Origin of the sequence: Methylobacterium radiodurans (assembly GCF_003173735.1) — a bacterium.
GTDB lineage: Bacteria > Pseudomonadota > Alphaproteobacteria > Rhizobiales > Beijerinckiaceae > Methylobacterium > Methylobacterium radiodurans.
The window spans coordinates 994448-1109790 of record NZ_CP029551.1 but is presented as its reverse complement, the minus strand read 5'-3'; the positions used below and the strand labels follow the sequence as shown (position 1 = coordinate 1109790).

The window sequence follows — 115343 nt, the reverse complement described above, 5'->3', positions numbered from 1 at the left end:
CGATCTGGAAGACCTGCACGCCGGGGCTCGCCATCTGGCCGGCGACCGCGTTCGCCTCCGCGATGACTCCGTCGACCGGTGCCTTGAGCGCCTCGGGCTGCTGGCGGATGTTGTCGAGGGCCGAGCGGCGGTCGAGCAGGCCTTTCAGCTCGGCCTGGGCGTCCTCGAGCTGAACCTGCGAGACGGCACCACCTGGCGCGAGCTTGCGGTAGCGCTCGACCCGCCGCTCGACGATCACGATCTGCTGGTCGAGCTCGCCCTGGCGCTGGCGCATGTCGGAGACGTCCACCGCCTGCACCGGGGGCGTCACGTAGGCCAGCACCTCTCCCTTCCGCACCTTCGTGCCGAGCCGTGGGAAGATTCCGGACTCCGGAGGGGAAAGGCGGCCGCCGACCGAGGACTGGACCACGCCGCTGGCGCTCGGATCGGGAACGATGCGGCCCGGGAGTTCGATCGTCCGACGGAGGGTATCGGAGGCGATCACCACGGTCCTGACCGCGAGGACACGCTGCGTCGGCTTCGGCACGAAGATCGATCCGTCCGGCTGGCGTCGCGCCAGGTCCTGGGAGCTCGGCGCCGCCATCTGAAGAATCTGGGGCGCAGGTGCGCCGGTCCCGCCATGGCCTTCGTCCGCGAAGGCACGGGGCGCGAATGCGAGGGCAACGACGAGCGCGACCAGGGCGGTGGCGGGCAGGTAGCGCCGTCCACGCATCAGAAGCGTGACGGCGATGCCCAGGAGAAAGCCGATTCCCCCGATCGCCAGCGGGAGCGGATCAGCCTCCTTGAGGTGGCGCCGGAAGTCGTGGGCCGCCGCGAGGCCGATCGTCCAGGCGGAAGCGCCCGCCGCCTGGGGCGCCGGTTGCGGCTCCGGAACGACCAGCGTGACCGGAAACATGTCGGCGGCACCGGCGGCCGTCACGGTGAACAGCACCTCGTGCTCGCCGGGATGGGCGCTCCAGGGAGCGTCGAACGCGTAGCTGCCGTCCGGCATCGGCGTGCCGGCGGCCGGTCCTTCGGGCGTCTCCGCCTGCACGGCGGCGTCCGTCACCGGCTCGTTCGTGCCCGCGCGGTCGAGGAAGACCGCCAGCCGCCCGCCGCGGGCGATCGCCACCAGTTCGAGGGCATCCGTGCTGGATGTACCGCGCGGCGCGGTCGACATCGGCGGACCCTGTGCTTCGCTGCCGTGGTCGTGACCTTCGTGGGAGAAGGAAGTCGTCGGCGCGCAAGCCCAAAGGGCGAGCGTCAGGACGGCCATCCGCAGAGCGGAGGCGGAGAGTGAACGCATGGAGAATCAAGCCTTCGCGATATGGGAGGCCGGCGGCGACCTTCCGCAGGCGACCGCTCGGAACGCGCGTCGAAGCGCGGACCTCAGGCGAAGGTTCGAGGGGGCTCGGGTAGCGTCTCGGGACTCACGCTGTCAAACGCGACGACGCGGATCCCGGCCAAGGTCCGCTCCAGACGCCAGGAGACGGGCACGGCCGCACAATACCAGCGCGCGAGCGAGGCTTGGCAGCAGCAGCTCATCCCGCATTGTGCGGCCGATGCGTCGCCGTTGTCCCGTTGTTCCACGTCGTCTGACAGGCCGCGCGACAGCTCGGCATCCGATTTGTCGGAATGGTCGACCACAGCCACCTTCGGATAGCCGGCGTGGCTGGCGCCTGCATGCGCATGACCCGCGCCCGCCATCGAGAAGGCGGCAAACATCACGACCTGGACGATCGTGAGGAGTTCGCGCCAAAGGGACCGGGTCGCCGACATGACGCGGCGTCCATATCACATCTTGGCCGTCCGGCCATCCGCTTTCTGTTGCCGAGCAGCCTCGCCCTGATCGGTTCGCGTGCCGACCTCGCATTCAAACCACCGCAGGACGGCGAGACCATCGGAATGAAGTTCCGCGCGAGGCCTTCCCGATGCCTCGCGCGGCCGCGGTGCGAGCCAGCGCCTTCCTGTGACGGTGGGGTGGACGGCGTACCGGATTCGAGCCGGGCATGCTCGGGGCACGTCCGGCGCTTCGCATCTCGGCGCCTGCGTGTCGGCGCTTCCGTGACGAACGGCGTCGGATCGCCGCGTCTTCGGTCCGGACGAACGGCCCTCGAGACGGCCGCGGCGCCGACCGGTCCGACCTCGAGGCATGGCGACTGGCGGTCGGAGGCGGGAGCGGCAGGTCGGCGGAGGCCGCATCGAGGCGGATCTCGGCGGTTCGGTCACGTGGCGACGTCGAGCACGTCCGGATCAGCGACGTTCCGGCAATCCGACCGGCACCTCGACGTACAGGCCCCGGCGGATCTGCCCGTGCCTCATGATGTGACGCTCCCCGCGCGCCGCCATCGTCGGACGATCCGTCGACGGCCGCAACGTTCGCCATGCCGAGCAGGGAGGAACTCGTGCGCTCGATTTGACCACGATCAAACTTCATTGCCGCGACGTCACGCAACATCGGATTCGGGGCGCCTGCGCCTCGATCGCCACCTTGATCGCGCTCGGGATGGATCGTGCCGGCCGAGATCGGAAGAGTCCGATATCACGCAGTTTCTCGCGCGAAGGGCCGTCGACATGCTCGCATGCCGGACAGATGAAGAATTCAGCATGAAGTTCACGCCCGTCGATCGAGAAAAACCGCTCGATACCATCGCCGCGCGAGAACGGCGGCGAACAACCAAGGCGGCCTGACGGAGAATTCGAGGATCCGAAGTCCGACATCGGCGGCAGACGAAGGCCAGGTGACAGGAATGGATATCGAGTACCGGTCCGACCTGGATGGGTTGCGCGCACTCGCGGTCAGCCTGGTCGTCCTCTTCCATCTCGGCGTTCCCTGGTTGGCGGGAGGCTATGTCGGCGTGGACATCTTCTTCGTCATCTCCGGTTTCCTCATCACGTCGATCGTCGCGCGCCAGATCGACGAGGGCCGGTTCTCCCTTCTAACCTTCTACGAAAGAAGGGCACGTCGCATCCTGCCCGCTCTGATCGCGGTTCTCGCCGTCGTGCTGGTGTTGTCCGCCTTCGTGCTTCTGCCGTCGCACCTTCGACCCGTGCCGCGCACCATCTGGGCCACGCTCCTCTTCGGCTCCAACGTGCTGTTCGCCCAGGAGGCCGGCTATTTCGCCAGCGACGTCCATACCTTGCCCTTGCTGCACACATGGTCGCTTGCCGTGGAGGAGCAGTTCTACCTTGCCTTCCCGCTGCTGCTCGCGGCGCTGCACGCCTTCGGATCGAACCGGCGTGCCGCGGTCGTGTGGACACTCGCGCTCGCTTCGCTCGTCCTCGGCATCGCGCTTCTCGCCGACCATCCGAACTTCACCTTCTACATGTTGCCGACCCGTGCTTGGGAACTGCTGACCGGCTCGCTGCTGGCGATCGGCGCCGTGCCGAGCATCAGCCGCCCGAGCGTGCGGCTCGCAGCGGCGGCGGCGGGTCTGGGCCTGATCCTCTACGCCGCATTCGGGTTCACGCAGGACACGCCGTTCCCGGGCCTCAATGCGCTCTATCCGGTACTGGGCACGGCGCTCGTCATCCACGCGGCACCCGGCACGCCCGTCGGCCGAGCGCTCGGGTGGCGGCCGGCGGTCTTCGTAGGGCTGCTTTCGTATTCCCTCTATCTCTGGCACTGGCCGATCATCGTATTCGCCCGCTACGTCCTCGACCGCCCGCTGCAAGGGGCGGCTCAGGTCGGCGCGCTCTGCGCGATGGTCGTGGCGGCCTTCCTGTCGTGGCGCTTCGTCGAACGCCCGTTCCGTTCGCCCCGTACGATCCGACGCGGCCGACTTCTCGGCCATGTCGCCGTGGCATCCTCGGTCCTGTTCGTTGGATCGGCCGCGTTGCGCCTCCTGGACGGCTGGCCGGGACGCTTCGCTCCGGAAGTCGTGGCCTTCGATGCGGCCGCCGGCGGTTTCAGCCCGCTCCGGGAAGCCTGCCACGGCGCCGTCGGACGGATCGTGGGACAGGTGGAACCCTGCGCACTCGGTACGCCGAACACCGTTCCGACCTATGCTGTGTGGGGCGACAGTCACGGGGTGGAACTCTCATACGCGCTGGCAGAGCATGCTGCCCACAACGGGACGTCCCTCGCGCAGCTGACCGCATCGAAATGTCCGCCTTTCCTGCTGGTCGATCTGCCGGAACTCCCTGGATGCGCGGAGCACAATCGAGCTGTCCTGGGATGGCTCGGCAACCAGCCGCAGGTCCGTACCGTCTTCATCGTCGGTTTCTGGGCAAACCGAACCTACGCGGAGCTGGACGATTTGGACGACGGCCTCCTCAACGCCGTCAGATCGCTGCGAGAGGACGGGCGGCGCGTCATCCTGATCGATGCGGTGCCGGCGAACGACTTCGACGTGCCTCACCGCCTCGCCAATCTTTCCCGGACCAAGCCGCTGTCACCGGTCGCCGGCATCTGTCCAAAGGCCGTCGATCATGCCACCGCGTATCTCGAGCTGGCCCGGCAGATGCTCGTCGAAGCGGGCGTGGAGATCGTGCGCCCCAGCGAGACCCTCTGCACGGACAAGACCTGCGCCATCGTCAGCGGGAACCGACCGCTCTATTTCGACGCGCACCATCTTTCGGTCGACGGCGCGCGCATGGTCGCAGCCGCAGCCGCAGCCGTATTCGGTTGCCGGCCCGACGAAACGCAATCACACCTGTGAGCCTCTGCATCCGACCGCTCTCGGACGTGGTCGTCCGCTCCGTCGATCCGCCGGAAGCACGGCGCATCCGGTGGCCGACGCCTGCGCGTCGGCCACCGAGCTCGCCCGCCGCGGCTTGTTCTCCGGTCGCGGCAACAAGGAAGTTCCGCCGCTCCTCGCGCATGGGATTGGTCTCCCGCCCATGGAAGCACCGGAGCCGGCCCGGGGCGGCGCTGCCGCGGCGCGCGGACGGAGGGCCGGAAATCCATCGCGCGAGGGACGAGGCGGCCTCGGCGTCCGCCGCCCGCATCCGAAGCCCGCACCGGATTCCGACTCTCGACAGACGGCGCGGGCTGCCGGCGGCGCGTTGCGTCGTCGAGGTCCGCGCCGCCGGCCAAGGCTTTCAGCGCTGCCGATCGCGCGGCTCCGGAAGGAGCCGAGGCGGTCCGGTGCAAGTTGCGTAAACGCCGCGCAGCTCGACGCCGAAACGCGAATGGCTGAAGAACAGGCGCGGCAACCGCGCCCGACGGCCCCGTGGAGACCACCTGCCCGTCGCCGCGCGTGGTGCGTGCCGCGGTCGGCCGGCAATAGCGCACACGAAACGACGATGGACGATCGCCCCGATATCGATACGAACGCGTGGTGCCTGAGCGTTCATCGGGCCGTCAGCGTCGACCCTAGGATCGTCGACGTGCTGGACGTTCGCCGAATTGCGAGATCCGCCTGATCGGCGCGGTCGCGGCTGGTAGCGATTCCCAGCGGACATGCCCTCGATCCGCGCGCACGGCGCCGCAACCATGGAACGACCGCCGCGCACCTTCAAGGTCTGACCGTAGCCGGCGCGTCCGGATGGGCATCGGGCTGAGCCGACCATTCGCTCGAAACGTAGGAGCTTCCTGGAAGAGCGACCGTCAGGCCGAAGGCGATCACCGCCAGCGCTCCGGAAAAGGCGGCGGGAACGAGAAACGCCTGGGGGCCTAGGGAAGACTGGAGGAAGCCTCCGGCGACCGCACCGGAGGTCAGACCGACCCAGAGAGGCGCCTGGATCCAGAACGACGGGGCGGGCTTGTGCAAGACCATGTTCGCGAGGCCGGTTCCAAACCGCACCACGGTGCCCGTGACGTAGGTGAGAGCGATGCTTCGTCCACCCTCGTCCTGAAGCGTCGCATTCAGTATGCCCAGAGCGAAGACCACCGGGTAGGCATGCAGCGGGAACGCCTCGGGCCCCTCCGGAAGCAGGTTGCCGATCGCGAAGAGGAAGGCCTGTACGCTCAGAAGCACCGAGAGGCGCCATTGTCCCGACCATGCCGCCAGCAATGTGCCGGAGAACGCCCCGAAACAGAACAAGGCAATGGTGCTGCCAAACCTTGTCACGCCTACCCAGTCGAACAAACTAGCCGACACGCCGAAACGCGTCGTGTTGCCGCTCATGAACGACATAAAAAGCTGGGAATGCTCCAGAAATCCGATCGAGTCCGACGCTCCGGCCAATGCAGAAAGCGCCACGGCAAGTGATACCCGGATTGCCGAATTTTCAGGAAAGGACTTATTCAACTTCACAGGCCTCCAAGCAAATCTTTGCCATATGCGTTTGTCTATTAATGTCGCGCCCGACCCTCGCTCGCACAGTCCCGCTCGGATCTTCATCTTCAAGCGACTTGCACGATCCCAGACTGACCGCAGTTGCATGGCGAGCCGTGCGCCGAAATCTAGCTAGCGTCGCGTCTTGCCTCGCGCGTGGCTCGATCGTGTCAAAGTTCGAACGCTTCACTTGACGACATAGATCGATGGTGCCGAGTCGGTCGCATCCACGGCCTGTTTCGAGCGGAACCGAGGCGCGACGTCGATGGACACGGTCGACCGAGATCGAGAGAAGATGGGTTACCGCTCCCAGGCTTCTTCGGATCCGTTGTCAGGCGTGGCTTCGGCCGCAAGATTCCGCGGGGCCGCATCGGTCCGGCAGTTGCAGGAACGATGTCCGCAGTCCAATCCTCTCGACGCAGCCACCCACTGACTCTGAAACCCTTGCAGAGGCTGCCTTCCCACACATTCGCTCTGAGCCAATTAGCCTGCCGAGATTCGCAGCGTCGAAATCCTACCGACCAATAGTGTTGGCAGAACCATCCGGAAGGCGCTCTGGACCGTCCTGACAATCGAAATACATGATTGATTCCACGTTTCCGATCGGCTGCACTCCAAGTGCAGTGCCATACCGGTCCTGTCCACCGTCACGCTATTCACGACCCTTGCTCCGAACGACCGATCAGCGAGGGCAACGGGCACCCCAAATCATACGGACCCTGGGGTTCTTGACCTTGTGCGCCGCATCGACGGGATGCTGCACGACACCGTGCAGGTTCCGACGCAGCGCAGCCTATATGCGGTCGTGGATCTCGTGCGCTGCGGTCGCACCCATGACCACTGAGGACTCCGCCGGGCCAGACCTGTATCTCGACAATCGCGCGAAGCGCGGCCTTGTTCAGGTCAACGTGCGGTCTGGTCGACCTTGAGGGCGAGAACCTCTGAGGTTTGACGTAGTGGTGCGGTGCGCCCAAGCGCCCCCCGGACCCAGGACGATCTGGGGCCGTCCGGTGCCGTCAACCGGGCACGCCGCAAGCGGATTGCGCGATGACCGCTGCATCGATACCAACAGTCGGACGATGACGTCGGCGCCTCGATCCGCGACAGCTTCAGAACTACTTGCTTCGTGCTCGCCTTCTAGCCACGCTTCATCCTGACTTCCTTTGTCCCCGACCGATTCTCTGGATCGCCCTGGTCTAAAATCAGACAATTTGGTCGACGTTGTATGCGATTTGCGCAATCGCCTCTCTGAGAGGCTCCTAATCCATAATCTTGGTGCCCTGGTGCCGGACGCGTCGGTGGCGCCGATCTCGAAGCTGGCGGGCTTTCTCACCGTGGTGTCGATGGCCGCGCTCGGCCTCGGCGTCGACGTGCGCGTGCTCGCCCGGGTCGGCGCCCGCGTCACGCTCGCGGTGACCGGATCGCTCCTCGTCCTGCTCGCCATCAGCGTCCTGCTCATCCGCGGACTCGGCCTGAGCTAACATCAAAATTCGGCATCATGCCCGGCAGCGGCTCAAAATATATCTCCATCGAGATCGCACCAGCATCTATGCTCCACGTGCAGTGCACGGCCATCATAAGGAAGATATCATTTATGGAAATGAGCCTTAATACATGAGCTTGATAGCGAATCAGGAGTGCAAGCCAATCACACGCACCTTGTTCGGTCCGGAAAGGGTCGAGGCACCAATATGATTTGGTGGAAGCCCGGATCCGCGCCCTAGATGTTTGATCATTCTCGTCCGGAGACAGGGTCGAGGCTGGATCGGCGACCGACAGTGCGATCACACCGGTGGCGGTACGTCGGCGGCGCATGCCAGTCATCGGGCCGGGCGAAGACCTCACCCGATTGAGCGTTTCGATACCATTCCGTCTGCGACGACCTCCCGACCGCTCCGAGCGTAGCTGAAACGATCCGCGTTTCCGGCATCAGGAGGCCGCGTGCGCACGTTTAGTAGCGGATCGTTGCGCGCAGTCCGAACACAGCCGCGTTGTGGATTCTGTCGCCGTCCGTGTCGCGGGGGTCGGCGATGCCGCCACCCGGTCGGAAGACGTATTGGAAGTCGGGCTGCAGCGTGACGCCTGGGGCGAGCACCGCTTGATACGTCAACTCCAGCACCGCCTCGCTGCTGCGGCGCGGACCCGGCAAGCCTGCCAGGAGGATCGAGTCCGTATCGAAGCCACACGTGCTGCGCGAGACCTGCGAAAGCGCGAATGCCACGCCCATCGTGTCGTCTGACCGGCCCGGCAGCAGGCCCTTGTAGCCGATACCAGCATCGACGTAGAAGTCGAGCAGATTGCGGTCGGTCGGCGAGGACGACACCCGCACGAACACGGACGCGCCATCATTCGGATCGTCCGGTTCGCGGTACACGGTCTGGTCGATCATTGCATAGATGCCGCTGTCCCCACGATAGAAGCGGCCGACCCCAGTGCCGGCTGGATCGACGAGCGGGCGGCGCTGCTCGTCTTTTCGAAGGTCGTTGAAACGGCCGAAGTGGTACCAGCCGCCCAGCGTGAACGTGCCGGGCTCGATGTCGTCGTGCGCTTCGAGACCGTAGGCGTAGGCCGCCTCCGCGACGACCAGGGCCGGATCGTTCGTGCGGAAGCTCGTGCCCGTCCGGTTGCGCCGCTGGGGATCGAGGTCGTTCCCGACCCGAGCGCCACCGGCCGGATCGCCGTCGAACACGCCGATCTGCAGCGAGAAGCTCTTGTCGGGCACGTACTTGGCCCGAACGGCCGGTGTGGCGAGCGGATAGATGGGGCCACCGCTCGGCAGGACGACGGCCATGATGTTGGGCCATCCGAATGTCGAGTTGACGAAGAGCGTGCCGGTCTGGCTGACGGCGAACTCCGTATCGCTGGCGAGTTGACCGATCCGGAGGCTGAACCGGTCGTCGAACCAACGCTGCTCGAACCAGAGTTCGTAGAGACGCGACGAAGGCAGCGCCTCGATGGCGCTGACCGTGATGAAGTTGTTGACGAAGTAGCGCGACAGGCCGGTACCATGGATCTGGTAGAGATTGGCATGGATGCGTGCACCCTGCCAATCCAGCAGCTCTTCGAGATCGGCGTCGAACTGCAGGTCGAGGCGTCCCTCGGCGACGCCGCCCCGGCGAGAGCCGCCGGCGACGTTGGCGAAGCTCTCGCCGATGTAGGTCAGGCTGTAGCTGATGCCGTTCCGCTGAAGGAAGCTTCGGTATCCGCCGGGGTCCCCATAGGGACCGAGCAGTTCCTGGACCGAGGTCGTCAGGTTCGCTGACGGCTTGGCGGACGTATCGGGCTGAGCCACGGACGTCTGAGGGTCCCCGCCAGCACCACGCAGGTTGCGGACGAAAGGTACTTCGGTCGCAATGCGGAGAGACTCGGACGAGGCCTCGGCGAAATCCTGTGCAGTCGCATCCTGCCAAGCCGGAAGAAGACCGATCCCCATGGCGGCCAGTCGTCTGACCCACACCACGCCGCCCTTCCTTGCTCCATCCGCAGATCGTCGGAAGGGCCATATCACTGCTTCGTGACCGAGCCGTGGCAGAGCCTTTTCCGGTCTCGGTCCCATCCCCGCTTCAAAGCGGGGGCCAGTCACAGGAGGTCGCTCGCTGTCGCATGGTGGGACGGCCCTGGATCGTCCCATACGTTCTCGTCATGCGTCATACTCATTCCGAGCCGCCACGCCGCGGCATTCAAGCGAGCGACGAAGGCCTCCTCAGTACCGGCGAGTGCGACCGCGAGGGGCACGGCTGCATCGTTGGCGGAGACGATCGGCAGACCGTTCAGCAGATCGTCAACGGAAATCCAGCTCCCGGGAGCAGGCACATCGAGCAGGGCAATCTCGCGCCGCCCAGCGTCAATCCTGTGACGGTATTCGCCGGGTCGCGCGTGGCGATGGGTGCCTACCAATCCAACCTGAAGGTGATCGCGGCGCTCGACGACCTCAACAGGCGCACAGTCGACCTGCTGAAGATCAGAGGAGAGTCATTCGCTTGAGACGCCCGCTCGTTCGGCTCCGCGGTGCAGCGGATGCGCACGACGGCGACGCCGATCGGCGAGCGCGTGCAGCACGGCTCTCCATACCGGCTCGGGCTGCTCGGGGTCGAGAAGTTCGCTCTCGCTCAACGGCAGCACGGCTCCTGCGGCTGATGCGTCCAAGGGAATCAATGTACGCCCAGTGTCGCTGCGGAGAGACTCGATCGCCGCAATCAGCGAACCCGTGCGCGCCAGGGTGCGGGCGATATCGTCCGGTGGAATGCCGAGGTGCTCGCCGAGAAGCGCGTCGCGCAAGCCGAGAATCTCTGCCGCTACGGATCGATCGGTCGCATGGCCAGGCATGGCTTCGACTGCCAGATCGCACTCGGTGTCGAGGCCCATCGAGCGGTTGTTCAGGTTGGATGAGCCGATCTTCAGCAGGCAGTCGTCGACGATCAGCACCTTGGCATGTACATAGATCGGCTGCCCGGCTGCGGTCACCGGACGATAGATGCGAAATCGTCCGAAGCGATCCGCGCCGCGGATATGCGCCAGAACACGGCCGCGTCCCCGCCCCATGGCCGCTTCCTCGAGCCAGCCCATGGCACGCTCGGGATTGATCACGACGATCTCCGGCCCGTCCGGCTCCCTGAGACGGGATGCCATGGCCTCGGCAATGCAGCGTGCGGCGAAGTACTGACTCTCAATATAGATCGTGTGTCGCGCGGCCGCGATGGCGGCGAGGTAGAGTTGCTCGATCTCTTGCACGTTGGGGCGACCGCGAAAGGACGGCGCGGTCCGGGCGATCCCCACCTGCATGTCGCGCAGAAGTGGCCTCAGCCCGTCGGGCCAGGGATCATGTGTAGGGGGCCTCGGCGGCGCGACGCGTTCGCCAGTGGCGCGATGCCAGCGCTCACGGGCCAGGACACCGAGAGCGGCGGCGGCAGCGCCGTCGACCGCGACCGCGGCGTCGTGGAACGGCGCGTATGCGCGTCCTGACGGGCGCACCCGGCGCATGTCCTGGTCGGCATGGTCGCGAGTGTCCCAGCGGTCGTCTGTCATGTCGATGCCGCCGCAGAAAGCGAGCGCGTCGTCGATCACCACGATCTTCTGGTGATGCGAGGCTCCGGGCGGGTGAGCATTGTCGAGCCTGAACTCGAAGCCGCGGGCCCGCATCCAGTTCAGGAGGTAGAGCGGCGTCGTGCCGCGCGCCAGCGTGCCGAGGACTCCTAAATTCCACTGCAGCACGCGGATACTCAGCTCCGGCCTGCGCCGGCCGAGTTCCGACAGGAAAGGGCCGAGTTCCTCTGGCAGACCCGGCAACGGGTGGTCGGGGTCAAGCTTGATGCGGGTGTCGAACTCCCAGCCGATGAACAAAACTGCGTGGCGGGCGCGCAGAAGGGCGCAGCGCAGATGCGCGAAGTAGGCGGCGGCATCGACGATCGGGGCAAAGCGGGCTGCGCGCTCGACGCGCCAGCAGGTCAGGCTTGGCTGCAGCAGCTTCGCCCCGCCCGTGAGCGCGACCGATGCCGTATGGGACGGATGATGCATCGGCGCGTTTGGTCCTCGGATGGCAGCCCGTTGCATCGTGGCGCTGCAACGGGGCGCGGGCTGCGCTTTATGGTGTCCGCGTATGAACCCTCCTCCGCTTTGTGCGTTCCAGATCCGACCTGCGGCGGCCACGATGCCACGCTTGACCGCACGGGGCTCGGCCCTGCGGTACCGATTCAGACCTAGGACATCGGCTATTCCGGCGCGAGCACCGCGCCGAGCGGCTGGCGGGCGCTTCACGCAAGGCGTCTCCAGCGTTGAGGCCGCACAGCTTTGCGGCTGTCCATCATCTTGCAGGAGACGCCATGTCCCGGATCGCCCCTCCCCTCGCACCCTTCCTCCTCCTGACCAGCTTTGCTGTTGCCCAGACGAGCCCGTCCACACAGGCGCCAGCCCTTGCGGCCGCTCCTTCGGGTGCTGCGCAACCCGCCCACGGCACGACCGGTCACAAGGAGCGTGAGCACGAAGGTCTGCAGACCGCCAAGGTCTCGCTCGCACAGACTCTCGACACGGCCGAGAGCAAGGGACTTGGTCGCGCGATCGAGGCCGACTTCGAGAGCAGGAACGGCAAGCCGTACTTTGAAATCAAGGTGCTCGGCAGCGATGGTAAGCTCACCGACTACCACATCGACGCGACCACGGGGCAGGTGACCAAGAGCGACAACCATCCGATCGAGAGCTACTTCATCCGCTTGAAGCCCTCCGACGTGCAGAACGCCCCCACGAGCCTGAGGCAGGCGGTCGCGACCGCCGAGCAGAAGGCAGGCGGCAAGGCGGCCGAAGCGGAGATCGAGCGTGAGACCAGCAGCGTGCAGTACAAGATTACGGTCATGACCGGCAGCCAGTCGCAGGAGATTAGGATCGGGGCGGACGGAAAGATCATGCCGAGCAAGTAGGTCGGCGGCACTGGGCGGAGTTCTCGGCTCCGTCCAAACCGTGCCGATCAGCGAGCCGTAGACGGGACTCTGCTCTCGTCTGCCGGTGGCTCCGGGTCGGTTCGTGTTCCATCCGAGAGATCCTCGGACGGCTGACCGGTGAGAACGGTGCGCGCCAAGGCCACAAGGCGGCGTCCGTTGATCAGGAACAGTACGCCGGCAAGGCCGAGATAGACCCAGGCGAGCCAAGTCAGCGTCGCGATCGTGCGCGCCTCGTCGTTGCGGTAGACGAAGGCCAGCCCGACCTGCACGGCAAACAGCCCCGCCAGCGTCAGCGCGGACCAGAGGCCGAGGCGCAGGCGCAGCAGGAGCGCGATGCCGAGCAGCGACTGCGCTGCCGTTAGGAAGAACTCCTCGCCCTGGCGCGCGTCGAGCGGCAGGGGGCTCATCGCGCCCGCGCCGACGCTCAGGGCGAGCGGCAGCATGCCGACGAGCAGCGTCCACTGATTGATCTTGTCGCTGATCATGGCGATCAGCCCGTCGCCGGCACGGTTGGCCAGCACGAACAGCACCGCCACCGAAATCGCTGGCGCCTCGCTGGCCAGGGGCGCCAGCCACTGGATCAGCAGGAACTCGTTGAGTCCGATCGCCCGGCCGGCGCCCACCATGGCCTCAGCGAAGGGTTCGGCCGAGGCGAGGATGACGCCGCAAGCCACAGCCACGAGAGTTCCGATCGCGGCCCATTGCCGGCCGGGAGACAAGGTGTTCAGAGCAGCAGCCGGCCCCGGCTCCTCCGTCTCGTCCGGGTTGTCGCTTTTTGGCAGGTTGCGCACGCGCCAGACGTAGGCCGCAAAGATGCCGGCGAGCACGACGAAATCCACGACGGAGATGCTGCGCTTGAACAGGATGACGAAGGCGTAGAGGCTGGCAACCAGCAGGAAGCCGATCTCGACCGCATTGACAGGGGCGAGATCGACCGCGCGGTGCCGGTCCTTCGTCCAATGCAGGAAAACCATCAGGGGCCAGGCTAGGCCGACGAGCAATCGGTTGGCGCCGGTCATGTTGGCGGCGGCATAATGAACGTATTGCGACCCCGGACCCTCGATCCCGGCCTTGTAGGCGTAGTAGAGATCGACCGCGTATTCCGGCAGCACGGTCACCAAGGCGACCACGGCCAGGATCAGGCCTTGCGCGATATGCTGCTCGGCCGTCTCCGCTCCCCAAGACAGCAGGAAGCCCGCCGCCAGGATGGCGCTGCCGAAGGCGGCGGCATCAAGGAGCGGGCTGGGCCGCCAGCCCGTCGTGCGCAGCAGGAGGGCCGGGAGGGTTGCCATGACCGCGACGGCAACCAGGATCAGAAAGCGTTTCACGCGAACTCCTCTACGGCATGTCACGGCCAGCCTGTTCGCGTTCCGCTGAAGGGAGCGTCGCGCGATGACGCTGGCAAAGGACTGTTTCTGCCGCGTCTCAGCCCCGAACGCCGCTCCGGCGTCCGTAGGTGGCGACACGGTAGAGGTAGAGCACGAGCGCCAGGACCAGCACGCCGTTGCCGAACGGCTCGATGAGGCGGCTCACGCTGCGGTAATTCTCGCCAAGCCCGTAGCCGGCCGCCGTCAGCAGCCCGGTCCAGACGATCGTGCCGAGAGCCGAGTAGGCCAGAAAGGGCGTGAGTGGCATACCGGCCACCCCAGCCGGCACCGAGATCAGGCTGCGCACGCCCGGTACGACGCGCCCGAGCAGGACGGTGACGCCGCCGCGCCGGGCGAACCAGGCGCCGGCCCGATCGACCTCCGCCGGGCTCAGGGTGAGCCAGCGCCCGTGCCGGGCCGCGAAGTGTCGCAAGCGCTCGTGTCCGAGCCAGCGCCCCACGCCGTACCAGACCAGCGCGCCGGAGAGCGATCCGGCCGTGCCGGCGAGGAACACGCCGACGAGGCAGAGTTGGCCGCGCGCCGCGGCAAAGCCTGCCAGCGGCATGATCACCTCGGATGGGATCGGCGGAAAGACGTTGTCGATCAGCATCAGCAGGAAGACGCCGAGATAGCCGGTCCGCTCGATCGCGGTCACGATCCAGTCGATCAGCGCAACCTCCTCGCGAGCGGCACCTGCAGAGGCGTGGCTGCAGGCACGCAACGCACCTGGAACAGCAACCGTTCGGGCCGCGTCGTTGATGAAGCGGCGAGGCCGGCTAGGTCACGGCAGGCGGGAGCAGGCGTCGGGTCTCCGAGGATGTGCGAAGCGCCACTCGACGGCATCATGCAGCTCAGCCTGCCATAGGTCCTTTCCGTCGGTCCGCGGTGCATTGGCGTTGGCAGTGCGCACCGCTGATTGGACAAGATGAGGCTCGTCGATCGCAAGGAATTCCTCATCCAGACAATTGTAGGGGACGGATATCGTCTACACGGTGCGAGCGCGTCTGCGCTCCGTCCACCTGTCAAATCCCGCCCTAGCCGCGGCACCCAGCAGCGAGATCCCACACCGAAATTCGGACAGCCCGAGTCACGGTGGGTGATCCGGATAGTCCGGCTTCCGATCTTCACCCTCTTGGAACGAGTAACGGCGGCGGGTTCGGCCAATTGCTGTGCTGAAGCCGACATGCATTTCCGGCGTGCCGTCACGATGCAAGGGCGCGCACGCCGGACCGCGGCGCGGGGTCACGTTCGGTCCGGAGCCATTCCGTCCGAAGTCGCGGCAGTGCGCCGGGAAGCTCGGTTTGCAGGAAGCCGACCATCTTCTCGCGGACTTCGCATCGCAGATCCCAAGCCTGCGAAGCATTGCGGGCGCTCACCAGCATTCGGACCTCGATCACGTTCTCCCGCATGTCCGAAACCTGGAGATTGACGACTTTGCGGTCCCACAGACTCGACTGCGCGGCGATCTCCGCAAGCTTCGACCGCATGGCCGCGATCGGCGTCGTATGATCAACATAGAGGAAGACGCTGCCGATGAGCGACGAGCCTTCGCGCGTCCAATTTTGAAATGGCTTCTGAATGAAATAGGTCAACGGAACAACGAGCCGCCGCCAGTCCCAGAGTCGTACGACGACATATGTCGAGTTGATCTCCTCGACCCAGCCCCATTCGTTCTCCACGATGACCGCATCCTCTATCTTGATCGGCTGCGTGATCGCGATCTGGATGCCGGCGACGAGGTTCGAGAGGACTGGCTGCATCGCGAGGCCGAGGATCAACCCGGCGGCTCCGGCCGAGGCGAGGAGACTGACGCCGTATTGCCGTACAGGCTCGAACGTCATCAGACATATCGCCAGCGTCACCAGAGCCACGAGAGTCACGGCTGCGCGTTCCAGAATGCGCATCTGAGTGAAGTGCTTCCGCGCGAGCAGATTGTCTTCCGCGTCGAGTTTGAATCGGCGCAGGTAGATCACCGTCGAGATATGGATCGCGATCGAGCAGCACCAACCGGCGAGTGCGACGAGACCTACGAGCAGGGTGTGGTTCACCAGAACCCGGACTTCCCGCGACACCGGCGCGATCGCCGACGCGGCACCGACCGCGACGATGATGAGGCCGAGCCGTGTGGGACCTTGCGTCCGTCCGACGAGGGAGCGCCAGAACAGGCTGCGACCTTGAAACGCCCGTGTCAGAAAACGATACGCGATCTGATGAAGGGGCAGCACGACGGCAAAGCAGCCGAGAACCAGGGCGATACTCTGTGCCCAGCCCGGCAACCAATGCATCCACCGCGTTGCCTCGATCAGGACAGCATCCGTCCGCTGCATCGGTTCTCCGAATCTCGAAACAATTGGAATACGGCACCACTCGGGAGCGCCACGCACCTGCAGCCGCTTGAAAGCGCAACCTCGCTTTCGTCGGTCGCGTTAAAGAACGCAGATGCCTTCGATCCCGCGGGCGCAAAGGTGTGCCGCCGATGCCGGGGCTTGGCGTTCAAGGTGGCGGTCGTCTCGATCGGCAGCCGTCCGCAGTTGATCGCGGCAACGCCTCCGCCCGAGGCGGCAGCCTACCGACTAATCGGTCCGACTGCCTCCAGCACCGCCCGCGCAGGCCCCGGGCGCAGGGCCGAAGCGCGAGCTTCAGAGCGCCGAAGCAAGCCGAGAGCAAGTCTGGCAGGCGGCGGCTTCGAAGTCGTCCTAGTGACGTTGCGGGCGATAGTAGCCACGTCCCGCAAACGCCCCCGCCCCGCCGTGGCGGCGACCCCGATAGAATCCGGGAGCGACCCCTCCATGGCCGCCTCCCCGGAACGCGCGATGGCCGCCTGGACCCAAGCCGTGACCACCGCGCGCCCACCCTGGGCCGCCGGCATGGCCGCCACGCTCGAAGGCGGAGGCGCCCGTCGCGACCAAGGCCGCCGAGCCGAAGACCATCACGACCGTCAGTTGCTTGACAGTCTTCCTCATTGCGGAATCCTCTCCATTGGCTGCAGATGCTCCCGAAATATCCGTCCGCGTTCGCAGTCAACCGTCTTCGAGAAATCGAAGGTCGACGACATCTGCAAAATGGCCCGGATGATTTAAGCCGCGTCTAATAGGCATGCCTCGGCCGCGATGCACTCCGACGGGCTTTGGCATGCTCCCCATCGATGCGTCTTCATTTCGTTCAGGCGCACGATGAGTGATATAGGTGGCTTGTTTGTCTCCCGGTCGTCGCGATCATGACAAAGTGTGCCATGGCAGATGCAGGCTGTGGCGAGCCCGCGCTGCCTGCCGCGGAAGGCAAGCAGGCAGGTGCCGGCTGCGGCGCGAAGCGGAAGTGATGGTCGCCCAGCAGGATGCGGTCGCCGCATGTGTAGCAGAGGCGCAGGCGGTTTCCCCGCCAGCCGTCGCAGTTGATCATGCTCTTGCGACGCCGCTCCAGCTCGGGACGGCGACCGAAGACCAAGCGACCGTTCCAACTCGTCCGGCAAAGGTCCATGGCTTCGAAGGTGGCGCCATTCAGGAACCACGCTTCGGCGATCTTGAGATGGGCGAGGCGCGCTTCGACGAGGCTGTGCAGAACCGTCTCCTGCAGAGCCGTCCCATGCACGTCCGAGGGGTATTGCCGCCGCCGCATCGCGGCAACGATCTCAATCAGGTGTCCCGGGACCTCGTGCGGAGGCTTCGGGCACCGGCCCCCTACTTCGTCATCAAAAAATCATTCACCTCGAGCAGCACGAAGTCGTCGTCGTCCACTTGGTGCGTGTCCCGGCTGGCCGTAAACGGCAGATTGTTGTCGCTTCCGACGATGATGTGCCGGTCGTCGACCTTGTCGAAGTTCTCGATCGTGAAGGCAAGCATACCTTCGGTCACCGGTTTGCGGGCCTTCTTTGCAGAATCCTTAATGCGCACCAGGCCGATGTAGCCGATCTTGCGCACCTCGCCGCCCTGGTTGCCTTCGGTCACCTCAGCCGACGCACGCTTGCAACGACTGCATGGCAGTAGACGTCACGCTGCTCGTTCGGGCCGTGCCAGCAGGATGGCGGCGCGGACCGCCGCCCGACGCAACTCGTCGGAGGCCCAGGGCTGCCGGATTAGCTGATCGGCGAAAGGGTGGGCCTCGACCGCGGCCGAGGGGTCGATCCGATAGCCATCCCCGAAACCGATCATGCGCGGCCGCGGATCGGCCAGATAGGCATCCACCACCGCGCAGACGTCGTCGTCGACGACGTCGAGCGTCGCCAGCAGATCGAGGGTCATGGGATCGGGCTTCATCGCGACGCGCCCGGCGTGCCGCGCTGACCGTTCGGTGACCGCTGCCTTTCGCCTGCCCATGGGACGACGGCAATCGGGTCCCGGTGGACCACCTCGGGCATCTGCAGTTCCTCGCTCGGCCCTTGCGGCACGACATCTTCGTGCGGAACGACGGCTGCCTTCGCACCATCACGTGTGCCGGGACTGATCCCAACCTGAGCCGACAACTCGAAGCCGCGCTGCTGACGTTCACCGTGCAGGTTCCGCATGCCTTCTGCGATCTCGCCAGCTTCCCCGAACAACCGAGAGCGACGGATTATGCCGACTTCGGACGGTACTGTTGCGCCAGGTCAGCCGAGCAGCTGGCAGGGAGGTGGACCGGGCGGCGAAGAGGCCGCGCCGACGATGCAGGTCGACGACTACGGCAATCATACCAAGATAATAGGCCATACCTTGCAAGCATTCACTCGTCCAAGCGGCTTTCACGGCCGCCCAACCTGCGGAACAGCTTCAGATTTGATCGTCACCTATCGATCCGTCAAGTCCGGACTTAGCGCGATTTGCTCGGAAATCATCGCAGATGACAACGCTTTTTTGAATTATACTATCCTTTTTATGCCATCCGAAGTCGGCATGCTTTGACAGAAACTCGACATGGACGAGACAAACTGACCGACTATCTCGTCTGTGGACGTGGCCGAGGCCCCGGGTAATCAGGGACCGGATCGTTGCCGCGCATGCCGACCGACCTGCCGCGACATGCCGGTCGGCACGGCACCGGTCTTTGGCATCGACGGAAGGGGAAGCACTTCGGCCTCAGCGTCCATAATTCCGAGCAAGAACACATTCACGGACGGTGCGACTCGATGCGACGACCCGCGAGTTCGGGAAGTCGAAGAGAGATGCCCGATGGGAAATTGTCTCGATCCGGCTTTGGCTGCCATGCATGCAGGCCGGCCAAGGCAACCAGTCGAGCCTCCGCACTGCAACCTCGCACGGAATGAACGACCGGCATGCGGATTCGGCCCTGCTCTTTGACTCACGCCGCTCGCCGCGGAAATCGACGGCATCCGCTTAGAGTCCGTCCGAGAAGTCAGGCTGAGCGGGCGAGGCGTCTGATGAGGATGATGACGGCTGCGGCGTAGAGGAAGGCTTTGGCGGTGTGTAGGGCGGTGACAAAACCATCCACTGGAGCGTCGGCGCCGTGCTGATGCGGCCGGTATAAAAGCCGGCCCGTGGAGAGGCTTCTCTGTCGAGAGGAGCCGAGGATGTTCGCCGTGGAAGTCTACGCGGCCGTTCGACAGTTCGTGTTCATCGACGGCAACTCTCGGCGTGAGGCAGCCCGTGTGTTCGGGCTGAGCCGCGAGACGATCGCCAAGATGTGCCGGTTCTCGCTGCCGCCGGGCTACACCCGCACCAAGCCGGTCGCGAAGCCGAAGCTTGGGCCCCTGCTGCCGGTGATCGCGGCGATCCTGGAGGCGGACCGGAGCGCGCCGGTCAAGCAGCGCCACACCGCCGAGCGCATCTTCGAGCGGCTGCGCGACGAGCACGGCTATGCCGGCGGCTACACGGTGGTGAAGGACCACGTGCGGATCTGCCGGGCCCAGGGCCGGGAGACCTTCGTGCCGCTCGCCCACCCGCCCGGCCACGCCCAGGTCGACTTCGGCGAGGCGGTGGCCACGATCGGCGGCGTGCAGCGCAAGGTCCACTTCTTCTGCATGGACCTGCCGCACTCCGACGCCTGCTTCGTGAGGGCGTATCCGCGCGAGACCACCGAGGCGTTCCTCGACGGGCACGTTGCTGCCTTCGGCTTCTTCGGCGGCGTGCCGCTGTCGATCCTGTACGACAACACCAGGATCGCGGTGGCCTAGATCTGCGGCGACGGCCAGCGCGCACGCACGCGCGCCTTCACCGCGCTGGTCAGCCACTACCTGTTCCGCGACCGCTTCGCGCGCCCGGGCCGGGGCAACGACACGGGCAAGGTGTTCGGGCGAAGCGCGCGGGCCTGCGGCATGCCTTTCAAGTCCTTGTATTCGAATCTGTCGCGTTGTGTCGTCGATCCGCAGCGGGCTTCCAGGTAGCGCCGGGTGTAGGGACCGTTGGAGGCGACCATCTCGGACAACGGGGCCACGTGCATATGCCCTGAGAGGACCACCGATATCGACTTGTCGACGATGAAATGGTTCAGCAACCGCATCGAGAAATCGGCGATCTCCATCATCCGACGTCTTCCGCCACGCGTGATCTGCACCACGCCCGGACGGGAGGGATCGGGGGTTGGTTTGACGGGACTGACCACGGAATGGTGCATGACCAGAACGCGGATCTCGCGTTCTCCGATGGAGGCAGTCCTTCCAGAGCCTGTAACTGCGTATGGAACGCTCCGCGGCCGAGGATGCGGTTCGGACTGGAGGCGGATACGTCGGCGTCCGTGTCGATGAAGAGGAACTTCAAGATCGTATCGTCGGGCAGGATCCTGGCCCGTACCCTGGGCATTGGTTGTGGGAGATGCCGAGCCAGGCCCCGGGGTCGGCCCCCCAATCATCGAGTTGTTTCCGTTCCACTGGTCGTGGTTGCCCGAGATGCCCGTATCCGCCCAATCCGAACGGCCGAGCTGGAAGCTGAACTGCGAAGGCCCCGCCCCCAGAAAGCACCCTGCCAGATCGAACTGACCGACGGCACGGTTGGCCGTGACGTCGCCGGTCACGACCATGTCGAAGCCTTCGCACTGCCGACGCAACCTCGCATGGAAATCGTTCAATGCCAGAACGCCCGCAGCGTGATGCCCCAAGTGCCCGTCGAAGAGCGGGTTCAAACCGATCAGGCGCGGAGATGGAGCGCTCGAAGCGGTCGACTGTCTGGCCGGGATGTTGCCGAAGTGGAGATCCGAAACCTGGAGCAGCCTGTAGAGCGCCTCATCGGCCACCGGCATCGGTCCAACTCGTTTCGTCCAGGCAAGGAAGGAATGCGACGCCGACCCGGCGTCGGGAGACAGTCCAGGTCAAATAGCCTGACGCCGGTGAAGCCGCGAGGTTCCTTCGCGGCTTTCCAGGCAGCTTACCCGGCGGGACCCGATATGGAATCGGCCGGTGATCACAACGCGCATCCTCTGCCAATGGGGGAGCGCAACCGTGGCTGCTGTCGGTCGGATGTTCGCCTTCAGCAGCTTCGACTCCGGGTCCTACGAGCCGGGCGGCGGCACGTCCGGCCCTCGGACACCGGCCGCACCATCCACACGCCAACAGGATATTATTCCTAGAAGGCAAACCCCGTCCAACCGCGCAGCCTGACACGGCGCACCGCGCACCCTGCAGGCCGATCCAGTCGGGGTTGAAGTCGATGCCGAGCGCGGCCCTATCGCGCGCGTCGGCACGACGGTCGGCCTGCTCGGGCCCGATTCAGCGTGCACAGCTCCATAGAACGTGGAGGTGCTCGGTTCAAACCGGCAACCGAAATCGGTAGACAGCATCAGCCGGCGCAGTCCGGAGAACACCGCGTCGATCGAGCGGTGATCGCAGATGCACGGGGGGCATCGCTTTGATTACACCGCTGCGGAAGCGTCGGCTGGCTGACCACGGTCCAGGCGAGCCATACGAGCGTCGTCCCGAGACGACTGCGCAGCTCGAGGAGCTCGTCCTCTTGTCTCGCGACGAACTCGTGGAGCGCTGCGAGATCCCGCGCGGCAATCCGCAATACGTCGAAACCGAATGTCTCCTCTACTTCGTCAGAAGCACGCGCATCGACAACTCAGACCGCTATTTCGACCGACTGTACGCACAACTGCTGAAGCGGGTCCTCAAACGGCTTCCGAACGCCGAACGCGCCGGTGGCGAAGTCGAATCCTACAGCACCGGCGAGATCCGCGACCGGATGTTCGACCGCTTCGTGACGCTGCTGTCCGAAGACCACCACCTCTACTCGGAGAAGCTCGACTTCTTCGAGATCCGCTTCGAAAGCGCGATGAGCAGGCTTCGGGTGGATGCGGAGAGGAAGGTCTGGCGCGAAGAGAATCGGACGACCGGCCTGTCGTACGACGACGAATCCGGCGAGCTTTCGAAGGAGGTCGAGCATGCGGCGGGGGAATACGATCCGTTCGACGTCGCCGAAAAATCGTCGACGAATTACCGGTTGAGGCTAGACGCAGCGATCGACGAACTACCTGCGGAACAAATCAGGATCATCGAGATGCTGCGGCTCGGGATACCGATCGACTCGAACGAGACGTTCGCCGTCACGATCGCCAAGACTCTAGGGCGTTCGGAGAAGACCATCAGGACATATCGCGACAAGGCATACCTCGCCATCGAACGCTTCATGAGGGATGGAGACGACCGATGAGCGCCGCTTCCTCGCAGCCATCCCGGGACGACGTCCTCGACGCCTTCTCGGTCGAGCCCGACCACGATCGTCGGACGCTGGAAACTTATCTGACACGATATCCTCAGTTCGCGCGCGATCTCGTCGATCTCGCGCGCGAGCTGTCGCGCACGTTCGTCGAGGACGAACGGCCCTTGTCCGACGTGGACAAACGCCTGATCGGGAACGCGCTCGAGGCCCATCGTTTCGTGGCCCTGGGAGAAGCCGGAGACCCTTTCGCCGGACTTGAGACGGGCCGCCTGCGCGAGATCGCCCGACAGCTCGACGTCCCTCGACAGGTGATCGCTGCGTTCCGTGAACGGAGGATCCGTCTCTCCTCCGTCCCGCGTCGGTTCCTCGGCAGGCTCGCGGCGGCTTTGGACGTCACGGTCGACAAACTCGTCGGTGGTCTGCTCGGGAGCCCGGTTCCCGCCGGAGCACGCAGCTACAAATCGGACGGACGACCGGGCAACGACGGGCTCGCGACCTTCGAACAGGTCCTGATCGACGCGGAGGTCGGAGGCGAGCGGCTCGAAGCTCTGATGTCGGAAGACGCCTGAGATGGATGCGGTCGAGATCGCGCGGCAATCTGCGGCCGCCTTGCACGACGCGACGGTCGCGGCGGGTCACGATCCTAGGGATCCCTACGCCTTCGCCGTAGCCGCGGCCGGTCTTCGCGGCATCGACGTCGAGAAGGCTCGGCCCGGTGCGGTCACGCTCGACCGATCGCGGGCGACATACGCGCCTGCCGACGACTTGATCGTCCACGAGAACGTGGGCTCCCCGTTCGAACAGGCCTTCCTCGTCGCTCATGAGATCGGCCACGCCGAACTCGGTGACGGCAAGGCGCCGCCGGGAGTGCCAGCGGAGCCGATGGACCCGGCACGTGCATCGGAGCCTTCGCCCGAGGGTTTCGAAAGGATCGGCTACAACCGGCAGCAGCGCCGCGAGATCCAGATGGACCTCTTCGGACGCGAACTGCTCCTGCCGCGCCACGTCGTCCGCAAGTTCCATGTCGTCGATGGCAGGATGGCGTCCGCGATCGCCGACGAGTTCGGGATGCCCTTCGAGGTGGTGGCCCAGCAGCTCTTGGACGCGCTGCTGCTCCCGATCGTTCCGGCGAAGGCGCAGACCGAAGAAGGGCTGCCGCCCCCGCCTCTCAACGCACGCCAGCGCGTTGCCGCACGACGTTTCTCCGGTCCGTATCTGCTCGCCGCGGGTCCGGGCACCGGGAAGACGCAAACTCTCACGGGACGTGTTTCGTGGCTTCTCGACCAGAAAGTCGATCCGCGCTCGATCCTTCTGCTGACGTTCTCGAACAAGGCCGCGGTGGAAATGGCCGACCGCCTCGCCCGGGTCGATCGAGATGCCGCGGCGGCGATGCAGATCGGCACCTTCCATTCCTTCGGGCTCGACCTGATCAAGCGGTTCGTTCCTTCGCTCCGACCAAGGCGGCTCATGGACCGGGCGGAAGCGGTCGAACTTCTCGAAGAGCGCTTTCCGGCCTTTGATCTGAAGGAGTACCGCAACCTCTATGATCCGACCCGGATCGTGTCGGAGATGTTGAAGGCCATCTCCCGCGCGAAGGACGAGGTGGTGGACGAGCTGCGATACGCCGAACTCGCCCGAGACATGGCGGCGGCTGCAGCGTCGGCCGACGCCGAGAAGATCGCCGCCAGGGCAGGAGAAGTCGCCCAAGTCTACGCCGCGTACGAGCGTCTCAAGGCGGACGAGGGGTGCCTGGATTTCGGCGATCTGGTGATGAGGCCGGTCGTTCTGCTCGAGAACGACGAGCAGGTCCGCGACATCATGCGCAAGCAATGCGCCCATGTCCTGGTCGACGAGTATCAGGACGTGAACCGAGCGAGTGTCCGGTTGCTGGAGGCGCTCTGTGGCAAGGGAGAGAATCTCTGGGCCGTGGGCGACGCCCGCCAGTCGATCTATCGGTTCCGGGGGGCTTCGTCGTTCAACACGAGCCGCTTCGGCAAGGAGGACTTCGAAGGAGGGCGCCGGGGACGGCTGCAGGTGAATTACCGTTCGACGAGCGAGATCGTTGGCGCGTTCTCTGCCTTCGCCGAGGAAATGCCGACGGGTGGCGGAAGCCTGAGTTCGAGCCGAGGGCGAAGCGGTGCGGGTCCCGAGCTGCGCAAGGTCGACAGCAAGGAAGCTCTGCCGCAGAAGATCGCGGAAGCGATCGAGGAGATGCGCCGGGCGGGATACTCCTACGGCGACCAAGCCGTGCTCTGCACCGGGAACGAGAAGCTGTCGGATTTCGCCCGAGAACTCGAGCTCCAAGGCATCCCGGCCCTCTATCTCGGCAGTCTCTTCGAGCGGCCCGAGGTGAAGGACCTTCTATCCTTCCTGTCGGTCCTGTGCGATCCGCGGGGAATGGGCATCGTGAGACTGGCGTCCGTCCCGTGCTTCGCCATGTCGATGCCCGATGTCGATGCCGCGCTGTCCGAGTTGCGCCGCAGTCCCTGCCTCCCCGGCGAGTGGGACGTCTGGATTGATCGCTCGAGCATGACGGAGCGCGGCCGGAAGGGGCTCGCGGCGGTGGCCGCGGCATGCGCCGGCTTCGATGCCGGGTCGCACCCCTGGACGATTCTTGCGAGCCTGCTTCTCGACCGTTCCAGGCTGGCGGCGGAGATGTCGGAGGCCGGTGACGTCGCTGGCCGCACGCGAGGCATCGCGGTGTGGCAGCTGATGAACTTCCTGCGGGTTCAACCGCCCGGTCGGGGCGCTCCGGTGCCGCGCCTCCTAGAGCGCATCAAGCGCTTGGTCCGTCTTCGGGACGATCGCGATCTGAGGCAATTGCCGGCATCTGCGCGCACCATGGACGCCGTCCATCTGATGACCATCCACGGTGCCAAGGGGCTGGAGTTCCCGGTGGTTCACGTGCCGGGGATGAACGCCGACACGCTGCCACGACCGGCGCAGACGCCGCCATGCCCGCCCCCGGATGGAATGATCGAGGGGGCCGATCGCGGCGGCATCGAGACCCTGCATGCAGGCCACGACGAGGAGCAGGAATGCCTCTTCTATGTCGCGGCATCGCGGGCGCGGGATAGACTCCTCCTCTACGCGGCGACCCAAAGATCTGATGGTGGCGCCCGCGCGCTGTCGCGGTTCGTGGACCGCCTCGGCGAAGGGTTGTCCCGAAATCATGTGCAGCCCGTTCCGAAGCCGGCGGCTTCCGTCGAGGATGCGGTGATCAGCCTGCGCGTCGGCGGCGAGATGATCTTCACGGGCGAGCAGATCGGCCTCTACGAGTCGTGCGCGCGCCGTTTCTTCTACACCCATGTGCTGCGGATCGGGGGACGTCGGACCGAGTCGCCGTTCATGCGCATGCACGAGGCCGTGCGGGTCGTCGTCCACGGCATCGTGGAGGGCAGCATCGCCCCCGCTCCGACGGCTTTGGACGGAGCCATGGCGGTAGCCCTCGAAGAGGCCGGTCTGCCCGATCCCGACTTCCGCCAGTACGGCGTCCACGCGCGCGCGCTCCTGGAATTTTTCGTAGCGACGCGGGACGGGCATCGGCCGGAGACGACCGACGACGTCGTCCTCCGGATCGGCGCCGACGCGATCCGGGTTCGCGCCGACGATCTCATCATGCACTCGGACGGCCGGAGACGCTTCAGACGCGTGAAGACGGGGCACAGGCGGTCGAAGGAGGGTACGGATATCGCCGCAGCGATCCTGACCCTTGCCACGCGGCAGGCATATCCGGATGCCGTCGCCGAACTTGTCCACCTTGCCGACGGCAAGGTCTCCGAGGTGGGCATGAAGCCGACGATGCTCCGAAATCGGCAGCGGTCTCTCGAGGAAGCCCTGCGCCATATCCGCGCCGGCCGGTTTCCCACCGATCCCGGGACCGACACATGCCCTCGCTGCCCGGCCTTCTTCATCTGCGGACCGGTGCCAGAGGGCCAGCTGTCGCGCAACTGGTAGCCATCACGTGTCGGGTGGTTGGCGCTGCTAGGACCGCCGGACTCTTCGCGATGCCCTAGCGGACACGTGCCTCGACATGTCGGTTTATACTCATCAAGAGACAATATGTTATCTCTTATCTGCTTAACCAGGGCCGTGGAGATAACATGTTATCCCTCAATGCACCTTCGGAGATCCTGGCGTCGGGTGCCGCCTGGGCGAAGGAGTGCCGTCTGTGGGAACAGCTGACCCAGGACGCGCTCGCCGAACGGTCGGGAGTGAGCCTGGGCTCCCTCAAGCGCTTCGGTCGACATCGCATGCGCCCTACAGGCCGAGAGCGGTTTCGATAGCCTGTTCATACCCCGGCAGTTCGAGACGCTCGAACAGGTGATGGCGCAACCTCTCAAGAGAGCAAGGAGCCGCCGGCGATGACCGCGAAGCGACGGAACGAGTCCTTCCTGCAGATCGGCGCCCTCGGCGTCGAGATCGCGATCGGCGACCGAAGCCGCCCGCTCGGCAGGCTGGCTTGGCACAAGGATGAACGGAGGGCCTACTTCGAGTTCGATCGGGGTTTCCTCGGCGCCCCGCTTCCAATCTCGCCCTTCCGCCTCCCGGCCAAGGCTGGTGTGACGTCGGCTCGGGCACAGACGTTCGAAGGCCTTCATGGTCTCTTCAACGACAGCCTTCCCGATGGCTGAGGACGGCGCTCCTGGAAGGAAGTCTGCGGAAGCGAGGCTACGACTATCGCTTCCTGACGCCGCTGGACCGGCTGGCCGCGGTCGGGACCAGGGGGATGAGTACGCTGCGGTAGGTGCCCGAGATGCCGCTGGACGAGCAGTCGCCGGAAGGCGTCGCCGATCTCGAATGGCTGGCAGGCCAGGCGCGGCAGGTCGAAGACGATCTGCCGGAGGCGGACGTCGACACCCTGCGGCAGGCAGAGGGCAGTTCGGGGGGGCGCCCGGCCGAAGGTCGTAATCAATTTCGATCCGTCCACCCGGACTGTCCGCTACGACGCCGGAGAAGGTCTGCCCGACGGCTACGGGCATTGGCTGCTCAAATTCGGACCGAGGGACGACCCGGCCGAGATCGGTGCTGAGGAGTATGCCTACTCGCTCATGGCACGTGCCGCCGGCGTCGTCATGCCGGAGGCTGATCTGATCCGGACGAAGGCGGGGAGCTATTTTACCGTAAGCAGGTTCGACCACGCCGAGACCTGCCGCGTCCACTTGCACACGGCGTCGGGCCTCGCGGAGGCCGACCACCGTCTCCCCGGAGCCATGGACTCCTCATGAGAATCGCGGGCAACCTGACGCGAGACGTCCAGGAGGTCCGGCAGATCTTCCGCCGCATGATATTCAACGTGTTCGCCCACAACCGGGATGACCACGCCAAAAACCACGCCTTCCAGATGTCGTCCGACGGGCGCTGGACGACCGCTCCCGCCTATGACCTCACCTGTTCGGTGGGACCCTGCGGCGAACACAATCTCGCCGTCGCCGGCGAAAGCCGAAATCCCGGCGAGCCAGAGATCATGAAGGTCGCCGCCGAAGCATCCATTTCTCCGGCCGACGCCAGGGCGGTCGTCGAAGAAGTCCGCGAGGCGATCGGGCGATAGCCCGAATTCGCCGAGGCCGCGAGGCTGTCTCGTCGCCGGGCTTCGGAGATCGGTGACATCATCGACAGATGGTCCCCACGCGCGCGCACCGGGGTGCGATCCACGTCGCCGTCGGGGTGAAGCGGAGGTCGATCCGTCGATGGCTGCGCCGGCCCCGGCGCGCAGCCGGCAGCCCGCTCCTTCGACACGACGGAATGAAATTTTCCGCGGCCGAGCTTACCGGTCAAGCCTAATCCCTTCGATTGATCCTTCGAGACCGGACGCCGTCCGGCCCATCCTCGAAGGAATCACATCATGCCTCCCCTTCCCGACCGCGGTCACGACGACCGCCACGACACCTACCGCATCGAACTGGCGTACGGGAACCTGCAGTTCCGTCCGCTTCGGATCCCCGATCCCGTCCCCGAGGGCAGCCTGATCCTCCGCGAGGCCGGACTGCACCCTCCCGACGACTTCAGTCTGTTCGCGATCCTGCAGACTGGCGACTTCGAGAATGTCCGTTCCAACGAGACGTTCGATCTGCGCGGTCGCGGCGTCGGGCGCTTCGTCGCATTCCGCTCCGACCGCGACTTCCGCTTCGTGGTACGGGACGCCCGGATCACCTGGGGCAAGCCCGAGATCGCCGGCGCCGACCTCTATGCCTTGGCGGCGCCCGGCGCCGACGAGGCGGTTTTCCTCGATGTTCCGGGCGGCACCGACCGGCTGATCGAGCCCGACGAGACCTTCGATCTCACCGCACCCGGCGTCGAGCGCTTCGTCGTGGCGCGCAAGCCGCCGACCGAGATCGAAATCATCGTCAATGCCCGGCCCCACACGGTCGTCGGCTTCCGGGTTACGTTCGAGCAGATCGTGCGGCTCGCGTTCCCGGGCTCCGCCCCGGCGGCGAACGTCGTGTTCACCATGACCTACCAGCGCGCGGCGTCCGAGCCGCATGCCGGGAGCCTGACGGCAGGCGGCGCCGTGGACGTCAAGAACGGGAGCCGGTTCAATGTCACCCGCACCGTTCAGAGCTAGTCCGGACCTCAAGCGTCTTCGCGACGAAGGCTATTGCGTCCAGATCGTCGGCGGGTACCTCGTCATGCGCGAAGTCCCGTACGTGGACGCGCAGCGGCGGATCCGCAGAGGCACGCTCATCTCGAACCTTCTTCTGGCGGGCGACGTCGCCCGCCGACCGGATGCGGAAGTGAACGGTCACGTCGTCCATCTCGATGGCGACTACCCTTGCGACGCGACCGGCAGGCCCATCGATGCGATCCGCTACCAGAGCTGCCCGCAGCGGTGGGGTCACGGTCTTGCGTCCCGGCACTCCTTCTCCAGCAAGCCCGACGGCGGCTATGCCGACTACTTCGAGAAGATGGCGACCTACGCCGGCATCCTCTCCGGGCCGGCGTTACAGATCGATCCGACGGCGGACCCGCGAGTCTACCGCTCGCCCGAGGACGAAGGCGAGGAGGGCGTCTTCAGATACATCGAGACGGCCTCGGGCCGGGCCCGGATCGGCGCTCTCACGGAGAAGCTCTGCGGCAAAGTGGCGATCATCGGGCTCGGCGGTTCGGGCGGATACGTCCTGGATCTCGTCGCGAAGACGCCGGTCTCGGAGATCCGCCTCTTCGACGGCGACGATTTCCTTCAGCACAACGCGTTTCGGGCCCCCGGCGCGCCTTCGATCGAGGATCTGCGGGAGGTCCCCAGGAAGGTCGACCACTTCGCGGGCATCTACTCGAACATGCATCGCGGCATCTCGGCCCATTCGGTCGCGCTCGACGAAACCAATCTCTACCTGCTCGACGGCATCGACTTCGCCTTCATCTGCGTCGACTCCGGCGAGGCCAAACGCCTGATCATGCAAAAGCTCGAGGAGATCGGCGCGTCGTTCATCGACTGCGGCATGGGGCTCGAACTCGTCGACGGGACGCTCGGCGGCATCCTCCGGGTCACCGCCAGCACGCCCGGCGCACGGGATCGCATCGGGCGGCACGTCTCCTTCGCCGGCGGCGGCGACGAAGACGTCTATGCATCGAACATCCAGGTCGCCGACCTGAATGCGCTCAACGCCATCATGGCGGTCGTGAAGTGGAAAAAGCTCAAGGGGTTCTACCGGGACTTCGAAGGCGAACTCCACAGCACCTACACGACCGACGGCAACCTGCTGGTGAACGAGGTGGCGGCATGACGCGGCACCGGCGCCTCGAGCATCGCTTCGTCGATCTACTCCCGGATCGGCTAGATCCGGGAGTGCTCTACGTCTCGATGGAGTACGGCACGGTCGCCCACAGCTGCTGCTGCGGCTGCGGCACCGACGTCTACACGCCCCTCACGCCGACGGACTGGTCCATGACCTACGACGGCGACACGGTCAGCCTGAACCCGTCCGTCGGCAACTGGCATCAGCCTTGCCGATCCCACTACGTCATCCGGAAGGGCAAGGTCATCGAGGCCGGCCCCTGGAGCGACGAGCAGATCGCCGCAGAGCGGGAGCGAGATCTTGCGGCGAAGGCCCGTCACTACGGATCCGGGCCGGCCGCGAGCCCGCCGGCCGGACCGCCTCCGCCGGAGAAGCAGACCGGGCTCCTGGAACGGCTGAAGCGGTATCTGGCCCGCAGATTCTAGCCGATGCCAGGTCTGGGTGCGCCGGCTGCATGTCGGCGCGCCCGGCGATCTCGAACTCGAACCTCCCGGAGAGCAGGGGCATGAAGCGGCTGGCCATCTTCCTCGACGGCACCTGGAATACACTCGGCAACAACACGAACGTCTGGCGCCTCAAGTCGCTCTGCGACCCGGCGGCCCCGGACCAGCATGTCTACTACGGGCAGGGCGTCGGCACCCGCCTGCTCGAGAAGTGGCGCGGCGGCGTCGGAGGGCACGGCCTGGACGACGAGATCCTCGATGCCTACGCTTGGCTCGTCCAGATCTACGAGCCCAGCGACGCGATCTTCATCTTCGGGTTCAGCCGGGGCGCCTATGCCGCCAGAAGCCTCTCGGGGCTGATCGCCAAGTGCGGCGTGTTGCGCCCGGGAGCTCCGCTCTCGCTCGAGCAGCTCTACGCCCGCTACCGGCGCGGAAACGAGAAGACGATCAGAACCCTCCTGGGCGCCCCTGCTAACGCGCCGTCGAGCCTTGAGGAGCGTTGGGTCGCCGCCTGCTGCCATGCCGCCGACATCGAGTTCGTCGGCGTGTTCGATACCGTCGGCTCGATGGGCAGCCCAGTGTCGAGCCTGTCGTCGCGCATCGCCAGATATCGCTTCCTCGACACCCACCTCTATCGCTGGAACAGGCGTGCCTTCCACGCGCTCGCCCTCGACGAGCATCGCCGTTCCTTCGAACCAACGTTCTGGACCCGCACGATCGAGAACACGACGCCGGCCGCAGGACCGACCCGGTCGCTCGACGAAGTCGAACAGCGCTGGTTCGTCGGTGCACATGCGAACGTGGGCGGAGGCTATCCGAGCGACATCCTCGCCCAGGCGCCTCTGAAATGGCTGATGGACAAGGCGGCGCTCGCTGGACTCCGGTTCCGCCCAGGTTTCGAGACCGACGCGTCGGATGCGACGGCGCCGATCGCGGATTCCTATGCCCAGTTCATGCCCGCTCCCCTCCGCATGATCGCACGTCCCTTCGATCGGCCGGTGGGGTCGCCGCCAAGGGTCGGATCCACGAAGACGACCTCCCGCATCAACGAGACCATCGACGGAAGCGTCTTCGAACGATGGCGTGCGAACCCCGCCTACCGACCTCAGAATCTGTCGGAGTGGTCGAAGCGGCTGGGGGTCGATCCGGCCAGCCGGGCGGGGTCTGTCCGAGCAGCCGACGGAGCGCTCCTCGCCGCGCAGGGACCGCAGATCGGCTAACCGACGCATCCCGCTCCAGCCCGGGCGCCGCGACGGGGAGCGCCGTCGCGGGACCTGACCCGACATCGGCCGGCGGAGGTGACTTCGCGATTCGCAGGGATTCGAAGGAACGAAATATCGAGCCGCCGCCGTCACGACGGCCGGCATCTCTTCCCTCTGTACTCCACCCGGTCCTTCGGGCGCCAGCTTCCGCGGGGACAAATCGGGGACAAATATGAAAACAGCGAGCGAAAAAGCCGTTCCGAATCAGAGATTTGTAGGACGAGAGAAGGAGTGGCGGAGACGGAGGGATTCGAACCCTTGGACAAGCCGTTTATGTCAATTTCGAGGGACTGGATCATATGTCAATACGCGGCACCCGGAAGATGGCTTCCACACGCGCATTCAGCGAGACGCTGCCATAACGCTCACCGACACTCCGGGGTGACTAACCACATAGTGCATCAATGACATTTCCGGCGACGCCCACCTTCGTCGCGACGGTGCGGAAACGATGCCGCCAGCTGTGGTTCGGGCTCACCCCGGGATCATCGACATACTGACGCGCGAATTCGCTCAGGCGGTTCTTCACGCCTTGGAGAGGTCCAGCGATCTGACCCGTGACGTCGGGGTGCGGGAAGCGTGTCGTTCCATCTTCCGAATCATTAGGTCTGTACCCGGCTTTGTACCCCGGTCCGACCTAGAAAACCTAATGATTTCAGTGGGACAACGATTTAGCAGGCGATGATGCCCAGGAAAAGCTCAACCCTGATTGTTGGGAACAAGAGTTTCTGAATAGGAAAACCAAGCAGAATTATAGTAAATTCGGGTAATGTTCAGTTTGCTGCGCGCTTGAATCTAATCCTCTCGCTGTTAGGACGCGGGAGCGCAACGTCGCGATAGCCGACTTTATCAATTTCAATTTGCAACCGAGCCAACGAGATCCCGCAATCGAGAGTTCCGTCAGCTCGCCGCTCACGGCCGTAGCGGCGGCCGACTCCGCCACCCGCGTGACCAGTCAGTGCGTTGTGCACCTCCTCGCTCAAGCCCGCCTCGCGGCATGCCCGCTTGAAGGTGTGCCTGAACGAGTGGAATGTCTTGGCTGCGCTATCAACGACATGCACGCCGAGGTAGCGCCCGAACCATTTCGTCCACGCCTTGACCTTCGGATCGATGGGTGGGGCAAACGACGGCCAGAGGGGCGCGCTCGGCGGCTGCACCCTCGCCTGAGCCGCAACCACGTCCAGCAGCCCGAGCCGGATTAGTTCATGGTGAACCGGCACCGAGCGGGCGGATGACATAGTCTTGAGGTTCTGATCGGCACCCTCGTTGGTGATGTCGATGTACCAGATGCCCGCCTCCCCCTGACGGACATCGCCGACCTTGAGCTGTGCTATCTCGGTGCGCCGGGCACCGCTGAACAGGGCGATCAGCGGGAACCAGTAGGCCGCCTCACCCTGACCACCAAGCGGACGCTCAGCCTGTGCGTAGACTGGCGAGGCGAACAGGCGTTGTAACTCGGCCGCGCTGAAAGGCTCATAGGGTTCGCGCTCGGCCGGGGCGACGTCGAAGCCGACGTGGAACGGGTTCGTCCAAGCCGGCAACGCCTCGAAATGACCATCGCGTTCGGCGCGGGCCAGCACGCCGCTGAGTAGCGCCAAGGTCTTGTTAACCGTCTGCGCGTTGCGCCGAGGGTACTGGCCGAGATCCTGCTTCAGCAACTCCGGCAGCGGCAGCCGCCCGATGCGGGCGGGCAGCGCCTTCGGCAGCCGGACCAGCGCATCGCGGAAGGCGCGGGCGTGGGCCTTGCTAATGGCGGTGATCGGCAGGTCGCCGTGGAGTTCGACAAAGCGCCGTGCGGCCCGCTCGGCCTCAGCGACGGACGATGGCTGAGGCTTCCTCGCGCCCGCGCCGCCCGCCTCCGCCCACAGCCTCAAGGCCGCCGTCAGCGCCAAGCTGCGTGTCTCACGTTGCCGCTCCGGAGTCAGCACCTCGTCGCCATTGAGCCGTGCCCGGATGCCGGCAAGGGCGCTGCGCTGAGCCTTGACGAAGGCGAGTTCGAGCTGCCGCCAAGCGGGATCGTCCGGTGACAGGATGACGCCTCGGGCCTCTACCGCGCGGTTGACGAATGCGCTGGTGGATTCGCCGGCTCGCATCTGCGCCGCTTGCTGCCGGGTATGGCGATCCAGCTCATCGACGAGAATCTGATAGGCGTGCAGGTCGTCTGCCGTCATGCCGAGCCCATCGTGATGGCCTTGACCATCCTCGTGAGCCATGTCGAGGCCGACGCCTTTCGCCCGGATCGTCTCATCCGTGGCGAGGAGGTGGATCTCGTGGTCGCGCGCCAAAGCGGCGATCTGATCCGCGCTGATGCCAGCGGCCGGCCCGTCGCGAAGGAAGCGCCGCGCTTGATCGACGAGCCGGTGCGCCTCGGCAATGTGGGCTAGGACGCGTCGGTCGGCGGTCCGGCCGTCATTGGTTTGCAGCGAGCGGACGAGCTCGGTCTTGAAGCGCCCAGCCCGCGCATTGACGAAAGCCGTCAGCGTCTCCGGCCAGGGAGGCGGGACTGGTTTGCCGGCGAGATCGTCGGGCAGGGGGAAGCGAAACTCGTAACGGCCAGCGCGGCGTTGAACGAACTTCATGCGGCCCATCACACCTGGTCCTGTAGCACGTGAGTGTAGCACGCGCTGAGGAGCAAGCACCTGAAAACCAACAGCTTCTGCAACCACAACGGTTTAGTCGCCGCATGGCGCGCCCTGCGGGATGGCGTTCCACGAGATCCAGCGGTGGCCGCCGTCCGCCGTCCTGAAGCGGAGGTCCAGGTCGGAGAGGGGCAGGCCGGCACGCAACATCTCGAAGGCGCTTGACGCGGCCTCCTGGTCGTCCGCATGCACGAGGCTGTCGATACGCACCCCGACGAGGCTGCCGGCCGGCCAGCCGAGCGTCTCGGTCCAGGCCGGGCCGACGGCGCGGATACTCCCGTCGAGATCACAGACGACGAGCAGGTCGCGGCTCGTCCGCCAGACCAGGTCGCGTTCGACCAGGTTGTCGCGGTTCCGGGCCTCCCGCCGCTCCTCGCCCTCCTGCCTGGCGGTGGCGTCCTCGAACAGCACGGCGACCCGGTTCTGTACCTGGCTGCCGATGCGCACCGCATGCACGTCGAACACGCGCCCCAGCCGGGACGCCGCGCCCCTGAACCGCGCGTCGCGTCCCGTGCGGGCGACCTCGCCGTAGGTGTCGAACCAGTGCTGCTCAAGCTCGGGTTCGAGCTCGCGCATCCAGCGGCCCTCGGCGTTCGCGAGCCCGGATTGGCGCTCGAAGGCGGCGTTGACCTCGACGAAGCGGTAGTCCTCGGCCCGGCCTTCCCCGTCGAACCGCATCTCGATGATGCAAAACCCGGCATCGCCGTCCTCCAGCAGGCTGCGGAAGGAGGCGCCCCGCCGGACGGCGTTGCCCTCCTGCTCACGGAAACGCGTGAGGTCGAGCTGGCTGCCGAAGAAGAACAGCAGCTCGCCGTGCGGGCCGAAGACCGGGCTGACGTAGAGTTCGTTGACGAAGGGGCTGCCGTCGCGCCGGTAGTTCAACAACTCTACGACCACGTCCCGCCGTGCCGCGATGGCATCCCGGATGCGGGCGACGTGGGCCGGGTCGGTCTCCGGACCCTGGAGGAAGCGGCAGTTGCGTCCGATCAACTCCTCCGCCGCGTAGCCGGAGAGTTCCAGGAAGGCGCGGTTGGCGAAAACGATGGGGTTGTCGGGGAGGTTCGGGTCGGTGACGATCATCGCCATCCGCGTCTTGTCGGCGGCGGTGAACAGCAGATCGGGCCTGAGGGTCCCGACGCCGGCCTCGCTGGCGGTCGAAGGTGCGTGCGGTTCCCGACCGGCACGCAGGCGGGCGACCTCCGCCAGCAACTCGCTCTCGCGCCGGCGCAGCCGCTCGACCTCCCCCCGAAGATCCTCGATGCTCATGGCCTGGATCTCTAGAGGGCGTCCATTCGGGAACCAACGCCCTCGGGGGCGACGGGACGGAAATCGGATGCGGCCTTTGGTCGGGTCGAGGCCTCGTGCGGTTTGGCCGAACAGGAAGTCGACGTCATCATCGGCTTTCGGTCCTCGCCGACACGGCCCGGTCGATGGCGGCGTGGAAGCGGCTTTCAATGAATGGGCGTTCGACGAAGGGAACGTGCCCGGGCAAGGCCTCGGGGCGAGGAGTCACTTGTGCCGACACGACGACGACGGCCACGTCCGACCGACGGCGGGTGACCTCGCGCGCGAGCGCCAGGCCGTCCATCGTGCCCGGCATGCGCACATCGGTGATCATCAGGGTGACCGTGCCGTCCAGACGTTCCAGCGCCTGGGCGGCATTGCCGGCCTCGACCACGGCGTAGCCCTCCGCTTCGAGGAGATCGCGGACCTCCAGGCGGAAGAGCATCTCGTCCTCGACCACCAGGGCCGTCTTCGCGGGCAGGGCATCGGTCATGGCAAGCGGCAACGGCCCGCCCGACCCTTCGTTGCGCCGGTCCGTCAAGCGACCTCCTGGAAATCGGCCAACGACGCCTCGACGACGCACGCCACACCCTCCGGGCGGTAATCGAGCGAGAGGTTGGCGTTGACCTGCGCCGTGAGACCGCGCTCGATCAGCCGTGACCCGAACCCCTTTCGCGATGGCGGCACGACCGGCGGGCCGCCGCGCTCGGTCCAGGCGATGCGCAGGCGCGGCGCGTCTTCAGGCCCGATCAGCGAGGCCGTCACGGCGACCTTGCCGCCTGGCACCGACAGCGCGCCATACTTGACCGCGTTCGTGGTCAGCTCGTGCAGGGTCAGGGCCAGGGACAGCGCGGCCTTGCCGCCGATCTCGACGTCCGGTCCCGTGAACGCGACGCGCCGCCCCGCCGATTCCTGGACGCCGACGCCTTCCCGGACCACCGCCGCCAGGGAGGCGCTCTCAGCGGCGCCGCCGAGGAGCACGTCGTGCGCCTTGCCGAGCGCGACCAGCCGGCTGCCGAGGACCTCGCGCGCGGCGTCCATGTCGGTGGCGCCGCGCAGGGTCGAGGCGGCGATGGCCTGCACCATCGCCAGCAGGTTCTTCATCCGGTGCGAGAGCTCCTGGTTGAGCAGGTCCTGCCGTTCCTCGGCCCGGCGGCGGGTGTCAATGTCGGCGACCGCCACGACCGCGCCGACCACCACGCCGGCGTCATCGCGCATCGGCGCACCCGCGATCTCGATCCAGAGCCGGGTGCCGTCGCCGCGCTGGTACTCGCAGCGCATCTCCGCGTGCTCGACACCTTCCCGGATGAGGCGGCTGAGCGGGTACTCCTCCGGAGCAACCGGGCGGCCGTCCTCGTGGAAGGCGACCCATTCGCCGTAGCTCTCGGCGTCGGGCGAAGGCAGCACGGGATGGCGGAAGATCTCCTCCAATCGCCGATTGCCGGCGACGATGCGGCCGGACGGCGCTTCCGCGAACAGGATGCCGACCGGTACCGTGTCGAGCACGGCGCGCAGCGTCGCCTCGCTGGCTTGCAGGGCCTGGCGCGCCTTCTTCTGTTCCGTGAGGTCGCGCGTGACGGTGCCGTAGCCGAGCTTGCGCCCGCCGGCGTCGCGCACGGGGAAGAGGTTGTACAGGACCGGGACCGCAGCCCCGGTGACCACGTGCCGGAAATTCAGTTCGCCCTCCCAGAAGCCGTCCCGCTCGACCGCCGGCAGCACCTCGTCGAGGACGCGCGCGCGCTCCTCCGGCACGAAGTAGTTCACGATGGGCATGGCCCTGGCCGCCGCGAGGTCGGGCAGGCCGATGAGGCGCCGGCCGGCCTCGTTGACGAAGTCAACGCTTCCGTCGTGCGCCGCCAGGCCGATGAAGTCCTGGCTCTGCTCTACTAGGGCGGCGAGGCGGCGCGTCTCGGCATCGGCCCGGCGCTGGTCCCCGACGTCGACCAGCACGGTCACCGCGGCCTGGATCGCGCCCTCGTCGTCACGCACGGGTCCGCTCGACACCTCCAAGAGGCGCAGCTCGCCCGTCTCGGCGTTGCGATAGCGCATCTCCTCGCCCCGCACCGTCTCGCCCTTCCGCAGGGCGCGGAGGGTGGGGTATTCGTTGGGCTCGTACCGGCGACCGTCCGGATGCAGGGCGCCGTAGGAGACGTACCGGGCGTCGCCCTCGGTCCCGAGCCCGTGGCCGAGGATCTCCTCGGCCTTGGCGTTCAAGGACGATGGCCTTCCGGCCTCGGCCCCGGCGATGGAGATGCCAACGGGGGCTTGGCGGAAGATCGCCTCCAGCAGTCCCCGTTCGAGCCCTAGGCGGCGCTCGCTCGTGCGCAGGGCGTCCTCGGCCCGCTTGCGCGCGGTCAGGTCGAGCATCGCGCCGATCATGCGACAGGCCCGGCCGTCTGCGTCGCGCATGACGTGGCCGCGGTCGAGCACGTGCGCGTAGGAGCCGTCGGCGCGCCGGAAGCGGTACTCTTCCGTCCAGGTCGTGCCAGCGCCGTCGATGACGGCGTGGATCGAGGCGTCGATGCGGTTGCGGTCCTCGGGATGGACCTGCGCAATCCACCAATCGCCGGTCGGCTCGACCGTCTCGGGTGCATGGCCGTAGGCCTCGGTCAGGGCCTCGTTCCACAGGACGTGGTTGGTTGCGAGGTTCCAGTCCCAGATCGCGTCGTTGGTCGCGCGCGCCGCCAGCCGGTAGCGGTCCTGGCTTTCCTGCAGGCGGGCGGCGGCCTCCTTCTGCTCCGTCCGGTCACGCAGGATCTTCACGAAGCCGATGGCCGCGCCGGCCTCGTCGCGCAGCACCATCATCTCGCCGTTGGCCCAGAAGCGCTCCCCGTCGCGGCGCAGGTGCCAGCGCTCGTCGACGCCGGTGCCCGTCTCCAGGGCGGACTGCATCTCCATGGCCGGGATGCCGTCGCGCCGGTCCTCCGGCGTGAAGAACGCGTCGGCGGTCTCGCCGCACATCTCCTCGGGACGCCAACCGAGGATGCGGGTCGCGCCCGCGTTCCAGTCCGTGATCCGGCCGTCGAGGTCGAGCAGGATGATGGCGTAGTCCTGCGCGCTGTCGAACACCGCTCGACGCCGGTACTCGGTCAGGGCTGCCGCTCGGTTAGCGGCGCGCTCGCCGGCCTCGGCAAGGCCGGAGGCGACGGAACCGGCGAGAACGCCGAGAACCTGCAGGTCCTCCTCGGCGAAGGCGTCCGGGCGGCTCGATTGCAGCTTCAGGACGCCGACCACGACACCGCCGCGGCGAACGGGCACCAGCATGCACGAGCGCTGGCGAAGCCGCTTGGCCAGTTCGGGCTCGACCCGGTCATCGCCCAGGACATCGGGGACAAGGAGAGGGACGCCTTCCCGGTAGCAGGCACCCGCGAGGCTTCCCCGAAGCGGGACGCGAAGGCCGAGATGCGTCGCAAGGCCAGCCGTGACGGCGCGATAGACCAGGGAATCCCCCTCGCGGATCTCGACCGTGCCGGCCTCGGCGGCGGGGACGGCGCGCATCGCACCCGCAAGCACGGCCCGGAAGCTCTCATCGAGGTCGCCGCCCGCCGCCGCGACGCCGGCCAGGGTCACGGCGACAGCCTCCCCCTGGCGCCCGGCGCGGTCGCGGTCCGACAGCGAACGGCGCAGCAGGAGCTGGTCCATGACCTGGCGGGCGAGCGCCTCCAGGTCCGCAACCTGTTCCGGAGAGAGCCCCCCCGGGCGCGGGACATGGTCGATCACGCACAGGCTGCCGAGCACCTGCCCCTCGGGCGTGCGAAGGGGCGCGCCGGCGTAGAAGCGCAGACGCGGCTCGCCGGTCACCAGCGGGTTGGCGCGGGTGCGCGCGTCGCGCGTCAGGTCCGGGATCTGTAGGACGCCCGGTTCGGCCAGGACGAACTTGCACACCGAGCGGTCGAGGTCGGTCTCGCAGGATGGGAAGCCTGCGCGCGCCTTGAACCACTGGCGGTCGCGGTCGACCAAGCTAACCAGGGCGACGGGCGCGGCGCAGAGGCGGCGCGCGAGGTTGACGATGTCGTCGAAGCCGCGCTCGGGCGGCGTGTCGAGGATGTCGAAGGCGGCGAGCGCGGCTAGCCGCCCATCTTCCTCGACCCGGGCGGGACGCATGACCTGGTTCACGGGGTCGCGTCCTTCACGAGCGCGGACGGGGGCCGCAGCCGCTCCGGGTCGCCGACATCGACGGCGACGATGCGGCCGCCGGGCGCGTACACGGCACCCATCACTTCCTCAAAGTGGCGCCGCACCGCGGCGTGGCACTCGCACGAGCCGGCTTCCGCGCGGGCCCTGTCCGGGAGGGTGATGCGTCCGTGGCCCATGGTGATCAGGCCTTCGCGCTGCATGCGCCCGAGAACCTCGGTCAGGTAGGCGCGGCGCACGCCGAGCATGTCGGCCAGAAGTTCGTGCGTGACCGGCAGTTCGGGCGTGCCGATCCGGTCCTGCAGGGTCAGGAGCCAGCGCAGACAGCGCCGCTCGATGGTGTGGGCGGCATTGCAGGCGACCGACTGGAGCACCTGGGCCAGCAGGCAGTCGGCGTAGCGCACGAACAGGTCGCGGATGCTCTTCGAGGCCTGCTTGGCCTCGGACAGGCGGGCGGCGTCGATCCGGATGACCGGACCGCCGACTTGTACGACCGCCTGCCCGAACGCCGGCAGGTAGCCGTGGCTGACGACGCCCCCCATGGCGCCTTCGCGACCGACCGTGGCGGTCTCGACCGACTTCCCGTCCATGAGCGGCACGACCAGGGTGACGACGCAATGGTGGGAAGGGAAAGTGACGTGGCTGACGTCGTCGCCGGCGCGGATCAGTACGTCGCCGCGACGGACCTCTCGGCGCTCGGCGTGCGGCGCCAACAGGGTGCGGTCGTCGGCATCGAGGGCTTCGAGCAGCAAGTTGCCGTCGATGGTAGACGAGGTTCGGATGTTCACGGGGAATGGTCGCGGCGCCGGCGGTCGGGTTGTGCACTAGCGGACTTTCTGGCGCAAAGATGTCCGATACCTGACAACTGCCGCGGAAACCGGTCGACGGGCGCGACTTTTTCGTCAGTTCGCCGACGGCGACGTCACGCTTGGGCGAGCAGCCTCGTTTGACCCGGAGCGGTCACCGATAAAGAGGCGAGGCGAGCCCTAGGGAACCGGCATGGCGCGGACAAATTGGCCTTCTGAGCCAAATCAATAGCCAGCCGGGAGAAACGCGATGTCCACGGATACCGAGAAGCACCGCGCGCTGCTGAACGCCCTCAAGGACGCACAGGGCAAGGGAGACGGCTCGTTCGAGCGGGCCGTGACCGATGCCTTCGAGCATGTCTTCGAACACCTCGGCCGCCTCAACGATCACGTGTCGCTCGGTGCCCCCGATGGCGGCGATCCCCACCTGAAGCCCGGCGAATCCCCGACCCTTCGATAACAGGGGTCGGAGCTACGCGAGGGGCGACGAGCGACTGAAATCCCGAAGACCTGAGGTGCTGATGCCCGCCCTGCCCGAAGGCAAGGGCGGGCATCGCTCTAGGGCGGAAACGCATGCCGTCCGTCGCGTCGGCCAGGTTGTGGAAGGCATCATGATGAGCGACGGTATCAAACCCGACGACCTTCCCGCGGCGGACGAGGGGGCCGGCCTGCCAACGCCGCCGAGCCCAGGGCTGCCGCCGCCGCCGCACCTACCGCCGCCTCCGGACCGAAGCGATCCGCCATCCGATGCCGAAGAGACGGCCGACGCGGAATGACCTGTCGCTTGCCCGCGAGCGCTGGGGTAAACCTCGGCTGCTCCCGCGCCGCGACGCATTCGAACCGTAAGGCTTCGCTCTCCTATCGTTCGCGCCCTCGGTGACTGGGCATCGGCGATGTCGTGGAACCCGCTGCCTCCTCGTGACCTGATCCGGGCCGCGCAACCAGGAGATCCGCATGCGCCTCGTCATCGCCGCCCTCGCCCTGTCGGGCATGTCCTTCGCCGCTTACGCTGAGGCGCCCGAGGGGGCGGTCGCCATAGGTCCTTGGAAGGTCGATGCGGTCTCGAAAGGGCAGAAGTTCGACCGGTGCACGATGACCCGGACGACGGAGGAAGGGGTCTACGTCCGGTTCACCCGCGACGCGGAAGGGCTCGACCTGACGATGAGCTCGCCGAAGTGGAAGCTCGGGCGCGGCAAGAGCTACCCGGTCGAGCTGGTGGCCGGATCATCGATGCTGCAGGCGGACGTCGCCGCGTCGGGCAACGCCGTGTCGCTGCCTGTCAAGGATGAGAAGTTCTTGCGGTCTCTGAAGCTAGCCGATGGCCTGGACGTGAAGGGCGAGGGTGCGACCATCAAGGTGGCGCTGGATAAGAGCGCGGCCGCCCTCGACCGGTTGGAGGCGTGTTACGCCAAGAACGGCTTGGCCACCGAGAAAAACCCGTTCGTGGCGCCAAGCGGGAAGCCGTAGTCGGCGACCGTCCACGCATCGACCGGGCGCCTGACGTCGCCGTCACAGCCCAAATCGTCGAAAGCCGAGGGCAAGGGGCCGCTGTCCGGACAGCGGCCCCTTGCTCAGTCTAGGTTGATCCAGTGCGGAACTTTGGGTGACCAAAGCGGATCTTTGGGTCGGCTATCAAACCTGATAGCCGACCCTTTGATCCGCTTTGAGCGCCTAGGGGAGCCTGCACGCCGAACACCATAGTTCCGTGCCCATAACGCCAAAGATCCGCACATCATTTTCTGGATCGCACAACTTCACGTGCGATGCCTCAAGACGGTTTGTGGGTTGCGACCCGGAACCGGAGAATTCCTCGACCGGCCGGCGCTGTCGCGGGCGGCGGGACGAGGCGATGCCATGGGCTACAAGCACCACAACCCGCAGAACCGCGCGAAGGCGGCATTGCTGCTCAGGCAGTTGAAAGGGCAGCTCGTGGACGTGACGGGCGTGCAGGTCGAGGCCCGCAGCAATGTCTTCGCCGCCGCCGAGGCGTACTGGCAACTCTCGAAGGCATCAGGCGTCCACCTCTACAAGGTCGGTGAAGGCTGGCATGCCGACCTGGAATTCAAGGGATTGCCACCCGGCGTCCCCACCATCGTCGGCACCCCAGAGCCCGTCCCCTCCCGTACGGAGGCCATCGAGAGCGTCGTCGACATGATGTCGATCTGCGCCCAACGCGACGGCGTCACCCCTCCAGACCCCAAGACGGGGCTGCGCTGGTTCCGGTTCGACGACCATGAGGTCCCGGTCGATCCGGGAATGCTGGAGCACTTCGCCTCCCGCGTCTCCGTGGTCGCGTTCGACGCGGCGCACATCCGGAAGGAGCTCGATCTCCTGCGGGCCGACATCTCGGGCGACGCCCCCGTCACGACCGAAACCTGGGCGGCCGCGGATTTCCAACTTCGGTACGACGCTTGCCGCATGTGCTGCGCCGCCATGGCGTTCGGCATCATGCAGGTGGCCTACGATCCGTCGGCGGCTCTCGATCTGGCCGAGGCACCGGCGGCTCCCGGGATGCACTGACCCGGCGATGGGTCAGGCGGCGTCGGCGGTCAGCCGTTCGGTTGGCAGGTCGCGGCGCCTGTAGAGCTTCATATGGACCTGATCGTACCTCACCGCGTCCCGGATGCCGGCCTCGTTCAGCCGCCGCATGGCTTGGTGCGGCGCGAGACCCATACGGTCGGCGATCTCCTTGAGGGTGCAGCCGGCGGTACGCGCCGGTGAAACCCCTCGCGCCCGCGTCCGTCCCGAGACCCGCGTCGTAGAAGGCGACCTGATCGCGCGGGTCGATGCCGCTATCGGGTCCGACGCGGCAGACGCGGTAGAGCTTGTACACGTTGCTCAGCCGCTGCTCCTCGCGAAGCCCGCCTTCCTGCCCCGTGCCGTCCGAGAAGACGACGATGTTCTTCGGCATGACCCTATCCGGCCGTCGCGGCCGGCCCCCGATCCGTTCCTACCCGGCCGCGCGGCCCCGCGCCGGACGCTTGCCGAGGACCGCCCGAGCGGCGGGCCGTGCCTTCGTCGACGCCTTCCGGCCGCCCTTGGCGGGGGCGGGCCGTTTCTCCGGCACGGGCGCTGCGGCGGCTCGCGTCGACTTCGCGGGTCGGGCGGGGACCGCTTCCTGGAGCGCGGCCCGCACGGCCTTGACCGCGCCCTTGATGCCCTCGGCCACGTTGGCGAAGGCGTGGTCCATCGACCGCCAGTCGCTCACGGCCTTCCCGTCGCGGGGAAGCACCTTGAGGTCGGACGCCCCGGTATCCTTCCAGGCGCAGGGCCTGACGATGACGACCACCACCCGCATGGAGCCCCTGGCCCTCCGGCCCATGGCCCGCCGGTACTCCAACTGGCACCAGTGGCTGGCGATGTATTCCGGGCTCATCAGCGCCACGAACACGTCCGCTGCACGCAGCTTGCGCGAGATCTCGGTGTTCAACTTGTCACCGGCTTCCATCTCGCCATCGAACCAGATCTCGACCTCGTCCCGCCGCAACTGGGCGAGGTGGACCTGGAGCTTGGCCTGCTGGACCGCGTTCGCGTGGCAGTAGGAGACGAAGATCCGCACCTTCGCCTTACCGGGCTTCGGTGCAGCGGCCGTCCGGGGCGCCGGGGCGCGCGCGGCCGGCTTCGCCCTCGTGGCGGTCGGCTTCGCCTTCGCGGCGGTCGGCTTCGCCTTCGCGGCCCTGGTCCCTGATTTCACGGTCACGGCAGCCCCCTCGAACGCGGCGGCCAAGTTCGGGACTCAAGTCTCATGGCCCCGTTTTGTTCCGCTCCGCCCAGGTCTTCGGCCCCAGCCTCCCGCATCGCCGCCGGGGCGGCGCGCCCAGGCCGCCGAGGAAAGCCGCTCGCGTGCAAGGTATCGGGTAGCGCTATTCGATACCCTCCCGCGGAGTCGCGTTTTTAACGCTCCCGCGGGGCCCTCCCGAAGCGCCCGCTTAACCCGGACCGGGCATGCTGCCCGCACCCAAGGGAGCGCCCATGCCGTCCGAGTCCCTCGTCTTCCACGTCGCCGACGCCCTGCTCGCCAGGGGCGAGCGGCCCAGCCTGCGCAAGATGCGCGAGTCCCTCCCCAACGGCGGCTCGCCCCGCGAGGTCTGCAAGCACCTGCGCGCCTGGCGGAAGAAGCGCGGCTACGACCCCAAGCTCGAACCCACCGACATGTCGAAGGCGATGAAGGCCGCCGGCCAGGCGCTCGCCATGGACCTCTGGAAGCAGGCCAAGCGCGAGGCCACCCAGGCCTTCTCCCGCGAGCGGGAGGCCGCCGCGGCCATGGCGACCGATGACAAGCATGACCGCGAGCACCTGCTCGGGTTGATCGAGACGCTCCAGGCCGAGAATGCCGCGCTCGTCGCCCGGGCGGGAGCCGCCGAGACGGAAACGTCCCGCGTCCTCGCCCGTCTCCAGAAGGTCGAGTACCAGCTCGACCGCTTCCGGGCCGAGGAGTTCTGGGACCGCGTCATGCAGGAGATAGCCGAGGTGCTCGTCGAGCGGGGCCCCCTGACGCCTACCGAGATCCTGCCGGAGCTCAGAGCCGTGACGCTCCGCGGCGCCACCTTGCACAAGGAGCCGCTTACCCCCGGGACCCTCAAGAAGAAGATGGACGTGCGGGTGTCGTTCGGGCGCTACTTCGAGCCTCGCGACGAGGGACGCTACGCCCGCCGGGCCGGATGACGCGCGGATGCCCAGCCAGGGTGCAAAGCGCCTCGTGTCGGTCGTCGCCCTGGCCGATGGGTACCGAGTCGTACTGGCAGTAAGTGGCGAAGCATGCGGCGGTGCCGTGATGCTCCTGCAATTCGTCGCGGCAAGCGTTACCGCCCCTCAGGAGTGACCGTCTCGTCCACGGGGTCCGTTCCGCCGTTCCCTGGCGGTGCTCGGAGAACCGGACCCCGTCGACTAATGCAGGCGGTTGGAGGCCAGGGCCGCGCGGTCGGCGATCTCGACCTGACCGCGCCGCAGGATCACGAGACCGGCCTCGGCCCATTGCGCCAGGATGCGGCTGACGACCTCGCGGACGCTGCCCACGTCGGCGGCGAGTTGCTGGTGGGTCTTGTGGACCACGCCGTCGGGGCCGGCCTCCGTCAGGAGCCGGCGCGCGAGCCTTTGCTCCAGCGGCGCGAAAGCCACCTCCTCGATCAGCGTGAACATGCTCGCCATGAGCCTGGAATAGTCATCGAGGACGAAGCTTCGAAACTCCGGGCTCTCCGCCATCAACTGCTGGAACGTCGAGGCCGGGATCGCCGCCAGTTCGGTGCGCTCCTCCGCGATGCTCTCGGCAGGGAAGCCCCCGCCGGCCAACAGGCACTGGGTGGTGAGCACGCATGTCCCGCCCGCGCCGACCTTGTAGATCAGCACCTCGCGCCCGCCCTCCGACATGCGGAACACGCGGGTCCGACCGTCGATGCACATGAGGTAGTTCGCGCAGGCGCCATCGAGCTCGTATGCGACGGCCCCGGCTTCGAGGACGGGGAAGTGCACCGTGCCGCGCGCGATCTGCAGATGGGCGGCGGAGAAGCCCTTGATGAGGGGGAAGCGCTCGATCCAGCGCTCGACCTGATGGTTGTCCGGCATATGTGACATCCGCCTGCCGCCGGCGCGATGCATGACCGCCCGGTCGTTCTTGGAAGTTTCTCCCGCCGTTCCAGGCCGGTGTTACCTGAGGTCACCGGCTCGTTCGGCCTCGACGGCATACCATTTCCCGCGAGGTCCCATAAGCCGATCACCGGGACGCAAATCCAAGCCGTCCCAGGGCACCTCGACGCACGAAGACCTACGCCGTCGGCGTTCGAACCTCGACCGCCCTGTCAGGCGACCTCCCCCCCTGAACCCGCCGCCGCCCCCATTCCTGAGAGAATCGTGAGCGGCTGCCGACTTGCGTGACCCAGGTCACCGACGCCCGGCCGGATAAGGGCTACCGTCTCCTCAATCGGACCTGCGAACGGCAGGCATGACGACAACGGAGGAGCAAACGCCATGGCATCATCGCGCCCGACGACCGCCCTGCTGGCGGGCCTAACCCTGCCCATCCTGATCGCCGCCGGATCGGCGCATGCCGCGGCGGGCGACTCCGACAACCAACGCGCCGAGCGCTGGGGCGAGATCAAGCAGCAGATCTTCGGCGACGCCAAGATCCAGTCCGGGGGCAAGGCGGTGAAGATCGACGCCCCGAAGCGGGCGGACGACGCCTCCCTCGTGCCGATCACCCTGACCGTGCCCGACAAGGACAACGTCGCGGAGCTGTCGCTCATCATCGACGACAACCCGACGCCGTACGCCGCCCACTTCGTCTTCGGCCCGGCGGCCGACCCCAGCGAGCTCAAGCTCCGCGTGCGCGTCAACAACTACACCGACGTCCACGCCGTCGCGAAGATGAAGGACGGCACGTTCCAGGAGGCCACGGAGTACGTGAAGGCGTCCGGCGGCTGCTCGGCACCGATGGGCATGAGCGACGAGGAGGCGATGCAGGGCATGGGCGACATGCGCATGAAGTTCGGCGAGACGCAGCCGGGCAAGCCCGTCCAGGCGACCCTGATGATCCGCCACCCGAACTTCTCGGGCATGCAGATGAACCAAGTGACGCGCGACTACACCCCGGCCCGCTACATCCAGAAGATCACCGTCAGCTACGGCGACAAGAGCGTCTTCACGATGGACGGGGACATCTCGATCTCGGCGAACCCCGTCATCAACTTCGGCTACCTGCCTGACGGCGCCGGCCCGATGAAGGTCACCGCCACGGACAACCAGGGTGGCCACTGGGAGAAAAGCTTTCCGGTTCGTTCGGCAAGCAACTGATGCGACCCGTGCTCCGCCTTCCCATCGTGGCCGCGGCCGCCGTGTTCCTGACCGCCGCAGCGCCCGCCGACTCGCCCGTCGGCGTGCGGGAGCCCGACGGCTACTGGCAGGGGGCGCTGCACGGCTACACGCCGCAGACCCTCGCAGGGGCCACCGTCGTCGATGCCGGTGAGGTCGCCAAGCTGATCGAGGAGCATAAGCCGGTGCTTCTCGACGTCTCGGAGGTCGACCGGAAGCCCGCCGGCCTGCCTCCGGGCGGCCTGTGGTTCCCCATCCACCGCAACATCCCAGGAAGCACGTGGCTGCCGGGCTCGGGTGAAGGGGACCTCGACGCGGCCGCCCAGGACGCCCTCAAGGCACGGGTTGCCGATCTCACCGGGGGCGACCTCGAAAGGCCCATCGTCACCTACTGCCACCCCGACTGCTGGGGCAGTTGGAACCTCGGCAAGCGCCTCGTCGCCCTGGGCTACCGGAAAGTCCACTGGTTCCCGCAGGGCATAGAGGGCTGGCAGGACGGCCATGACACAGCCGTTTCACGCCCCGACGCTCGATGGGCCGCACGCCCGAAGTCGACCGTCGGCCAATGACGACCATCATCCTCCATCCCGAAGGCTCGCCTCGATGATCCGCCGTACCCTCCTCGCCCTCCTTGCGGCGGCACCGCTCGGGATCGTCCCGGCCCAGGCCGCCGACTTCCTACCGTACACGCCGGAAGCCCTGGCCGCCGCGCAGAAGGCCGGCAAGCCGATCCTGGTCGAGATCAGCGCGCCCTGGTGCCCGATCTGCAAGACGCAGAAGCCCATCCTGGCGAAGCTCGGGTCCGACCCGCGGTTCAAGGACCTGCAGGTGTTCGACGTCGACTTCGACAGCCAGAAGCCAGCTCTCAAGGCGCTCAACGCCCGCATGCAAAGCACGTTGATCGCGTTCAAGGGCGAGAAGGAGGTCGGGCGCTCCATCGGCGAGACCCAGCCCGAGTGGATCGAAGGCCTCGTGGAAAAGGCGCTCTGAGGCGAAACCCATGGTCGCCACCCTCGGCCTCGCCTTCCTCGCCGGCATCCTCTCCGTCCTGTCGCCGTGCGTGCTGCCGCTCCTGCCCTTGGTGCTCGGCGCGGCCGCTTCCGAGCACCGCCTGGGCCCCGCGGCGCTGGCCGCCGGTCTCGCGCTGTCCTTCGTCGTGATCGGCCTGTTCGTCGCCACGGTCGGCTTCGCCATCGGGCTCGACACCGACGTCTTCCGCACCGTCGCCGCGATCCTGCTGGTTCTGGTCGGCCTCGTCCTGATGGTACCGGCGGTCCAGACGCGGCTGGCGGTGGCCGCCGGACCGGTGAGCGACTGGACCGAGACCCGGTTCGGCGGCTTCTCGACCGCCGGCCTCCTCGGCCAGTTCGGCGTCGGCCTCCTGCTCGGCGCCGTCTGGAGCCCCTGCGTCGGCCCGACGCTGGGCGCCGCCTCGCTCCTGGCCTCCCAGGGTCGGGATCTCGGCACCGTCGCCTTGACCATGTTCCTTTTCGGGGTCGGCGCGGCGCTTCCGCTCCTGCTCCTCGGCACCCTGTCGCGCGAGGTCCTCATGCGGTGGCGCGACCGTATGATGAGCGCCGGCAAGGGTCTGAAGGCCGCGCTGGGCCTGATCCTGGTGGTGAGCGGGGCCGTGATCCTCTCGGGCTACGACAAGGCCATCGAGACCGCGCTGGTGAACGCTTCGCCGTCCTGGCTCACCGACCTCACCACTCGCCTCTGAGGGCCCGATCACCGATGCGTCTCGTCCGTTCCTGTCTCGCCGCCTGCCTCGTCCTGACGCCTTTCGGTGCCAAGGCCTGGGACATGATGGGTACCAAGCGAATCGAGTTGCGCACCCGTGACGGCGACATCATCCCCGTGGGTTCCGTGACCTTCGAACCGGACGGCCCGGGGTCGAGGTTCAAGCTCGCGCTCGACCTGACCGACTTCCGCGACCATTTCCTGTCCATGCGCGAGTTCAAGTGCGCGGAGGGGCCCGAGCTTCAATGCTACGTGCCTTACCCGTACAAGAACCCCGCCACCGTCACGCGGGCCGATCTCTCCTGGCTGGAGCACAGCCTGATCTTCTTCTTCAAGGCCCCGACCGACTATGGGGCCAAGCTGGCAAACGGCCTGTATTACACGATGCGGGTCACCGATGCCGGCATCGTGGGCACCCCGCAATCGGTCGATCTCAACGAGATCGCCGCCCCGCCCGGCAACCTCGACGTACCGCCCCTGGGTCCCGAAAGCAGATCCGACATCGAGCCTCGGGCGAGGTGGATCGAGGGGCTCTTCATCCGCTGACGCCGTGGGACACACTATGCGGCCGGCAATGGGATCTACTCCATGGCACGGTGCCGCTAGCCCTCTTCGGCGCGGACCGCTAACCGGTAATAGTCGGACGCCTCGCTCGGCCGGGCCTAACCGCACAGACCCTCGCTCCCTCGTTGGGCGCCGTGACGCTTACCTACGGCGGCCCTGACACGACCTACGTTCTCCTTGCGGCTCTCGCTTTTGCAAACATCAGCCTAGCAGCTGCCCTGTGAGGTACGCGGCCGGAAGCTGCCGTCACCCCTGCCGAGCCGCAGGAGTAGTGATTTACCCGGGCCGTATCGTCAAAGGGCCGCCATCGAGATGGCGGCCCTTCGTTACTCTAGGTTGTGGCAGTGCGGAACTCTGGTGTCCGAATGCAGAACACTGGCTCGGCTATCAAAACCGGCCCTTTCCGCCGTACACACCTGCAGCAGCGGGATGATGTTGCTGATCTTGTTGGCTGGGTTCGCAGCGTCGCTATCGTTTAACTTCCGAAAAATCCGGCCGGGTTGCCGCTGAACGCCGGCGTGGCCGCGGCTCCACGTAATCCGTGCAAGGGACAGCGTACGGCCTCGACGCGGTCGAGGTGACCTGGCGAGCAGTAACACTCGCTGCACCACCGTCAGAACACGAACTGACACCTATCCCTTTGCACAGGTGAAATATGCCCTGGGCCTGCTGAAAAATTTCCAGGGTCCCCGCACGCGGGACCCAGCGATGGATCGGGGTCCGAAGAGCTGGACCTGCTTCCGCAGCCTGCGGGACCTCGGTGGGCTGTTTCCGCTTCGGCATAACCTGTGGCTTTGACCTCAATGGTCCGTTGGATTCGACCGACTTCCCGGATGAGCCGTTCGGCCCCTACCCGCCGCCGAAGCCCGCGTCCGCCTCCCTGGACCGCAGCTGTAGACCACAAGAGCCAATCCGGCGGCGCACAGACGCAGCCCACACTCGGGCGGCGGAGTTCTTGCAATTTTTCTAGTTCGAACTAGCATCGACGCCATCATGCCGAGCCGTGCGAGAAACACTCGTAATTTGAGCCGATCTGGCAGCATCGTGGCAGGCACGTGACCCTGGCGCCTGGCTCTCCCGCTGGATGAGAGCTGGACCCAGGGAGGCTCACAGTCCCCTTCGAGACATTACCCGCGATTTGTCGGCGCACGGCCGCCTCACGAGCGCGAACTAGCGAGGCTGCCGAAGGGCGCGCCCCTGGAGATGCGCGGCCTATCTGGAAGGATGCTGGCATTCGCATCGCCGAAGGCATGCCCCCTGGGCACGACGCATCCAGCGAACGCTTGGTCCTGGGCCAACGTCGACAGCGGACGAGTCAAAATGGAGCGGATCCGGCATCCGAGGCGCAGTTCACGACAAGTGAACCGCTTTTCTTGCCAATCCTCGGACACGGATCATACGCCCTCTCCATCGAGCCGAAGCGTATCACGGAGAACCGGACTTGAGTGAGGACGACGATTTACCCTTCGATATCACGAGCGAAGAATGGGAGAAACTGCTCGCCGAGGTCGAGAGACGCAAAAGAACCGAGGTGAAACGCGATCCCCATCCGAGCGGCGATGGGAGCGCCGACGATGCGAGTCGCCCGCCGCGGACCACCGACGGCGACGCGTCCTAGGATTCGGCTCCCGCCCCGGACGCTCGCCACGCGAGTATCCTTCGTAGCGTTCTCGCTTCCACGCCTAGCACCCTGGCCGTCGCCGGCACGTTCGAATTCATGCTGCGAAGGATCTCTTCAGCGTGCCACTGGTCCACATCGCGAAGGGACGGCGCGGGAGCCGCCGCGAGGCGACACTCGACCGCGAGATCGCGCAGAATCGCATCGATCTCACTGACGGTTGCCGGCTTGGCTAGAAAGTCCGCGGCGCCTATCCTGATCGCCGATACGGCGCCGCGAAGGGAGGCGCAGCGCGAAAGTATGACGACGCGCGCCCCTCTCGTCCGTGCGACGATTCGAGATAGGAGATCAAGCCCGGTACCATCCGGCAACTGGTAATCCACGACCGCACGCAGCGGGTTTTCAGCCACGATGAGCGGTAGAGCCTCCTCTAGGGTGGACGCTGACGATACACGGTATCCTCGCGCGGAAAGTTCCGAGGCCATACGCACACGGGCAATCGTGTCGCTTTCCGCGAGAAGGAGCGTATCGGCCACAGCCGCTCCGGAAGCCTCCACCGAATTGCGACAGCGTTGCGACGATGGCGACGACAGGGGCGCGACCGCCCGCTCATGCGCTAGGAACGCCGGCCGCTCTTCGGTGCAGGGCGAGCTCGTGATCTCCTCTGGCAGCCATGTCACGGTGGAAATCCCTCGGTCGCGACATCCAGGCCATACCTCGACAACCAGCAGAAGTAGCTTGCGAATCCTCGCATTTCGCATAAGTTGGCGTACATTATGCCAGCCTCATCCCCGCGCCCTCGCTTTCTCGTCCGCTCGGGCAGTTTCAAAATCGGCATGTGACCCTGGCTCTCGGTAGCCCCAACGGGCGCGAGCCGAAGTCAGGGTTCTCAACCACGCGCAGATCTGGACAGCGCTCAACGGGCGTGAAGGGCGAACCGTATCGCAGTGCGAAGCTCGGCCCGGCAACAACACTTGAGGATGGAAAAATGAACGATGTGTCGGACATCACGGCGAGTCGTATCGACGCGGACTCCGCGACCGAGGACATTCTCAGAAACGACCTGTTAGCCAACCTGCGTCGCTGGGCGCGACGTAGGTCCCCCAACAACGTGGCGCGCGAGCTCGGTATCAGCATGGCCCGCGTGCGCAATCTACGATCCGGCGGCTTTCTCGATCTATCGACACAGGAATTGCTTGAGCTGTCCGCGCGAGCCGCATTGAAAGCCGAATAGGCATTTCGACGTTCAGTCATCGAATCGACATCCCCATTTGGGACCGCGATGCTCATGCGCCTTGTCCCGTCGAGAGCCTCCACGATTGCCGCTTCAATCGACGGACCAGAGCACGTGCGTCTGCGGCCTTGATGTCCAGGCCAGGCCGCGTGCTAGAGCCCACGATCGCGGTAGCTTCGGTCGTGCCAAGATATCGGCGCAGGACGTTGCCGACAGAGACGGCGTCCCGGCTCGCGGGGGCGAGATCGCGTATCGCGATGAACGCGGCGCGGGCCGATTCATGCTTCACTCGAGCATTCGAGACCAAGCGCTCAAGCCCGTAGCGGACATTGACGAGGGGGACCGTGAGTGGCCGCATACACACGGGATCGTACAGGAGGGCGATCTCGTCGGTTCCGGCGATCCGACCACTCCGATAGGCCTGATGAACCCATCCATGACCCCGCATGCCGAAGCGGGCGAGTTCCGCCGCGCGCCACGCGCCGACGCTGGCCGCGCCGCTGACACGCACTCCACGAGCCAACGCGCCTCGGATCTCCCCCATCGATATGAGCGCGTCCCCGTCGAGGACCCCATCGATGATCGCGACTTCAAGCCCCGCCGTGAGTGCATCGAGATCGCCGGATCGTACGGGTGAACGCGCATCGACGTTCGGCAAGTCACGAATTTCGTCGTGACGGAGGCTCAAGCCAGCGAAGATAACGATTTCGGCGCGCTCACTCGCGCGCTGTCGGCGCCCGTTCCGGAGCCGAGCGGCGCGGTCGCCGAACGCCCGCCTCCACTTTCGTGTCGGCGATGCCCCTAGACCACCACCCAATATATGGCCCACCATGCGACGCTCGCGACCAAAATGAAAAAGAGAACTGGCGGACGCGATCTCGCCTAACCTCGCGGCGGCGGCGCCGAGGGTTTTGCCATGGTCAATCTCCTCAATGGTCGGACACGCTGTTCGGTCCGACACAAGGACGCGCGAGCTCGCGCGACACGAAAGCATTTCCGGTCGATTCCAGCTTCGGCGTGTTTCAAAACGGCTCGGAGGCGCTGTTTTCTGAGCACTGACGATCCGCCGCGCTTCGCTGCGGCGGATCGCGGATGGGCGCCCTCTCAGTAGTCCCGCCTTATCAACTCGGCCGTGGCCCGATACGGTTGGAACAGAACACGCAGAACCGTCACGCCGCGCATGCCCCCGGAGGGAGTCCGCCATCGGATGGATTGTCCCTCCGACAGCCCGAGCACCGCCGCCCCGAGCGGAGAGAGAACGGACACGCACCGCTCGTCCCAGTGATCCTCCCCGGGATACACCAGGGTCATGCGCCCAATCTGTTCCGTGACATCGTCACGGTACTCCACACGGGCATGCATGGTGACGACATCGGCCGGCACCACATCCGATGTCACGACGGCCGCGCGATCGAGTTCCGCCGCCAGCCAGGTCGCCGTGGTGGCTTGCGCGCACGTATCGCGCACACCGGACGCGACCAGCCGGAGGGTCCGGAAGTCGGGCATCGGGATGATCAGCGGCGGCAGATGTTCGGAGGCGGCATTGCTCATCATTGCTGAAACCCTCGTTCGTCAAGGCCACAAGCAGGTGTCGTCGCACGCGAGGGACAGAGCTCGCGCGCGTCAGAGCGGGGATGGGGGCGACAGGATTCAGACGGTCGCTGGTTCCCTTACCTCAAGCACGGTCAGGCGTTTGACGCTGCCATTACGCGTTTCCCAATCGATCGACTGACCGACGCTAAGACCGATCAGGGCGGCTCCGATAGGCGTCAGCACAGACACTCTTCCTCGCTCGATGTCGGCTTCCCCAGGGTAGACGAGCGTCACGGTCTGGGACTTACCAGTCGAGTTGTCGCGAAACTCGACTTGGCAGCCCATTTTCGCAAATTCCCCGCCGGATCTACCGCCGCTTATGATTTGCGCCCGATCGATCTCGTCGGATAGAAACGATGCAACTCCGGGCATTCGATCCATGGCGACCGCAGCCAAGCGCGACAGGCGCGCGTGATCCTCCGAGGTCATCTTGATTCTCGGTCTAGCGGCTGGGCGCGGTTTCTTTTGCAACATACCATCCTCCGTCGAGTCGTCTGGTTCAGGCCGCACTCGGCCCCGGGTCGTCGTCGTGCGACGCGCCGACGACGTCCTCCTCCGGAGCCGCAGCCGGCATGTATGAGTAGTTCTTTCGCGGAAACGGGATCACGGCGCGCGTGAACGGCACCACGTTCCGTGAAGCGCGCGCATCGTTTTCTTGAGAAGCGCGTTCGCCGGCATCCCTGGCGGGGTGGGACGCTCGCTCGTTTTCGGTCCTATTCACGGACTACACTCCCTCATCGCACGACCGCCGCATATGCGGGGACGTGGACGCGACGCGGGTTCGCCAGCGAGTGGAAAACCTTCTCCACACGCCGGCGAACACTTCGATAGTCTCGATCGAGATCGGATGTCGCCGAGATTGCCACCAGGCGCCACGGCACACGATGTTCCGCGATCCCCGAGCCGGGCGCGTTCGCGCGCAGTGGCTCGGGGCTACTTGCCCGCGATCAGGCTACCTGCGCGCAGCAGGTCACGATTATGGGGCAGCGGCGAGCACATGACACGCCAAGCATTGGCGAAGTGGAGGCCATTGTCAATTCGCTTCGGCTGTCGTCCCAAAACGAGGTCGAACGAGCGGCCGGGTAGCCCTTGCTTGACTCCCGTACGGCTTAGCCTATCCTCGGTGCGATCATGTCGAACCGCGCTCAAAGCATACGCCTCCTGGGGCGTGCGGGCAGCCTGCAAGCAGGCACTTAAGCCCTGGTGCCCTGCCAGCCCTCCCCGGGCGTGGCCTGCTCCAGGGGTGAAAACTCCAGCACATCTTTTTTCCGTCACGTGGCTTCCGAGGGAAGCGCGCGGAGCCACTTCGCTCGGCCGTGCCGAGCGGAGCGGTCATGCTGTGAGGTGTCAGGATGAGCGCGGTTCGGGATTTACCGCCAATTACCGTGTCCAATCGCGATTTCGATCAGTTGGTGGCGTTCGGCCTTGCGGCCGGGAGTCATGACGATCCGGAGATCGGCTTCCTGTTGTCGGAGCTGCAACGCGCCACTTTGTGCGCGGCGCCAGAACTGCCCGGGCGGGTCGTCTCCCTGAACCGATTGGTTCGCTACAGGCTCGACGAAGAACCAGTATCGCGTGAGGACTTCCTCGTTCATCCCAGAGATTTGGTCGACCCGGATAAGGAACTTTCTGCCGCCAGCTCGCTCGGAGTCGCCCTTCTAGGACTCGGTATCGGCGACAGCATGCCGTTTCACGATCCGTCGATCGGTATCGAACGCCTCGTCCACGTCGATGGCGTCGGTCCGCGCCACTGTCAGGGGTTAACCGAGATCATCCTCGGCCCCTGATCACACCCCAGACTCCCCCCACTTCGCCTGGTTTGCCTGGAGCGGGAGCCGCCGCGCGCCCGTAATCGGCGCTTCGGCGCCTGATCATTCTAAAACTGGAACAGACAGATGACAGAACAGCGCTGGCCCATGCACGGCCGCATCAGCGGTCCCATCGTGATGATCGGCTTCGGCTCGATCGGCCGGGGCACCCTGCCGCTCATCGAGCGCCACTTCGAGTATGACCGCGCCCGCTTCACGGTGATCGACCCGGTCGACACCCACAAGGCTCTGGCCGAGAAGCACGGCCTGCGCTTCGAGACGGTCGCGCTCACCCCCGAGAACTACCGCGATGTGCTGACCCCGCTCCTCACCGAGGGCGGCGGCCAGGGCTTCTGCGTCAACCTCTCGGTCGACACCTCCTCCCGCGCGATCATGGAGCTCTGCCGCGAGCTCGGCGCGCTCTACATCGACACCGTGGCCGAGCCCTGGCCAGGCTTCTACTTCGATGCTCAGGCCAGCCAGGCGGAACGTACGAACTACGCGCTCAGAGGCCGCATCCTCGACGCCCGCGCCCAGAGCCCCGGCGGCACCACGGCGGTGTCCTGCTGCGGCGCCAATCCCGGCATGGTCTCGTGGTTCGTGAAGCAGGCGCTCCTCAACATCGCTGCGGACACCGGCCTGGAGCGGCCGGAGCCGAAGTCGCGCGCCGAGTGGGCCGCGCTGATGCGGGATCTCGGCGTCAAGGGCGTCCACATCGCCGAGCGCGACACCCAGCGCGCCAGGAACCCGAAGCCGCGCGGCGTCTTCGTCAACACCTGGTCGGTCGAGGGCTTCGTCTCCGAGGGCAACCAGCCGGCCGAGCTCGGCTGGGGCACCCACGAGACCTGGAAGCCCGACAACGCCCGCGAGCAGGAGACCGGCTCGCGTTGCGCGATCTACCTGCTCCAGCCCGGCGCCGACACCCGCGTGCGCACCTGGGTGCCGACGGTGGGCGCCCAGTTCGGCTTCCTGGTGACCCACAACGAGGCGATCTCCATCGCCGACTACTACACGGTGCGCGAGGGCGATCGGCCCGTCTTCCGCCCGACCTGCCACTACGCCTACCACCCGGCCGACGACGCCGTGCTCTCGCTCCACGAGATGTTCGGCAACGCGGGCAAGGTGCAGGAGCGCCACCACATCCTCGACGAGAACGAGATCGTGGACGGCATCGACGAACTCGGCGTGCTCGTCTACGGCCACAAGAAGAACGCCTACTGGTACGGCTCGCAGCTCTCCATTGAGGAGACCCGCCGCATCGCCCCCTACCAGAACGCCACCGGCCTTCAGGTGACGAGCGCGGTGCTGGCCGGTATGGTCTGGGCGCTGGAGAATCCGGAGGCTGGCATCGTCGAGGCCGACGAGATGGATTTCCGCCGCTGCCTGGAGGTCCAGACGCCGTATCTCGGGCCCGTGGTCGGCGTCTACACCGACTGGACCCCGCTCGCCGACCGTCCGGGCCTGTTCCCGGAGGACATCGACACCAAGGATCCCTGGCAGTTCCGCAACGTGCTCGTCCGGTAGCGGGAACGAACGCGATGCAAGGCGCCGTTCACATCGTGGGCGCGGGGTTGTCCGGCCTCGCCGCGGCCGCGCGCCTCGTGGAGGCCGGGCGCCCCGTGATCGTCCACGAAGCCTCCGGCCATGCCGGTGGTCGATGCCGATCCTACCGTGATCCGCAGCTCGGTATGACCGTCGACAACGGGAATCATCTCGCGTTGTCGGGTAATGGCGCCGCGCTCGCCTACCTGGACCTCGTCGGCGGCCGGTCGGCCGTCGTCGAGCACGCGAGCGCGGAGTTCCCGTTCATCGACATCGCCGCCGGCACGCGCTGGACGCTGCACATCAACCAGGGACGCTTGCCATGGTGGCTGCTCGTCCCTCGGCGACGCGTCCCAGACAGCCGCATCGTCGACTATCCCGCGATCCTCCGGCTCCTGTCGGCGAGACGGGACGCGAAGGTATCGGACGTCCTACGCTGTGAAGGACCGCTCTACGAGCGCCTCTGGCGACCGATCCTTCTGGCCGCGCTGAACATCGATCCCAAGGAGGCCGACGCGGCCATGGCCGCGCGGGTTCTGCGGGAGACCTTCGGTCTCGGAGGAGGCGCCTGCAAACCGGTCGTGGCCGAGGGCGGCCTCTCGAAGGCCTTCGTCGATCCGGCGCTCAAGTATCTCGGCGAGCGCGGTGGGGTCGTCCGGTTCAACAGGCGTCTGCATCGTCTCGCATATGAGGAGAACCGTGTCGCGGGCTTGGTTTTCGACGGCGACGTGACGCCTTTGGGGCCGAAGGATCAGGTCATCCTCGCGGTTCCACCGAAACCCGCCACGGATCTGGTTCCGGCGCTCGACGCTCCGGTCGAGCACCGAGGCATCGCGAACATCCACTTTCGCGTGGACCGTCCGGTCGGCGGTCCACGCGTCGTCGGCGTTGTGAACGGGCTGGCCGACTGGATCTTCGTCTATCCGGACCGGATCTCCGTAACCGTCAGCGGGACGGATCTGAGCCATATGGGCCGCCGAGATCTCGCGTATCGCATCTGGTCCGAAGTAGAGCAGGTCGTCGGGTTCGATCTGGCGACTTCCCCGAACGAGCCTCCGCCCTGGCAGGTCGTTCGCGAGAGGCGGGCGACGTTCGCCGCGACGCCGGCCGCAGCGCGCCGCCGTTCCCGAACCCGCACGGAGTTCCGAAACCTCCTCGTCGCCGGCGACTGGACCGATACGGGCCTTCCCGCCTGTATCGAGGGCGCGATCCGATCCGGTGACGCGGCATCTAGAGTCGCCATCGAGGCAAGCCGATGAATTTGCGCATTCGCCCCACTCAGGACGTGATGACCGAGCCGATCCGCGATCTTCCCCGCGGCATGGAATTGGCGGCGGCCGACCGTCCCGCCGCCCGTCCGCGCGTGCCGAACTTCTCGTCCGGTCCCTGCGCCAAGCGCCCCGGCTGGAATCTCCAGGCCCTCTCGGACGCCGCGCTCGGCCGCTCGCACCGCTCGAGCCTCGGCAAGGCCAAGCTCAAGCAGGCGATCGATCTGACCCGCACGGTGCTGCGCGTGCCGGCCGATTACCGTATCGGCATCGTGCCCGCCTCCGACACCGGCGCCGTCGAGATGGCGATGTGGACCATGCTGGGCGAGCGCACCGTCGAGGTCGCGGCCTGGGAGGCGTTCGGTCTCGAATGGGTCACCGACGCGCTCTCCGAGCTGAAGATCGAGCCGCGGGTCCACAAGGCGCCCTACGGCACGCTGCCCGACCTCTCGGCGATCGACACGAAGCACAACGACGTCGTCTTCACGTGGAACGGCACCGCCGCGGGCGTGAAGGTTCCGAACGGCGACTGGATCGCGGCCGACCGCGAGGGGATCACGATCTGCGACGCGACCTCGGCGGCCTTCGCGCAGCCGCTCGCCTGGGACAAGATCGACGTGCTCACCTTCTCCTGGCAGAAGGTGATGGGCGGCGAGGCCGCGCACGGCATGCTCGTCCTCTCGCCCCGCGCCGTCGCGCGGCTCGAGAGCCACACGCCCGCCTGGCCGGTGCCGAAGGTGTTCCGCCTCACCAAGGGCGGCAAGCTCATCGAGGGCATCTTCCGGGGCGATACCATCAACACGCCCTCAATGCTCGCGGTCGAGGACTACATCGATACGCTCCGCTGGGCCGAGTCGATCGGCGGCCTCGACGCGCTCCACGCCCGGGCCGACGCCAACGCCGCCGCGGTCCATGCCTGGGTGGCGCGCACGCCCTGGATCGGCCACCTCGCGGTCGATCCCGCGACCTACTCGAACACGGGCGTCTGCCTCGTGATCGCCGATCCGGACGTGCTGGCGAAGGGCGACGCGGCGGTGGCGGCCGTGGCCTCCGGCATCGTCGAGACCCTCGAGCGCGAGGGCGTCGCCCTCGATATCGGCGCCTACCGCGATGCGCCCGCGGGCCTGCGTCTCTGGTGCGGCGCCACCGTCGAGACCGCCGACCTCGAGGCGCTGTTCCCTTGGCTCGACTGGGCCTTCGCGAACATCACGGGCAACTCGCGAAAGCCGGTCTAAGCCACACCGCCGTCGCACCCGCCGAGCCTGCGAAACACAGGAGTACCCCGATATTGCAGGATAAGAAGATGTTCGAGCAGGCGCTCGTTCGCCTGGACGAAGCGGCAAAACATCTCGATCTCGACGCCGATGTTTTGGAAAAGCTGAAATACCCTCGCGAAACGACCAAGGTTCGCCTGATGATCCGCATGGATGACGGATCGCGCAAGTCGTTCATGGCGTGGCGTTGTCGCTATGACGACACCCGGGGTCCGACGAAGGGCGGCATTCGTTTCCATCCGGATGCAACCGCCGAGGAGGTGGAAACGCTCGCGTTCTGGATGACGTTCAAGTGCGCGGTCATGGATCTGCCCTATGGCGGCGGAAAGGGAGCCGTGCGCGTCGATCCCCGGACGCTCTCGAAGTCGGAGCTGGAGCGTCTGTCGCGGGCCTACATTCAGGCGTTCGCAAAAGTCATCGGTCCGGATCGCGACATCCCGGCGCCCGACGTCTACACGAATTCCATGATCATGGGGTGGATGGCCGATGAATACGCCTCGATCGTCGGCGAGCCCGCCCCAGCCGTAATTACCGGCAAACCCATGGCGCTCGGCGGCTCGCTCGGACGTGAGGATGCCACGGCGCGAGGTGGCTATTACCTGACGCGGCATCTCACGAGTCGACTCGGACTACCCGCCTCCGCGCGCGTCGCGGTTCAGGGCTTCGGGAACGCCGGTCAGCACATCGCGCGTCTCCTCGCCGAGGACGGACATAGGATCGTCGCAATCTCAGATTCCCGCAGCGCCATATACTGTTCTTCCGGCATCGATCTTCACCGCGCCATGCGGGCGAAGCAGTCTGGCGATCTCGCGAGCATCGCGGGTCCCGACGGTATCCATTCCTTGCTCCCCGACGAGATCGTCGCGACGGAGTGCGATCTTTTCGTGCCTGCGGCCTTGGAGGACATGATACACGAGGGCAATGCCTCCGAAATCAGAGCGCGCGTGGTCCTCGAGCTCGCGAACGGCCCGCTGACCCCTGAGGCGGACGCCATTCTCAGTCGTCGTGGCGTTACCGTACTTCCCGACATTCTGGCGAACGCCGGCGGTGTGACCGTCTCGTATTTCGAGTGGGTGCAGAACAGACAGGGCTACTACTGGCCTGTCGATGACGTGCACGCCCGCCTGCGGGCGACAATGGAACGCGAGGGCGATGCCATCTGGCATCTCTCCAAAGAGCGTGGGCTGACGCTCCGTAGTGCCGCCTACGTCCACGCGCTCGCCAGGCTCGCGAACGCGATCGAGGCGCACGGAACGCAACAATTCTTCACCAGCTGAGCGGCAAGCCATGTCGGTCTCGATACCCAGCTTCCGGAACCGGATGAGGGGAAAACTCCAAACTCGCTCGGGCCCTCCCCCCGTTTCCCTGTCTCGCGTGCTTTCGAAATTCGGCTTCTGCTCGCGCGGCGCGGCGGAGGGGATGATCCAGGCTGGACGCGTGCAAGTCGACGGACATGTCGTTCGAGACGCTGACCGACGCGTGGATCCCCAGCGTTCCGCGATCCGTGTCGACGGCCGACCGGTCAAGCCGGAGGCAAAGGTCTACCTCATGTTGAACAAGCCGCGCGGCTTGCTCACCACCTGTGACGACCCCTTGAACCGCGGGACGGTCTACGACTGCCTCGCCGGACATGGCTTGCCGTTCCTGGGGCCTGTTGGGAGGTTGGATAGGGCGAGCGAGGGGCTGCTGCTGCTGACGAACGATACGCGCTGGTCTCAACATCTGCTCGACCCAACCTCGAATATTGACAAGGTCTACCATGTGCGCATCGACCGCCTACCCGACGAAGGGATGCTCGCGCGGCTTCAGGATGGGGTGATCGACGAGGGCGAGGAATTGGTCGCGAAATCGGCGAGGCTACTGCGGTCCGGCGAACGCAACGCATGGCTCGAAGTCGTTTTGAGCGAGGGCAAGAACAGACAGATCCGACGTCTGATGGCTCAACAAGGAGCGAACGTGCTTCGGCTCGTGCGCGTCGCGGTGGGCGGCCTTCCACTCGGCGATATTCGAAAAGGCGAATTCCGCCTTCTCACAGAGGCTGAGAGATTGTCGGTCGCTGGCGATTGGCGGGCCGCTGGCAATACCGCAACGGCACATCTTCCGAGAACCTGACGCGAACCTTCCCACGAGGGGCGTCAGTGGTTTGATGCCTCCTTGGAACGATTCACATGGCACACGCGACCCCGCCACCCCGCGAAATCGGCGTCGACGGAAAGTCGTCTCCGCATCGATGAGAGTGACATCTTGGCTCAGTACGTTACGCGCGTCGGCACCGGCTTCGACGTCCACGCCTATGCGGTGGGCAACTTCATCTGGTTGGGCGGCGTGAGGATCCCGGCCGACCGCGGCGTGATCGCGCACTCGGACGGCGACGTAGCCCTGCACGCGCTCACCGACGCGCTGCTCGGCGCCATCGCGGACGGCGATATCGGCACCCATTTCCCGCCCTCCGACGAGCGCTGGCGCGGGGCCGCCTCCGACCAGTTCCTGGCCCACGCGGTCTCGCTGGTGCGGGCGCGGGGCGGGCGCATCGACCACCTCGACATCACGGTGCTGGCCGAGGCGCCGCGCATCGGCCAGCACCGGGAGGCGATCCGGGCGCGCATCGCCGAGATCGCGGGCGTGCCGCTCACCAGCGTCTCGATCAAGGCGACGACCACGGAGAAGCTCGGCTTCGTCGGTCGCGCCGAGGGTCTCGCCGCCCAGGCCACCGCCACCGTGCGTCTACCAGAAACGGACGCCGCCTCGTTCCCACCGCGCGAGCAACAGGCCTAGGCGCTCGGGTCAGGATCAGACGTGACGGTTCGGCGTGAATCGCGGCGATCGCTCGACACCGGGAGAGCGTGAGAGTTGACGAGGGATATGCGGATGTCGGGAAACACGCCGGCCATGGTTGCGGCGAATGGCGGCGCCGAGCGGGCGCGCGAGCGTCTAGGCTGGATCATCGCGAAATCCAACCGTCCCATGGCTGCTGGCAGCGAGGATTGGACCCGGCCGGCGAATACGAACGGGTCATTCCCTCAAGTTCGGATCGCCGACGTCAGCAAAACCTTCGGCGAGCATGTGGCGGTGAACGGGGTTAGTCTCGATCTCGACCCCGCTTCCTTTTTCTGCCTGCTGGGGCCGTCGGGCTGCGGCAAGAGTACGCTGCTGCGCATGCTGGCCGGTTTCGAGACGCCTGACAAGGGTCGGATTCTGATCGACGGTGTCGACGTCACCGACCGGCCGGCGCATCGCCGCCCGGTCAACATGATGTTCCAGTCCTACGCGCTATTTCCTCATATGAGCGTCGCACGGAATATCGCTTATGGACTGCATGGGCTCGGCTTTGGTCGCGCCGAGATCTCCAGGCGTGTCGCGTCGTTGCTGAGCCTGGTGCGCCTGCAGGGGCATGCCGAGCGCCGCCCCCACCAACTCTCCGGTGGGCAGAAGCAGCGCGTGGCGCTCGCGCGAGCCCTGGCGCGCGAGCCGCGGGTCCTTCTCCTAGACGAACCACTCGGAGCCCTCGACCGAGCCTTGCGGGAGGAGACACAGGAAGAGCTGCGCAGCCTGCAGCGGCGGCTATCCACCACCTTCATCGTCGTTACCCATGATCCCGACGAGGCGTTGCGGCTGTCGAATCGCGTTGGTGTGATGGATAGAGGCCGCCTGGTGCAGACGGGCTCCGCGGCGGAGCTCTACGAGAGGCCGGCGAGCCCCTTCGTCGCCGGGCTCCTGGGCGACGTCAATCTTATCGAGGGTCGTCTGGGCACGCCCACTGGTAACGGTCATGTCACGGTCGAGGCGAGCTTCGGCCCGATCCACGCGACGCTCCCGGACGCACCGCTGTCGCCAGGCGACCGGGTCGTCGTGGCGATCCGACCGGAGCGGATCGCGCTCCGTCCGCCGTCCGGCGGACCCGGCGAGTCGGAGGGAAAGATCCTGGAAGCGACCTTCCTGGGTGATCGCATCCAGCGGCAGGTTTGGATGTCGGATGGCTCGCTCCTGCGCGTCAGCACGCCGGTCACGCTCGATCCACGTTTCGACAGCGGGACGGTCGTCGGTATCGGAATCCCGCCGAACGCCGCGACCGTGCTGGCACCGTAAGCCCCTGCGAAAGAGAGTCGATGATCAGCCTCTCGCCCCCCCGGGGCGCTCCAAAACCAGCCTCGCGCACGCTTCACCCTCGCCTAGCGCGTCTCCCCGCGTTGCTCTGGCTCGTAGCCTTCTTCCTCGTACCCTTCCTAATCACACTCAAGATCAGCCTTTCCGAACCCGCGACGGCGATACCACCCTATCGGCCGACGTTCGACTGGAGAAGCGGGGTCCAAGGCCTGCCAGACTTTCTTGGAGCACTCGGTCTCTCCAACTACGAAATGCTGGCGGCCGACCCATACTACTGGAACGCCGCATTAAGCTCGATCTCCCTCGCGTTCGGCGGGACGACACTGCTGGTCTGCCTCGGCATCCCGCTCGCCCACGCGCTGACACGCGCGCCCGCGCGCTGGCGGTCGCTCCTCGTCGCTCTCATGATCGTGCCGTTTTGGACGAGCTTCCTCGTGCGGGTTTACGCCTGGATCGCGATCCTGAAGCCCGAGGGGCTGCTCAACGCGGGGCTGATCCGCCTCGGCCTGATCGGGCAGCCCCTCGAGATCCTGAACACGCCAACCGCCGTGCTGATCGGCCTGGTCTACGCCTACCTACCCTTCATGGTGCTGCCCCTCTACGCGGTGATGAGCCGCCTCGATCCCACGCTCCACGAGGCCGCCGCCGACCTCGGGGCGGGACCCACACGGGTCTTTTGGACGGTATCGCTTCCCTTATCCGCGCCCGGACTATTCGCGGGCGCCCTGCTCTGCTTCATCCCGATGATGGGTGAGTTCGTTATCCCGGACCTCCTCGGCGGATCCGACACGCTGATGCTTGGGCGCGCGTTGTGGAGCGAGTTCTTCTCCAATCGCGATTGGCCGTTCGCCTCGGCCGTGGCCGTCCTGCTCGTCCTGATCCTGGTCGGTCCTGTGGTGCTTCTGCGTCAGGCGGAAAGTCGGCGAGAGGCGGTTTCGCCATGACGCTCCTGAACCGCGCCGCTCTCATCCTCGGTCTTGCCTTCCTCTACGCTCCGATCCTCGTGCTGGTCGTGTACTCCTTCAATGCCTCCTCGCTCGTCACGGTCTGGGGAGGCTTCTCGGCGCGCTGGTACAGTGTCCTGCTGAGCGATCGACCCTTGCTTGAGGCCGCCTGGGTGAGCTTTCGGGTCGCCTTCCTCGCCGGCGTAATCGCCACCGCCCTGGGGACCCTGGCGGCGCTCGCCCTCGGACGTCATGGCCGCTTCAGGGGACGCGCCCTCTTCACCGCTCTCGTCTTCGCGCCGATGGTGATGCCGGAGGTAATCACCGGCCTGTCCCTGCTGCTTCTCTTCGTGGGCATCGGATTGGATAGGGGCATCGTGACGATCGTCATCGCGCATACCACCTTCGGCATCGGTTTCGTCGCCGTGGTCGTCGGCGCCCGCCTGAAGGTCTTGGATGGAACGCTCGAGGAGGCGGCCGCCGATCTCGGAGCGGGACCGGCGCGGGTCTTCCTCACCGTGACCCTGCCTTTGCTCGCGCCGGCAATTATCGCGGGTTTCCTTCTCGCCTTCACACTCTCGCTCGACGACCTCGTGATCGCGAGCTTCGTCTCGGGCCCTGGCGCGACGACCCTGCCGATGCGGATCTACAGTCAGATCCGCCTAGGCGTAAATCCCGAGATCAACGCCGCCTCGACGCTGTTGATCGTATTGGTCGGCATGGTGGCTTTGACTGCTTCGCGCCTCCTGGACAGCCATGGGAAAAGCTAATCCGCGCCCCGCCTCCCGCGCGGCCCGGATATACAAAGTTCCGGGGGCGGCGATGAAAGTTCGATCCGGCGGATCGGCTGCCCCGACGGGTGTGCTTCTGACCCGCCCACTCGAACAGGCGGCGCCGCTGACCGAGGAAGTCTCAGAACGGGGATGGCGCTCGGTTCTCGCGCCACTGCTGGAGATCCACCCCCGCCGCTGGCGCCACGAGGTTCTCGGGGGTGCGCAAGCCATCCTCCTCACGTCACGAAACGCAGCGCGGGAGTTGGCTCGGTCGCCCCTCTCCAATCGTTCGGTCCCCGTACATTGCGTTGGCCGCGCCACGGCGGAACCGCTCCTCGACGCCGGCTTCACGTCGGTTCACTGGTCAAACGGGACAGCTCTGGGCCTAGCCCACACTGTCAGCGTCGCGCTCGCTCCACGCGACGGTCCGCTGGCTTACCTGAGCGGCGAGGTAATTTCACGCGACCTCGGCTCCCTGCTCGCGCCGTTGGGTTTCGAGGTAAGACGCGAGATCGTCTACGAGGCCCGCCAAGCTCGCGTCCTACCAGAGGCGGCGACCAGGGCCATCATGACGGGCGAACTCGCTGCGGCTCTGTTCCTGTCGGTAAGGACAGCGCGCGCCTTCTCCAGCCTGGTCAGAGCCGCTCGTCTCGAGGCAGCCTGCAGACCACTCACGGCTGTCGTACTCAGCCAACCGATCGGTGATGCGCTTCGCCCCCTGGACTTCGGCGCGCTGAGGGTCGCTCGCACGCCGGATAGGCCCGCGTTGCTCACAATCCTGGGACGTCCCGGCGCGGCGACCTGACTTACCGCGTCGGGACCGGGTGCGGGGGCTCCATCACTTCTCAAGCAGATAACGCGCCAATCACGTCAAGCGACCGCTCACACGGCTGAGACAGATCATTCCCTGACGTGATCCACGAAAATCGAACACCATCCCCGTCGCGCCGAGCAGCCCTCAAGAACACCGATCGAACGGCTGAGGTCCTTAGTGCGGATACGAAACTGGAAAGAAGGTATTATGAAAAGACGGATCGAGTTGAAAGCGGACGGAATTTATCCTACGCATCTCTCATCATGAAAAAGTATCGGCTCTACCACGCGGGACAAACCAAAGCAGGCATGTAAGCCCGGCGACGCGCGACGCGTCGAACGGGCTGCTGTCTCGGCTTGACCACGCGTGAGTTGATCCATGATCCAGATGCCGAAGCGCGAGCTGTCGCTGACGCGCCTCATATCGCCAGAGCGGATTCTTTCGAGGCTTCCCGGCAACGCACGGCATCAAGTCACGCGTGCCTTGGTCGGCGCGGCAGCTTGCGATCTCGGCTTGGAAGCCAAAACCATCTTGACCACGCTGGCACATCAGCCAGGGCAGCCGACGTTCGGGCCAGCGCGTGGCGTCGCGATGCTGCACGTCGGCGTGGACGTCCCGCGAAGACCGGCGGCGTTCCTGGCACGCCTCAAAGAGCCTATCGCGTTCGGCGCGGCGGACGGTGAGTTCGTCCAGATCGTGACACTCGTGCTCGCACCCACCGACGAGCCATCCACGCTACTGCGCGCCATGGCCTGTGTCGCCCGTCGGCTTCGGAGCAGATCCGTCCGGGAAGCCATCCGAACGGCTCACGACGCGGTCGCGATTTTTTCGATCCTCGTCGAGGAGCGTTGGCCAGCGGCCGCGAGCGATTTCCACGACAAGGAGGATCGCCGCGCCAAGCTCTGCCGGCTTTCGTGAGCACCCGGAGCAATTGGCTCGGCCGGCATGCTCGACGCAAAGTAGAACTCCCTCGAATGGGAAGCCGAGATTGCGAGTTTTTCCGATGAACGACAGAAACTACAGGATGAACTTTGGCTCTCGACCGGGCCACAACCGATCACGAACAGGTCGGATGGGCGTTCCCGAACGATCCATACGCCTTATGTTCTACCTCGCCATATTCGTGACGGCCCTATTAGCGCTGGTTTCGATTTTTCGTGTTTGATCGTGCTGCCAGGGTCGTACGAACCGCCTCGATTGTGGCGCCGGCCGTCACGTTCGCGGCTTGGACGTCGTTCCTGACGATCCGAGGCGGCCCGAGTCATTCGTATTCTGGGCGAGTTCCCGAAGGTTCAGCCGGCGCCGGGGGTGCGGGATTGCATCAATGTGAAGCTGGGAAGCGGCGGTACGGTCCTCGCCTGGGCGAGAGCGCACTTGCGCCTCGACGGCTGCCCGTCTCACTTTTTTCGGTGACAGCTCCGGCAGGATGCGCGGAGTGGGTGACGCGCCCCGACTTCGACGAGCATCGTCTCAAGGGCGGAGCGCACCACAAGGCCGGCCTCGCGCAGCCTCTGATCGGCGGCGAAATCGTCGCTTCCGACACGCGAACGTCCACCGAACGTCGCTCGACTCACATCGTCAGCGCCGTCCAAGGCGATTTCGCCCGATCGACCAGATAGCGGACGCCATCGGCTCGCTCGATGACGACCTCATCCGCCTCGCACAAGATCCTGGAATGCCCGAACCGATAGTCGTGAACGAACAGCGGATCTCTCTCGCCGCCTCCACCGGATTTCAAATCGAACCGTTCGCGTAAGACGACGCGGAGCAGGAAGAGATGCGCATTCCGTCCGCAGATCAATTCCTTCTGCACGAGGCTCGTCCGCGCGACCGTCTTTCGCAGAAAGTCGCTCGGCGTCACCTCCAGCCAACGCTCGGAGATAGCGATCATCGAAAATCCTTGAATCCGGTTCGTTCCGTGGCGAGCTCCTCGCCCGATGTCAGAAATTAACGTCGATCGCGACACCCTTGGAGACCGCGAGCTCCACCGCTACCGACGCGACGGCCAGATCCTGCAACCCGACGCCGGTCCCGTCGAACAGGGTGACCTCGTCGGCGGTCCTCCGACCCGGATGTGACCCGTTTATGACGGAACCGATCTCGGTGATGTCCGATGCGGACAGAAGGCCGGCCGCGCGAGCGTGCTGTGCCTCACCGATCTCCACCGATTGAGCGATCTCGTCGGTGAAGACCGTCGCGGCCGCGACGAGCTCGGTCTCGACCTCTTGCTTGCCCCTGGTATCCGTTCCCATGCACGCCAGATGCGTGCCAGGGCGGACCTGCGAAGCCTTCAGGATCGGCGCGAACGACGACGTGATCGTGATGATGACGTCCGCCTCGGCTCCCAGCCGATCGAGGTCGACCGCCTCGAACGGGATGCCCCTTTCGGCAGCGACCGCCGCCAGACGGCCTAAGGCGCCGGGATCGATGTTCCATCCGACCACCTTCTCGAACGCGCGCTGGTCCAGAGCGGCCTTGAGCTGGAAGGTCGATTGATGGCCTGCGCCGATCATGCCGAGAATCTTCGCGTCGGACCGAGCCAGATACTTGATCGAGATGGCGGATGCCGCGGCGGTCCGCAACGCGGTCAGGAGGTTGCCGCCGACGACTGCCCGACACCGGCCGGAGTCGGCATCGAAGAGGAAGACCGTCGACTGGTGGTTGGTCAGGCCTCGCTCGCCGTTGCGCGGCCAGAAGCCGCCCGACTTCAAGCCGAGCGCCAGACTCTCGCGATCGAACCCCGACTTGAAACCATATAGGGCATCGGCGTGGCCAATCGCTTCCCTAACGACAGGAAAGTTATAGGCCGACTTGCTCGCCATGGAGGCGAAGACCCGTTCGATCGCGACAAAGCAATCCGCGGCCGACACGAGATCTGCGATCTCCCGCTCCGGAACGATGATCATGATGTTTCCTCTTTCGTCCTACGGGGAACCCTGTTCCGGCCGGCGGATCAGTAGGCTTTGCCGCGAGCCGAAACCGGCCACAGCGTCTCGACCGTTCCGTTCCGCACGCCGACGTACCAATCGTGGACGTTGCAGGTCGGATCGCAGTGGCCGGGGACGAGGCGGAGCTTCTCGTTGATCTTCAGGACGCCGCCGAGATCTTCGACGACGCCGTGCTCGTCCGAGCATTTGATGTACGTGACGTCGTCGCGGCCGAACACGACGGGCAGTCCGCTATCGACCGACTGGGCCTTGAGACCGGCATCGACGATGGCCAGATGCGGCTTGGCGTGGCTCATCACGGATGTCAGGATGAACAGCGCGTTCTCCCACTCGCCCTGATCGATGCGCCTGCCGTCCTTGTCGTGGATGCGCCCGTAATCGGCATCCATGAAGGCGTAGGATCCGCACTGGAGTTCGTTGTAGACCCCTGAGCCGGCCTCGAAATAGTACGATCCGGTACCGCCGCCGGACACCAGCTCGGGAGTGAGGCCGATCGCCTTCAGGGCGTCGACCGCCTCGCCGACCTGCGCGATGGCCGCCTCGAGCTTGACCTTGCGATCCGCGAACCCGGCGATGTGCTGCATCGCGCCCTGATAGGCCTGCAGCCCGGCGAATCTCAGCCCTGGCGCGCCGTCGACAGCCCGCGCGATCTCGATCACGGCCTCGGTCGTCCTGACCCCGCAACGGCCGGCCCCGCAATCGATCTCGACGAAGCACGCGATCGTCGTACCGTGCCGCCGGGCGGCATCCGACAGGTCCGCGACGTTGGCGGGATCGTCGACGCAGACGATCACCCGAGCCCCGTATCGGGGAAGCCGCGCGAGGCGATCGATCTTGGCCGGGTCGCGGACCTGGTTCGACACGAGGATGTCCCTGATGCCGGCCCGCGCGAAGACCTCGGCCTCGGAGATCTTCTGGCAGCAGACGCCGACCGCCCCCCCGAGCTCCATCTGGAGCTTCAGCACGTCGACGGACTTGTGCATCTTGCCGTGCGCGCGGTGGCGCATGCCGTGAGCCCTGGCGTAGTCGCCCATCTTCCTGATGTTGCGCTCCAGGGCGTCCAGATCGAGGATCAGGCACGGGGTCTGGATGTCGTCCACGCGCATTCCCGGCAGGGCGGGAACATCGAAGCCGACTTCGAGATCATCGAGATTGACACTCGCGTTCATCGCGACCTCCTCAATTCCAGGGCAGCTTGTCGAGATCGACGTTTCCGCCGGTGATGATGACGCCGATGCGCCTGCCGGCGAACACGTCCGGGTGTTTCAGGATCGTGGCCAGCGCCACGGCGCTCGACGGCTCCATCACGATCTTGAGGTTCTTCCAGATCAGCCGCATCGCCGAGACGATCTCCTGCTCGGAGGCGGTCTGGATGTCGGTGACGTGTTTGCGGACGAAGTGCCACGTCAGATCCTTCAGCGGCACCTTGAGGCCGTCCGCGACGGTGCTCGGCGCATCGTCGGCGATGATGCGCCCGGCCTTGAAGCTTCTGTAGGCGTCGTCGGCCTGCTCCGGCTCGGCCGCGAAGATCTCGATGTCGGGCGCCAGGTTCGATAGCGTCAGGCAGGTGCCGGAGATCATGCCACCGCCGCCGATGGGCGCGACGACGGCGGAGAGCCCCTCGACCTGCTCGATCATCTCGGCCGAGCAGGTCGCCTGGCCGGCGATCACCCGATGATCGTTGTAGGGATGCACGAACTCGGCCCCGGTCTCGGCCACCACCTCGGCGAAGACGGTCTCCCGGCTCGTGGTGGAGGGCTCGCACTCGACCACCCGCGCCCCGTAGCCCCTGACGGCGTCCTTCTTCGCCTGCGGCGCCGTCCGTGGCATCACCACGGTGCAGGGCACTCCCCTCCGGCTGGCAGCGTACGAAAGGCAGCTGCCGTGATTGCCACTGGAGTGGGTCGCCACGCCCCTTTCGGCCTCAGCGACGGAGAGCCCGAACACGGCGTTGGAAGCGCCTCGGGCCTTGAACGCGCCAGCCTTCTGGAAATTCTCGCATTTGAAGAACAATTCGGCGCCGGCAATCTCGTCAAGGATACGCGAGGTCAAAATAGGAGTTCGATGAATGTAAGGCGCGATACGATCACGCGCGATCGACATGTCGTCCAAGTTCGGGATGTACATGGATCTTCCTCCATTCAAAGAACCGACAGCCGTTTGGCACGGGATCAATACGTGAACGGCTGCTCATCGCCACCGCGTGGATCACGGCGACGACGACTGGAGCGGAGTTCCGCAAGCGTCCCCCCTCTTCGATCGCCGGTAGCGGCGCGTGCCCCTGCCATCTTACGCGACGACGTTTCCCGTGCGATCGGGCCTCCCCGAGGGCTGCGTCGATGAGAGGACCACGATCCCGGCGTCGACGAGCCATCGGCCTCCTCCGTCACCGCCGGAACGAGGCCCGAGACCACGAACGCCGATCGCCGCGCTCGTACCCGGCCGGCGCGCGCTGCGCCTTCGAGTAGCCGATCAATCGCGGCAACGGGTAGGGCTCGCGGTCCGCACGCATTCGCATCCCTTCCCGAGAACGGTTAGCACGCTCGAACCAGAGCGTAAATTTTTTTGAAATCGATTTTCAAATTTTTGCAGGACGACATTTAACGTATACCAAACAGAAGGTTAGATTTTTTCATTGTGCGGAACGGGATTTACATCCATGATTTTGCCCTCGGATGCGGACGACTCGATCGAGATGCAGAAGCAGATCCGCCGGCGTGGCCGGCCCAAGACCGCAGCGGTGCGTCAACCCACCGGCATCCAGGCTCTGAGTCGCGCACTGGACGTACTCGAAGCCCTAGCGGCCCACGACGGTCTGACGTTGACGGAGCTCGCAGGACATCTCGGACAATCGACGGCGACGATGCATCGGGTGTTGTCGACCCTCGACGAGCGGCGCTACGTCGAAATCGACCCCCGGCGTCAGACATGGTTCGTCGGCCCGGAAACGTTCCGGCTCGGCTCTTCGTTCATGCGAAACACCAACATCGTCGAGCGTAGCCGCTCCGTCATGCGCGACCTGATGAGTCGAACAGGCGAAACGTCGAACCTGGGAATAGAACGCGATGGGGAGGTTCTGTTCATCAGTCAGGTCGAAACTCACGAGACGATCCGGGCATTCTTCCCGCCCGGCACGAAATCCCCGCTCCACGCCTCCGGGATCGGGAAGGCGCTCCTGAGTTCCCACGACGATGCCGCGATCGAAGCGTTCATCGCATCCGCGAGCTTCACGGTCTTCACCGACAAGACCCTCTCGAATGCCGGGGCGCTGCGGGATGCGGTCGCTCGAACCCGTCAGTGTGGTTACGCCCTGGACGATGAGGAGAGGACCGCCGGCATGCGTTGCGTGGCCGCCTCCATTCTCAACGTCCATGGCGAGCCGTTGGCCGGCATTTCGGTTTCCGGGCCGACGTCGAGAATGCCCGATCCGAAGATCCGCGAGATCGGCGGCCTCGTGTCGGAAGCCGCGCGGGAGATTTCGATGCGGCTCGGGGCGTCGGACGCTTCTGGGGGTCGGACCTTCGTTGGTTCGTGCCCTGCCATCACCTGAGCCGAGCGGACGGTCCGGGCGTCAGTTTGGAATCGGCTGGCCGTCCCACGCGAACGTTCGCCCGGTGTCCCCGATCGTCAGCCCGTCCACGACACGCAGCAGGTGGGCGGCGCTCTCCTCGGGTGTGAACACGCCGGGCACTTCAGCCTGAGGACGGAAAGGGCGCGACAACGCCGTTTGCACGGTTCCGGGATGCAGCCCGACCACGATCAGCTCCGGATGCGTTCGCGCCGCCTCGACGGAGAGCGTACGGAGGACTTGGTTGAGCGCCGCCTTCGAGGCTCGGTAGGCGTACCACCCGCCGAGGCGATTGTCGCCGATCGACCCGACGCGTGCCGAAAGGGCAGCAAACACGCAACGCTCGCGCCGGGGCATCAACGGAAGGAAGTGCTTGGCGACAAGCGCCGGGCCGATGGTGTTGACCGCGAAAACTGCCGCCATCGCAGCCGGATCCAGGCTACGGACAGCCTTCTCCGGTGAGATGTCGGGCCCGTGGAGTATGCCGCTGGCGACGATGAGCAATCCGACCGGTCCGGAAGCTCCCACCGTCCGAGCCGCCTCCGCTATGGAGGCCTCGTCCCTCACCTCTACGGGAAGCGAGCGTACGGATCGAAGCTGAGAGACGGACGAGCGAGACAGGGCGAACACGGAATCGTGCAGGTCCCCCGCGGCGATCGCCGCGACGAGGGCACGGCCGATCCCGCCCGAGGCGCCGACGATCACGGCAGCGCTCATCGGAAAATCATAGGATTTCGTCCTCTCGATCGGGGGACCGCGTCGGCACGGGTACGACCCACTCGAACAATCGCGTCGAACGACTCGCTCGCGTCGCTCTCCGCTTCCGATTTTGCCGAGAGCGTCACGCGAAAGACGGAAGCACTCAGGAGGGACACCACCACTGGCCGTTACCGAGCGGAATGCACGGCCCCTTGCTGTTGGAGTACGTTCCCGACGGGCTCGGTTGCGGAACGTCCGGAACGAGAACCCGGGCGAGCGAGCCTTCCGCAGCCTGCAGGAATGCGATTTCGATCGGACTCTCGGGAGGCCGCAGATGGAGTTCGACCAAGGGGAGGGAAACACCCTCATGCGGAACATGTCCGAGGTGCCGATAATCGAGTACCGCGGTCTCTGGAATGTCGAGCCACTGCGAACCTGGAACCGGCTTGCAAAATCGGATGACCGGCGCGTCGTCCGCATGTCTCGTCACGACGCCGGTCAGTATGCGCGGCGGACCGCCTTCGATCTCATCGAACATCCGCGCCGCCGAGAACCGCCTTTCCGTGACGCGCGCTGGCCTACCTGTCGGACGCGCCATCAACGACTCCTGCATTTCCGAGGGAGCTGTATCACATCAAATCAGATCCGGATTGATAACTTATCAATGAATCGGCGTCAAAGTGTTCGATATCGCTGAACGAGGAGCCGATCATGCGGCGATGGTTCGGTCTCGCAGCCGTGGCCGCTGCGGCCTCCGTCAACAGCCTGACCGGCTGCATCGCGATCGATCGATTCTCGTCGCGCGCCGTCGGCTTCAATGAGCAGGCCGCGGAGGTGAAAACGGAGTCCGTCCTCCTCAATATCGTCCGCGCGACTTATTCCGAGCCACTGCAGTTCACCGACATTTCCACCGCGCAAGGCACGTCTTCCGTGACCGGCAGCTTGGCCGCCACCGCGAGCGTGCCCACGAGAGGCGGCCTTCTCACCGCGCTTCCGCAACAGTTCCTCGGCCTAAACCCGAACCTGAGCAGCCAAGGCGCCAACCAGTTCAACCTCAACAATCTGAACACGCAGGAATTCTACAACGGGCTGCTCGCACCGATCGGGGTGCCGCAGTTGGCCGCGTTCCTCCGCACGGGTTACGACCCTGTCGTGCTCCTGGCCCTGGCAGTGGACGAGATCGAAATCCAGAGCGGTTCACGGAGGATGCTGCTGAAGAACGACGCCTCGTCGGTCGATCAGCATACGGGATTCATTTTCGCCCTCGATCAGCTCGTGAGTGGCGGCCTCAGCGCGGAGGAATCGGGGCCCGACACCAAGATCGGCCCCGCGCTCCAGCCGGCCGCGGCCCGGGAACTGCTCGGATCGATCGTCACGTCGACGGCGACAGATGCACCGTCGCTCAAGAAAGACGAAAGGACCGGCCTGTTCCAACTGACGAAGCGTGGCGGCGTTTCGCGCCTCTGTTTCGATCTCGCGAGGGCGTCATCGGACATGAGGGTAGGCGGCCCGGTCCGTTACCGTTCGGTTCCCTTGAATCCGTTTCTGAAGCCGATCCCTCTCGCGTACGAACCGTCCGGTCCTGCCGCTCCAAGCGCCGTCCGTGATCTCGTGATCGTGCCCAGACCCGGCGACGTCTGCGGCGCTCGGCGCGAGGTCCAACTCGACCGTACGCTCGACACGAGGGTCAGGTTCCGCACACGCTCCGTTCAAGGCATGTTCCAGTATCTCGGGAAGATCTCACGCCTCGAACTCGGTATGGCGGACGGCACTCCGAGGCGGCTCACCTACTTCGGGTGGCCCAAACCGGACCCTGGCTACGAACTATTCAGACTCGAGCTGGGTACGACGGATGCCGGATACGTGGTGACGCACAGGGGGCAGACCTTCAACGTCGCGGTGGATCCGAGCGGGAACCGCAACGGCTCGAGCCGGGTCCTGCAACTCCTAACCGATCTCATCGCGCTCCAGAGTTCGGTCAAGAATTTCCCGGCGCAGAACCTCGTTACGGTCGTCGGACCGTAGCGTCGTATCCGAGGAGGCCCGGCCGCGGTCCGACCCGAAGGCTGGTCGATCCGGGCGCCTTTACCACCGTCATCGGCTAACAGGTGTCGCCGAATTCCGCTCTTCCGCGCGCTTCCGGCGATCGGGATACCTCTCCCGGACTTCGGGTCGCCGATCACCGTACGACTATCGGCATGCTGAGGTGATGGCATTCGAACGCATCGGGGTAGAGGCGCCCGGTGGCGCACGGCGCGGATAGGGCGCGAGATACAACGGTTCCCGTCCGCGAACAGCCCGCGAATCTCCACCTGTGAGTTTCTGGATCGCCCGACCCCGAAACGTCCAGTCGGCCACGCGACCCCACGCTTAGGAAAGCATGAACTCCCGCCATATCAACGCCCCACCGACACGCGGGATGCTATTTGTAGATCTTGGCCTCGTACTTTGCTTCGAAGACGACCTTCCCGCGTTTAACGACCCAGAGACGTGGAGGGAGGTCTAGGAGCGCGTTCGCTACCCTGTCCGTATCGAGGATCACGAGATCGGCCTGCTTTCCGGCCTCAAGACCGTACCGATCGGCGATTCCCATTGCACGGGCGGCGTTGACGGTCGCCATGCGCAGAACATAGGCCTGATCGTCGGGCGATCCGAGTTGCGCGACGTGGGCAAGCAGGTTGCCGATCTGCAACGGATCGACCTTTCCGAACGGCGTGAACGCGTTGCGAATGTTGTTCGATGCGTAGGTTACGTTCACGCCGGCATTCCTGAGCGCCGCCACCGGTGTCAGGCCCCGTCTCGGGCTGCTCGGATCCTTTCGTCCCCCGAGGTAGGTGTCCGTTGCCGGAATGGTGACGATGTTCACCTCGGCACGTCGGAGCAGATCTATTACCGGTCCCGCCTGGTCGGGCGGCAGTGCTCCAAGGCTGGTCATGTGGCCCAGGGTGACACGGCCCTGATAGCCGGTGTCGATCGTCTTCTGCGCGATGTAGGCCGCGGCCGCGAACCGCCGATCCGAGGTGTCGTCGGCGAAGTCCGCGTGAAGGTCGATGGGACGGTCGTACCGCTGTGCCAGCCTAAAACACTCGTCGACGTGACTTTGCGTATCCTCCCAGGTGCGTTCGTTGTACGGGCAGCCTCCGACCACGTGCGCTCCCATGGCGAGCGCCCGTTCCATCATCGCCAGCGTTCCCGGCGCCTTGAGTATCCCCTCCTGGGGAAAGGCGACGATCTGGAGATCCAATGCGTTCCTATATTCGTCGGCCAAGACGAGAGCGGTCTCGACGCCGATCAATCCTTGAATCGGATCCACGTCGGGTTGCGCTCTCAAGGCCACCACGCCATTGCGGATCGCCATGTCGAGGACTTGGCGCGAGCGGTCCAGGACATCCTCGCGCTGCTGCCGCGCCTTCAACGTCCCCGTAATCCGAATCGCTTCGCTCAAGGTGCCGGACCGATTCGGCATTCGCTGTTCGAGCAGAGCCTTGTCGAGATGGATGTGGGGCTCCAAAAATCCGCCCAACGCGGCTCGGCCGCCGGCTTCGATCACACGGGTGGCATCGACCGCGATATCGGGCCGCACGGCCGTGAACCGGCCATTTGCGATCGCCAAGTCCATTGCCGGCTTGTCGTCGGCGACGCGGACGTTCCTGACAAGAAGCTCGACCCCTCCCCCCGGGGCATCGCTCACTTGCGCCACAGGAGCGGATGAGGGCGAGACGCTCACGGCTGCGAGCCCCAGCGCGACCGACGAGGCACCGCGAAGAAAGGAGCGTCGGCTGATGCCCGGACATCCGCAGGTGCAGCGTACCTTGAGCATCTCGTCTCTCCTGTTCCGACGCTTCGGTTTGTCCGGCGGAATGACCAGCAAGCTGACTCGTCGCTACAGACCCAGAGCCAAGCCGTCGCTGCGCGGATCGTGAGCGCCCACGAGGCTGCCATCGTCCTCGATGCGAATCGCACCTGGGTGGCCAGCCAGAGGACTCTGCGCGGGTATCGGACTGATCTCGTGCCCTCGCGCCTTGAGTTCTGCGAACACCTCCTCGCCCGCGTCGAGTTCGAGCTTCAGGCTGTCACGGCTGTCCGAGAAGGTCTTCCCAAGGAGGAACCTCGGACGCGTGAGCGCGGTGAGGGGATCCATCTTGTAATCGATCAACCGCGTGAGCACCGCCGAGAGCGTCTGCGGCTGCCCGTCGGCGCCCTGAGTGCCGTAGAGAAGCCTCGGGCGTCCATCCAAGAAATACATCCCCGGATTGAGGGTGTGAAAGGGACGTTTTCCGGGTCGAAGCACATTGATGTGCTGAGGATCGGTGCTGAAAGACGCGCCCCGATTGTGCCAGAGGATACCTGTGTCGCCAGCCACGACGCCGCTGCCCCAGTCGAAATAGACCGTCTGGAGCATGCTGACGCAATTGCCGTCCTTGTCGACCGCTCCGATGAAGATCGTATCGCCCTGCTTGAACACATGTGGCCACGGCATCGCCCGCCTCATGTCGATGCTCTTGGCATGGGCGTCCAAATTGGCTTTGGAGAGAAGTCGGTTGACAGGAACATCCACGAAATCGGGATCGGCTATGTGCCGATTTCTGTCGATGAACGCTATTTTGACCGCCTCGACAAGGAGATGGTAATAGTCGGCGCTGCCCTCCGGGATCGATGCGACGTCGAATCGATCGAGGGTTCCCATGATCTCCAGGGTGGTCAGGCCCTGCGTCGGAGGTCGCAGGCTCACGAGCTCCCCTCCCCGGTAGGGAACACGAAGCGCCATCTCGTTTCGCGCCCTGCAGCGCGCCAGATCGCTCACGGTCAAGGGCGAGCCGGCCTGCTGCAGGCCGCGCGCGATGCGCAGCGCCAGGTCACCTTCGTAGAACTCGCGGGCCCCGTTCTCGGCGAGGATGGTGAGCGTGCGGGCGAGATCGGGCTGGCGGAACGTTTCGCCCACCTCCGGGATCCGGCCGTCGAACGTGTAGGCGCGGACGACGTCGGGCCAGTTCCCGATCTCCTTCGCCCGGAAATTCGACCAGAAATTCTGCGACGGGGTCAATGGAAATCCGTCCGACGCATACTGGATCGCATGCTTGAACAGATCCTTCCAAGCTTGCCGACCGCCCCACGATCTGCGGCTGAACTCGAAGGCCTGATCCCAGGTGTCCACCGCCGCCGCAGCGGTCAGCGCCGATCCGGGTCCACGGACGGGAATGGCGCCGCCATAGTCCAACGGCTTCGCGGCGGCCTGGCCGATGCCCGACAGCGTTATACCGTTGCCTTTGCGATCGCTGATGATCATGAAGGCGTCGCCGCCCAATCCGCAAAAATGCGGGTAGGTGACGCACAAGGTCGTATTGATCGCGATCGCCGCCTCAATGGCGTTGCCTCCGGCCTGGAGCACCTCCCGTCCGGCTTGGCTGGCGAGTTCGTGTGGACTCGTCACGATTCCGCGTCCGGAGCGTGCGAGTTTGGCCGACGCGGGAACGGCTTCGGCATGTAGCCGGGTCGGCAGCGCGGCACCGCTCAAGGCGGCAGCGGAAGAGAACAAGAGAGTACGCCGGGACAGCGCCCGCGCATGCTGGCGGACTTCTTCTGCATCGAGCATGGCCGAACCGAGTCCCTCTCTGTGATAGACTATTTTACTTTGCGGCGCACAGTCATTGGTGCGCCGCACCGGGACGCAGAGCATTGTCGACTTCCATAATCGGAAGATCAAGCTTATCTATCCGACATGCCCGCACCCCGACTGTCGGAAGTCAAATAATGTCATCAGGGCGGCGCCCTCGGCGTGCGCGTGGACCGAGACGCTCGCGCCGTTTCGGACCGGCGGCTGCCACGCCCGTGTCGAGGGCGCGCGATGACGTCGAAGTCGCTGGCGACGCCGAGGCCCGATCCGTTCGACGACGTGCCGTGTCGAGGATGTGGCGCTTCGGGTTCTCGAGGCTCACGGACAGGAGCGATCGATCGGCCGCTGACGGCGACGCCCGATCGCCCCCGCGCACGGCCGATCTGAAGACTACGACGATCGGGCGCGAGGGACGGCTACGAGAACCATGGAGCACCAGTCGCCCCGCGCCCTTCTTTCGAGCCCCGGCCAGTCCGCGCTCATCCGAAAACGGTCTGCCCACGCTCTAGAAAGCCGCGACTCCGCCGTCGCTGCGTGGGTCGAAACCACCTTCGATGACGCCGGAAGGGTGGCGGGCCAAGCCTCCGGCATGACCGACCTGCTCGTCGAAGCCGTCGAGCAGTTCGATCTCGTGGCCGAGACGACGGAGGGTTTCGATCGTCTCCGGCGCGAAGCGGTTTTCCAGTTTGAGTGTGTCCGAGTCCTGTCCCCAGGTACGTCCGAGCAGCCAGCGTGGCGCTGTGATCGCCTGCTGAATGCCCCGACCGAACACGGCATAGCGCGTGAAGATAGCCGCTTGCGTCTGCGGTTGCCCATCTCCACCCATCGTTCCGTAGACCATGACGCGTCCGTCCCGCAGGCGGGCAAGAGCCGGGTTGAGCGTGTGGAACGGTCGTTTGCCGGGGCGCAGGGCGTTGAGATGCTCGGGATCGAGCGAGAACGAACAACCGCGGTTCTGCCAGACGATACCTGTCTCCGGAAGAACCGTACCGCTGCCGAACTCGTGATAGATGCTTTGGATGAACGAGACGGCGCGCCCCGCCGAGTCGATGACGCCCATCCAGATGGTGTCGCCCGGTCCCTTACCCTTCCCCCAGGGTAGAGCGACGTCGTGACGAACCTTCGCGGCCAGATCGCCCAGGAATCCGTCCGATAGGCAACTCTGTGGATCGATCTTCATGTGATCCGGATCCGTGATGAATTCGTCGCGGACGGCGAACGCCTGCTTCGTCGCCTCCACAACCAGATGGATGTATTCGGCGCTGTCCGGCTCGTAGCGGTGGATGTCCAAACGATCGAGGATGCCCAGGATGATCAACGAGACTAAACCCTGGGTCGGCGGGGTCATGTTGTACAGCTCGCCGGCGCTGTGCTCCAAACGCAGGGGAACGCGTATGCGCGCGCGATACGAAGCGAGATCATCCGCCGTGACGGGGCATTCGAGCGACGCGAGATCGGCCGCGATGCGACAGGCGAGACGTCCGCGGTAGAAGCCGTCGAACCCCTCGGAAGCCAGGAGCCGCAGTGTCGCGGCGAGTTGCGGCTGTCTGAAGCGGCTTCCGGTCACCGGCGCCTTTCCGTCGGTCAGAAAGGTTTCGGCGAAACCGGGGAGATGCGCCAGCTCGTTCAGCTTTTTGACCGTGCTCGTCATCTGGGACGCCGTGACGGCCGTTCCGTCCTCGGCATAGAAGATCGCGTCCTCAAGCAGCCGCTCGAGAGGAAGCCGTCCACCCCAGGAGCGACTGACGGCCAGCGCCTCGGCCCATCCGCCGACCGTGCCGGCCACCGTGTTGGCCGAGTCCGGTCCTCGGACTGGAATGGTCGCGCACCCCCTGACACCGTAGTAGGCGCTCGAAACACCGGCCGCGGCGGGTCCGCACGCCTCGATAGCCGTCACCGGCCGGCCCGGACACGAGATCGTCCAGAAGCCGTCCCCTCCGATACCGTTCATGTGTGGGTAAACGACGGCGATCGTCGCCGCGGCCGCAATCATGGCTTCGATGGCGTCACCGCCGTCGCGCAGAACGGAAACGGCGGCTTGGGACGCGAGCGCGTGCGGTGCCACGGCCATGCCGCGCGTCGACTGAGCGGTCTGGAACATCTTGTCGGACTTTCTGTCGGCGTCGAGGGGAGTGTTCGGTAGGATTTCGCCGGGGCAGCAAGCGCCCCGGCGAAAGGCAACCTCAGGCGGACTGCTTCCGAAGCGACAGGGCATCGACAGCCGGAAAGAGCGCCGCATCCCTGGCTTTGCCATGTGCATCCCGCATCGGCTTCAGGACGAACAACGCGAGGGCGGCCGTGAGGATGTTCATCAGGACGACGACGCCGAACACGATGTTCCAGGAGAGCGTCGCGTCGTGAAGGAGAGCGGCGAGCGGACCGCCCAGCACGGAACCGACCCCTTGAGCCATGTACAGAAAGCCGTAGTTCGTCGTCGCGTGCTTGGTTCCGAACGTATCCGTCAACGTCGAGGGGAACAGCGAGAATATCTCACCCCATCCGAAAAAGACGACACCCGATAGCAGGACGAACATCAGCGGATTATGGGCGTAGAAGAGCCAGACGAGCATCGCCAAGCCCTCAAGGCCGAACGCCACGAACATCGTGTTCTCGCGCCCGATCCGGTCCGAGACCCATCCGAAGAAGGGCCGCGTGAGGCCGTTCGTGAAGCGGTCGATCGACAGAGCCAGCGGCAACGCGGCCAAGCCGAAAACCATCGCGTCCGCGACGCCGAAGTCGTGTGCGAAGGCGCCCATTTGAGAGATGACCATCAATCCGGAGGTCGACATCATCGTCATCATAGCGAACATCAGCCAGAAGATCGGGCTGCGCAGCATCTCGCGAGGACTGTAACTCCGCTTCTCCTCGGGCGCCGACGCTGTAAGGGTAGCCACGACCTCGACCCGCGGCGGTCGCCGCATTCCGAGCGCCGCGAGAACCCCGACGACACCGATGATCAGGCCATAGATCAGCAGGGTGCGAGAAAGCCCGCGCTCCTCGACGGACAGGGAGATCGGGAACGTCGTGAGGATCGCCCCGAAGCCGTATCCGGCCGCGACCAATCCGGAGGCGAGGCCCCGCTTGTCGGGAAACCACTGCACCATCATGCCGACGACGCCGACGTAGATGATTCCGGTGCCGATTCCTCCCAGCACCCCGTACGTGAGGTAGAGCCCCATCAGGCTGCTCGCGTTCGCCGCGAGGATCCAGCTCGCTCCCGTCAGGACGGCCCCTGCAGACAGAAGCAACTTGGGACCGAAGCGATCGATCAGGTAGCCTTGTAGCGGCGACAGGAACGTCTGCAGGACTATGAGTATCGAGAAGGCGACCTGAACTTCCGCCAAGGTAGCATTGAATTCTTTCGTCAACGGGCCCGTGAACAGCGCCCAGACGTATTGCGGGCTTGAGATCGCCATCATGGCAACCATCCCGAGCGTGAGCTGCTTCCATCGTGTGGAAGCCGACGGCAAGCTTGAGGGTTTGGCGTTCAAAGCATCCTCCCAAGAACGGCGTAGGTACGCGCCCCGTGGACCGACATGCCGACCTCTGACGTGTCGCTGACATGTCAGAATTATAGTACACGATTCGCCGGCCGCCGCAATGCCGATCGGGGTCACCCATGCGCTAGAGTGCCGTTCTGAAAAGTTCGGCAACCGCGATCGGATCGCGCGGCAGAACGCAATGGTCGCCAGCGAACATCCTGCGCGCGCCGTGCCAAGCTGTCCGTCAGCGGTGGGAGCTGCTTTGGAGCCTCGCCAAAAGACGGCGCCGCGCGCCGATCAGCGGTTTTTAATTCCGAATCAGATCGGCTGCTCAGGTCCAGCAGCCTTATACTTCAAGCCGTCGAGAATGGCACAAATATTAATTGAAGTACTACATCGACACGACGAGAACCCACCGCAGAGCGTATGGCAATGACATGGCGATGTCGCCGATCATTTGAGCGATTCCAACGTACGCCTGGTATACCACTCGACGTAATCGAGAAGTTCGTCGGAGGCCTGTCTCGCGCCTGCCTCGTCATTGGACGCGATCAACAGGGCGATGCGCGCGTGAAGTTCACAGACCCGGGCCAGGTCTCCGAATTGCTTGAAGTGCAGGTACCAGAAGCGTCGAGTCTGCGCCTCGATAGGGACAATCGCATGTGCCGCGTAACTATTCTGTGCGCTGACCAAAATCAGCGCGTTGAACTCTCTATCTGTTGCGATAAAGATCTTTTCGTCGTTCCGAACGGCTGCCTTCTCGAACTCGGCGGCGAGGTCCCGAAACGCGGCACAGGCCCGCCCGTCGGCCAAACGAGCGGCGCGTCCGGCGAGAATTTTCTCGATCTCGCGTCGCACCTCGATCATCTTCAACTGATCGACCATGTCGATATCGGATACGATGACGCCGGCTCTCGGAACGATCCGAACGGTTCCCTCCAGCGCCAGACGCTGGAGTGCCTCACGGATCGGAGTACGGCCGATGCCCAATTGCCGGTTGAGAGCTTTCTCGGAGATGAGGCTACCAGGTGGGACCCGCAGCGTTACGATCATCTCTTCGATCAGACGATAAGCGATTTGAGACTGTGTTTCGCCGGGCTGGGATATGGCGCCCTCGTTTCTCCGCGCGTCGTTCGAGAGCACAACCAACCGCCTTTCCGTACCTGCCACCGGACGAACCACATACCCGTAGCGAACCGCGCCTCGCCTGCGGACCGTCACGCCTTTGCTACTATCGGCTTTTCGGGAGCATCCCGCCAGACTCCTTCTCCGAACGGAGACCGCGTTCTACGGAACGGGCAAACATCCGGTGACACGATCGGAAATCCGAACTGGGCCGATCAAGAGGCTGCTGCCTGACAGCCGTCGTCGATAGCCGGCAGGCCAAATCCGGGGCTTGACGGACGCAGTCGGCCCGTAGCCTTTGGCCACGGAGCCCTGTGTCATTCGCGACCTGGATACCGGGTCGCGGTCGCACGCCCTTCATGCTCACGCTCACAAGCGTGACGTCCATCGGGACGCCGTGGCTACAAGTTGCGCGCTCATCCTACCTCGGTGAGCGGCGCATCACGCACTATGCCCGTGGGATCGACGACGGCGTGCTTGCCGAAGCTCATGTCTTGGACCGACAGGAAGGCCACGGCCTTCGGCATCGCCTGGATCGGGAGGTCAAGCCGGCGCTCGCGGGCGTCCAGGGCCAGCGGCGAGCCGTCGGCAACGTGGACGCGGATCATCACCGGCGGCCCGTGATGGCCCATCGCGGGCAGACCTGCCGGGTCTATCGGCAGCGCGAACCGCGAGAGCCAAGCGTTGTTCCGGTGTCTCGGGCGTGAGCGCGCCGAGAGCGCGGATAAGAATGCATCCGGACTTCTTCTCGGGCACCATTGAGGGCGAGGGACCCCTCCGTTGCGGAACGTGGAGGGCAAACGGCGTAGGCCTCGCACCGAAGTGTCGACGCAACTACTTCAGGTTGTCGGTTTGAGCATCTTCATCGTTTACGGAGGACGACGTCAATCCTCTCCAATGGGTCGAAGACGCGTTCGGTCTGGCAGGGTTCCCCGGTACCTCCGATACGTCCGCGTGAAATGGGAGACGTCGCAGAAACCCGTCGCCGCGGCGATAACCGTAATCGTCTGATCCGTACTGCGTAGGAGGAGGTCGGCTTCGGCCAATCTCATGGACATGTAGCATTCGCTCGGGGAACGTCCCAGGGATCGTTCGAACCTCCGCTCGAGACTGCGCTTGGCCAGACCGACCCGCCGCGCGATCTCCGCGATGGTCAGAGGCACTTCGATGGACTGGCGCATGTGGAGCAGGGAGCGTCGCACCGCATCGTCGGTCGAAACGAGGTCGAGAGGACTGCCCGGCTGCGGCTTCTCCGCTCGCACGTCGCCATCCATGATCATGATCTGAAGGCTTTTGCGGGCGGGGGCAGTTCCCACATGCTTCTCGACGAGTTGCGCCGCGAGATGCGCCGAGCTCGCGCCGCCGGAACAAGTGAGACGGTCGCGGTCGATGATGAAGACTTGATCGGAGACGGGCGTCAGACCGTCGAACTGCTCCAGAAAATCGGCGTGGTGAAACCAACTCACGCAGCACCTGTATCCGTTCATCAACCCGGCACGATGCAGGATGAACGCGCCGGTGCAGACTCCGACAAGAGGGATTCGAGCTGCGGCGGCTCTCTTCAGAAAGTCCATGAGCTGGGGACTGAGGTTCGGAATCTCATCGATCAGACCACCGACCACCACGACGTAGTCGAAACGCGCCGGGTCGCCGAAGCGCGCGTCCGGCTGGACGACGACGCCGCAGCTCGATGCCACAGGCTCCATCCGATCGGAGAGGATCGACCATTCGCAGAGGATGGGACGGCTCCGGTCGCCCTCGTCGGCCGCGAGCCGAAGCACGTCCACGAAATTCGCGAAGGCGCATAGGGTGAAGCGCCGCGCAAGTATGAAGCCGACCCGCAGGCGGGCGCGAGACGCTGTGCCGGATACTGAGCGTCGGGCAACGAGCACGGCGGCCTTCTTCTAGAGTGTCGCAAACGTCAGCCTAGATTGGCGCGTTCGTTCTGTCTCGTCGATCGCCCCGGGAGTACCGATAGGGCAACCGGCGGAGGACGACGCCATGAGTCATTTCTCTTTCCTCTCCCTTCTTGGCAAGGCCATGTCCGGTAACAAGGGCTGGGAGCCGCAATGGCCGGACGCGGAACCGAAGGCCGAGTACGACGTCGTCGTGGTGGGCGCGGGCGGCCACGGTCTCGGCACCGCCTACTATCTCGCCAACGAGCACGGGATCACCGATGTCGCGGTGATCGACAAGGGCTGGCTCGGTGGCGGCAACACCGGCCGCAACACCACCATCATCCGATCGAACTACCTCTACGACGAGAGCGCGCGCTTCTACGAGCACGCGATGAAGCTCTGGGAGGGACTCAGTCAGGAACTCAACTACAACGTCATGTTCTCGCAGCGCGGCGTGATGATGCTCGCGCACACGGTCCATGACGAGCAGAGCTTCCGCCGCCACATTCACTCGAACCGCCTCAACGGCATCGACAACGAGTGGCTGAGCGCCGAGCAGGCCAAGGAATTCTGTCCCGCCCTGAACATCGCTCCCGACGCGCGCTACCCCGTGGTCGGCGCCGCGCTGCAGCGGCGCGGTGGCGTCGCCCGGCACGACGCGGTGGCTTGGGGCTACGCCCGCGGCGCGGCGGCGCGTGGCGTCGACATCATCCAGAATTGCCCGGTGATCGGCATCCGGCGCGACGCCTCCGGCCGCGTCAGCGGGGTCGAGACGGCGCGCGGCTTCATCAAGGCGAAGAAGGTCGCGGTCTCGGCCGCCGGCAGCACCTCGGTGGTGATGGGCACCGCCGAGGTGCGCCTGCCGCTGGAGAGCTACCCGCTCCAGGCACTGGTCTCCGAGCCGGTCAAGCCGGCCTTCCCCTGCGTGGTGATGTCCAACACGGTCCACGCCTACATGAGCCAGTCCGACAAGGGCGAACTCGTCATCGGCTCGGGCACGGACCAGTACGTCTCCTACAGCCAGCGCGGCGGGCTGCCGCTGATCGAGCACACCCTGGCCGCGATCTGCGAGGTTTTCCCGATCTTCGCGCGCATGCGGATGCTGCGCAAATGGGGCGGTATCGTCGACGTGACGCCCGACCGCTCGCCGATCGTGGCCAAGACTCCCGTGCCGGGCCTCTACGTGAATTGTGGCTGGGGCACCGGCGGCTTCAAGGCGACACCGGGCGCGGCCAACGTCTTCGCCCACACGGTCGCGCGCGACGAGCCGCACCCGATCAACGCCCCCTTCACGATCGAGCGCTTCACGACCGGCCGCCTCATTGACGAGGCCGCGGCCGCGGCGGTCGCGCATTAGCCACCAAGAGCCGCATCGAGAGCCGCATCCTCGGAGGCCCGCCCCATGCTCCTCATCACCTGCCCTTATTGCGCCGCCGCGCGCCCCGAGGTCGAGTTCGCCTACGCGGGCGAGGCCCACATAGCGCGGCCCGCCGACCCCACAGCCCTCGGCGACGAGGCGTGGCGCGACCACCTCTACATCCGCAGCAACACCCGCGGGCTGCACCACGAGCGCTGGCGCCACATCAACGGCTGCGGGCGCTTCTTCAACGCCGCCCGCGACACCGTCACGGACAAGTTCGCCACGACCTACAAGGCCGGGGAAGCGCGCCCCTCCGCCCTTGAGCCCGAAGGTGCCCAGCGATGACCAGCTCCCGCGTGATCGACACCGCCGACACCGCGCGCGCTTCCGCCGCTCCGGATTTCCACCCTTCCTCGAAGAGCCTGCGCGTGCCTGGCCGCGGCCGCAACGCCGTCGGCGCGCCGGTGCGCTTCAGCTTCGACGGCCGCGGCCTGATCGGACGGGCCGGCGACACCTTGGCCGCGGCACTGCTCGCCAACGGCGTCCATCTCGTCGGCCGCTCCTTCAAGTACCACCGCCCGCGCGGCATCCTATCGGCCGGCTGCGAGGAGCCGAACGCCCTCGTCGGCACGGATCGGGGCAACGGGCGCTACGAGCCCAACACCCGGGCTACCACCGCGGAGATCTTCGAGGGCTTCCGCTCCACGAGCCAGAACCGCTGGCCGTCGCTCCGGACCGATGTCGGCGCGGTCAACGACCGGCTCTACATGCTGTTATCGGCCGGCTTCTACTACAAGACATTCATGTGGCCGAAGTCCTTCTGGAACAAGGTCTACGAGCCGGTCATCCGCGGCGCGGCCGGCCTCGGCAAGCCGCCGACGGAGCGCGATCCCGACACCTACGCCGCTCGCTACGCCCACTGCGACCTCCTCGTCGTCGGTGCCGGCGCGGCCGGCCTCGCCGCGGCGCTCGCGGGCGCGCGCGGCGGCGCCAAGGTGATCCTCGTGGACGAGCAGGCGGAGGCCGGGGGCTGGCTCCTGTCGGACCCGGCCGTGGAGATCGATGGCCGCCCCGCCTGGACCTGGCTCGCGGAGACGCTGCAGACCCTGCAGGCGATGCCGAACGTCACCCTGCTCACCCGCACCACCGCCATCGGCTACTACCACCAGAACTTCATCGGCCTGTGCCAGCGCCTGACCGACCACCTCGCCGAGGTGCCGGAGGGGGCTCCGCGGGAGCGGCTGTGGAAGGTCCGGGCGAGCCAGGTGGTGCTGGCGCAGGGCGCGATCGAGAAGCCGCTGGTCTTCGCGGGCAACGACCGGCCGGGCGTGATGCTGGCCGGCGCCGCGCGCAGCTTCCTGAATCGCTACGGCGTGCGCGTCGGCGAGCGTGCCGTGGTCGTGACTTCGCACGACTCCGCCTGGGCGGCCGCCTTCGACCTCGTCCGCGCCGGCAGCACCGTGCCGCTGATCGTCGACCTGCGTCGCAGCGTGTCCCCGGACCTCCTCGCCGAGGCGGGGTCTCTGCGAATCGAGACCCTGTGCGGCGGTACCGTCACGGACACGAAGGGGCGGCTGCGGGTCTCGGCCGTGCGGGTTAACCCGGTCGAGGCGTCGGGCAAGGTCGGGACCGGGCGCTGGGTCGCCTGCGATGCGCTGCTGATGTCGGGCGGTTGGACGCCGAGCCTGCACCTGTTCTCGCATACCGGTGGCAAGCTGAGCTGGGACGAGGAGAACCAGATTTTCCTCCCCGGCCAAGCGACCGAGGCCTGCCGCTGCGCGGGCGCCGGAACCGGCCGCTTTGGCCTCGACGCGGCGCTCGCCGACGGGGCCGCGGCCGGTGCGGCGGCAGCGGGCGACGCGGGCTTCCCGGCCGTGGCCGGGCGCCACGCGGTCAGGGGCGAGGCGGCGATGTCCGGCACCGCCTGTCGCGACCTGCCGACCGACCGCGACGCCGGCTTCGCCAAGGCCTTCGTCGACTTCCAGAACGACGTGCTGGCCAAGGACATCCGCCTCGCCGTCCGCGAGGGATTCCGGTCAGTGGAGCACATCAAGCGCTATACCACCAACGGCATGGCCACCGACCAGGGCAAGACCTCGAACATCAACGGCCTGCAGATCGCCGCGAACGCGCTCCAGCGCTCCGCGCCGAGCGTCGGCCTGACCACCTTCCGGCCGCCCTACACCCCGACCACCTTCGGTGCCTTCGCGGGCTACAACCGCGGCAGCCTGTTCGAGGTCACCCGGCGCACGCCGATCGACGCCTGGGCCGAGGCCAACGGCGCCGTCTGGGAACCGGTGTCGCTGTGGCGGCGTGCCCGCTACTTCCCGCAGGCCGGGGAGGACATGCAGGCGGCGGTCGCTCGCGAGTGCCGCGGGACGCGGGCCAGCGTCGGCATGTTCGACGCCTCGACGCTCGGCAAGATCGAGGTCGTCGGCCCGGACGCCGCGACCTTCATGAACCGGATGTACACCAACGCCTGGACGAAGCTGGAGCCGGGGCGTTGCCGCTACGGCCTTCTGCTCGGCGAGGACGGTTTCATCCGCGACGACGGCGTGATCGGGCGCATGGCCCCCGACCGCTTCCACGTCACCACCTCGACGGGCGGCGCGGCGCGGGTGCTCAACATGATGGAGGACTACCTCCAGACCGAGTGGCCGGACCTCGACGTCTGGCTGACCTCGACGACCGAGCAGTGGTCGGTGATCGCCGTGCAGGGGCCGAACGCCCGGAAGGTGATCGCGCCGCTCGTCGAAGACATCGACCTCGCCCCCGAGCGCTTTCCCCACATGGCGGTGGCGGAGGGCCGGATCTGCGGGGTGCCGACCCGGCTGTTCCGCGTCAGCTTCACGGGCGAGCTCGGCTTCGAGATCAACGTTCCGGCCCGCTACGGCCGGGCGGTCTGGGAAGCGGTTCACGCGGTGGGCCAGGCCTACGGCATCGTGCCCTACGGCACGGAGACGATGCACGTCCTGCGCGCCGAGAAGGGCTACATCGTGATCGGCCAGGATACGGACGGTACCCTGACGCCGGACGACGCAGGTCTCTGCTGGGCAGTCGGCAAGGCCAAGCCCGATTTCGTCGGCAAGCGCTCGCTTACCCGGCCCGACATGCTGAAGCCCGACCGCAAGCACCTCGTCGGCCTGCTGACGGAAGACCCGAAGGTGGTGCTTGAGGAGGGCGCGCAGATCGTGGCCGAGCGCGACGGGCCGATCCCGCGACGGATGATCGGCCACGTCACCTCCGCCTACTGGAGCGAGGCGCTCGGTCGGTCGATCGCCATGGCGGTGGTCGAGGGCGGCAAGTCCCTCCAGGGGCGAACGATCTACGTGCCGATGCCCGACACCGTCCACGCGGCGACGATCGGCGGCACGGTGTTCCTCGACCCCGAAGGCCAGCGGCTGGCGGCATAGGCGCGAACATGATCCAAGAATGGAAGACCCTCCGCGGCAATGCGATCCCCGGTGCGGCCGGCCGCCTCACGGTGACGCTGGCGCCGGACTGCGGCCGTCTCGTCCTGCGGCTGCGGCCCAGAGACCGCGCGGCGGCCGAGACCGTTCTCGGCGTCGCGCTGCCTGAGCGGATCGGCGGGCTGGACGCGGCGAGCGAGAGCTTCGCCGTCTGCCTCGGCCCGGACGAGTGGTACCTCCTGCTGCCCGAGGATGTGGCCCGGACCGCGGGCGAACGCCTGTCGGCGGCGCTTGGCGCCCCGTTCAGCCTCGTGGACGTCGGTCACAGGGAAGTCGGCATCGCGGTGGAGGGACCTGCGGCGACGCTCGCCCTGTCCTCCCTTTGCGCGCTCGACCTGGACGCGATGCCGACGGGCTCGGCCACGCGCACAATCCTCGACAAGGCTCAGGCCGTGCTGATCAAGCACGACGCGGAGCACTACCGCATTGAGGTCTGGCAATCCTTCGCCGACCATGTCTGGACCCTGCTCGCGGCAGTCTCGCGAGAGATCGGACTCGACATCTGACCGCGGCCCCGCCCCGCCTCCGATCGGAGCGGTCGACTGGGTCACTTCCGAACAACCGCACCGCGCCGGACGCTCCCGTGATCAGCTTCGACTTCGACACCCCGTTCGCCGATACCGAGATCGCCAATGCGATCGGCCGGGAATTCGAGCGCCAGACCGAACGCATCGAGCTGATCGCTTCCGAAAACATCGTTTCGGCGGACGTGCTCCGCGCGCAGGGCTCGGTGCTGACCAACAAGTACGCCGAGGGCTATCCGGGCCGGCGCTACTACGGTGGCTGCGAACATGTCGACACCGTCGAGACCCTGGCGATCGAGCGGGCAAAGGCCCTGTTCGGCGCGAGCTTCGTCAACGTCCAGCCGCATTCGGGCGCGCAGGCCAATCAGGCGGTCTTCTTAGCTCTGCTGCAGCCGAGCGAGCGCATCCTCGGCATGTCGCTGGCCCATGGCGGCCATCTCACCCACGGTTCGCCGGTTACCATGTCGGGCAAGTGGTTCGACGTCGCGAGCTATGGCGTGCGCGAGACCGACCACCGGATCGACTACGACGTCCTGCGGCGGCGGGCGCGCGAGACACGACCGAAGCTGATCGTGGCCGGCGCCTCGGCCTATCCGCGCAGCATCGACTTCCGTGCCTTCCGCCAGATCGCCGATGAGGTCGGCGCGCACCTCATGGTGGACATGGCGCATTATGCCGGCCTGATCGCGACCAAGCTCTACCCCGATCCGCTGCCTCACGCTCACGTCGTCACCACCACCACCCACAAGACCCTGCGGGGACCACGCGGCGGCATGATCCTGACGAACGACGCGGCTTTGGCCAAGAAGATCAACTCCGCGGTCTTCCCCGGCAACCAAGGCGGCCCGCTAATGCACGTCATCGCCGCCAAGGCGGTGGCCTTCGGCGAGGCCCTGCGACCGGAATTTCGTGCCTACGCCGCAGCGGTGATCGCCAATGCTCGAAGGCTCGGCCGCGTGCTGACGGCAGGTGGCCTCGATATCGTCTCGGGCGGCACCGACTGTCACATGGTGCTGGTCGATCTCAGACCGTTGGGCGTAACGGGACGAGACGCCGAGCGTGCCCTTGAGCGGGCCGGCTTGACCTGCAACAAGAACGCGATTCCCTTCGACCCGGAGAAGCCTGCCGTGACCTCGGGCATCCGTCTCGGAACCGCGGCCGGAACGACGCGCGGCTTCGGCGAGACCGAATTCGCGGCGGTCGGCGACTTGGTCCTGAAGGTCGTGCGCGCGCTTGCCTCGGCCGGATCGGAGGGCGATCCGGCCGTCGAGGCCGACGTCCTCCAAGAAGTGCGCGGCCTTTGCCGTCGCTTCCCGATCTACCGGCGGAGTTCCGGCCTCTGAGCCGACAGCCCGAGGCTTCACGAACAGGGCCGTGTCCGGCCAGGATCGGATCACGTCGCGGCGGCGAACGGTGTGCGATGTTTCTCAGCGTATTCGATGTCTTCAAACCGGGGATCGGCCCCTCCTCGTCCCACACGATGGGGCCGATGACAGCGGCGGCCGACTTCCTCGATCTCCTGCGCGCTCATGAGGCGGGCCGCCGCGCGGCCGCGATCCGGGTGAGCCTGCACGGCTCGCTCGCCTTCACGGGCCGGGGGCACGCAACCGACCGGGCGGTGGTGCTCGGGCTCCTCGGGTTCCGGCCGGCCGAGATTGAGATGGACGCGGCCGAGCGCGGCCTCGCGGAGCTGGCCAAGCGCCGGACCCTGCGGCCGGCGGAGCTGCCGGAGATCGCCTTCGATCCGGCGGCCGACGTCGTGTTCGATTACGGACCGCCACTTCCAGGGCACGCCAACGGGATGATCGTCACCGCACTCGACGCCGCCGGCGGCTCCGTCCTCTCCGAGACCTACTACTCGATCGGCGGCGGCTTCGTGGTCACGGCGGCGCAGCGCGCGGCCGACGAGCCGCCCTCCTCCGTAGCGGTCGACCCGATCCTCTGGCCGTATCCGTTTGAAAGCTCGGCCGCCATGCTGCGGATGGCACGCGAGAGCGGTCTGTCGATCGCCGCGATGAAACGGGCGAACGAGGCAGTCGGCCGCCTGGAGGCCGAAGTCGATGCCGGCATCGCCCGGATCTGGCGGACCATGAACGGCTGCGTCGAGCGCGGGCTCTCGCGGGACGGGGAACTGCCTGGGGGACTGCGCGTGAAGCGGCGTGCGAAGCGCATACGCGAGCAGCTCGAGCGCGAGCACGGCTCGAACACGGCGCAGCCGCACGTGATGTCCGACTGGCTCAACGTGTATGCCATGGCGGTCAACGAGGAGAACGCGGCCGGCGGCAGGGTCGTCACCGCCCCGACCAACGGGGCCGCAGGCGTGGTGCCGGCAGTCGCCCGGTACTACCTCGACCACTGCGTCGGTGCGGACGCGGCCCGGATCCCCGAGTTCCTGCTCACCGCAGCCGCCATCGGCGGACTGATCAAGCATAACGCCTCCATCTCCGGGGCGGAGGCGGGCTGCCAGGGAGAAGTCGGCTCGGCCAGCGCGATGGCGGCCGCCGGCCTGTGCGCCGTGCTCGGCGGGACACCGGCCCAGGTCGAGAACGCCGCCGAAATCGCCCTGGAGCATCATCTCGGCATGACCTGCGACCCAGTCGCCGGCCTCGTGCAGGTACCTTGCATCGAGCGCAACGGCATCGGTGCCACCAAGGCGGTGGCGGCCGCCTCGCTAGCCCTGCGGGGGGACGGCACGCACTTCATGCCATTGGACAACTGCATCGCCGCGATGCGCCAGACCGGCGAGGAGATGAGCGCGAAGTTCAAGGAAACCAGTTTGGGCGGCCTCGCCGTGAACCTGCCGGAATGCTGAGAACGAGGGACGGACGGGTCGAAATCCGATGGAAACACGGGTCTTCGAGGTCCGTCGATACGAACGCCAGGAGAATGTTCCATGCCGATGGATCCGAATGAGCTCATCGCCCGGTTGAACGAGTGCGGCATCGCATACGAACTCTTCGAGCACCCGGCCGTTCTGACCGTGGACGAGATGATGGCCACCTGCGGCGACATCGGAGGAACGCATACCAAGAACCTGTTCCTGCGAGATGGCAAGAAGGCCCATTATCTCGTTACGCTCCGTCACGACGCACGGATCGACCTCAAGGCGCTCCGTTCCGTCCTCGGGGCGCGCGGCGGACTGTCCTTCGCCAGTACGGAGGCATTGCGGGAGCACCTTGGCGTGGAGAGCGGCGCCGTCTCGCCGTTCGCCGCCATGAACTCCGCACCGGGCGCCGTAAAGATCTTCGTTCAGGACAGACTACTTCTGGAAGAACATATCGACGTCCATCCTCTCTCCAATAATCTGACACTTAAGATTAAACCTGAAGATATGATGGCAGCCCTGCGCGCGGACGGTCGCTCTTCGGAAATTTTCGCCTTACCAGATTCGGATGAGGTTTGACGAAGGCGCTTGTACACCAACTTAAATGTCATCCGATCATGTGGCTAGGTGGATTCGCATCCTTTCGATCACAGGCCGACGCGGAGGTCATATCCTAGCGCCGGGGCATTGTCCTCGCGTCCCGCGTCGGTCGTCTACCCAAGGCACCGCAGCTGTAAGCTGACCCGATGCCTTCGAGATCGTCTACCACAGTGATCACGCACTTCGGGGCAACTCCAGAGGGCGGCCATGTCGCCTGGGAACCTGACTGCAGGTCCGGCGAAATTCGATCCTGATCTCCGACCGCTAAGGATGCACGGATCTGATCTCCGCATCGTGCGGTTCCGGCATTGATTCGGACCGGGCGCCAGTCGTCCTATCACCCTCGGTCTGAGGACCGCCTGTGCGCATGCTGGTCCGGGCTCGGCTGCTTCGTCGCGACTTCGATGAAACGCTGCGTCGGGCCCGACCGGTTGATACGCTTCCAGACGAGAACGGTTTCGCTGTGAAAATCGGGATGCTCGATCGGGCGAACCTCGACGTTCGACCCGAGCAGGCCGATCAGGCTTTCGGGATAGATCGTCACGCCAAGACCTGCGGCCACGAGGCCGATGAGCGCAAGTGTGTTCGATGCCTCCAAGTGGATCTGCGGCACGACACCCTCACCTTGGAACAGATCCGCCAAGCGCCAACGGTATTCGCCCCATTCGGACATGTCACCGAGGATCAGGCGCGCCTCCTTGAGATCGGCCGGACGAAGACTTTCGCCACGCAAGAGATCATGATTTCGGGGAGCGACGAGATAAAGAGGATCACGAGCGAGGCGGGCGGAATGGTACTCCGAATGATCGAAGGGACCGATCATGTAGCCGACGTCGATCTCGTCCGCCGCCAGAGCGAGCTTTTGCCCCTGTGTCCGGATGTACTGCAGTCTTATCTCGATCTGGGGGTGCAATTGCCTGAAGCGCGCGACGGCGCACGGCATCAGTTCGGTCGCGGCGAAGGCCATGTAGGCCACGCGTACCATCCCTGTCCGCCCCTCGGCAATGCCACGAGCAGTCTCGACAGACTCCGTATAACGCCGCAGCAGCGGGAGGTTGTCGTCATAGAAGCGCCTGCCCGCGGCGGTCAGCAGAACCTCACGGGTCGTCCGCTCGAGCAGCCGGAAACCAACGGTCTGCTCGAGTTTCTGTATGCGTCGAGTCAGGGCGGACTGGTCGAGGTTGAGCCGTTGGGCGCTGCGACGGAAGTTCAGCTCGTCGGCGACCACGAGGAACGAATGGAGAAGATCGAGGCCTGCCGGGTTCTTCATCGCGTCATGTCTAGCCGATGCGTAAGACGCAATAATAGATGCGCGATCGGCAATTCAAGTCGGGATAGCTCCAACCGACGATGGCATCAGGGAAACGGGGCGTGCGGTTCCGCAGCGTCTCCGATCCTTCAACCCGCGATGCGGCCGGCGCGTGGTCGTCGGCAAGGGAGCAGCTCATGTCCGATGCGACCAACAAGGAACTCGATTCGCTTCTGAATCAAGCGTTCGCCGAGGCGACCAAGCTCTACCAAGAGCGCGGCTTCCAGCGCCGCGTCGGCTTCGGCAAGCGTCCGGCGCTGGTCAGCGTCGACCTCGCCAACGCCTGGACGCGTCCCGGCAATCCCTTCACCTGCGACCAGGAGAAGATGGACAACGAGATCATTCCGGGCATGCAGAAACTCCTGGCCGCCTGCCGGGCGAACGGGCACCCGGTGGTTCACGTCACCACCGCCTACGAGATCACCGATCGCAACGCGGCCTTCACCGACATGGGCCTCTGGCACAACAAGATCCCGGTCGACGTCGTCAATCTCGCCGACAAGGATCTGTGGGCGATCGACAGTCGCATCGCACCGGTCGAGGGTGAGTACACGCTTCTGAAGAAGCGCGCTTCCTCGTTCCACGGTACGGAACTCGCCGGCATCCTGCGGGCGAACAACGTCGACACCATCCTCGTCACCGGGGTTACCGCCTGCGCCTGCGTGCGGCAGACGATCTGCGACGGACTGGCCGACGGCTTCCGCACCATCGCGGTCAAGGAGGCGATCGGCGACCGCGTGCCGGGCGCGGTGGCGTGGAACCTGTTCGACATCGACGCGAAGTTCGGCGACGTCCATACGGTCGACGAGTGCGTCGCCTACCTGAATTCGGTCTCGAAGGCGGCCGGAATGGCCCAGGCGGCCGAGTAGGCCCGAGCGATCTCCGCGGAGCGGCGCACCGCTCCGCGTCTCCCAGAGCGCTCCGACAAGAGAGGCGCCGGGTCACTTAGGAAGAGGAGCGCCCCAATGTCAGAGCACACGACGGATGCATCCGCGGTAGAACCCGCGACCCTACGCAAGATCACGATGGCCGCGGTCGCGGGAACGGTGATCGAATGGTTCGATTTCGCGATCTACGGTTTCATGGCGCCAGTCATCGCCGTTACGTTCTTTCCCGAGGGCGACCGCGTCGCGGGCTTGCTCCAGACCTTCGCGATCTTCGCGGTCGCCTTCGCGCTTCGTCCCTTCGGGGGCGCCTATTTCGGCGTGATGGGCGATCGTCTGGGGCGCAAAAAGGTGCTGGCGCTCACCGTACTCCTGATGTCGATCGCGACTGCAGCGATCGGGCTCCTGCCCAACTACCATGCCATCGGCATCTGGGCACCGATCCTACTCACCCTCGCCCGCTGTCTTCAGGGCTTCTCGGCTGGCGGTGAGTACGCGGGCGCGGTCACGTACGTCATCGAGCACGCGCCTGACGATCAGCGCTCGCGTTACTCGAGCTGGATGCCGGCGGCTACGTTCGCTTCCTTCGCCCTCGCCGGACTCGTCTCCTACCTGCTGACCGTCGGTTTGTCGAACGAGGAGATGAACGCCTGGGGCTGGCGCGTGCCCTTTCTGCTCGCGGCTCCGCTCGGCCTCGTCGCGGTCTACATCCGCCGCCGTCTGGACGAGAGCCCGCTGTTCCAGAAGGTACTCGACGGTCCGGCGACCGCCCACGCTCCTCTGCGCCAGACCATGCGCGAGCAGTGCGTCCCCATGCTGCGTTTGGGCGCCTACATCAGCCTAACGGCATTGTCCTTCTACATCTTCTCCACTTATATGACCACGTTCCTAAGAACCGTCGTGGGAATGCAGCCTGCGCAAGTCCTACTCTCGAACGTCCTGGCACTGACATTCGCAGCCGCGCTGGCCCCATTCCTCGGCCGAATCTGCGACCGGGTCGGACGCCGGCCGACGATGGTCGCCTCCGCGCTACTGCTCGGCGGCCTCTCGGTTCCCGCGTACATCCTCGCTTCGAACGGCACACTCGGATCCGCGCTCTCCGCCCAGATCCTGCTATCCGTCGGCGCCGTCGCCGCAAACGTCGTGACGGCCGTGCTGCTCTGCGAGGCATTCCCGACCAGAGTGCGCTACACGGCTTCGGCAATCACCTACAACATCGCCTACGCCGTCTTCGGCGGAACGGCTCCGTTCGTCGCGACTCTGCTGATCGCGGCGAGCGGAGACCGCTTGGCGCCGGCGATTTACATCACCGCAGTGGCAGGCCTAGCCTTGATCGTAGCACTCCTGACGCCCGAAACCGCCGGCCGTCTCTTTCACGCGGATGCCGATCCTGTGCCCGAGAGCCGCCGATCCGACCTGTCGACCGACGGCGCAATACAGGAGGCTTGAGAAGGCTAGATCCATCGGGCGGAGGAAATTTCGGATATGGCTAAAATTCGCGATGACATCGACGCCACAAGTACCGAACTGACGCTCGAATTCTGCAAGAGCGTCTTCCATCGCAAGACTTGGACGACGTTGAGAAATCAGTCGGTTGGCGTCGTAGAGGGCATGCAGGCCCTCTGGGCCAAGGTGGAAATTGTGACGATCGGCACCGGCGGCGGCTCGGTCACCCACATCGACGCGGAGGGAGGTATCCACGTCGGTCCTCGCTCGGCCGGCTCGTCGCTGGAACCGGCTTGCTACGGCCGCGGAGGCGAGAAGCCAACAGTGCCGGACCTGCAGGTGGTGCTGGGCCGGCTCGACCGGAGTTGGCGCTCGGCGGCGACCTGAGGCTCGACCCCGATCTCGCCCATAAGGCGATTGAGGAGAAGGTCGCGAAACCGCGCGGCCTCAGCGTCACGGACGCCGCTCTCGGGATCCTCAAGATCGTCAACAACAGCGTCACGACGCCGTCTGCTGAAGCAGGCGGCGTCGTGACGTTGTCGGTCAGGATCGTCGCGAACCGATGCCAAGCCGCCTTGAGGATTACCGGCCGATGCCGCCGACTCCGCCGAGTTCGCCCGCTCAGCCCGTCGCCGCTCCGCGTATGGATTCGTGCAGCAGGCCCCTCGAAGCCTCGCCCCAATCGTCGCGGGCCATGCGGCCGGCGAGGTCGTGACCGAGCTCGGCGACGTCGTCCTCGGTCATCGCGGCGATCTGCCAGTAGTGGTAGATGCCGGCGTCGTTGAGCCTCCGCGCGATCTGCGGACCGATGCCGTCGATCTTGGTCAGATCGTCGGGCGCGCCGCGTGGGGCGGCGAGCAGCTCGAAGCGCGCGGTCGACTGGGCAGGCAGCATTTTGCCGGCTCGGTCGAACGAGAAGGTGACTGGGAACTCCTCGCTGGCCGGCAGCTCCTCGGCCATCGGCTCCTCGGAGGCGCCAGGGTCGCTCCCCAACCAGCCCTGGGCGCGCCAGATGCCGTCGATCGCAGCGCGGGCGATGAGATCGCAGTAGAGCGCGATGGCGCGTCCAGCGTTCGCGCTGGCCGGGACGATGTGGGTGATGCCGTCCGGGTTGCAGTTGGTGTCGACGATAGCGGCCACCGGAATGTTGAGGCGGTTCGCCTCCCTGATCGCCACTCGCTCCTTGTTGGTGTCGATCACGAACAGCAGGTCCGGCACGCCGCCCATGTCCTTGATGCCGCCGAGCGCCTTCTCAAGCTTGTCCTTCTCACGGGACAGCATCAGGCGCTCCTCCCCGGTGAGGCCGGAGCCGCCGGTCTCGAGCGTCTCGGAGACCTCGCGCAGGCGCGCGATCGAGCCCGAGATGGTCTTCCAGTTAGTCAGCATGCCGCCGAGCCAGCGGGAGTTGACGTAGTACTGGGCCGAGCGCTTGGCGGCGTCGGCGATCGTGTCGGCGGCTTGGCGCTTCGTGCCGACGAACAGCACGCGACCGCCGCGGGCCACGGTGTCGCTGACGGCCTGGAGAGCCCGATGCATCGCAGGCGCCGTCTGGGCCAGGTCGATGATGTGGATGTCGTTGCGGGTGCCGAAGATGTAAGGCTGCATCTTCGGATTCCAGCTGTGAGCTCGTTTTCCGAAGTGCGCGCCGGCCTCCAGCAATTGCCGCATCGACACCGCCCAAGTGCCGGCTCCAGCCTCCAGGCCGCGTCGAAGTTCGGTTTCGCTTGTCGCGTCGGCCTCGGAAACGTCGATCCGCCGATGGCCACGAAGGGCGACATCCAGCACATCAATGTTCCTGAACCATCGGTCGGAGGTCACGTCAATACTAGCGATGTCTGAGTTTTCCTGCCGAAACTGGTCAAGCACACGACGCGACGCCGCTCGCCCCTCTTCGACGAGCTTGCGGAAGATGCCCTTCTCGACCGCGCGTCGGAGAGTTGCGTTCTCCATATCCGGAGGCGCATCGACAACCGCCGCATCGAACGCCGATCTATGAATGCGAATCCTATCTTGCGACCGAAACACCGCGTCGATGATGAGAGAGGCGGCTCGCAAATCCCGGACGGCGCTTCGAACGCGTTCATGCTCTGCATCGCTCGGCAGAACCTGGGAATACAGACGGTTCTTGACGAACACGGAGACTTCCGGGCTTTGGACGAGTTCCTCGAATCTCCGGGCGGCCCGATCCATGATTCGGGTGTCCTCGTCCTTATCGAGGATCAGCAGGACCATGCGGAGCGCGCGCTTCTTGGCATGTTCGCACGCCAGAACCCTCAGACTGTCGGACAAATCGCCGATCGGCGCCTCAATCACGTCGTCGGCGGACCGGAAGATCCTCAGCGCCTCCCGCGTCGAGACATCGGGAACCTTGGATCCGTCGACCTTGTAGAGAGCCACGCCGTCGCCCTCGGGCGCAGCCAACAAGCCGAGATGCCCGGATATGAGATTACGCTCAAGCATTGGCGACATCCCTAACCAGTATGCCGGCCGCATCCAGCCGGCGCTTCAGGCTCGACCATTCCAGCGCGTCATCCTCGTCCATGCGCGAGGTGTCCACGCTGACCTGCGCAATCGCCGACTGACCGACAGCTCCATAGATGTGCACCTCGATGAAGTCGGTATCGCCCCGGCTGGGATCATGCTCCAGCACGATGCCTGGAAACTCGGCCTCCGCAGTGCTCGAACCGATTTTCGGGTGCAACTTCGCGACAGCCAAATCGGATCGGCGCTCCCACGAGGCTCGGTAACCAGGCGGAACCAACGCGTCGGGAGGTACGTGCGTGTTCTTCAGGAACACGAACGGATTCTCCCAGAACACGCTGGCTCGCGTCGATATCCGATCGCCGACCAGCTTCGCATGGCATCCGCCATACCAGCCGGCCCCGAAATCTCCGAGCGACAACGCCGCATAGTTGATGTGATCGGAGTACTGCGGATTTACCTTCTGATCGTTGCTTCCCCGCGAAAAGTCCCACTTGTTCCATTCGGACTGACGACTTCCCGCTCCGTTGACTTGCTTGTAGAAGCTCACCCACAATCGATTTTCACTCAGGAGCATCCGCATATCCGTGATGCTCATGACGGTCACGGCGCAGGTCGTCTTCGCGACCTCCCGAAATCTCGCGAGCCGGTCGGCGCTGCCGCCCCTATCGGCTTCCTCGAACGCTTCCCGAACACGCGTGTCGAGCGCGGCCACTTCCGCGGGATCGTTCGCGTACCGTACGTTCGGATAGCCCACGGCCTGATGCCCGCACTCGACGCATGTCGTCGCGGCGAAGGAAAGGGACTTCCCGCATTCGGGATTCGGACAGGGGATTGGCCTGAGATGCATCATCCTGTTCGCCGTGACGACCGACCCGAAAGGTGCCGGTTACCAACCATACAGTCCGCGGGACGCGTTGCGACAGGATCCCGCGGCATCGACAGCTCTATGCATACCCGTCCGGGATCAAGGCGGATGCTTCCGGTAGGGCGCCCGCGACTCGGTGGGTCGCCAGGAGGGCGGCCATTCTCGGAACATCGGCGACTTCCGCGGCGTGGCGGCGGCACCAGAACCGTCGCAGGATCGCCTCCGGCACGTAGGCATCGAGCTTCGCCGAGCGCGGATCCCGCACTTGCGCGGCGAGACGCTCCAGATCGGCCGTTTCGAACCGCGCGATCCTTGCCAGCCCCGAGCGGACCGACATCGAATCGGCTTTCAGCAGCGTCACGCCGACATCGTTCGGCTCGGCTTGGAAGCCGAGCGACGTGAAGGCCGCCGCGAGGACACCACATGCGATATCTCCACGCCATGCCATCAGGTGGACGTCCTGGCCGGTGTCGAGAAGGGGCATCCGATTCAAACCGAGGCGCTTGTAGGCGTCCCGGCCCTCCGTGACGAACGCGGCCGCGTGCGGATCGAGATAGGGTGGCGGTGCGGCATCGGTCTTGAGGACGCGGCGCATTTCGGCCACCAACCGGTCGTGGGCCGGCTCCACGCTGGCGCCTTCGAATTTCGGGAGCGTGCCACCGCTATGGGGAGCCACCTGCAAGACACGGGCACGCTCGTCGACCGCCTCGACGGACCACCGGCGCCCGGCGAAAACGACGAGGCCGCCGACGGTGATGACGTTGCCGAGCGGTATCGTCCCCAGCGGCCGCCCTCCGTGGAGCAGGCGCCACTCCGCCTCGCTCTCGAAGAGCGCGTAGAACTCGCGCGATTGCACCAGGTGCTCGCCGCGCTCTCCCAACAGCAGCGTTCCATCGGGGGCCTGCTCGATGAGGCCGACTCGCTCGTGAGCGGCGCCACGAAGCAGCTCGACGAAGTCCGCCGACGTGACAGAGGCGTACGGTCCAGAGCCTCCGAGTAGTCCGAAGATCGTATCGGCGCGCGCGCCGCCGCGCTCCGCGATGATCGAGAGCGTCTGATGGAGCAGCGCCGTCGCCAACGCGGGATCGCTCGCGGGCGGTGGCTCCACGAAGCGTTCGCCGAGGAGGCGGATCGCCGCGACCGATCGCACGGTGTCGAGGCGCAACACGTCTCGGAGGCTGTTAGCCTTCTCCACGGGGGCTTCCCGGACATACACGCGAAGAATGGCCGGCACGCCACGCCGCCTGCCGCTGCGTCCCAACCTCTGACGTAGGGACGCCAGAGAGCGCGGCGCCCCGATCAGCGCGACGGATCGCACGGACCCGATGTCGATACCGAGCTCCAAGGTCGACGTGCAGACGGCCGTGGTCGGAAGGCTTCCGTCCTTCAGGCGCACTTCCAGTTCCTCGCGCAGCTCCTTCGAGAGATTGCCGTGGTGAGGGAAGAACTCGTTCGGCGCGCAAGCCCGCTCGGCCTTCAGCCGCAGCTGATCCGCCACTGTCTCGACCGTTTGCCGAGAGCCACCGAACACGAGGTTGTTCTCGCCACGCAGGGTCTCGAACAGATGGTCGGTGATCCCCGCGAGCGCGGGTGCGAGTTCGCCATCCGTGGCGCTCGATCTCCGATCCGAGGCGGCTGGACGCGAGGGCTCCAGATAACCCCGGATCTGCAGACGCAAGTCCATTCCGGTCGCGTCCGAGGAAAGCCTGAGAACCTGGGCGGGCTCGCGCGGGCACAGCCACGCCGCGGCCATCTCGGGATCGCCGATCGTCGCCGATAGTCCGATCCGGCGCGCGCGACGTCCGGCGATGGCATCGATGCGCTTCAGCAGCGAAGCGAGATGCAAACCTCGCGCGCCGGCCAGGAACGCGTGCAACTCGTCGATCAAGATGGCGTCGAGACGACCGAGGAGCCGTCGGGCCTCGGCGGGTTTGCGGATGAAGAGCGCCTCGATCGACTCCGGCGTGATCAGTGCGATCCCGGAGGGTCGCTTCAGCATCCGCGCCTTGGCGGACGCAGGAGCGTCGCCGTGCCAGCGCACGAGGGGGATCTCCATGCGCTCGCAGAGCTGGTCCAAACGCCGGTGCTGATCGTTGATCAGCGCCTTGAGCGGACTGACGTAGAGGACGGACAGACCAGGCTCGGCACGTCCGGCGACCTTGGTGAGGACGGGCAGAAAGGCCGCCTCGGTCTTGCCGGCGGCCGTCGCTGCGGCGATCAGGACGTCCCGATCCTCGTCCAATATGGCGAAGGTCGCCTGTGTCTGGATGTCCCGGAGCCCGTCCCACCCCTGCTCTCGGATCCAGGAGCGAACGGCCGGGGCCAAGCGATCGAACGCGTCCCGCGGCCGCGTATCAGAGACGGAGGTCGACGAGATCATCGTCACGGCCTGTCGTCGAATCGGGGGCGGCGTCCCCCCCATCGGCATCGCCGGGTCCGTCCGCGCCGACCTCGACCTCACCCAGCAGGTTTCGCCAATCGGCTGTCGGGTTCTGCTCCAGCACCGCGAGCAGTTGCACGAAGGCACGGATCGTGTTGCGCGGGGTGCGGAAGTAGGCCTCGCCGATGCGGCGGTTGCAATGCTCCATGAAGCTGGCGAGCGCCTCGTCGGGGACGAGATGCTTCGCGGTGTCACCCGAAGCGAACACCGTCCGGATATTCGTCAGCAGGATCAGCATGTCCTCCGGCGTGAGATTCTGCAGCCGGATCACCGGCCCCGAGAGGTCGACCAGCCCGCCTCTGGCGAAGCTGTTCTCGGCGAGGCGACTCTGGAGGGCCTGATAGCTGTAGAGGCCACGCCGGGTGTCGAGCAGAAACTCGGGTGTGCCTCCGAGGGCGAAACCGAGCCCGCGAACGTTGCCCTGGAGCACGTCGTTCAGGATGCGCAGGATCTGCTCGAAATTCTGATTGCGCGCCTGCGCGCTCTGAAGCTTGTACAGGTTGACGAGCTCGTCGAAGACGACGAACAGACCGCCGTAGCCGGCCAATCGAACGAACGCCGCGAGCAACTTGAGCGCGTCGTAGACGGTGTCGTCGTCGATGATCGTGCGAACGCCGAGCGCTTGTCGCGCCTCCGTGCGGGTCGAATACTCCCCGCGAAGCCAGCGCAATGCGGCGGCCTTCAAGGCCTCGTTGCCGTCCTCGCTCCCTCGCCAATAGGCCTTGAGAACGACGGCGTAGTCGTAGCCTCCGACCTCTTCCTGCAGAGGCGCGAGCCGGCGGTCGATAGCGTGCTCGACGGCTTCGCGCGCTTGCTGCGCTTCCTTTACGGCGTCGGTCACGAAGCGCTCGACCACGCTGCCGAGCGCGCCACCATCCGGCTTGGTCCGCGTCGCCATGTTACGCAGGGCCTCGGCGTAGAGGCCGCGCGCTTGTCCGCTCGTCGCGTGGATGCGTCGATCGGGAGCGAGATCCGCATGGACCGTCACGAGCTTGCGTTCGAGGGCGATGAGGCGGACCAGGTTGAGGAAGAAGGTCTTCCCGGCGCCGTACTCGCCGATCACGAACCGGATCGCTGCGCCGGCGTCGCCGATGCGATCGATATCACGCACCAGGGCTCCGATTTCGGCCGCGCGTCCGACCTGGATATGACGCAGACCCGAGCGCGGGACGACGCCGGCGGACAGGGCCTGGAGGATGGTGTCGCGGTCGCGAGGTCGGATCACGGGGGTCGGTGGCATGGATCAGGCGGCGGCTTCGAGTTCGATGAGTTGATCGCGTAAGTGGGCGGCCACGCAGAGGTCTTCCTCGCCCTCGAGAAGAGCGTCGCCGAAGCGGTCGAAGGACCACTCGTTGATGGTCTCCATAGCACCGTCCGGCAAAAGCCGGCGGAGGCGCGCCTCTCGCTCGAAGACCTCGCGGCCGATGGGCTCCGCCAGGACCAGGAGGTTGGCGAGAAGCTCCGCATGGGCGGGATCGAGGCCCTGGAACGTCCCGGGAGCCGAGAGATGGTCTTCCGGGTCAGGCACGACAGGCGTCGAAGCGTCCGTCGGCGCGAGAGCGGGTACGACGGATGAGGTGTCGTCGATGAAGATGTCCGAGAGGAGACTCGATACGGCCTGCGTCTCGCGTCGGATCCGCTCCAGACGCGCGATGTCGATCGTGACGGCGCCGGACGGCGCCTGCGAGACGTTCGGGAAAGCTCGGGGTCGCGCGGTCGCGCCGTTATCCGTATCGGCAGTCGGCCCGCCGCCTCGATGGATGCCGGCGTAGATCGCGTCCGTCGGTAGGTCGAGCGCCTTGTGCAGCCGCTCCAGGAACTTCACCTCCGCAGGTGTCGCATGGCCGTCGGCCATGACCGCGGCCAGGGCCGCGTCGGCGAAGCCCTGGCGCTCGGCCTCGGAGCGAGCGGCGGCTCGCTTCAGCACGGCCTGCCACTTCGGCGGATCCTGGGCGATCGACAGCGCGTACGCCGCCAAGCGAGCCTGCTCCATCGGCAGCAGAGCCGTCGAGGCGCGCAAGGTCGCGAGCACGGTTTCGGTTTCCGCCGGCTCGACGGCTCCGTCCGCTGCCGCGGCGAGACAGGCGATGTCGATCAGATCGCGATACGTCCGGTATTCCGGTCGCTCGCTGTCGACTGGCGCGCCCTTGGCGCCGCGGAAGAGGCAGACGATCGACGAGGCGTCCGGGAGCGGACCACCGAAGCGGCGATCGGGTTCGAACGCGACGTCGATGCGATCGAGAACCTGCGCGAGTTGCAGCATCGGCGCTTGCGGCACACGTCCGACCGACAGGAGCGACAATCCCGCGATCGTGAAGAGCTCGGAAAGCCGGACGGAAGCGATTTCCCGGTCCGCCATCAGGGTGTCGACGCGCGCCCGCACGAGCTCCCAAGCCGTACCCGCCACGGCGAGATCGTCCGGCAGGAGGAGAGCCGCCTCGATTCCGGATCGCGCGTCGGGACGCCTGCCGATGAAGCGACTGTATCCGTCGAGCTCCGCCGTGCAGGCCTCGACGAGGTCACGGAGCTTCCTGACCGGGCCGGTCAGGGATCCGATATCGGGCAGATCCGGGTGCGCGCTCCGCAGCGGCACCTCGAAGGTGCCGCTCGCGGCGCGATACGTCGCCTTGAGGCGGCTTTTGGGTGGATTGACCTTGAGCCCGGCCGGATACCGCTCGGCGAACCGAAGGCGCCAGAGGGAGCGAAAGATTTCCGGGCAGCGCGTGACGGGTGTCCGGAAGCCGCGATCGGGCAGCGTGGCCAGCCACAGCAGCGCGTCGTCGGCATCCAGGGTTTCGCCGGCGGCGAGCTTGCGACCGAGCCAGACCCGGACGTCGAGAGGCAACTCGAAGTTCCGGATAGGCTGATCGAGTACGATGTCCGGGCGCGTCTCGGACACGCCCGGAAGGACGAGGCGGGCCGCCTCCAGAAAGCGGTTCGCATAGCCCTGGAAGGACGAGTTCTCTCCGTGTCGCGCGCGCAGACGCTCCACCTCGGCGACGATCAGGGGCCCGTCGGACAGGACGGCTTCCTTGAACAGCCGATATTCGAGGCCATAGAAGAAGAGGAAGACCAGTCCGATCTGGACGTCCGCAGCGGTACGGTCCGCAGCGAGCCAATCGAGATAGGCGCGCCGGATCGCGGGTGTTACGGCGTCGTAGCGTGCCCAATACGGCATGCCGTCCGTCGAACCCTTTCCGGCGCGAGCGACTGGAAGGCTCGGATCGATCAGGCAGTTCTCCGACCGCCAGGGATCGTCGCCGAGCTTGGCCCCGACGTAGATGAGGCCGGACGAGATCGTCAGATCGTGGATCGTCACGGGCTCGCCCGTTGGGATCCAGCGAGCCGTTCCGTAAGAGGGGCCAGGTTTGCGCCGCTCCGTTCGAGGCGGAGCGACGGAGGCCTGTTCGACGATGGCCGTGATGTGAAATTCCGGCTCCTGCGCGAGCGGCACCGTCGGCGCAGCGCTCGCCGCCGCGCCCGGCATGGCACTTTTCAACACACCGAAGTCAGGCTCACGCTCGACCGTCGCGGGTTGTGATGGCTTGGAGACGAAACTCGCGGAACGGCGCATCGTCTCCAGATCGATTGGCGCCAGGGGGCTCTGAAGCGGCAACACCGCCGCCGAGGCAGCCTCGGCCTTCCGTCGCGCGAGCCCCCAGACGCATCCGACACCGCCCAGTCCCATCAGCACATATGGCCAAGCGTCACCGACGGCATGAGCACCGACGCCGAGCGCCGGGATCGTCAACCCCGCGAGGACGATCCAAGCGCCCGTGCCGCCCTTCGCTTTCCGCCGCGCCATGAGGCACCCCGCAGCTCGTCGATCGCGTCCGGTTGCCCCGGAGGGGGAAGCACCCCTGACCGCAACCAGACGTTAACAGACAGCTGGCGGCAACCGTCAAGCTGAAGTGAGTACCGGTCCCCGGCCTCCGGTATCCGTCCGCGTATCACGCTCGCTGTGCACAAGCCTCGAGGCGCAACGTTTCATTAACCGTAGATTGCATCTGATCCGTGCCCTCACCTGGCGTGCCCTATTTGAGGTCGCCCCCCTGGGAATGGAGCGCGCATGCACCTCGTCTTCGCGACGACCGCCGACGGTCGTGCCTATCCCGAGCATCCCGGCGGCTCGACGGGTTGTATCGACGGGGCCGTCGTCGGACCGGCCGGGCTTCTCGACATTCTGGCGACGCGCCTCGGTCTCGGCGGTCCGCAGATCCCCCCGGTCGTCCGCATCGCGACCTGGCAAAGGAAGTTGGAAGCCGCGGCTCGCGACACACCACGGTTCTGGACGGCTTCTCTCGCGGCGGACGGCTGGGCGACGGCCCGACAGCTTCTGTCCTGGCGGGACGCGCTGATCGAGGCCGGTTGGACTCCCGACCGCCTCTTCGATCCTCCCGCGCGCCTCGCCGACCTCGCCGCCGCCGAGCGCGCCGGACCCGAGCTCCCCGGCGGGCGGGCCGATCTCCTGCGCGAGGTGATCACGGCGATCGAGACGGGCGGCCCCGTCGACGTCGATCTTCTCGAATGCGTCGAGGATATCGAGGCGCTCGCGCCCGGCTGGCGCAGGCTCGTCCGAACCCTCGAGGGCGCCGGGACGATCGCGCGACCCGCGGCGACGCCCGCGCCGGCCGACGTCGACTCCGATATCGGTCGACTGCACCTGTTCCTGCTCACGGGACAACGGACGCCGCTGGCCGGAGACGGAACGGTCTGTGACGTCTCGGCGGCGTCCGCCACCTCCGCCGCCGAATGCGTCGCCGAGTGGCTGGCCTCCGAGATCGAGGCGGACGCGCCGGGCGACACGGTGGTGATCGTGCCCGATGGCGACAGCGCGCTTCTCGATCAGGCGCTCGTCCGGCGCGGCCTGCCTCGGCTGGGGCTCTCGCCATCGTCCTCCTACCGGGGAGCTCTCCAGGTCCTGTCGCTCAGCTTCGCAGTGGCTTGGACACCGATGGATCCGGCCAAGCTGTCCGAACTCCTGCTTCTGCCTCGACCGCCCATCCCCCGTTGGGCGGCCCGAATACTGGCGCGCGCGCTCGCCGAGGAACCTGGCATCGGCGGGTCCGCTTGGCGACGCGCCTGGGAACGCATCGAGGCGCGGCTGCGTGACGAAGTCTCGCGGGACGCCGACGACACGCCAGGGCGCGCGGCGGCGCGGGTCGATCGAACACTCGCACGCTGGCGAGCCTGGACGAGCCTCGGCCAGTACGATCGGACGACGGGCATGGCCGCGCCGGACGCGATCGCGCTCTGCCGACGCGTTCTCGACTGGGCGGTGGAACTCGACGCCGGACGACGCGATCCCCTGCTGCTGTGCGTCGTCGGCGCGGCCCGCGCGCTGATCACCGCGTTGGACGCTCTCGGACACTCACCGGTCACCGCGCTACAGATCGACCGGATGATCGACCAAGCCGTCGCGGACGGCCTGCCGGACCCGAGCTGCCACGCGCAGGAGGGACGGGTACGCGCCATCGCCAACCCGGGCGCTCTCTGGGGCACCGCGCACCGGGTGGTCTGGTGGGGGTTCGACGGCACCGGGTCCTCCGCGCAGCGCTTTCCCTGGAGCGAGCGAGAGCGCGGCGCGCTCACTGCGGCCGACTGCTGTCCGGAGCGCCCCCAAGCGGCGAGCCGGCGGGAGGCGGCGCATTGGCGGGCTGCGGCGTCGAACGCGCGCTCCCTCGTGCTCGTCCGCTCAGCTTCGGATCGTGGGACGGCGCCACCGCCGCATCCCTTCAGCCAACAACTGCACCCCCTGTTCGATCAGCCGTCGAACGCGGCATCGGTTCGGTTCGTCGCCGAGCGTCTCTTCGTCGAGGAGCGCGTCCCCATGGCCGCACGGGAGGTGGTGCGCGCGTCGAACGTCACCATCGACCTTCCCCGGGCGCGATCCGCCTGGGATCTGCCACCCAGCCTCGCGACGCGCGCCCGCGATGTCGAGCGGCGCGAGAGCGCGACGTCTCTCGAGGATCTTCTCACCTGCCAGTTGCGCTGGGTCCTGCGTCACGTCGCGGGCCTGAAGGCCGCGGGCGGGCGCGAGATCCCGAAGCCCGAGCGCCTCTTCGGCAATCTCGCGCACGCCGTCGCGCAGGCCGCCTTCCGGCCCGGCGAGATCCCGGACGCCGAAGTCGTGAGAACCCGCGCGGTGACGGCGCTGGACGATCTCCTGCCACGGATCGCGGCGCCACTGCTTCTTCCGGGGTACGCCCGTGAGTTGGCCTTCGCGCGCCAACGGGTGCCGGACGCGTTGGCGAGCCTCTCGGCCATCCTGGCGCGGGGACGCTTCGCGGTCGATGGATTGGAAGTCGAGCACGAGCACGACTTCGGTGTCGTGAAAGTCGCCAGCCGGATCGATCTCGTGGTGCGTGGTCCGGACGGCGAGCGAGCCATCGTCGATCTGAAATGGACGGAGAACGGAGCGAACGCGCATCACGCCAAACTCGCGGACGGGCGGGCGATCCAACTCGCCACGTACAGCCGTCTCGTCGAACCTGCGGGGACCGGGGCGGCGGCCGGGTACTTCCTGCTGCGCCAGCGGCGCCTGCTCGCCGAGGCAGGCTCACCGCTCGCCCACGAGGAAGTCGCCGTCTCGCGGGGCTTGGCGGATACGTGGGACGCCATCGCGCGGGACGGCGACCGGCTCACGCGGCTGGCCGGATCCGGACGTGGGATCGCGGCGGGCGTCTCCGGCGCGGACGAACATCTCCCCGAGGATCTCGCCTTCGCGCCCAATCCCAGGGTCTGCGCGTACTGCGACATGACCCGCCTCTGCCGTTCCGTGACCGTAGGATAAGGCCCCCATGAGCGCGCTTCCCCTCAATCGCGTCGATACCACTCTGGCCTCGGCCGGCACCGGCAAGACCACGACCCTGGTCGGCCAGCTCACGCGGTTCCTCGACGCCGGCATCGTGCCGGACCGCATCCTCGCCACGACGTTCACGAAGAAGGCCGCCGAGGAACTCGTCGAGCGCGCGCGCGCGCACCTGATCGATCAGGGTCGGAGCGAGGATGCCATCGCGCTGCTCGGCGCGCGCATGGGCACGGTCAACGCGGTCTGCGGACGCCTGGTCGAGGACTTCGCGTTCGACCTGGGTCGCCCACCCGGAGGCGAAGTCGTTCCCGACGACAGCGCTGCCCTGCTCTTCGCGACCGCCGCCGACGACACGCTGACCCGTTTCGCGCCGGCGCTGAACGCGCTCGCAGAGCGCCTGGGCCTGTCCGATCAGGACACGGACTGGCGCGTCCTCGTTCGACGCGTCATCGAACTGGCTCGCGCCAACGGGATCGACCCGACGGACCTGAACCGCTCGGCGGATCGGTCGTGCGACAGTCTGCTCGCCCTTCTTCCGGAGGCGGATCCGGATCTGTCGGACGCGGTCCTGGACGCGGCTCTCCGCGAGGCCGTTCGCGAGGCGCGAGAGGCCTTGGACGGCCGGTCTCTCAAAGGCGAGGGAGCCAAGGCCGCGAGCGCGGTAAAGGTCGCCGCCGGCCTGTTCGACCGGGGCGAACTCCCGCCATGGTCGCTCTGGGCCAAGCTGAGCAAGCCGAACACGTCCAAGGCAGACGCGCCCTTCTTCATCGACGTCGCGCGCGCGGCGGCGGCGCATCCGCGTCATCCGCGCCTGCGGGGCGACCTCGACCAGTTCATCCGTCTCGTCTTCGACTGCGCCGCCCGAGCCACCGCCGCCTTCCAAGCCTACAAGGCCGAGCGCGGGCTTCTCGACTTCACCGATCAGGAAGCGCTCGCTCTGGAAATCCTGCGGCGCCCTGAAACCCAGGAACGGCTTCGCGAGAACATCGCCGTCGTGCTGATCGACGAGGTGCAGGACGCGAGCCCGCTGCAGGTCGCCATCTTCTCGGAACTCGCGCGCATCGCCACGCACAGCGTCTGGGTCGGCGATCCGAAGCAGGCGATCTACGGATTCCGTAACACCGACGCGAACCTCACGCTCGCGGCCGCGCGCGGCATCGCGGCCGGCACCGGCGGCTCCTCGACCGTTCTGTCGAAGTCGTGGCGGAGCCGGCCGGGCATCTGTGCCTTCGTCAACGACGCCTTCCTCCCCGCGTTCGAACGCATGGGCCTTCCAGAGGAGGCCTCGCGGTTCACGGACTGCGTGGGTGACGCCGCCGACCTGTCGCGCCCGCCCCTGACCGTCTGGCACGCGAACGGAAAGACAAAGGCGGATCGGAGCGCGAGCCTCGCCGGCGGCATCGCAGCGGCCTTGGCCGACCCGTCGCGCTGGCCGGTTCGCTCGGGTTCGGACCGTGTCGCGCGCGACCTGCGAGCCTCCGACATCGCCGTCCTCTGCCGCGGCAACGCCGACGTGGAGGATCTCGCCTCCGCCCTCACCGAGCGCGGGGTCCGGGTCGCGGTCGAGCGCGGCGATCTGTTCGCGACCCCGGAGGTCGAACTCGCGATGGCGGCGTTGCGCTGGACGGCCGACCCGGGCGATCGCCTCTCCCTCGCCGAACTCGTTCGCCTCGTGGGTGGGGAGGACGAGCCGCGTGGCTGGCTCGAGGCGTTGGGCGCCGACGATCCGGACGCGGCGCTGCGAGCCGCGCTCCCCTTCGCGTCGACGCTCGCGGATCTGCGCGAGCGTCAGCTCGGCATGACCCCATGCGAGATCGTCGATGCCGTGATCCTGTCGACGGGCGTGGTGGATCTCGCCTGCCGCTGGGGACACGCGGCGGCCCGGCTGAAGGCTCTCGAGGCGTTTCGTGGCGTCGCCTGCTCCTACGAGGGAGAGTGCGCGCGACTGCGCCTACCGGCCACCCTCGGCGGCCTCGTGGCGTGGCTTCGAGACCGGAAGGTCCCGTGCCCGCGCAGCGACGAGGACGCCGTCCAGGTGATGACCTACCACAAGGCGAAAGGTCTCGAGTGGCCGGTCGTCGTTCTCGCTCAACTCGAGAACGGCCCGCGGTCCCGCCTGTTCGCCCCCGTGGTCGAGGTGGAGGGAACGCTCGACTGGCGAACCCCCTTGGCGGGTCGCTGGATCCGCTTCTGGCCCTGGCCATACGGAGCTCAGGCGGCGGGCGTCCACCTCGACGCGGCGGCGGCGGCGAGCGCGATCGGACGGCACGCCCACCGCGAGGCTCGCGACGAGGCCGTCCGCCTGTTGTATGTCGGCGCGACGCGCGCGCGCGACCACTTGGTTCTCGCGCGAAACGCGAAGACCGCCGCTTGGCTCGGTGTCTTGGACACGTCGGAGGATCCCCGGATCATCCTGCCCATGCACGAAGGCCGTCCCGTCGTGGCCGGTGGCGTCGAGCATCCCGCCCGCTTCGAGCTCCTCGCCATTCCGACAGAACCGATCGCCGGGAAGCCAGGCGACGCGACGTTCCTAGGGATCGCTCGCCCGCGAACGGAGCGTGGTCCGCTTCGGCTTCGCCCGAGTGGATCCGTCGACCCGACCATCAACACCGCGATCGCGAGCATCTCGCTCGGGGCGCGTCTACCGCTCTCGGGCGAGCCGGAAATGGACCTTCTGGGACAGGCCGTCCACGCCTTCCTGGCCGTCGATCGGGCGGAAGTTTCGCCGGAACATCGCCGCTCCCAGGCGGCGCGCGTGCTGGAGCGATGGCGCGTCGCCGGCCATCTCGATCCGAGGGATCTGCTGGAAGCCGCCGATCGACTCTGGTCCTTCCTGGCGCTCCGCTTTCCCGGCGCCCGCCTGCGCCGAGAGGTGCCGGTCCACGCCGCCGCCGGCTCACAGGCGATCGTCGGACGCATCGATCTGCTCGTGGATTGGGGCGACGGCTTCGCGATCATCGATCACAAGAGCTTTCCCGGCCGCGCGGACCTGTGGGAGCGAAGGGCCATCGGAGCGGCGCCTCAGCTCGCGACCTACGCGCGGGCGGTAGCGACCGTGACGGAGGCCGCCTGCGCCGGCCTCTTCGTGCACATGCCCCTGGTCGGCTCGATCGTCGAGGTCGGCGCTCGCGATACCCCGATCGCCCCCCCCAACCTCGTGGTCGGCATCGACGGCTCGTCGAAATCGGATACCGCCACGGAGGCCGCGATCTGACGGGTCCAGAGCGTCGTCGGAACGCGTGAGGCGCTCCATCGACGTGCGCGCTCCGGGGCCGCGCGGCGCGCCCCGTGACCGAGGAACGATCGCGTCACGATACGTCGCGGTCGGCCGCGCGCGGGCGGGACCGACGGCAATCCCGGGCGATGGATCGCGAGGTGGGCTTCGGACCCGCCTGGTCCGGACCTGAGCGCGGTTCCGAATGGCGAAGAGCCGCCAGCCTGAGACGCGGAGAGCCCCGCGTCCCAGGTAGTGAGATCTCAAAGCATCCGCTCGAGAACGTCGTCTCGCCGGATGAGACCATGATAAAGCGCCGCACCGGCATGCAATAGGATCAGTGTCCACAATACGCGTGTCAGGACACCGTGAGCCTCTCGGAGGGCACCGTAAACGACGATATTCTGTGAGAGGATCTGCGGTAGCGCGTAGCCGCCGGGCAGAACGATCGGAGTTCCGGCGGCGCCTTGCATCGCCCATCCGGTGAGCGGCACGATCACCAGCAACACGTACAGAAGCGTATGCGTCACGATGGCGGCTGCGTGCTGGACGGATCTGGGGCGGGGCGGCGTCAAGGCCCGGGATCGGGTCGCGAGCAAACCGAGCCGAAACGCGGTCAGAACGAAGACCGTGAGCCCTCCGGCCTTGTGTATGACGAGGCCGGTCGATCGCCAGGACGCCAAGCTGTCGATCATGGTCAAGCCAAGGCCGAGCAAGGACAGCACGAGCGCGGCCGTCGTCCAATGCACCAGCCTGTGAGCGCGCGAATAGCGGATAACGGTCACCGAAGGGCATCCAAGGCGGCTTCCAGCCCGCG

The 115343-nt window shown here is 66.2% G+C and carries 97 protein-coding genes and 6 pseudogenes (2 of these 103 running past the window's edge); 55 read left to right on the top strand and 48 right to left on the bottom strand.

Annotated features, from left to right (window positions below; translation table 11 throughout):
- Positions 1–1285, bottom strand: the 5' portion of a protein-coding gene (locus tag DK427_RS04905) for an efflux RND transporter periplasmic adaptor subunit (protein ID WP_109950287.1). Its footprint begins 437 nt before the window's first position; 1285 of the gene's 1722 nt are visible here — the first part of the coding sequence; it begins with the start codon at positions 1283–1285; its stop codon lies off the left edge, out of view.
- Positions 1286–1368: 83 nt separating this feature from the next.
- Positions 1369–1758, bottom strand: coding sequence for a hypothetical protein (locus tag DK427_RS04900; RefSeq protein WP_109950286.1), 390 nt, complete (start codon positions 1756–1758; stop codon positions 1369–1371).
- A 971-nt stretch (positions 1759–2729) separates the two neighbouring features.
- On the opposite strand from DK427_RS04900, the gene DK427_RS04895 reads away from it, so the two are divergent.
- Positions 2730–4640, top strand: a complete 1911-nt coding sequence (locus DK427_RS04895) for an acyltransferase family protein (protein ID WP_109950285.1) — start codon at positions 2730–2732, stop codon at positions 4638–4640.
- A gap of 798 nt (positions 4641–5438) precedes the next feature.
- Here the strand turns inward: DK427_RS04895 and DK427_RS04890 are convergent.
- On the bottom strand, positions 5439–6173 hold the full coding sequence (locus DK427_RS04890) for a YoaK family protein (RefSeq protein WP_245930804.1): 735 nt from the start codon (positions 6171–6173) through the stop codon (positions 5439–5441).
- A 1289-nt stretch (positions 6174–7462) separates the two neighbouring features.
- Between DK427_RS04890 and DK427_RS04885 the strand changes: the two are divergent.
- A pseudogene (locus DK427_RS04885) lies at positions 7463–7681 on the top strand (putative sulfate exporter family transporter); the annotation flags it as partial.
- 470 nt (positions 7682–8151) lie between these two features.
- Here DK427_RS04885 and DK427_RS04880 read toward each other — a convergent pair.
- From DK427_RS04880 to DK427_RS04870, 3 genes are all read right to left on the bottom strand, one after another.
- On the bottom strand, positions 8152–9633 hold the full coding sequence (locus DK427_RS04880; protein WP_109950283.1) for a carbohydrate porin: 1482 nt from the start codon (positions 9631–9633) through the stop codon (positions 8152–8154).
- 146 nt (positions 9634–9779) lie between these two features.
- Complete coding sequence (locus DK427_RS04875; RefSeq protein WP_245930953.1) at positions 9780–10013, bottom strand: D-alanyl-D-alanine carboxypeptidase family protein; 234 nt, start codon at positions 10011–10013, stop codon at positions 9780–9782.
- A gap of 159 nt (positions 10014–10172) precedes the next feature.
- Positions 10173–11714: a phospholipase D-like domain-containing protein gene (locus DK427_RS04870; protein WP_109950281.1), complete on the bottom strand. Its 1542-nt coding sequence runs from the start codon at positions 11712–11714 to the stop codon at positions 10173–10175.
- A gap of 305 nt (positions 11715–12019) precedes the next feature.
- Here DK427_RS04870 and DK427_RS04865 point away from each other — a divergent pair, with 305 nt between their 5' ends.
- On the top strand, positions 12020–12610 hold the full coding sequence (locus tag DK427_RS04865) for a PepSY domain-containing protein (RefSeq protein ID WP_109950280.1): 591 nt from the start codon (positions 12020–12022) through the stop codon (positions 12608–12610).
- A gap of 47 nt (positions 12611–12657) precedes the next feature.
- Here DK427_RS04865 and DK427_RS04860 read toward each other — a convergent pair whose 3' ends face one another.
- The 3 genes from DK427_RS04860 to DK427_RS04850 form a co-directional block, all read right to left on the bottom strand.
- Positions 12658–13959 (bottom strand): sodium:proton exchanger, encoded by a 1302-nt coding sequence (locus tag DK427_RS04860; protein WP_109950279.1) that lies wholly within the window; start codon positions 13957–13959, stop codon positions 12658–12660.
- A gap of 97 nt (positions 13960–14056) precedes the next feature.
- Positions 14057–14653, bottom strand: coding sequence for a DedA family protein (locus tag DK427_RS04855; protein ID WP_244612549.1), 597 nt, complete (start codon positions 14651–14653; stop codon positions 14057–14059).
- Between the two features lie 547 nt (positions 14654–15200).
- Positions 15201–16325 (bottom strand): mechanosensitive ion channel family protein, encoded by a 1125-nt coding sequence (locus DK427_RS04850; protein ID WP_109950278.1) that lies wholly within the window; start codon positions 16323–16325, stop codon positions 15201–15203.
- A 462-nt stretch (positions 16326–16787) separates the two neighbouring features.
- On the opposite strand from DK427_RS04850, the gene DK427_RS26030 reads away from it, so the two are divergent.
- Positions 16788–17078, top strand: coding sequence for a hypothetical protein (locus tag DK427_RS26030; protein WP_162559672.1), 291 nt, complete (start codon positions 16788–16790; stop codon positions 17076–17078).
- Between the two features lie 82 nt (positions 17079–17160).
- Here the strand turns inward: DK427_RS26030 and DK427_RS04845 are convergent, their stop codons facing one another.
- From DK427_RS04845 to DK427_RS26025, 4 genes and pseudogenes are all read right to left on the bottom strand, one after another.
- Positions 17161–17613: a hypothetical protein gene (locus DK427_RS04845; RefSeq protein ID WP_109950277.1), complete on the bottom strand. Its 453-nt coding sequence runs from the start codon at positions 17611–17613 to the stop codon at positions 17161–17163.
- Between the two features lie 62 nt (positions 17614–17675).
- Positions 17676–17945 (bottom strand): annotated as a pseudogene (locus DK427_RS04840) (esterase-like activity of phytase family protein); the annotation flags it as partial.
- 39 nt (positions 17946–17984) lie between these two features.
- On the bottom strand, positions 17985–18236 hold the full coding sequence (locus DK427_RS04835; RefSeq protein WP_245930803.1) for a hypothetical protein: 252 nt from the start codon (positions 18234–18236) through the stop codon (positions 17985–17987).
- Positions 18237–18247: 11 nt separating this feature from the next.
- Entirely contained in the window at positions 18248–18499 is a 252-nt protein-coding gene (locus DK427_RS26025; protein WP_162559671.1) for a hypothetical protein, read from the bottom strand.
- Positions 18500–18635: 136 nt separating this feature from the next.
- Between DK427_RS26025 and DK427_RS26020 the strand changes: the two genes are divergently transcribed.
- Together DK427_RS26020 and istA are read left to right on the top strand one after the other, a co-directional pair.
- Positions 18636–18872 (top strand): hypothetical protein, encoded by a 237-nt coding sequence (locus tag DK427_RS26020; RefSeq protein WP_162559670.1) that lies wholly within the window; start codon positions 18636–18638, stop codon positions 18870–18872.
- A 626-nt stretch (positions 18873–19498) separates the two neighbouring features.
- Positions 19499–20221: pseudogene (istA, locus tag DK427_RS04830) on the top strand (IS21 family transposase); the annotation flags it as partial.
- On the opposite strand, the gene DK427_RS26015 reads toward istA, so the two are convergent.
- Positions 20158–21162, bottom strand: a complete 1005-nt coding sequence (locus DK427_RS26015) for a metallophosphoesterase (RefSeq protein ID WP_162559621.1) — start codon at positions 21160–21162, stop codon at positions 20158–20160. The pseudogene istA and the gene DK427_RS26015 sit on opposite strands and share 64 nt — an antisense overlap.
- Positions 21163–21869: 707 nt before the next feature.
- Between DK427_RS26015 and DK427_RS04825 the strand changes: the two genes are divergently transcribed.
- From DK427_RS04825 to DK427_RS04785, 10 genes are all read left to right on the top strand, one after another.
- Positions 21870–22568 carry a DNA-binding response regulator gene (locus DK427_RS04825; RefSeq protein WP_245930802.1) on the top strand — a complete coding sequence of 233 codons (699 nt, stop codon included), beginning with the start codon at positions 21870–21872 and terminating at the stop codon, positions 22566–22568.
- A complete protein-coding gene (locus DK427_RS04820) occupies positions 22565–23146 on the top strand; it encodes a hypothetical protein (RefSeq protein ID WP_109950273.1) in 582 nt (193 codons plus the stop codon). Before DK427_RS04825 ends, DK427_RS04820 begins: the two co-directional genes overlap by 4 nt.
- Before the next feature lies 1 nt (position 23147).
- Positions 23148–26534: a UvrD-helicase domain-containing protein gene (locus DK427_RS04815; protein WP_109950272.1), complete on the top strand. Its 3387-nt coding sequence runs from the start codon at positions 23148–23150 to the stop codon at positions 26532–26534.
- Between the two features lie 407 nt (positions 26535–26941).
- Positions 26942–27211 (top strand): HipA N-terminal domain-containing protein, encoded by a 270-nt coding sequence (locus DK427_RS26925; protein WP_245930801.1) that lies wholly within the window; start codon positions 26942–26944, stop codon positions 27209–27211.
- A gap of 159 nt (positions 27212–27370) precedes the next feature.
- The gene (locus tag DK427_RS27305; RefSeq protein WP_342772546.1) at positions 27371–27805 is read left to right on the top strand and encodes a HipA domain-containing protein; all 435 of its coding nucleotides are present in this window, start codon (positions 27371–27373) and stop codon (positions 27803–27805) included.
- Positions 27802–28128 carry a HipA domain-containing protein gene (locus tag DK427_RS27300; RefSeq protein ID WP_281276977.1) on the top strand — a complete coding sequence of 109 codons (327 nt, stop codon included), beginning with the start codon at positions 27802–27804 and terminating at the stop codon, positions 28126–28128. The genes DK427_RS27305 and DK427_RS27300 overlap by 4 nt, the downstream gene beginning before the upstream one ends.
- A 294-nt stretch (positions 28129–28422) precedes the next feature.
- Positions 28423–29142, top strand: a complete 720-nt coding sequence (locus DK427_RS04800; protein ID WP_109950270.1) for a multiubiquitin domain-containing protein — start codon at positions 28423–28425, stop codon at positions 29140–29142.
- Positions 29117–30301, top strand: a complete 1185-nt coding sequence (locus tag DK427_RS04795) for a ThiF family adenylyltransferase (protein ID WP_109950269.1) — start codon at positions 29117–29119, stop codon at positions 30299–30301. Before DK427_RS04800 ends, DK427_RS04795 begins: the two co-directional genes overlap by 26 nt.
- A complete protein-coding gene (locus DK427_RS04790; protein ID WP_109950268.1) occupies positions 30298–30738 on the top strand; it encodes a ubiquitination-like system serine protease family protein in 441 nt (146 codons plus the stop codon). Before DK427_RS04795 ends, DK427_RS04790 begins: the two co-directional genes overlap by 4 nt.
- Positions 30739–30818: 80 nt before the next feature.
- On the top strand, positions 30819–31976 hold the full coding sequence (locus DK427_RS04785) for a DUF2235 domain-containing protein (RefSeq protein ID WP_109954007.1): 1158 nt from the start codon (positions 30819–30821) through the stop codon (positions 31974–31976).
- A gap of 815 nt (positions 31977–32791) precedes the next feature.
- Here DK427_RS04785 and DK427_RS04775 read toward each other — a convergent pair.
- The 5 genes from DK427_RS04775 to DK427_RS04755 all read right to left on the bottom strand — a co-directional run bounded on the left by DK427_RS04775 (position 32792) and on the right by DK427_RS04755 (position 40863).
- Entirely contained in the window at positions 32792–34606 is a 1815-nt protein-coding gene (locus tag DK427_RS04775) for a site-specific integrase (protein ID WP_109950267.1), read from the bottom strand.
- A gap of 84 nt (positions 34607–34690) precedes the next feature.
- Complete coding sequence (locus tag DK427_RS27295) at positions 34691–35923, bottom strand: PAS domain S-box protein (RefSeq protein ID WP_109950266.1); 1233 nt, start codon at positions 35921–35923, stop codon at positions 34691–34693.
- 127 nt (positions 35924–36050) lie between these two features.
- Positions 36051–36482, bottom strand: a complete 432-nt coding sequence (locus DK427_RS04765) for a response regulator (protein ID WP_245930800.1) — start codon at positions 36480–36482, stop codon at positions 36051–36053.
- Entirely contained in the window at positions 36479–40045 is a 3567-nt protein-coding gene (locus tag DK427_RS04760) for a PAS domain S-box protein (RefSeq protein WP_245930948.1), read from the bottom strand. The genes DK427_RS04765 and DK427_RS04760 overlap by 4 nt, the downstream gene beginning before the upstream one ends.
- Before the next feature lie 8 nt (positions 40046–40053).
- On the bottom strand, positions 40054–40863 hold the full coding sequence (locus tag DK427_RS04755; protein ID WP_109950263.1) for a Crp/Fnr family transcriptional regulator: 810 nt from the start codon (positions 40861–40863) through the stop codon (positions 40054–40056).
- A 268-nt stretch (positions 40864–41131) separates the two neighbouring features.
- On the opposite strand from DK427_RS04755, the gene DK427_RS04750 reads away from it, so the two are divergent.
- From DK427_RS04750 to DK427_RS04740, 4 genes are all read left to right on the top strand, one after another.
- A complete protein-coding gene (locus tag DK427_RS04750) occupies positions 41132–41341 on the top strand; it encodes a hypothetical protein (protein WP_109950262.1) in 210 nt (69 codons plus the stop codon).
- A gap of 61 nt (positions 41342–41402) precedes the next feature.
- Entirely contained in the window at positions 41403–41657 is a 255-nt protein-coding gene (locus DK427_RS26010) for a hypothetical protein (protein ID WP_162559620.1), read from the top strand.
- Between the two features lie 178 nt (positions 41658–41835).
- Positions 41836–42348, top strand: a complete 513-nt coding sequence (locus tag DK427_RS04745; RefSeq protein ID WP_109950261.1) for a hypothetical protein — start codon at positions 41836–41838, stop codon at positions 42346–42348.
- A gap of 387 nt (positions 42349–42735) precedes the next feature.
- Positions 42736–43401 carry a hypothetical protein gene (locus DK427_RS04740; RefSeq protein WP_109950260.1) on the top strand — a complete coding sequence of 222 codons (666 nt, stop codon included), beginning with the start codon at positions 42736–42738 and terminating at the stop codon, positions 43399–43401.
- A gap of 12 nt (positions 43402–43413) precedes the next feature.
- Here DK427_RS04740 and DK427_RS26005 read toward each other — a convergent pair whose 3' ends face one another.
- From DK427_RS26005 to DK427_RS04730, 3 genes and pseudogenes are all read right to left on the bottom strand, one after another.
- Complete coding sequence (locus tag DK427_RS26005) at positions 43414–43554, bottom strand: hypothetical protein (RefSeq protein ID WP_162559619.1); 141 nt, start codon at positions 43552–43554, stop codon at positions 43414–43416.
- Between the two features lie 31 nt (positions 43555–43585).
- Positions 43586–43792, bottom strand: a pseudogene (locus DK427_RS04735) (phospholipase effector Tle1 domain-containing protein); the annotation flags it as partial.
- 39 nt (positions 43793–43831) lie between these two features.
- A complete protein-coding gene (locus DK427_RS04730) occupies positions 43832–44581 on the bottom strand; it encodes a toll/interleukin-1 receptor domain-containing protein (protein ID WP_245930799.1) in 750 nt (249 codons plus the stop codon).
- Positions 44582–44853: 272 nt separating this feature from the next.
- Between DK427_RS04730 and DK427_RS04725 the strand changes: the two genes are divergently transcribed.
- Complete coding sequence (locus tag DK427_RS04725) at positions 44854–45546, top strand: DNA-binding protein (protein ID WP_162559669.1); 693 nt, start codon at positions 44854–44856, stop codon at positions 45544–45546.
- 222 nt (positions 45547–45768) lie between these two features.
- On the opposite strand, the gene DK427_RS04720 is transcribed toward DK427_RS04725, so the two are convergent.
- Complete coding sequence (locus tag DK427_RS04720; protein ID WP_091945232.1) at positions 45769–46443, bottom strand: Crp/Fnr family transcriptional regulator; 675 nt, start codon at positions 46441–46443, stop codon at positions 45769–45771.
- A 402-nt stretch (positions 46444–46845) separates the two neighbouring features.
- Here DK427_RS04720 and DK427_RS04715 point away from each other — a divergent pair, with 402 nt between their 5' ends.
- From DK427_RS04715 to DK427_RS26000, 7 genes and pseudogenes are all read left to right on the top strand, one after another.
- The gene (locus DK427_RS04715) at positions 46846–47667 is read left to right on the top strand and encodes a quinoprotein dehydrogenase-associated SoxYZ-like carrier (protein WP_091972000.1); all 822 of its coding nucleotides are present in this window, start codon (positions 46846–46848) and stop codon (positions 47665–47667) included.
- A complete protein-coding gene (locus DK427_RS04710; RefSeq protein ID WP_091971998.1) occupies positions 47667–48254 on the top strand; it encodes a rhodanese-like domain-containing protein in 588 nt (195 codons plus the stop codon). Before DK427_RS04715 ends, DK427_RS04710 begins: the two co-directional genes overlap by 1 nt.
- Positions 48255–48288: 34 nt before the next feature.
- Positions 48289–48675: a thioredoxin family protein gene (locus DK427_RS04705; protein ID WP_091971996.1), complete on the top strand. Its 387-nt coding sequence runs from the start codon at positions 48289–48291 to the stop codon at positions 48673–48675.
- 10 nt (positions 48676–48685) lie between these two features.
- Complete coding sequence (locus tag DK427_RS04700) at positions 48686–49405, top strand: cytochrome c biogenesis CcdA family protein (RefSeq protein WP_056244114.1); 720 nt, start codon at positions 48686–48688, stop codon at positions 49403–49405.
- Between the two features lie 14 nt (positions 49406–49419).
- Entirely contained in the window at positions 49420–49971 is a 552-nt protein-coding gene (locus tag DK427_RS04695; RefSeq protein ID WP_109950258.1) for a hypothetical protein, read from the top strand.
- Between the two features lie 15 nt (positions 49972–49986).
- Positions 49987–50213, top strand: a pseudogene (locus tag DK427_RS26905) (MFS transporter); the annotation flags it as partial.
- 1217 nt (positions 50214–51430) lie between these two features.
- Positions 51431–51607 carry a hypothetical protein gene (locus DK427_RS26000; protein WP_162559668.1) on the top strand — a complete coding sequence of 59 codons (177 nt, stop codon included), beginning with the start codon at positions 51431–51433 and terminating at the stop codon, positions 51605–51607.
- On the opposite strand, the gene DK427_RS04685 is transcribed toward DK427_RS26000, so the two are convergent.
- Complete coding sequence (locus DK427_RS04685; RefSeq protein ID WP_162559667.1) at positions 51604–52143, bottom strand: response regulator transcription factor; 540 nt, start codon at positions 52141–52143, stop codon at positions 51604–51606. The two genes, DK427_RS26000 and DK427_RS04685, sit on opposite strands and share 4 nt — an antisense overlap.
- Positions 52144–52532: 389 nt before the next feature.
- Here DK427_RS04685 and DK427_RS25995 point away from each other — a divergent pair, with 389 nt between their 5' ends.
- A complete protein-coding gene (locus tag DK427_RS25995; RefSeq protein WP_162559666.1) occupies positions 52533–52841 on the top strand; it encodes a hypothetical protein in 309 nt (102 codons plus the stop codon).
- 52 nt (positions 52842–52893) lie between these two features.
- Here the strand turns inward: DK427_RS25995 and DK427_RS25990 are convergent, their stop codons facing one another.
- The 3 genes from DK427_RS25990 to rnk (DK427_RS04670) form a co-directional block, all read right to left on the bottom strand.
- Complete coding sequence (locus DK427_RS25990; protein ID WP_162559665.1) at positions 52894–53499, bottom strand: TfuA-like protein; 606 nt, start codon at positions 53497–53499, stop codon at positions 52894–52896.
- A gap of 446 nt (positions 53500–53945) precedes the next feature.
- Complete coding sequence (rnk, locus tag DK427_RS04675) at positions 53946–54395, bottom strand: nucleoside diphosphate kinase regulator (protein ID WP_245930798.1); 450 nt, start codon at positions 54393–54395, stop codon at positions 53946–53948.
- A gap of 96 nt (positions 54396–54491) precedes the next feature.
- A complete protein-coding gene (rnk, locus tag DK427_RS04670; RefSeq protein WP_109950255.1) occupies positions 54492–54908 on the bottom strand; it encodes a nucleoside diphosphate kinase regulator in 417 nt (138 codons plus the stop codon).
- Between the two features lie 878 nt (positions 54909–55786).
- On the opposite strand from rnk (DK427_RS04670), the gene DK427_RS04665 reads away from it, so the two are divergent.
- The 12 genes and pseudogenes from DK427_RS04665 to DK427_RS04610 all read left to right on the top strand — a co-directional run bounded on the left by DK427_RS04665 (position 55787) and on the right by DK427_RS04610 (position 67879).
- Positions 55787–56221: a GreA/GreB family elongation factor gene (locus DK427_RS04665; protein ID WP_109950254.1), complete on the top strand. Its 435-nt coding sequence runs from the start codon at positions 55787–55789 to the stop codon at positions 56219–56221.
- Between the two features lie 108 nt (positions 56222–56329).
- Entirely contained in the window at positions 56330–57766 is a 1437-nt protein-coding gene (locus DK427_RS04660) for a homospermidine synthase (protein WP_109950253.1), read from the top strand.
- Between the two features lie 14 nt (positions 57767–57780).
- On the top strand, positions 57781–59043 hold the full coding sequence (hpnE, locus tag DK427_RS04655) for a hydroxysqualene dehydroxylase HpnE (protein WP_109950252.1): 1263 nt from the start codon (positions 57781–57783) through the stop codon (positions 59041–59043).
- A 62-nt stretch (positions 59044–59105) separates the two neighbouring features.
- Positions 59106–60287 carry a phosphoserine transaminase gene (locus DK427_RS04650; RefSeq protein ID WP_109954004.1) on the top strand — a complete coding sequence of 394 codons (1182 nt, stop codon included), beginning with the start codon at positions 59106–59108 and terminating at the stop codon, positions 60285–60287.
- A gap of 53 nt (positions 60288–60340) precedes the next feature.
- Positions 60341–61603, top strand: a complete 1263-nt coding sequence (locus DK427_RS04645) for a Glu/Leu/Phe/Val family dehydrogenase (protein WP_109950251.1) — start codon at positions 60341–60343, stop codon at positions 61601–61603.
- A gap of 43 nt (positions 61604–61646) precedes the next feature.
- Positions 61647–62438 (top strand): pseudouridine synthase, encoded by a 792-nt coding sequence (locus DK427_RS04640; protein WP_245930946.1) that lies wholly within the window; start codon positions 61647–61649, stop codon positions 62436–62438.
- A 132-nt stretch (positions 62439–62570) separates the two neighbouring features.
- A pseudogene (gene ispF, locus DK427_RS04635) lies at positions 62571–63101 on the top strand (2-C-methyl-D-erythritol 2,4-cyclodiphosphate synthase); the annotation flags it as partial.
- A 189-nt stretch (positions 63102–63290) separates the two neighbouring features.
- The gene (locus tag DK427_RS04630) at positions 63291–64412 is read left to right on the top strand and encodes an ABC transporter ATP-binding protein (protein WP_109954003.1); all 1122 of its coding nucleotides are present in this window, start codon (positions 63291–63293) and stop codon (positions 64410–64412) included.
- A gap of 20 nt (positions 64413–64432) precedes the next feature.
- Positions 64433–65374 carry an ABC transporter permease gene (locus DK427_RS04625; RefSeq protein WP_109950248.1) on the top strand — a complete coding sequence of 314 codons (942 nt, stop codon included), beginning with the start codon at positions 64433–64435 and terminating at the stop codon, positions 65372–65374.
- On the top strand, positions 65371–66144 hold the full coding sequence (locus DK427_RS04620) for an ABC transporter permease subunit (RefSeq protein ID WP_109950247.1): 774 nt from the start codon (positions 65371–65373) through the stop codon (positions 66142–66144). Before DK427_RS04625 ends, DK427_RS04620 begins: the two co-directional genes overlap by 4 nt.
- The gene (locus tag DK427_RS27475; RefSeq protein ID WP_109950246.1) at positions 66131–66952 is read left to right on the top strand and encodes a uroporphyrinogen-III synthase; all 822 of its coding nucleotides are present in this window, start codon (positions 66131–66133) and stop codon (positions 66950–66952) included. The genes DK427_RS04620 and DK427_RS27475 overlap by 14 nt, the downstream gene beginning before the upstream one ends.
- 387 nt (positions 66953–67339) lie before the next feature.
- The gene (locus DK427_RS04610) at positions 67340–67879 is read left to right on the top strand and encodes a PTS sugar transporter subunit IIA (RefSeq protein ID WP_109950245.1); all 540 of its coding nucleotides are present in this window, start codon (positions 67340–67342) and stop codon (positions 67877–67879) included.
- 652 nt (positions 67880–68531) lie between these two features.
- Here DK427_RS04610 and DK427_RS04605 read toward each other — a convergent pair.
- Genes DK427_RS04605 through bhcB form a run of 4 tightly spaced genes read right to left on the bottom strand, consistent with a single transcriptional unit; the run spans position 68532 to position 72036 of the window.
- On the bottom strand, positions 68532–68852 hold the full coding sequence (locus tag DK427_RS04605; protein ID WP_109950244.1) for a hypothetical protein: 321 nt from the start codon (positions 68850–68852) through the stop codon (positions 68532–68534).
- Between the two features lie 49 nt (positions 68853–68901).
- On the bottom strand, positions 68902–69867 hold the full coding sequence (gene bhcD / locus DK427_RS04600) for an iminosuccinate reductase BhcD (RefSeq protein WP_109950243.1): 966 nt from the start codon (positions 69865–69867) through the stop codon (positions 68902–68904).
- 47 nt (positions 69868–69914) lie between these two features.
- The gene (gene bhcC, locus DK427_RS04595; RefSeq protein ID WP_109950242.1) at positions 69915–71078 is read right to left on the bottom strand and encodes a 3-hydroxy-D-aspartate aldolase BhcC; all 1164 of its coding nucleotides are present in this window, start codon (positions 71076–71078) and stop codon (positions 69915–69917) included.
- 10 nt (positions 71079–71088) lie between these two features.
- Entirely contained in the window at positions 71089–72036 is a 948-nt protein-coding gene (gene bhcB / locus DK427_RS04590; protein ID WP_109950241.1) for a beta-hydroxyaspartate dehydratase BhcB, read from the bottom strand.
- Positions 72037–72604: 568 nt separating this feature from the next.
- Here bhcB and bhcR point away from each other — a divergent pair.
- Positions 72605–73459, top strand: coding sequence for an HTH-type transcriptional regulator BhcR (gene bhcR, locus DK427_RS04585; protein WP_109954002.1), 855 nt, complete (start codon positions 72605–72607; stop codon positions 73457–73459).
- A gap of 21 nt (positions 73460–73480) precedes the next feature.
- On the opposite strand, the gene DK427_RS04580 is transcribed toward bhcR, so the two are convergent.
- Positions 73481–74194, bottom strand: coding sequence for an SDR family NAD(P)-dependent oxidoreductase (locus DK427_RS04580; protein ID WP_109950240.1), 714 nt, complete (start codon positions 74192–74194; stop codon positions 73481–73483).
- A 145-nt stretch (positions 74195–74339) separates the two neighbouring features.
- Positions 74340–74714, bottom strand: a complete 375-nt coding sequence (locus DK427_RS25985; RefSeq protein WP_162559663.1) for a hypothetical protein — start codon at positions 74712–74714, stop codon at positions 74340–74342.
- Positions 74715–74887: 173 nt separating this feature from the next.
- Here DK427_RS25985 and DK427_RS04575 point away from each other — a divergent pair, with 173 nt between their 5' ends.
- Positions 74888–76201, top strand: coding sequence for a hypothetical protein (locus tag DK427_RS04575; protein ID WP_109950239.1), 1314 nt, complete (start codon positions 74888–74890; stop codon positions 76199–76201).
- Between the two features lie 397 nt (positions 76202–76598).
- Here DK427_RS04575 and DK427_RS04570 read toward each other — a convergent pair whose 3' ends face one another.
- The 7 genes from DK427_RS04570 to DK427_RS04540 all read right to left on the bottom strand — a co-directional run bounded on the left by DK427_RS04570 (position 76599) and on the right by DK427_RS04540 (position 86289).
- A complete protein-coding gene (locus DK427_RS04570; protein ID WP_245930796.1) occupies positions 76599–77996 on the bottom strand; it encodes an amidohydrolase family protein in 1398 nt (465 codons plus the stop codon).
- Between the two features lie 63 nt (positions 77997–78059).
- Positions 78060–79769 (bottom strand): gamma-glutamyltransferase family protein, encoded by a 1710-nt coding sequence (locus DK427_RS04565; RefSeq protein ID WP_109950237.1) that lies wholly within the window; start codon positions 79767–79769, stop codon positions 78060–78062.
- Between the two features lie 526 nt (positions 79770–80295).
- Positions 80296–81891, bottom strand: a complete 1596-nt coding sequence (locus DK427_RS04560; RefSeq protein WP_109950236.1) for a gamma-glutamyltransferase family protein — start codon at positions 81889–81891, stop codon at positions 80296–80298.
- Between the two features lie 82 nt (positions 81892–81973).
- On the bottom strand, positions 81974–83218 hold the full coding sequence (oxlT, locus tag DK427_RS04555; RefSeq protein WP_109950235.1) for an oxalate/formate MFS antiporter: 1245 nt from the start codon (positions 83216–83218) through the stop codon (positions 81974–81976).
- A 507-nt stretch (positions 83219–83725) separates the two neighbouring features.
- A complete protein-coding gene (locus tag DK427_RS04550) occupies positions 83726–84415 on the bottom strand; it encodes a GntR family transcriptional regulator (RefSeq protein ID WP_245930944.1) in 690 nt (229 codons plus the stop codon).
- Positions 84416–84813: 398 nt separating this feature from the next.
- The gene (locus DK427_RS04545; RefSeq protein ID WP_162559662.1) at positions 84814–85005 is read right to left on the bottom strand and encodes a hypothetical protein; all 192 of its coding nucleotides are present in this window, start codon (positions 85003–85005) and stop codon (positions 84814–84816) included.
- Positions 85006–85281: 276 nt separating this feature from the next.
- Positions 85282–86289 (bottom strand): GlxA family transcriptional regulator, encoded by a 1008-nt coding sequence (locus DK427_RS04540; protein ID WP_109950233.1) that lies wholly within the window; start codon positions 86287–86289, stop codon positions 85282–85284.
- A 109-nt stretch (positions 86290–86398) separates the two neighbouring features.
- Here DK427_RS04540 and DK427_RS04535 point away from each other — a divergent pair, with 109 nt between their 5' ends.
- The 7 genes from DK427_RS04535 to DK427_RS04505 all read left to right on the top strand — a co-directional run bounded on the left by DK427_RS04535 (position 86399) and on the right by DK427_RS04505 (position 95052).
- Positions 86399–87652: a sarcosine oxidase subunit beta family protein gene (locus DK427_RS04535; protein WP_109950232.1), complete on the top strand. Its 1254-nt coding sequence runs from the start codon at positions 86399–86401 to the stop codon at positions 87650–87652.
- A 45-nt stretch (positions 87653–87697) separates the two neighbouring features.
- Positions 87698–88000, top strand: coding sequence for a sarcosine oxidase subunit delta (locus tag DK427_RS04530; protein WP_109950231.1), 303 nt, complete (start codon positions 87698–87700; stop codon positions 87998–88000).
- Complete coding sequence (locus DK427_RS04525) at positions 87997–91068, top strand: sarcosine oxidase subunit alpha family protein (RefSeq protein WP_109950230.1); 3072 nt, start codon at positions 87997–87999, stop codon at positions 91066–91068. Before DK427_RS04530 ends, DK427_RS04525 begins: the two co-directional genes overlap by 4 nt.
- 8 nt (positions 91069–91076) lie before the next feature.
- Positions 91077–91631: a sarcosine oxidase subunit gamma gene (locus DK427_RS04520; RefSeq protein ID WP_109950229.1), complete on the top strand. Its 555-nt coding sequence runs from the start codon at positions 91077–91079 to the stop codon at positions 91629–91631.
- Positions 91632–91708: 77 nt separating this feature from the next.
- A complete protein-coding gene (gene glyA, locus DK427_RS04515) occupies positions 91709–92992 on the top strand; it encodes a serine hydroxymethyltransferase (protein WP_109950228.1) in 1284 nt (427 codons plus the stop codon).
- Positions 92993–93069: 77 nt separating this feature from the next.
- Positions 93070–94461 (top strand): L-serine ammonia-lyase, encoded by a 1392-nt coding sequence (locus tag DK427_RS04510; RefSeq protein ID WP_109950227.1) that lies wholly within the window; start codon positions 93070–93072, stop codon positions 94459–94461.
- Positions 94462–94542: 81 nt separating this feature from the next.
- Complete coding sequence (locus DK427_RS04505; protein ID WP_109950226.1) at positions 94543–95052, top strand: prolyl-tRNA synthetase associated domain-containing protein; 510 nt, start codon at positions 94543–94545, stop codon at positions 95050–95052.
- A 358-nt stretch (positions 95053–95410) separates the two neighbouring features.
- Here DK427_RS04505 and DK427_RS04500 read toward each other — a convergent pair whose 3' ends face one another.
- Positions 95411–96343, bottom strand: a complete 933-nt coding sequence (locus tag DK427_RS04500; protein WP_109950225.1) for a LysR family transcriptional regulator — start codon at positions 96341–96343, stop codon at positions 95411–95413.
- A 176-nt stretch (positions 96344–96519) separates the two neighbouring features.
- Here DK427_RS04500 and DK427_RS04495 point away from each other — a divergent pair, with 176 nt between their 5' ends.
- From DK427_RS04495 to DK427_RS04485, 3 genes are all read left to right on the top strand, one after another.
- Entirely contained in the window at positions 96520–97251 is a 732-nt protein-coding gene (locus tag DK427_RS04495; RefSeq protein WP_109950224.1) for an isochorismatase family protein, read from the top strand.
- 96 nt (positions 97252–97347) lie between these two features.
- The gene (locus DK427_RS04490; protein ID WP_109950223.1) at positions 97348–98715 is read left to right on the top strand and encodes an MFS transporter; all 1368 of its coding nucleotides are present in this window, start codon (positions 97348–97350) and stop codon (positions 98713–98715) included.
- Positions 98716–98751: 36 nt separating this feature from the next.
- Positions 98752–99099: a hydantoinase/oxoprolinase family protein gene (locus tag DK427_RS04485; RefSeq protein ID WP_204165265.1), complete on the top strand. Its 348-nt coding sequence runs from the start codon at positions 98752–98754 to the stop codon at positions 99097–99099.
- Between the two features lie 234 nt (positions 99100–99333).
- Here DK427_RS04485 and DK427_RS04480 read toward each other — a convergent pair whose 3' ends face one another.
- The 5 genes from DK427_RS04480 to DK427_RS04460 form a co-directional block, all read right to left on the bottom strand.
- The gene (locus DK427_RS04480) at positions 99334–100380 is read right to left on the bottom strand and encodes a 30S ribosomal protein S2 (RefSeq protein ID WP_109954000.1); all 1047 of its coding nucleotides are present in this window, start codon (positions 100378–100380) and stop codon (positions 99334–99336) included.
- A gap of 784 nt (positions 100381–101164) precedes the next feature.
- Positions 101165–101908: a hypothetical protein gene (locus DK427_RS04475; RefSeq protein ID WP_109950222.1), complete on the bottom strand. Its 744-nt coding sequence runs from the start codon at positions 101906–101908 to the stop codon at positions 101165–101167.
- Between the two features lie 232 nt (positions 101909–102140).
- Positions 102141–104441: a DEAD/DEAH box helicase gene (locus DK427_RS04470; RefSeq protein ID WP_109950221.1), complete on the bottom strand. Its 2301-nt coding sequence runs from the start codon at positions 104439–104441 to the stop codon at positions 102141–102143.
- On the bottom strand, positions 104416–105741 hold the full coding sequence (locus DK427_RS04465) for an ATP-binding protein (protein WP_109950220.1): 1326 nt from the start codon (positions 105739–105741) through the stop codon (positions 104416–104418). Before DK427_RS04465 ends, DK427_RS04470 begins: the two co-directional genes overlap by 26 nt.
- 3 nt (positions 105742–105744) lie before the next feature.
- The gene (locus tag DK427_RS04460) at positions 105745–108306 is read right to left on the bottom strand and encodes a tellurite resistance TerB family protein (protein WP_109950219.1); all 2562 of its coding nucleotides are present in this window, start codon (positions 108304–108306) and stop codon (positions 105745–105747) included.
- A 264-nt stretch (positions 108307–108570) separates the two neighbouring features.
- Here DK427_RS04460 and DK427_RS04455 point away from each other — a divergent pair, with 264 nt between their 5' ends.
- Together DK427_RS04455 and DK427_RS04450 are read left to right on the top strand one after the other, a co-directional pair.
- Positions 108571–111294, top strand: coding sequence for a PD-(D/E)XK nuclease family protein (locus DK427_RS04455; protein WP_109950218.1), 2724 nt, complete (start codon positions 108571–108573; stop codon positions 111292–111294).
- Between the two features lie 7 nt (positions 111295–111301).
- Positions 111302–114526, top strand: a complete 3225-nt coding sequence (locus DK427_RS04450; RefSeq protein WP_109950217.1) for a UvrD-helicase domain-containing protein — start codon at positions 111302–111304, stop codon at positions 114524–114526.
- Positions 114527–114789: 263 nt separating this feature from the next.
- On the opposite strand, the gene DK427_RS04445 is transcribed toward DK427_RS04450, so the two are convergent.
- Together DK427_RS04445 and DK427_RS04440 are read right to left on the bottom strand one after the other, a co-directional pair.
- On the bottom strand, positions 114790–115311 hold the full coding sequence (locus DK427_RS04445; RefSeq protein WP_162559661.1) for a cytochrome b: 522 nt from the start codon (positions 115309–115311) through the stop codon (positions 114790–114792).
- Positions 115308–115343, bottom strand: the end of a protein-coding gene (locus DK427_RS04440) for a catalase family peroxidase (protein WP_109950215.1). 1038 nt of this gene lie beyond the right edge of the window; 36 of the gene's 1074 nt are visible here — the last part of the coding sequence; its start codon lies off the right edge, out of view; the stop codon is at positions 115308–115310. Before DK427_RS04440 ends, DK427_RS04445 begins: the two co-directional genes overlap by 4 nt.

What these genes read in the sequence shown, in the direction of transcription:
- DK427_RS04865 (WP_109950280.1), top strand. Translation starts at nt 12,020, where the DNA reads ATGTCCCGGATCGCCCCTCCCCTCGCACCCTTCCTCCTCCTGACCAGC.
- DK427_RS04630 (WP_109954003.1), top strand. Translation starts at nt 63,291, where the DNA reads ATGGCTGCTGGCAGCGAGGATTGGACCCGGCCGGCGAATACGAACGGG.
- DK427_RS04485 (WP_204165265.1), top strand. Translation starts at nt 98,752, where the DNA reads ATGGCTAAAATTCGCGATGACATCGACGCCACAAGTACCGAACTGACG.
- DK427_RS26025 (WP_162559671.1), bottom strand. Translation starts at nt 18,499, where the DNA reads ATGCGGAACCTGCACGGTGAACGTCAGCAGCGCGGCTTCGAGTTGTCG.
- DK427_RS04665 (WP_109950254.1), top strand. Translation starts at nt 55,787, where the DNA reads ATGAGCGCGGTTCGGGATTTACCGCCAATTACCGTGTCCAATCGCGAT.
- DK427_RS04710 (WP_091971998.1), top strand. Translation starts at nt 47,667, where the DNA reads ATGCGACCCGTGCTCCGCCTTCCCATCGTGGCCGCGGCCGCCGTGTTC.
- DK427_RS04480 (WP_109954000.1), bottom strand. Translation starts at nt 100,380, where the DNA reads ATGCGGCAATTGCTGGAGGCCGGCGCGCACTTCGGAAAACGAGCTCAC.
- DK427_RS04450 (WP_109950217.1), top strand. Translation starts at nt 111,302, where the DNA reads ATGAGCGCGCTTCCCCTCAATCGCGTCGATACCACTCTGGCCTCGGCC.
- DK427_RS04895 (WP_109950285.1), top strand. Translation starts at nt 2,730, where the DNA reads ATGGATATCGAGTACCGGTCCGACCTGGATGGGTTGCGCGCACTCGCG.
- bhcC (WP_109950242.1), bottom strand. Translation starts at nt 71,078, where the DNA reads ATGAACGCGAGTGTCAATCTCGATGATCTCGAAGTCGGCTTCGATGTT.
- DK427_RS27300 (WP_281276977.1), top strand. Translation starts at nt 27,802, where the DNA reads ATGAGAATCGCGGGCAACCTGACGCGAGACGTCCAGGAGGTCCGGCAG.
- DK427_RS04720 (WP_091945232.1), bottom strand. Translation starts at nt 46,443, where the DNA reads ATGCCGGACAACCATCAGGTCGAGCGCTGGATCGAGCGCTTCCCCCTC.
- DK427_RS04900 (WP_109950286.1), bottom strand. Translation starts at nt 1,758, where the DNA reads ATGTCGGCGACCCGGTCCCTTTGGCGCGAACTCCTCACGATCGTCCAG.
- DK427_RS04880 (WP_109950283.1), bottom strand. Translation starts at nt 9,633, where the DNA reads ATGGGGATCGGTCTTCTTCCGGCTTGGCAGGATGCGACTGCACAGGAT.
- DK427_RS26010 (WP_162559620.1), top strand. Translation starts at nt 41,403, where the DNA reads ATGCCCGCCCTGCCCGAAGGCAAGGGCGGGCATCGCTCTAGGGCGGAA.
- DK427_RS04795 (WP_109950269.1), top strand. Translation starts at nt 29,117, where the DNA reads ATGTCACCCGCACCGTTCAGAGCTAGTCCGGACCTCAAGCGTCTTCGC.
- DK427_RS04460 (WP_109950219.1), bottom strand. Translation starts at nt 108,306, where the DNA reads ATGGCGCGGCGGAAAGCGAAGGGCGGCACGGGCGCTTGGATCGTCCTC.
- DK427_RS04745 (WP_109950261.1), top strand. Translation starts at nt 41,836, where the DNA reads ATGCGCCTCGTCATCGCCGCCCTCGCCCTGTCGGGCATGTCCTTCGCC.
- DK427_RS04835 (WP_245930803.1), bottom strand. Translation starts at nt 18,236, where the DNA reads ATGACCCTCGATCTGCTGGCGACGCTCGACGTCGTCGACGACGACGTC.
- DK427_RS04490 (WP_109950223.1), top strand. Translation starts at nt 97,348, where the DNA reads ATGTCAGAGCACACGACGGATGCATCCGCGGTAGAACCCGCGACCCTA.
- DK427_RS04700 (WP_056244114.1), top strand. Translation starts at nt 48,686, where the DNA reads ATGGTCGCCACCCTCGGCCTCGCCTTCCTCGCCGGCATCCTCTCCGTC.
- DK427_RS25985 (WP_162559663.1), bottom strand. Translation starts at nt 74,714, where the DNA reads ATGTTCGATGAGATCGAAGGCGGTCCGCCGCGCATACTGACCGGCGTC.
- DK427_RS04495 (WP_109950224.1), top strand. Translation starts at nt 96,520, where the DNA reads ATGTCCGATGCGACCAACAAGGAACTCGATTCGCTTCTGAATCAAGCG.
- oxlT (WP_109950235.1), bottom strand. Translation starts at nt 83,218, where the DNA reads ATGGTTGCCATGATGGCGATCTCAAGCCCGCAATACGTCTGGGCGCTG.
- rnk (WP_109950255.1), bottom strand. Translation starts at nt 54,908, where the DNA reads ATGTTGCAAAAGAAACCGCGCCCAGCCGCTAGACCGAGAATCAAGATG.
- DK427_RS04800 (WP_109950270.1), top strand. Translation starts at nt 28,423, where the DNA reads ATGCCTCCCCTTCCCGACCGCGGTCACGACGACCGCCACGACACCTAC.
- DK427_RS04760 (WP_245930948.1), bottom strand. Translation starts at nt 40,045, where the DNA reads ATGCGTCCCGCCCGGGTCGAGGAAGATGGGCGGCTAGCCGCGCTCGCC.
- DK427_RS04870 (WP_109950281.1), bottom strand. Translation starts at nt 11,714, where the DNA reads ATGCATCATCCGTCCCATACGGCATCGGTCGCGCTCACGGGCGGGGCG.
- DK427_RS04610 (WP_109950245.1), top strand. Translation starts at nt 67,340, where the DNA reads ATGATCCAGATGCCGAAGCGCGAGCTGTCGCTGACGCGCCTCATATCG.
- DK427_RS26925 (WP_245930801.1), top strand. Translation starts at nt 26,942, where the DNA reads ATGACCGCGAAGCGACGGAACGAGTCCTTCCTGCAGATCGGCGCCCTC.
- DK427_RS04520 (WP_109950229.1), top strand. Translation starts at nt 91,077, where the DNA reads ATGATCCAAGAATGGAAGACCCTCCGCGGCAATGCGATCCCCGGTGCG.
- DK427_RS26020 (WP_162559670.1), top strand. Translation starts at nt 18,636, where the DNA reads ATGCAGGTCGACGACTACGGCAATCATACCAAGATAATAGGCCATACC.
- DK427_RS26005 (WP_162559619.1), bottom strand. Translation starts at nt 43,554, where the DNA reads ATGGGTCTCGCGCCGCACCAAGCCATGCGGCGGCTGAACGAGGCCGGC.
- DK427_RS04820 (WP_109950273.1), top strand. Translation starts at nt 22,565, where the DNA reads ATGAGCGCCGCTTCCTCGCAGCCATCCCGGGACGACGTCCTCGACGCC.
- DK427_RS04565 (WP_109950237.1), bottom strand. Translation starts at nt 79,769, where the DNA reads ATGCTCGATGCAGAAGAAGTCCGCCAGCATGCGCGGGCGCTGTCCCGG.
- DK427_RS04580 (WP_109950240.1), bottom strand. Translation starts at nt 74,194, where the DNA reads ATGAGCGCTGCCGTGATCGTCGGCGCCTCGGGCGGGATCGGCCGTGCC.
- DK427_RS27295 (WP_109950266.1), bottom strand. Translation starts at nt 35,923, where the DNA reads ATGAGCATCGAGGATCTTCGGGGGGAGGTCGAGCGGCTGCGCCGGCGC.
- DK427_RS04845 (WP_109950277.1), bottom strand. Translation starts at nt 17,613, where the DNA reads ATGCGGCGGCGGCAATACCCCTCGGACGTGCATGGGACGGCTCTGCAG.
- DK427_RS04560 (WP_109950236.1), bottom strand. Translation starts at nt 81,891, where the DNA reads ATGTTCCAGACCGCTCAGTCGACGCGCGGCATGGCCGTGGCACCGCAC.
- DK427_RS27475 (WP_109950246.1), top strand. Translation starts at nt 66,131, where the DNA reads ATGGGAAAAGCTAATCCGCGCCCCGCCTCCCGCGCGGCCCGGATATAC.
- bhcD (WP_109950243.1), bottom strand. Translation starts at nt 69,867, where the DNA reads ATGATCATCGTTCCGGAGCGGGAGATCGCAGATCTCGTGTCGGCCGCG.
- DK427_RS04650 (WP_109954004.1), top strand. Translation starts at nt 59,106, where the DNA reads ATGGAATTGGCGGCGGCCGACCGTCCCGCCGCCCGTCCGCGCGTGCCG.
- DK427_RS04620 (WP_109950247.1), top strand. Translation starts at nt 65,371, where the DNA reads ATGACGCTCCTGAACCGCGCCGCTCTCATCCTCGGTCTTGCCTTCCTC.
- DK427_RS26015 (WP_162559621.1), bottom strand. Translation starts at nt 21,162, where the DNA reads ATGCCGGTGGCCGATGAGGCGCTCTACAGGCTGCTCCAGGTTTCGGAT.
- DK427_RS04640 (WP_245930946.1), top strand. Translation starts at nt 61,647, where the DNA reads ATGAGGGGAAAACTCCAAACTCGCTCGGGCCCTCCCCCCGTTTCCCTG.
- DK427_RS04750 (WP_109950262.1), top strand. Translation starts at nt 41,132, where the DNA reads ATGTCCACGGATACCGAGAAGCACCGCGCGCTGCTGAACGCCCTCAAG.
- DK427_RS04530 (WP_109950231.1), top strand. Translation starts at nt 87,698, where the DNA reads ATGCTCCTCATCACCTGCCCTTATTGCGCCGCCGCGCGCCCCGAGGTC.
- DK427_RS04850 (WP_109950278.1), bottom strand. Translation starts at nt 16,325, where the DNA reads ATGCAGCGGACGGATGCTGTCCTGATCGAGGCAACGCGGTGGATGCAT.
- DK427_RS04525 (WP_109950230.1), top strand. Translation starts at nt 87,997, where the DNA reads ATGACCAGCTCCCGCGTGATCGACACCGCCGACACCGCGCGCGCTTCC.
- DK427_RS04545 (WP_162559662.1), bottom strand. Translation starts at nt 85,005, where the DNA reads ATGATCCGCGTCCACGTTGCCGACGGCTCGCCGCTGGCCCTGGACGCC.
- DK427_RS04815 (WP_109950272.1), top strand. Translation starts at nt 23,148, where the DNA reads ATGGATGCGGTCGAGATCGCGCGGCAATCTGCGGCCGCCTTGCACGAC.
- DK427_RS04775 (WP_109950267.1), bottom strand. Translation starts at nt 34,606, where the DNA reads ATGGGCCGCATGAAGTTCGTTCAACGCCGCGCTGGCCGTTACGAGTTT.
- rnk (WP_245930798.1), bottom strand. Translation starts at nt 54,395, where the DNA reads ATGATGAGCAATGCCGCCTCCGAACATCTGCCGCCGCTGATCATCCCG.
- DK427_RS04625 (WP_109950248.1), top strand. Translation starts at nt 64,433, where the DNA reads ATGATCAGCCTCTCGCCCCCCCGGGGCGCTCCAAAACCAGCCTCGCGC.
- DK427_RS04785 (WP_109954007.1), top strand. Translation starts at nt 30,819, where the DNA reads ATGAAGCGGCTGGCCATCTTCCTCGACGGCACCTGGAATACACTCGGC.
- DK427_RS04715 (WP_091972000.1), top strand. Translation starts at nt 46,846, where the DNA reads ATGGCATCATCGCGCCCGACGACCGCCCTGCTGGCGGGCCTAACCCTG.
- DK427_RS04470 (WP_109950221.1), bottom strand. Translation starts at nt 104,441, where the DNA reads ATGATCTCGTCGACCTCCGTCTCTGATACGCGGCCGCGGGACGCGTTC.
- DK427_RS04455 (WP_109950218.1), top strand. Translation starts at nt 108,571, where the DNA reads ATGCACCTCGTCTTCGCGACGACCGCCGACGGTCGTGCCTATCCCGAG.
- DK427_RS04725 (WP_162559669.1), top strand. Translation starts at nt 44,854, where the DNA reads ATGCCGTCCGAGTCCCTCGTCTTCCACGTCGCCGACGCCCTGCTCGCC.
- hpnE (WP_109950252.1), top strand. Translation starts at nt 57,781, where the DNA reads ATGCAAGGCGCCGTTCACATCGTGGGCGCGGGGTTGTCCGGCCTCGCC.
- bhcB (WP_109950241.1), bottom strand. Translation starts at nt 72,036, where the DNA reads ATGTACATCCCGAACTTGGACGACATGTCGATCGCGCGTGATCGTATC.
- bhcR (WP_109954002.1), top strand. Translation starts at nt 72,605, where the DNA reads ATGCAGAAGCAGATCCGCCGGCGTGGCCGGCCCAAGACCGCAGCGGTG.
- DK427_RS04500 (WP_109950225.1), bottom strand. Translation starts at nt 96,343, where the DNA reads ATGAAGAACCCGGCAGGCCTCGATCTTCTCCATTCGTTCCTCGTGGTC.
- DK427_RS26030 (WP_162559672.1), top strand. Translation starts at nt 16,788, where the DNA reads ATGGCCGCCTCCCCGGAACGCGCGATGGCCGCCTGGACCCAAGCCGTG.
- DK427_RS04605 (WP_109950244.1), bottom strand. Translation starts at nt 68,852, where the DNA reads ATGATCGCTATCTCCGAGCGTTGGCTGGAGGTGACGCCGAGCGACTTT.
- DK427_RS04505 (WP_109950226.1), top strand. Translation starts at nt 94,543, where the DNA reads ATGCCGATGGATCCGAATGAGCTCATCGCCCGGTTGAACGAGTGCGGC.
- DK427_RS04660 (WP_109950253.1), top strand. Translation starts at nt 56,330, where the DNA reads ATGACAGAACAGCGCTGGCCCATGCACGGCCGCATCAGCGGTCCCATC.
- DK427_RS04740 (WP_109950260.1), top strand. Translation starts at nt 42,736, where the DNA reads ATGGGCTACAAGCACCACAACCCGCAGAACCGCGCGAAGGCGGCATTG.
- DK427_RS04465 (WP_109950220.1), bottom strand. Translation starts at nt 105,741, where the DNA reads ATGCCACCGACCCCCGTGATCCGACCTCGCGACCGCGACACCATCCTC.
- DK427_RS04535 (WP_109950232.1), top strand. Translation starts at nt 86,399, where the DNA reads ATGAGTCATTTCTCTTTCCTCTCCCTTCTTGGCAAGGCCATGTCCGGT.
- DK427_RS04510 (WP_109950227.1), top strand. Translation starts at nt 93,070, where the DNA reads ATGTTTCTCAGCGTATTCGATGTCTTCAAACCGGGGATCGGCCCCTCC.
- DK427_RS04575 (WP_109950239.1), top strand. Translation starts at nt 74,888, where the DNA reads ATGCGGCGATGGTTCGGTCTCGCAGCCGTGGCCGCTGCGGCCTCCGTC.
- DK427_RS04570 (WP_245930796.1), bottom strand. Translation starts at nt 77,996, where the DNA reads ATGCTCAAGGTACGCTGCACCTGCGGATGTCCGGGCATCAGCCGACGC.
- DK427_RS04695 (WP_109950258.1), top strand. Translation starts at nt 49,420, where the DNA reads ATGCGTCTCGTCCGTTCCTGTCTCGCCGCCTGCCTCGTCCTGACGCCT.
- DK427_RS04705 (WP_091971996.1), top strand. Translation starts at nt 48,289, where the DNA reads ATGATCCGCCGTACCCTCCTCGCCCTCCTTGCGGCGGCACCGCTCGGG.
- DK427_RS04790 (WP_109950268.1), top strand. Translation starts at nt 30,298, where the DNA reads ATGACGCGGCACCGGCGCCTCGAGCATCGCTTCGTCGATCTACTCCCG.